We start from the raw sequence: 115,343 nt of genomic DNA, 5'->3' as shown, positions 1-115,343 counted from the left end.
TGTTAGCTAACCAAGCGCCTAATTTTACTGTTTCACCTAAATGTTTAGGCATTTCTTGAATCATAATTTTTTTCATAGGTTCCTCCAGAGATTACAGCAAATCTTCTTGCCATTTTGATTTTACGAATGAGTCTATACGAGATACAGCCGCTTCAAGTAAATCAAGCGATGTTGCATACGATAATCGAATCGTTGATGGAGCACCAAATCCTGAACCAGGAATTACTGCTACATTTGCTTCTGTAAGTAATGCATTTACAAATGCGTCTACATTTTCATATCCTGTCTTACGGGCTGCTTCTGATACATCAGGTAGCAAATAAAATGCACCTTGTGGTTTTAATACTTTGAAACCAGGAATGGCAACTACTTTTGGATAAATAATTTCTAAACGTGATTCAAATGCTGCTCGCATCTCCTCTACCGCATCTTGAGGACCATTATACGCTTCGATTGCAGCATATTGGGAAGTGGTCACTGGATTTGAAGTAGAGTGGCTAGCTAAATCCGTCATAGCAGTAATTACTTCTTTGTTCCCAGCAGCATAGCCAATGCGCCAGCCAGTCATTGAATGAGATTTTGAAACGCCATTAATGACTAGAGTACGTTCTTTTGCATCATCAGAAATTTGAGCAATTGATACGTGTTTCGCATCACCATATATCAACTTTTCATAAATCTCATCTGAGATAATCCATATATTTGCTTCTTTGCAGATAGCCGCGATGTCTTTTAATTCTTCTTCAGTGTATAGCATACCAGAAGGATTACTTGGTGAATTTAAGATAATAGCTCGTGTTTTATCTGTTATTACTTCTTGAATCTGTTGTGGTGAAACTTTGTATTGTTGTTCTGCTGTTCCTTCAATATAGACTGGAACACCACCAGCTAATTTAACTTGTTCAGGATAACTCACCCAATATGGAATCGGAATAATCACTTCATCTTGTTCATTCAATAATACTTGGAACAATGTATATAATACATGTTTTGCGCCAATTCCTACTAAAATTTCAGATGGTTCATATTTTAATTCTTGATCACGCTTTAACTTGTCAATAATCGCTTTTTTTAATGCAGGTAATCCACCAGCAGGCGTATATTTTGTATGACCTTCATTCATAGACTTAAGAGCGGCATCTAATATGTTTTGAGGAGTATTGTAATCGGGTTCGCCTGCTCCTAGACCAATTACATCAATGCCTTGTTGTTTTAATTCTTTTGCTTTGGCAGTAATGGCCAATGTTGTTGAAGGTGATAATGTGTGAACGCGATTTGCTAATTGTGGTTTCATAAACAGTCGTCCCCTTTTACATATTCAAAATACGTTTCCACCATTTTCCGGTTTCAAATGATAAGTAAACGTAATTTAATTTATCATTTTCATTCAAAAAAGTGATTTCCCAAACTGCATTGTCTTGTTCCCAACCAAGTTTAGTGTGTAACACTTCTTTTACTTCAAACTCATTTTGCACGGCTTCAATTGCCTGTTTTTGTGAAATTCCATCTTTAAGTATTACTTCTTCAATGGCAACGTCCTTACCGGTAATAGGGATAAAAACAGCTTTCCCATTTCCTTCTACATCATTACCACTGACGGTAACATATGTATTTGTTCCACTGTAAATTTCTGAGTCTGTTACATCTGTTAATTTCTTTTCACTTAATACAAGTTGTTCAGCTTTATCCTTTTCATCTGAAAATGGCTGACCTGCTTTCCAAATTACGAATAAGCTGATTACTAGGCTCAGTGAAAGAATAAAAACACTTATAAAAATAATCCATCGTTTCATATATGCACCTTACGTTTTATAAATTGTGAAAACGGCTTTCTCTTGATTGTCTTTCTCTAGTGCAAGTCCGAACATTAAATCTCTATGTTTTAAATTACGATTCAAGGCGTCCACAATTTTATACAAGTCTGATTGATAGTCAACCGTAACCGTTGAAATTATTTCAATTTTGCTTTCCATTCTAAACCCCTACTCTCTTTACTCATACTTTCTCATTATACCAATGTTCTAGGTCTAAGACCATATCTTCTAAAGAGACTTTCTTCATCGGGATATCAGGTAAAGCACGAATAAACTCTTTGCCGTATGACTTAGATTCGATTCGTCGATCGAGTACAATAAATACTCCTCTATCCGTAGACGAACGAATTAAGCGTCCAAAACCTTGACGGAATCGAAGAATGGCTTCAGGTAAGGCAAATGATGTAAACGAATTGATACCTTGTTTCGTTAATCGCTCAGCCTGTGTCTTAAAGACAGGTTCTTCCGGTGACGAAAATGGCAAGCGCACCATGATAACGGCAGATAGGGCATCTCCCGGCACATCGACACCTTCCCAGAAACTATTTGTTCCAAATAATACGGATTTACGGAAGCGTTGGAATGATTTTAATAGTTTCATTCGACTTCCAGATGTCATCCCTTGCGCAAATAACATATAGTCTTCAAGCAAATTTGTATCCTGAATTAAATCTACTGTTTTTCTTAACATATCTTGTGACGTAAATAACACAAAACATCGTCCCTCTGTTACCAGTACAGTTTGAATGACTGCATCAGCAACAGCTTCAATAAAGTCTGACTGTGATACATGCTGAATATCTGGCATGTCATCTACAATGAATAAATTGGCGCCTTGGTAAAAATCTCTTGCAGCAGAATACGTTTTAATTTGAACATTTTCTGGAAGTCCTAATTGATTCACAATAAATCGGCTATTCCCTGGAACAGACAAAGTACCGGACGTCCAAATAATACCTGCTTTCCCCCGCCACTCATCAAATATTTCTTTCACTGCCCATGTCGAATCAATTGGTTTTTTATACACATGGAGACTACCAGGAACACTTCTTCGATCTAGCTCAATCCATACAGAATGCTCCGAGGTGGAGGAAAGAAATATATCTACCCATTCCCCTGTTTTTATTTTCATTTCATTCAGCCAGTATTGCCACTCTGCTACGATTAATTTCTCGGAGTGGCTAGATTCTAATTGACTTGTTGAAATACGCTCTAGTAAGTTCTCTGCTATTGTTAGCCATCTTTGTAAATAATGATAAACTTCATTAAGTACATCATAATTTAGCTCTAATTCTTCTAGTAATATGGTTTGTTTCGAATGTGATTTCGCTGTCTTTTTACGATTAACATTTTGTACAAGCGATAGAACTGCCTCGTCAAACTTGTCACTACATTGTGTGTAAACACGATCTAGTTCTTCAAATGTGTTAGTAACTTCAACACCTTGACGTTCTAAGACTTGTGCAAAAGAAGACGTTAATTGTTCTTGATCACGTGTACCAAGTTGCCCAAATACATACTTCCACTGAGTATATGAAAAAATACGCTCATCTCGAGCATTGGCCGCTTGCACAAATTGATGGGCTTCATCAATGACGAATGAAGTTATTTCATTTGTCAGCAGAGGTTCGAGTCGATGTTTATCAGTAAACAACATCGCATGATTGGTAATTAATAAATCGGCTTGTTGACTTTGCGCTAATGCAAACGAATGAAAATCATGGACGTTTATTTCAGATGATTTTATAGAGAATGCATTCTTTCTAACTTTGTCTAAGAAAAATTGACCACCACTTGAAACATTTAATTCACCGACATCACCAGTTTGTGTTCTTGCAAGCCATACAAGTATTTGACAAATAGCAAATGTGTCGTCATAAGATTCATCTTCTGCACGTAGCAATTCTTCAAAACGATGTAAATCCAGATAATGTCTAGCCCCTTTTATGATAGCCACATTAACTTTGCCTTTGGCGATAGCTTCTAATTTTGGCACTTCCACTTCATACAATTGCTCCATTAAATGTGATGTATATGTACTAATTAAGACTTTTTTTCCTTGATGTTTTGCATGAAAATAACTAGGAATTAAATAACTAAGTGTTTTCCCGATACCAGTTGAGGCTTCAATCGCTAATTCATTTTTCGTTTGAAAGGATTGCCATATGGCATCCATCATTTGAAATTGGCCATCTCGTTCTTTAAAGTCTTGTAAGCCTTCAGAAAACATCAATCGTTTTTGATTTTTAGTTTCAGGATAATATGTGAATGACTCTACAGAATCCATTTGAAGTTGTTTTTTTCGCAGGGCAATACCTTTATAAATATCCAAATCATTTTGATTTGACATGACTCGTTTCTTTTGAAGTGCTTCAAAGAATAATGAAGAAACATCATGCTTCAATTGGAACGATCGTTTATGAATATGTTGTAATGTTTGAATAGGAAGTTTTTCTATTTCTTTCATACAATCAATAAATAATTCCGCAGTTGCATATGCATCATCATCTGCACGATGTGCGTTTGTCAGATTGATGCCGCGTTCTTGTGTAATATCTTGTAATTTATAGCTAAAGGAAGTTGGAAATAGCAAACGGGACAATTCGACCGTGTCCATTTTCTTGCCCTTCCACAAAGGAAAACCGATTCGCTTAAATTCCGCTTGAACAAATGACAAATCAAAATTTGTATTATGCGCAACGAATACACAGTCTTCAAGCATGTCATAAATATCACCAGCAACATCTTCAAACACGGGAGCATCTTTGACATCTTTGTCAGAGATATTCGTTAAGTCCTGAATGAAAAAAGGAATTTTCTTTCCAGGCTGTATGAAGGTTGAATAGGTTGATTGTATTTTCCAATCACGAACGAAGACAACTGCAAATTGAATCATTCGATCTCCTTTTGCAGGCGAATGACCAGTTGTTTCAATATCTACGATTGCATAAGTAAGACTTTGCATAATTATCAGCTCACAATTTAGACTTCTAACAAAAAAATTGTATCACAATTTAGCTGTTTACGTGTAACTGAGAGGATACAAATACGTCTAACAAAAAAAGGAGGTTTTGTTTATGAAATCCTGGATTCGATTTACAGCCATTGGATTTTTACTATTTTCATTAACTGCTTGCAATGCGGAACCCGAAGTGAGCGTGGATGATGAAGTTAAAGATGGAGATGCTGCAGGCATTGAACTAACAACTCAAGTGGAAGGTGTTTTTAAAGGATTTGAAGGAGATGACCCTAAAAAGGTCATGATTGATTACGAAGGTGAAGTAAAAACGTATGATGTTGCTGAAGATGCAACAGGAGATTTTGATAAAATCAAAGAAAATGACAATATCGCGTTTTCTACAAAAATGGTCGATGGAAAAGAAATGATTGAAACATTGCGCTTAAATCAATAATTGGTTATTTTGGAAGAATCGGTTGGTTGTTCGATCTTAAATAAAGTAGGATGGACGAGAAAAGTTCGTCCATCCTTTTTTTGTCAGATTGCCCTTTAAGGAACAAGCATTTCACTGAATTACTGAGACTGTCAAAGTCAAATTCTAAAAATGTATTGTATTCAGTGCCCTCTCCGAAGATGAAAAGGCTTCCTATTTAGTTTTTAGAATGTTATTTACCACATTTTTAAAAAGGTTTTCGTGCTTATAAGCTAATAGTAATCTTTCCGCTGATCCAACAGTGAAAGGTTGATCGTTTGTTATCCTGATAACTGTTTCTCTAAAATCGATAAAGGAAGGTGCTACTTGGTTTCTTAAGCATTCCGAAAAATATTGATCTATTAATTCAATTTCTCTTGATTTAAAACCATTCATTAAAAGTTCGTATGCTCGTGATTTGTATTCAGTGTTAATTATCTCGTGTAGTTCTGCTATACAGTAGGTTATTAAAGTTAATTTAGACTCAATATCTTCTAATTTATCATTCTCCATGTACTGTCCCCCTATTTCAAACTATATATTTACAATTGAGTCAATTCCAAAATTCATAAAACCGGATGATAACAGGAACATTCTATAAACTGAAATTTTGTCGCTTTCCGCTACGGGTGGACGCTTTCCTCTTTTAATAGCTTCTTTCAATCCATATGCCCCATTTTTAATCAACCAGTAATGCTGATGACAATTAAAAATAAAATTATAAAAAATATATATCTGCTCACATTCTACTTCTCTATTATAAATATGTTTTTGCGACCATATCATTTTCATTCATAAGTCCTGTTCAATGTTCCTTGCAAGGTTAGGTGAAAAGAAACTTGATGAAACGGCCGAAATCATCAATTCAAATACACGGATGAATTGTATGATGTTCTTATTAATGGTTGAATTAGCACGTGGATGAAAGTGGTACTAAGAATCACCACTGGGACATCGTTATAAGCAAACCCATAGCTCCGGCAATCAAATAGGAATACCCAAGTATCGAACTATTTCTATTTTTAGCTTTCTTAAAAAATAAATAATAAAGCCCTAACCCAATAATATTTATTGTTACTACAAGGCCCATCATATTAAATAGCAACATTGAAATCCACATCCTACTTTAAATTTGTTATTGATATTCCTCATTTATGCTAATATTCCTTCAGCAATTAACCGTTTAAACCATAATTAGGCAGTTTTCGTCTTAGCTTACACTTTTCTTCAACTCACTCGCAAAACTATAGAAGTTAGTCTTTTTGTAACTAATAAGCAATAGTTATTTGGTTTTCACAGATAATCTCTTCCCAGTTCATCCTTTTGACAATTCCTGTGATATTTTCATCTAACTTTCAAATGACGGTACCTGCCAAAGCTCACAAGCCATAAAAAGAGCCCGGTCAAGCCAAGTGCCAGGAGTCCATTTTGGATGGTGTATCGGTTATCTACCAGGAGCACACGATTCTCCTGCGTGATAATTCGGTGGACATCGAGATACTGGAATGGATTCCATGCAGATGCCCCTATCATTGTCCCAATGAACATTATGCTGCCAGTGACTAAGAAAGTGGCCCCTGCATGCCGTATCCATAATGACAGAAAGAAATAGACCGTATAGATAAAAAACGCCATCAAAAGTGTCAGCCATAGAGCCTGCATAAAGTAATCCCCTAGCGAGATGAAATGGAACGTGTCATAGTCCCCATTGGGTACGGGTGTGCTGCTGCCAAAGGCACTCGGATCTGGACCATCATAGACCAACACTGGGTATGCCAGACTTCCGATGCCCCTGTCTAGAAGACTAAGTAAAAGCGGCATCATGGAGATGATACCTGTAAAAAGAATCGTATGAATCAGGCCGACCAGATATTTTGCGAAAAACACCCGTCCCTTAGAGATCGGGAGTACCTGGAAAAAGTGCAGCCCTCTTTTTTTTCGGATGCTCTCACTCGACACGCTATTCCCAAACAGGAAGGCTCCGAGAAGAATCGTAATCGGGATTAAAAAGTATTGCGTTAATTGATATAAGATGTTCCATCCTACCGTTCCATACCGTTCCGTCTTCTGTTCCCATTGTGCAGCAGAAAACCCTGTGAATTCATTATATAGTGTGGGCATTAGACTATATAAAAAGATATCCTGGGCTGGCGGTATCAGTCCTTTTTCAAGCAGTTGCTGTTTCTCTTCAAAAGATGCGCGAAGAGTGAAGTGGTCTACACGCTGTTCCTCAATGCTGACTTGAGCCTCCATAGGATTTTCAACAAACAGTTGCATCCCCTCTAAATCCGTTGAGTAAATATAATCCCAGTCGTCGATATCATAAGCGATTTTCAATTTTTCGTATTTCTTTATACCCTCACCAAAACGCTCCGCCATGAAAGACTGTTCGTCTGCAGTGGCTGTGTCTCCCTCTTGTTTTGCCTTTTCTGCAGCAGCATCTGATTCGGCTGCCCACTGACGGAATTGGTCAGTACGATTTTGAATCAAATTCTGATTTGTCGCTTCCATATCACGGGCAGTCTCTTTGTTGAAAAAATAGAGTGCGCTGATGGCAAAAATACAGATGAATAAGGCAATCCAGGTGCCTTTCCGTTTCCAGATTTTCTTCACTTCAAAACGAAATGTGTGCATCTTACACACCTCTCTTTTGATTGATTGAAAGTGTCCCAATTACTAGGATGACTATGGAAAATAGAAGGAGAAGATAGATTCTCCATTGTGTTGAATACTGATCAAGCAAGGTTTGTTGAACTTGCAGTGCAGATAACGGATTCCATTGATAAGGTCCTCCATTTATAACGAGCAAAGCTCCTCCTGCCACCACCAGAATCGCTATCAAATAGCTGAGAAGCGTAGACCGGAACGTATAGCCGATGAACCAGCCGAATGTCAGAACCAAAATAAGAGCCATTCCTCCTAGAACCATTCCATTCTGTATCACATCTGCAATCAGAATCCAGTTCCCTTCCACTTCTGCGAACGGATAAGCTGACTGGTTCTCCAAACCATCTGTGAACTGTGACGCAAGGATATAGGCAGAGACTGTGACGACTGTCAGCCACATCCCCCCTGCTACCAAGAAACTCCCGAGTTTGATGAGCATATAGCGTGCTCGTGAAAACGGTAAGGTATAAACGAGTCGAACATTCTTCTCTTCGTATTCTCCTGTCACTGATGACAAAAGGATGAGCAAAAGTGCCAAGAATCCAAACCCTGTCAATGCATAAGAAAGAACCAGCTGAGTAAAGAGGAGTGGTTGTATTGTCAACTTTAGGTCCTCCTTCGGCAACCCTTTCCGAATCAGCTCGTCATTGAGTCGTGTCACTCGGTCCATTTCTGTTTCACTTAAATAGAATGTTCCGCCAAGAGCCTTATATTGTTTGGCCGTTTGGTAGAGCATATTCTCTGTCGTCAATTCGTCCATGGTCTGCTGAGACTGGATAGCATTGACCACCTCATTTACTTGCGCATAAACCATACTGCCAATCCGCACTTGTTCCTCAAGCTCAGGAGAAGTATTGTCTTCTAAAACTTTTCTGTTCCCTTCCAGCTCCATCGAAACATCTCGCGCAAACTTACTGAAGTAGGTAATTTTCTCCGCCCGGACACTGTCTTGCTGCCAGACGTTGCTGACAAATAGAACGATGACCGCCAGCATCGAGAAAACAATAAAATAGAGAAACAGCTTTGTTCGGAATAGTTTTTTAAATTCAAATAAAAGCAGACTCATACTCCAATCTCATCTTTATGGAAGATTTCTTCGTAGAGTGTTTCAGAACCGCTAGTCACTTTATCCATGTCGAGGACCGTTATTCCTTTCTCATGTAGCAAAGCTAAGATCGGAGCCAGATGATGCGTTTTAGTCTCTACATGGATCAATCCTTTGTCGAACCATGTTTTCTCTCCATATTCCTTTATCAGTTCAAACGCCTTTTCACTGTTTGCAACCCTTAGACGATAGACGATTCGCTCGTGTTCAGATGTATCCACTAGCGTCAACTTCGCATCTTTTAGAAAGAGTACCTTGGTCGTGACTTTATCCACCTCAGCTAGATTGTGTGACGACAATATGATAGTAGCTCCATTACTTGCAAGCTCACCTAATATCTTTCTCATTAAAATTGCACTTGACGGATCAAGGCCATTCAGGGGCTCATCGAGCAAAATCACTTTTGGTTGAGGTAAGATAGCCATGGCAAGGAGGAGGTGCTGTTTCATTCCTAATGAATAGTCGCCTACCTTTTTCTTAAGATAGCTCTCCATTCCTACATATATGGCCACTTCCTGAATTCTATTTTTCGGCAACTTATGTACGTCTCGTATATATTTCAGGTGGTCATATCCAGTCAGATAGTCAAAAAGGACACTATTATCCTGCAGATACGCTAATTCTTTGAACACCTTCGGATTTTGATTCGATTTCCCCATGATGCGGACGCTTCCGGCATCATGGCACAGAAGGTTTGTAATGCAATTTAAAAGTGTCGTCTTCCCCACTCCATTCGGTCCAACGAGCGCCCATATTCCTGGTGCTGATATTTCTAAATCAATGCTGTCCAGTACAAGTTGATTTTTGTACTTCTTCGTCAATCCATTCAACACGAGTCTCTCTAATTCCTCTCCCATAACTATTCCTCCTTGTGTAACAAATCACTATTTTAGAATATATTACCATTGTTTCAATTTAGTTTTGAAAAAGCAAGAAAATTTTGATATATTAAAATGCTTTAATGCTAATATAATGACTTTAGTAACATCCAAGGGGAGCGGTGAAGAATCAAAGACACTTAGGTAAACCTTCATCTTATCTTTCTATTTCCCTCTAAGTATTGTCAGCCGTTGGTCTGGTATTTCTCCCTTGTTGTTTCTACACTTAATACGATAAGAAAAACGACTAAAAGTCCTCTGATTCTTCATCAGATTCTCTTCAGTCATGGTATGCTGCCACGTTAATTGAAAAAGAAAAAATTCCTCGTAGCTGATTAAATTTATAAAAACAGTAAATCTGTAATATAAAATAGTCCCGAAAAAATTAATACTTCGCAAAGTGATGTTATAGAAAAATATTTTTCGTCTTTTTCTTTATCAACAAAAGTTTTAATCAAAACAAAAACTATCGCAACACATAAATAACCAAAAAAATGATTCCATTCAAACCACATTACTTTCACCACTTTTCATGATAATGTTCTCGTCAGTCATAGGATTTCATTGATTTACAAGCCCTATTTAGGTGTCAGAAAAATAAGATCGGTGTCTCCGATTATTTCTTGTAAGATACTAATTCAATTAATCGACTGTCTTTACTTATTTAATTAAATCTTTTTTAAAGTTAGATTTTGCTCGGATAGAATGATTTTAAGTAATTTACTCATCCTAGAGAAAAGGAGATGAGGATTATTATGCGAAAAACATTTATTGCACTTGGCGTTTTAATTACAGCTAATTCAACACTAACGCATATCCCCGCTATTGCTCATACACAACAAGAAATCCCAGCCTACGCTAAGTGGGGAAAGCTTGCGATAAAAGAGACACAATCAAAATATCCCAATGCGGATATTATTGACTACCTGCATGAAGGAAAAGAATCTAAAGCGAATACAACAATTGAAAAGTTTAAGCTATGGTTAAAGGATGGTGACAAAGAATTTGGGGTTTTCGTAAGAATTGAATATAATACCGAAACTGAAAAAGTGATTACAATTGACCTTGAAGAAACTTCTAAATAAGACGATTAATTCTATTGGGGGATGTCCATTCCGCAAATCATCAATAAACTTATGATTGATATTAAAAAAGATGACAGTAGATTCGTCAATGCCATCTTCATTTTCTCTAAAATTCAAATATAATTATGACTTTGATTTCACTTTTTTTCTAATATTTAAATACCCTTCATATCCTAAAGCAATCACAAAAATACAGTAGAAAATAGTGTATGAAGACATAAGATCTTTATCAAATTTCAAATGATAAAATATATTAATTAAGAGTAAAAACATAGCTGCCAAAAACCCTACTATCATGCCTTCGTTTGAGTACTTTTCTTGTTCTTTTGTCATTTTTCTGAAAAATAATTTCATCAGTTCCCTCATTCTCTAAGTAGTAATTGTATATTATTGATTGGTGGGGTCATTGTTGCAGTTTAGTCGTTTAAGTATCAATGAAACACACCTCTTTACGTTTTCGACGATCGATTTAAAAATTACACACCAACTATGTTTTTCAGCGCATCGAATACTGTCTTCCATGCATTTGAAGACGGATCAATAATCATAAAGTGGTCAGTCTCTGGAAGTACTATCAACCTAACCTTGTCACCCTGTTGAATAGTCTTTCGACAATACTCAATACTCAATTCGACTGGTACATGGCGGTCTAATTCACCATGAATTAGTAATTGATTAACATTCAAAGGCAATAATTCAATGGGTGAAGCCAATCTATATCGATTAGATACTTCTAGGGGTGTTCCACCAACAAAAGATGCTACGGGACTATTCAACCCTTTTTCATCATGGATCTCCCACATTCTTCTCAGATCCAAAACCCCAGCCAAACTTATTACACTATGTATAGGAATCAATAATGGATTAGCAAAATCGTCAGTTTGATCTTTATTTATTTGTGATGCCAACCATAGAGCTAAATGTCCCCCTGCTGAGTGCCCGAGTATCACCACTCGAGACAGGTCAAGCTGAAATCGTTCCTTTAGATGGGTCAGATGATTTACTGCATCTATAACATCATTAAATGTTCCTGGCCAACCTCCCCCATTTTCTCCGACACGTCGATACTCTATATTCCAAGTAGCATAACCACGACGAGTCAAATCTTCACAAATTGGGTCATTTTCTTCAAGACCAAATTTCGATTGCCAAAAACCACCATGAATTGTAATAATCACTGGACAACTTTCTGCTAGAATTGGCATACGTAATACACCGAATTGTGATAGGTAACTTCCATATGCTATATGAATCGAAGAATTAGACGACAATGTAACCCACCTTTCTTAGTTTCATGATGATTGTATAAACTTCTTTAATTAGTCATTGTTCTCTTTTTGTAAATTCACCATTGTAGGAGTTAAACAAAAACACATCTTTATTTGTGTAAAGATAATAATAACCGAGTTGACCCTTTGAATCTTTTGGTTCAATAATTTTTTCTCCAGTGTTTTCTTCTATCAAATCAGCTGCTTCTCGGTAAGAATAATGTGGTATGTCCATAATGAAAAGGATCAACAACATTATTAAACCAATGGGATAGACAATTACAAAACGCGTGAATATCTTTCCCAAATATTCTTGGTTTGAGAACAATAAGATGCATGCTAACACTACACCACTTATTAAAACAAATAACCATCTATCCATCACATCATGAACAAAAGCAAATTTAGCGCCAACTACACACATGATAATTGCCAGTACAATTTGTAAAACTGCCAATGTGAGTAAAATTACTTTCTTCACTGACTAACACCCCCCAGTATCTTAGTCAAATATGAATTATTAAAACCCGTTCTTTATATACTAATTTTTTTCATCATGTTGTGGTTGAATTCCACTTTCTTCAGCGGTAAGACCAGATATAGTCCACATACCTACTTGATCTATATATGTATTTTCCACAGCATATTCATAAACAACTTCCGGCTCACTCTCAAATATCACATGAAGATATACAACAGTTTGTAATTCATGTTGATCAGTGTCCGTAATACTCCATGAATCTTCATTGTATTTTTCAAGAAAATGATTTTCCAATTCCACTTTCGCTTGGTTTGTTTGGAATTCAACAATAAATGGTCTAACTCCATAAAATATCAACACAATAATAAACGCCATACAGGATACAATCCATACAATTTTTCTAAACTTCAAAGGCAATAGTAATGCTATTAATCCAATTCCTATAATAGCCCCCAAAAGCAAAGTTAATTCAATTATCGTGGTAGGGTGCATCTATAATCCATCCTTGTAAAACCAATTTTTGAAACAAATAATTTTACCAAACAATTTTTGTTCTTATAAATATGCAGTGAACCCCTTGTTGCAATAGCTACAAAAAACATAATCCAAAAAAATACATCACCAAGGAAGATAAAGGTAACGAGTGAATAATCTTGAAAAAATTTGATGATTAAAAAGAACAATAATGACGCCACTAGAAAAGTTCCTAAAACTTTTCCTTGGTTACTAAGATGACTTTGTAATGCTGCGACTGCCAGTGTAATAGCAATTGGTACGTAGAACTTGGTTTCCTCGTTTTATACCGCATGGTTGTCGAACATTAGTGATGAATCAATAAGTGGACCAATATATGATGATTATGAAAGATTAGAAGGACTTTTCCCTCCAACATAATTGTGAGGATTGTCTATATTTGAAAAAGTACTCATGTGGACGACTTTTCATAAGAAGAAGCATCTACAAACCATCATAAATAATAAAAAAAGCGGGAATGAACTTAGACGTCTTTGTACTTTTTATTCATTACATTAATTTTTTAAACAAATCTCCATCGCTAGTTAAAGTTCACAATCATTTATTTCAACATTAATACGTAATTATCCTTTATTTACCTTTTGTTATTTAAATATAAAGTGGGAACCTTCCATTTCATGTCGAATTGGAGGATGATTGTCTTAACTTCCCGCATTATTGTCGAAACTATCAAATTTCCTCCTAATTCTCTACTTCTCTTAAAACAAAGACTCAGTTAAACGATATTGTTGATTTTCGTTCCAACGCACTTTCATGTTTCGAAGCTAGCAAAGCGATGCAGAAACAGAAACAGAAACAGAAACAGGCGGACGCTTTTCGTGGGCGGTCCATTAGCCTCCTCGGTCTTACAGGATGTTGGTCACGAAGCCATTGTCAAATTCCTTAGCCCTGCATTTTGCGACGAGTAACCGCAGGAGCAATCTCCTTTGCGACGAGTAACCGCAGGAGCACTCCCGCCGCCTTCTACTACAATCATTTTAGTGAACAAGTATATGAAATAGCTTTCGATTTAGTGATATGGAGCAAAACAGTGAAGACTCCAGCGGGAATTGCGAAGTGCAGAAATCCACTCGAACGTTAAGTCCGAGTTAGTTCGGCGCAAGCCCGCGGAAAACGTAACTGTTTTGCGGAATATCAACAGCCACATTTAACATAGCCAAAACTAAAAAAGACCTGCTTCGCATTTATAGCGAGGCAGGTCTTTCGTTATGTTTACTCTGTTGCAAATTGTAAAAAACTAAATTACATGACAGTTGCTTCTGGTTCGTAGCTGATGATTTCGCGGATAGAATTGTTTTCATTCATGATTGCTACAGTTGGTTTATGGTCTTTTGCTTCGTCGTTCATTACATATGCATACGATAAAATAATGACAACATCGCCTTTTTGAACGAGACGAGCTGCAGCGCCATTTACACAAATAACCCCACTTCCGCGTTCTCCTGAAATGATATACGTTTCAAAACGAGCTCCGTTATTGTTGTTCACAATATGAACTTTCTCATTTGGCAACATACCTACAGCATCTAAAAGGTTTTGATCAATTGTAATACTTCCTACATAATTTAAATCCGCTTCTGTAACAACAGCACGGTGAATTTTTGAATTTAACATCATACGTAACATCGGTTACTCTCCTTTATTGTTCAACATCATATTGTCGATTAATCTAGCTTTTTCGAAAAATACAGCAACCGCTAAAATCACTGACGTAGCAGACGATATATCTTTCGTTAGGTCTGGATAACTTAATAGTTCAACATAATCAATATTTCCTGAAGTGCCGTTTTCTATGTGTTGAGCCGTTACTTTTTTTGCTTCTTCTATATTTTGGTGCTCTTTATAATGATTGAGTCCGAGTTGTATTGCTTGGTGGATAGATGGTGCTTCTTGACGCTCTTCTTCACTCAAGAAAACATTTCTTGAACTCTTTGCTAAACCATCAGTTTCTCTTACAGTAGGAACTCGGCGTACTTCTAGAGGGAAATTATAATCCCGAACCAATGTCTCAATAATCGCTAATTGCTGGGCATCTTTTTGGCCGAAATAAACTCGTGTTGGTTCTACCAAATGGAAAAGCTTTGTAACGACTTTTAACACGCCATCAAAGTGTCCAGGTCTAGAAGCACCGCATAGGACGCTTGCTTGTGCTCCTGCACGTATGGTAATACCACCATCTTGTGGATACATTTCATGTACTTGTGGGAAAAACAATAAATCTACACCGGCTTCTTTTGCCATTTTGGTATCTCGTTCTAAATCACGAGGGTATTTATCCAAATCTTCATTTGGACCAAATTGTGCAGGATTAACAAAGATACTCATGACAACAAAGGCATTCTCTTCTCTTGCTTGTTTAACAAGTGCCATATGTCCTTCATGTAAATAGCCCATCGTTGGCACAAAACCAATGCTTTTACCTGTTGTTTTCGCCTCATAAATACCTTTTTTTAAGTCTGCAATTAATTCCACTTGAATCATTTTTTGCCTCCGTATAACTGTTGGTATTCATCGTCTTTCATAGTAAAACGATGTTCCTCTGCAGGAAAGGCACCAGACTTCACTTCTTCAACATATTGTGTTATTCCTGCTGAAATTTCGTTGCCGGCTTGTGCAAAGGCTTTTACAAATTTCGGCATGTGATGACTTCCGTAAGTTACGGTGTCATGAAAAACAAGAACTTGTCCGTCTGTTTCGGCCCCAGCCCCAATGCCAATTACAGGGATAGATATAGATTCTGTTATCGTTTTAGCCAATTGATAAGGGATACATTCTAGAACGACCATACAAGCTCCAGCAGCTTCGCAAGCCTTTGCATCGTCAATCAATTTTTGTGCAGCATGAGCCGTTTTCCCTTGCACTTTATAGCCACCTAATACGCTAGCTGATTGAGGCAATAAGCCAAGATGTGCAATAACCGGAATACCTGTACGAGTCAATAAACGAATAACATCGATTATTTCGTCTGCACCCTCGATTTTTAATGCTTGTGCATTCGTTTCTTGGAATAACCGAACGGCGTTAGCAAGTGTCTTATCGACGGAACCATGGTATGAACCAAACGGCATATCTACTGCTATAAATGTATTTGGTGCTCCACGTCTCGTTGCTTTACCGTGATGGATCATATCCTCCATCGTGACTGGGACAGTTGAGTCATACCCAAGTACCACCATGCCAAGAGAATCTCCCACAAGTAGGATTTCAACTCCAGCATTTTCTGCCAGTTTCGCTGTTGGATAATCATAAGCAGTTAACATAATAATTTTATCGTTATCTTTTTTCATTTTCATAAAATCAGTTGTCGATTTCATTTACAAGCTCCTCTCTTTTGAGAGAAAACCAAAATAAAAACCCTTCAAGCCAAAAATGGACAGAAGGGTGGTTTGTAAAAGAATTGGTTTCCTCCGTCCCTGTCGATTAAGATCAAGGCAGAATTATTTAATTTCATAAGTTTAGCTATATTACGTCAGGTGCAGTTCTACTCAGATACTGCCCTTCGCTAATACTATAACAGAAATAAATCACACATTCCATATTGATAACTTCATGTTAATTTTGGATTTCAATATCGGCAGAATATATACCATGAATTTCTCCATCGTCCGTTTTCACTTGTAGAATACCTTCATTTGTTATGCCAAGCGCCACGCCTTCAATTTGTTTATGAATCATAGTCGCTTTAATGCGTTTTCCTAGAGTGCAGGAGTAACTTTCCCAAAGAATTTTTAATGGCTCAAAACCATGCTTTACGTACAAATCTGTATATATTTCTAAATGATGTAAAATACGTGCTACTAATTCTGCACGGTCTACAGGTTTCCCTGTCACCATTTGAATGGATGTTGCAATCGATTGGATTTCTTCAGGAAAGTCAGTTAGTTGTTGATTGACATTCACACCGATTCCTAAAATAATTGCATGAACTCGGTCGATATCCGCTTGAAGTTCGGTTAAAATCCCTGTACATTTTTTTCCATTGATTAGCAAATCGTTTGGCCATTTAATTTCAGCACGAAAATCTGCAATATCTTCAATTGCTCTCGTTACTGCAACTGCAGCTACTAATGTCAATTGCGGGGCTTTTGTTGGAGGGATTTCCGGGCGAATTATCACACTCATCCAGATTCCTTTGCCTTGAGTGGATGTCCAAGCACGTGCTAAACGTCCTTTTCCTGCAGTCTGTTCCTCACAAATGACAATAGCACCATCAGGTTCTCCCGCTTGTGCTAGTTGATGAGCAATCGGCTGAGTGGTGGGACATGATTGCAAATAATGAATCTTTCTGCCAAATCGGGTGGTTGTTAAATATTGATCTATTTTAGCAGCTTGCAAAGTATCGGGTGAAGTTGTAAGGACATATCCTTTTTTCTTCACAGTATCGATTTCATAGCCGTCTTCTTCAAGTTCTTTTATATGTTTCCAAATAGCTGTTCTAGACAATCCAAAGTCATCAGCTAATTGTTGACCAGAAATGGGTTGCCCATTTGCAGCTAATAATCGTTTTGTAATGTTAAATTTCACTGTTGGATTCATTCAATATCCATTCCTTTAACTTGGTAGCATTGTTCGCTACTTTTTGATGAAGCACAGCAAGTTCGATTTGTGAAAGAGTTTCTTTTAACCACGGACCACCTGGTTTATTAAACCATTCCATTACGTCTTGCCCGGAAATAACCAGTTCACGGATTGATTGGATTGGTAACGCTTGTTTACGCTGAACAATTGTTTCCGTAGGCATATGTTGAATATCACTGCACAGGACTCGTGCTAGATGTTCGGCTTTGACAAGTATATTCTCTTCAAATTGATAAAGGTCATGAATAGTAAATATCCGTTCACACCTTATTTGCGTGGCATTAACTAAGTAATTAATCTGTTGTTTTATATCATTGGATAGTTTGAAAACAGTGGCCACTTCTGATCCATTGGGTTTCTCTTGTAGTAGACATAAAAATGCCCAACAAACTAGCACATTTTGAGGGTTACCTAAATATCCCCACTTTTCATCTTCAAATGAAAAATCTCCCGGCATATGCTTCGCCAATTGGCTTTGCCCAAGATAGGTCATCCCTTTTTCAAGATGTGTACTCAACCATATTTTTTCTAGTTCGGCGGTCAGTCGTTCAACCGACACATATGCAAGATCATTTGCACACAATTTTATTGCACCTAAAGTGGTATCTTCAATCGAAAACCCTAGCTGTGCTGAAAAACGAATAGCCCGAAGCATTCTTAATGCATCTTCTTTAAAACGATCAGAAGGTTCTCCGACTGTTCGTATAATTCCATTATGCAAATCACGCTGTCCATCAAATAAATCTACCAGTTGAAATTCCGCTGTCATGGCCAGAGCGTTCATTGTAAAATCTCTGCGTTTTAAATCCTCTTCCAACGATTGTACGAACCTCACATCACTTGGTCTTCGGTGGTCGGTGTATTGTCCTTCCGTTCTGAAGGTTGTCACTTCGATAGGAACATGATTTTCTATGACGAGCACCGTACCATGAGCTAATCCAAGGTCAACAGTTCTCTTAAAGATGGACTTCACTTCTGAAGGTAATGCACTAGTTGCGATATCTATATCATTGGCTATTTTGCATCGAACAAAATCACGGACTGCTCCACCGACAAATACGGCTTCAAAACCATGTTGATTAAGCGTTTCAATGACTTTCTTCCCAGTCTGCCATTGATCAGTTGTGAACATGTCGATGTATGACCTTTTCATATAGCTTTTCATACTGTGACACAATAAATGAAGAATGGAATTTTTGCGATACGGTTTCAAGTGCAGCAATTCTCATTCGACTATGTATGTCCTCATTCGTCAAAATTTTCAGTGCGTAACAGGCTACAGATTCAACATCATGTAAAGGCGCAATGTATCCATTCGTACCATGTTCAATAACTTCAGGTATACCACCGATTTCGGTACCAATACAAGGTACACCACAAGCCATAGCCTCTAACAACACCAAACCAAACGATTCCTTCTCAGATAACAATAATTTCAAGTCGCTAATGGAATATAATTCAGATACATTGTTCTGTTTCCCTAAAAACAAGACATCTTCAACTAATCCTAAAGAAGCGACTTGTTTGACGATATTATTCATTTCTGGTCCATCACCAACAAGAAGTAACTTGGCGGGCATTTTATTACGAATATAAGCAAAACTAGACACGACATCTTCAACGTGTTTAACTTTGCGAAAATTAGAGACGTGAATAACTACCTTTTCATCTTCTTCGATATTAAAGTAAGCTTTTAAATCTGATGATTTATTAGGATAGTACTCTCTTTCATCAACAAAATTATGAATGGTTTCAATGGACTGATTTGGTTGAATCAATCGCATAGTCTCTTCTTTAAGCGAATCTGATACCGTGGTGACCATATCTGATTTTTCAATACCATAGCGAATTGCTCCAGACAACGATGAATCATAGCCTAATACACTTATATCAGTTCCATGTAGAGTCGTGACAATTCCTACATTCTGTCCAGACATATCTCGTCCTAAAACGGCGCAGACGGCATGTGGGATGGCGTAATGAACATGTAAAATATCTAAATTCTCTTTTTGGATGACTTCTGCCATTTTACTGGCTAATGCGATATCGTACGGTGCATATTGAAACACCGAGTAACTGTTAACTTCTACTTGATGAAAGAAAATATTTGGGACCATTCGATTTAAGCGAAATGGCATACTTGACGTTATGAAGTGGATTTCATGTCCTCGTTCAGCAAGTAACTTACCTAATTCGGTTGCTATAACTCCTGAGCCTCCAACTGTTGGATAGCACGTAATACCGATTTTTAATTTCTTCACGAAGTGACCTCCTTTCTTATGAACGTCTTTCTTGTAGTAATCTCCAATCAATGAACCCTTCTTGCAAACCCTTTAATAATACTTCTGCCGTACCCATATTTGTGGCTAATGGTATTTGGTAGACATCACATAAACGAATCAGTGCAGTCACATCCGGTTCATGCGGCTGAGCAGTCAATGGATCACGGAAGAAAATAATCATATCCATTTCGTTATTGGCTATCATAGCACCTATTTGTTGATCTCCACCAAGTGGACCTGATTGGTAACGAAATACGGTTAAGCCCGTTTCATCAATTATTCGTTGACCTGTTGTGCCAGTAGCACATAGGTCATGATCATCTAAAATATCTCGGTAAGCCGTTACAAATTGAATTAAATCGTCTTTTTTTCGGTCATGTGCAATCAATGCTATTTTCATGGAATTCTCATCCTATCATTTAAAGAATATTTTCTAGTCCATATACAAGCTCAGTTAAATCCATTACCTGGTTAATTGAAAATGTTACACCTGACATGAAGGATTGTCGATTAAATGAATCATGACGTAATGTGAAGAGTTGTCCTTCTCCTCCAAATAATACTTGTTGGTGAGCAATTAACCCAGGCAAACGCACACTATGTATGGGTATTCCATCGAAAGAAGCTCCCCTTGCACCCGCAATTGTTTCTTCTTCATTTGGATGTCCTTGTTTATGGGATGGTCTTACTTCGGCAATCAGTTGAGCAGTTTTATACGCTGTGCCAGAAGGGGCATCGAGTTTTTGATCATGATGCATTTCAATAATTTCAACATCTGGGAAATAAACAGCAGCCATTGAAGCAAATTTCATCATCAATACTGCACCAATTGCAAAATTCGGAGCGACAATACAGCCTAGTTTGTTATTCTTAGCAAGTGTTGTGCAATGTTGAAGTTGTTCATCAGTAAAGCCAGTTGTTCCAATGACAGGTCTAACATTTCTCTGCAAGCATAACTTCGTATGTTCAAAGACTTGATGAGGTGTAGTTAAATCAAGGAATACATCTGGACTGATCATTGTAATCAAAGTGTCTAAATCTAAAAATACAGGAACGTCGTAACTAGCTGGGAATTCTGGTGACTCACTTAATAATTCACCTATTTCTCTATGGTCTAGAACTGCCACTAATTCCATATTCTCATTATTCATTATAGTATGTACAGCTTCTTGCCCCATTTTCCCTCGGGGTCCACCAATTGCAACTCGAATCATGATTTTTCCTCCTTCAACGTCCAACGATTTTGATCTCTTTTGCTAAACTTGTCCATCACACGATCATGAGCACGTTGCATATCGATTTTCTCTGCATTCGCAAAACATATGAGCACAAATAATAAATCACCTAATTCTTCTTCCATACTTTTTTGTGCTTCACTTGATTTTTTCTTTTTCATGCCATGAACATGTTGAACTTCTCTTGCTAATTCTCCTAGCTCTTCAGTCATTCTTGCTAGCATTTCAAAAGGCGGAAAATAGCCTTCTTTATATTGTCCAATATAGTCATCCACTTCTTTTTGTAATGTTTGAATTGTTTTTTCAGTTGTCATGCATTTCACTCTCCTACCCCTATCGTAATAATAAGAAATGTTGTTGTCAAAATACTTGAAATGAATGATAATAGCTGAGTGTTCTTTTTCAGAAAATGGGGTGTTTCTATGCTGAAAGGTATTAAGTTTAAAAATATTTTCTTCATTATGCTTGGTTCGGCTATATTTAGTTTTGGTTTTGTTCATTTTAACATTCAAAACGAACTAGGCGAAGGCGGATTTAGCGGGATTACATTAATCTTGTACTTTGTCTTCAAACTTGATCCAGCATTAATGAATTTACTATTAAATATACCAATGTTTTTTCTAGGTTGGCGACTTCTTGGTCAAAAAGTATTTGTTTATACGATTATTGGAACTGTTTCTGTATCAATTTTTCTAAAGATCTTCCAAATCTATGAAATTAATATACATATACAAGACGATTTATTTTTAGCATCTTTATTCGCAGGAGTTTTTGTAGGGGTAGGACTTGGCATCATATTTAGATATGGAGGCACAACTGGTGGGGTAGATATTATTGCCAGACTCGCCCTCAAATATCTTGGGTGGAGCATGGGCAAAACCATGTTTATCTTTGATGCAGCGGTAATCTTACTGTCATGGCTAACATTCCTAGATTCTCGTTCGATGATGTACACATTAGTTGCAGTCTTTATTGGTTCTCGTGTTATTGATTTTGTACAAGAAGGTGCATACTCAGGTCGTGGTGCTTTTATCATTTCTGAATTCCAAAATGAGATTGCTGATCGTATTTCTATCGATATGGATCGTGGGGTAACCGTTTTAAGAGGTTATGGTCATTTTACAAAAGTTGATCGTGAAGTACTTTACTGTGTTGTCGGTCGTAATGAGATTGTGAGATTAAAAAACATAATCACATCAATCGATCCACATGCATTTGTGTCAGTAACAGATGTTCATGATGTAATGGGTGAAGGATTCACTCTTGATGAAGAAAAACGTCCGCTTGACTAACATATCTGATAATCCTATAGAATCAGAAAATATCATAAAAAAAAACTCACGAAGCATGAAATTCATGCTCGTGAGTTTTTTTCTATTCATCTCGTGTCATACCTGTATACATTAATACTAATCTTACTAGTTCAAGAACGGCAACTGCCGCAGCAGCTACATATGTCATCGCAGCAGCATTCAGTACTTTTTTAGCATGTTTTTCTTCTTCGTTACGTATAACCCCATGAGAGACAATTTCAGTCATTGCACGACTAGAAGCATTGAACTCTACAGGCAAAGTTACAATTTGGAATACTACCCCAACTGCTAATAGAACGATACCTAAAAGCAACATGTTAGACATTCCTGCAAAAATACCAATCATTACGAAAATCCATGATGCATTTGAAGAGATATTAGCAACAGGCACTAATTTATGACGCCACTGTAAGAACGTATATGCTTCTTTATGTTGAATTGCATGCCCTACTTCGTGAGCAGCAATTGCTGTCCCTGCTACAGATGCTTCATGGTAATTATGTGAAGACAACGCAACAATTTTTGTCATAGGGTTGTAATGATCACTCAAAAAACCTTGGCTCTCGACAACTTTTACATCTCTTAAATCGTTTTGATCTAAAATTAAACGTGCTACTTGAGCACCTGTCATTCCAGAAGTTGAGCGTACTTTTGAGTACTTTTTATACGTTCTTTTTACTTTAAATTGCGCGTAAAGTGGTAACAATAATAGTACGGCAAAGTAGACCAAAAATCCCAAATCGACCATCCTCCTATTTCTATCTACTTATTATTTTATATGCACCTTAGTAATTGAGCAACTATTTCGATTGCAAATTAGGTGACGATTTGATGACTTTGATTGCTATTACTATACATGCAATCGATAACCAAAATGTAAAATAGCCTATTGTTTGCGTATGTTCGCTTAAACTACGATAAATGGGCATTTGCCCAAAGACATAATCAATCACATCATTATGCAGTGTCCAAATGGCTGCAATCAAAATATGAATCCATTTAAATTTATACATTGGAATGTAAAGCAAGGCTTGTACCGCCATGGCAAAATGGCTTACAACGAGCATCCAACCAACAAAACCAATTGGACCTGATTCAAACTGTGTCCAAATATTCATAACTACAGCCCATAAGCCATACTTTACTAAAGTAATTAATGCAAGAGCTTCTATTAGTTTAAAATGACGATTGATAAGCCATCCGAATAAAGCAATTGAGAAAAACAAACTTGCTGTTGGGCTGTCTGGAACAAATATTAGAAATATAGGTTCAGTTATTTCCAGTTGCCACATATACCAAATATAACCATAAATTGTTCCTAAAGTATTGACAACAAGCAAAATCCACATAAACGTTTTATGAAATAACAAAAATTTTAATTGAGTGAGCAATGGATTCATTACCACACGACTCCTTTAATTTGAATTGCACAGTATGTATAATAAACACTTTTGATATAGGTACAAAAAAAGAGTCAGTTTCCTGACTCTTTTTAAGATCTATTATGGAGTTAACTCATCAATAAATGTTGCTAACTCTTGTAATTCTTCATCAGTACCTTCAAACGTACCTGCAGGCATTGTACCAATACCATTTTTCGCGATATCCATAATTTCTTCAGCTGTTTTATCAGTAGTTGCAAGGGATGGTCCTAAGCCACCTTCAAATGCATTACCGTGACAACCTATACAAGATGCTTCAGAGTAAATTTTATACCCTTCTGCTTCTGTGTCGAATTGTGCTTCTTCACGAATTTCACCTTGAGCTTTTGCAGCTTCCCAGTCATGGTTTGCAACTGATTCCCAAGTTAAGAAAATCATAGCTGCAAGTGCAAGTAACATAAATCCTGTTGGTAAAGGACGTTTAAACGGACGACGCTCTGGACCTTTGTCCATAAATGGAGCAAGCATAAGTGCACCAAAAGCTAGTCCTGGAATAATGATGGCTCCGATGACATTAAATGGACCGGAAGCAAATTCATATTTTAATAATTGATACAAGAACAAGAAATACCAGTCCGGTAATGGAATATAACCTGTATCTGTTGGATCCGCTTGACGCTCAAGTGGTGATGGATGTGCAACAGTTAAGATTAAATAACCCACTAAGAAAACTGAACCAACCAACCATTCTTTTAATAAGAAGTTAGGCCAGAAAGCTTCTGTTTTACCCGGATATTCGGAATAGTCTTTTGGAATATTCGATGCACGAATAGCAGGTACTCGAGAATCCCCGACAAATTTCATCCCTTTTCCGCGATGCATATTGTCCCCTCCTTTTTGAAATCATAAAGACGCTGTATCTTACAACGGTCCTGAAATACCTTGTTTACGAATCATGATAAAGTGTGCTGCAAGCAACCCAAGCAAAGCAGCTGGTAAGAAGAATACATGAATCGCAAAGAATCGCGTTAACGTTTGTGCACCGAGAATTGTCTCGTCACCTGCTAACAAGGTTTTAATTGCGCCTCCAATAAACGGAACGGATGCAGCAATTTCAATACCTACTTTCGTTGCAAACAAAGCCTTCATGTCCCAAGGAAGTAGATAACCTGTGAAACCTAAACCTAGCATAACGCCTAAAATTAGTACGCCTACTACCCAGTTAAGTTCACGAGGTTTTTTATAAGATCCTGTAAAGAATACACGTAATGTATGAAGGAATATCATAACGATTACTAGTGAAGCTCCCCAGTGATGCATACCACGCACAATTTCACCGAATGCTACTTCATTTTGCAAGTAGTAAACAGATTTCCATGCATTTTCAATATCTGGCGTATAGTACATTGTCAAAAACATACCCGAAAGAATTTGAATCACTGTAATGAAGAAAGTTAATCCTCCAAAACAATATACGAATGCTGAAAAATGATGTGCAGGGTTTACGTGCTCTGGTACTTCATGATCTGCAATATCACGCCAAATAGGAGTAATATCCAGACGTTCATCCACCCAATCATAAATTTTATTTAGCACTGACGTCGTACCCCCTTACTTAACTAATGTATTTGGTCGTGTTTTACCAATTTCTAACAGACCATCTTTTTCACGTACTTCAAACTCATCCAAGGGTCCAAGAGGTGGTGTTTTTGCTACGTTTTTGCCGTTCTTTTCATAACGACCAGCGTGGCATGGACAGAAAAATTGGTCTTTGTGTTCTGGACTACCTGCCCAGTTAACCGTACAACCTAAATGCTTACATACAGGAGATAATGCGATAATTTTGTCGCCCTCTTTGTATACCCATGCAGTACTTGTTACTTCAGATGTATACCATGCATCAACTTGTTCAAATGCAAAGTCTACACGTTCTGGCACTTCAGTGATATCTGCCACTTTTTTACCTGTTGGTATAAAATCTCCGCCTCCAGCTTTTTGCAATACAGGATCGATTGCAAAACGAACCATTGGCATCATCATACCTGCAGCCATAAACCCACCAACACCTGTTAATGTGTAGTTAAGGAATTGACGTCTTGATACACGATTGTTACTCATCCTTTTCCCCCCTCTAACTTTAAAGGTCAGTCCAACGGACATACTTATACAAAAAAATAGTAAAACTAGGACAGTTCTATGATAGCTCAATAAAAATCGAAGGTCAATATTCCATTAGTTGCTAACGTGCACTTTGTGAACATTTCTTGAAGCTTATTAGGAAATTGACGCCCAACGTTTTGCAAATACGGGTATAATTTGTCTCAATTGATCATCCAAGACAGATTGGCGTAATTTCCGGTCCATATTTTCTAATGGAATAGATGGCGTATATATGACATTTAATGCACTTTCTTCTGTTACCCAACCCATATCACTTGATATGAAAAACAGATGTTTAAAACCAGCTTCTTTCAACATCTCATCCCATTCTTGTCCAAGTTGATGACGATTTGTTTTATTCGTGTACGAAACGGGTGGCATTAAGATGACTCTACCTTTAAATTGATTCTCAACAAATGCAGTAAGTGCCATTAAAAATTCTGCACTAGATGCATTTTGTTTAACTTTATTGGCTTGTCCTTCTATTAATAATAACGGAATGACTGCCGTATCAACAAATTCTTTCTGTTCTACAAAAACACTTATATCTTTTGAATTCCAGTACATATTTTCATTTCCCCTCAACAAAAAACTTCATCGAAAATACGATGAAGTTAAGAATTAGATGATTCTTTCATCCCTTGTAGCAATTTAGATAACTCGATAAATTTTTCTTTATCATTAGCATCTAACGCTTCATCAATTTGTCTTAATATATTGTCTTCTCTAAAAGAGTGCATGCTGCTTTTAAGCACTTCTTCCGCTAATAGTCGATCTTTATCGTTTATATGCAAATATTTCGGCATAAATGGATTTTCTTCTAATACCGCCAGATACTCTGGGCTCGGTGGCACAAGCGGAAAATTCAATTGTATATACATATCTTCATTTGGATGTAAACGCAAGTCGTGAAATGATTTTTCAGCATCAGCAGTCATTAAGTTTCCTTTATAGAAACGAAACGGTACTCCAGTCGATTCTGTAACAGACATAACCATTGCACGTGGGCAATAGTGGGCTTCTTCTACAAAATGCACTTTTTGTAACAAGTCATCATGGCTTAGTAAATAATTGAGGATCCATACGCATTCACGACGTTTCATTTGATATCTTTTCAAAAACCATCGAACAAATTCTTTCTTTTCCATCACAGAAACAGATGCGGTCATACTACTCCTCCTTTCACAACAAGGATTCAATCAAGTCTTGCCATCTTTCATCATTTGGTTGCAAATGTACTAATTGCTTACCTATTTCTAGGGCTTCCTCTCGTTTTCCTTCTTCTAACAGAAAATAAAGGTATTTTTCCATGAAAATCGGATCTTCCTTATGGTCAGTATATGCCAAAGAGTAAAATTCGTATGCACGTTCAAAATTTTCTTCTTGCATAAAAGCATCAGCTGCAAAAGGGTATAAGGCAGACCAATCATCTTGGTTTACTGACATTAATTCAACTAATTCGATGACTTCTTCATACCTTTCGTGCGCATGTAAAAACGACACCAAAGTTAACGTAGCTTCCATGTATTCAGGGTCCAAAACAATTGCTTGTCGCAAATGTGCTTCAGCATCACTCGTGTTCCCTACTTTTAATGCCATTTTCCCAGCAAATAAATATAATTCTTTGTCGTATTCATCACGACTTAGTCCTTCAACTATCGCTGAATAGGCTTGTTCATGGTCTTCGAGCATGCTATAAGCTTGTGACAGTAATAAGTGGGCAGAGAAATAATCTGGATCCAAAGTTTTTACTTCACTCAGTTTACGAACAGCTAGATCATATTCACCCGCTTGAAAAGCCGCGTAAGCAAGGCCAAATAGCAAATCAGGTGTCACATGATGTGATAAAGACTCATCATAATAAGGAATTGCCTCCTCATAAGCTGCACCAGCGCTATACACTTCAGCTAAACGCTCTGATAAACGGATTCCGGCTATTTCATCCGTTTGTTCTTTTAAATTTTCGTATAAACGAACTGCTTCTAGATATTTGCCTGTTTCAAGCAATAATTCAGCTTTTGCAAAAATTAATACCGATTCATTAGGCATTAAAGCTAAAGCTTGATTAATTTTTTGTTCTGCTGTTTCATAAAAACCTTGCATTTGATAATAATCAGCTAAACTCAAAAGCGCTTGAGGATATTCATCTGTATGTTCTTCAATGCTTGTTAGTAGTAACAAAGCTTCATCTTCTTCGTCTATTTCCATTAACACTTGTGCACGATCGATTTTTAATTGAGCCTCTTCCGGAAATAAAAACTGGAGGTGTTCGAGGACTTGTTCAGCTTCTTTAAGATATCCAGCCTGAACAAGCATATTTGCAATCTCATATTGAGTATCTGGTTCACTCGCAAGGAGCATCGTATCAATTAACGTTTGGACAGTGTGGATGTCGCCATTTTCGATTGCTTCAATAAATTGTTGACTAATTCCCATATTTATCACCCGTTCTCTTTCTATTCATACCATATGCTACATCACAGCATTGCCATTAACAAGAAAAAACTCCCCATTAGCGGAGAGTTTCAAAAGAAGACACCATTCGTAAATGATCAAAGAAATTTGGATAAGAAACAGAAATACACGAAGCATGTTCAATTTCAATTGAATGTGTCGAAATGACAGAAGCGATTGCCCCCATCATGCCGATGCGGTGATCCCCATACGATTGTAATTTCCCACCTGATAATGTAACTGGCCCATTAATAATCATGCCGTCGTCAGTCGCTTCAATATCAGCGCCTAGCTTTTTCAATTCATCTACGACAGCTGTGATGCGGTCTGTTTCTTTAACTTTTAATTCCTCTGCATTTTTAATCACAGTAGTACCATGGGCTTGAGTAGCAAGCAATGCTATGATTGGAATTTCATCAATTAGTCGAGGAATCAAATCTCCACCAATTTCAATGCCATTTAAACGAGAAGAACTAATTGTTACTAAGCCAATTGGTTCTTCGTGTGCAGTGTTATCAAGTTCTATTTCTATTTGAGCACCCATTTTCTTTAGGACATCTAGTATGCCTGTCCGCGTAGGATTTAAGCCAACATGTTCTAAACGAATTGAACTGTCTTTTGCAATGGCTCCTGCCACTAAAAAGAATGCTGCTGAAGAAATATCACCAGGTACTTCTACGTGAGTCCCTTTTAGTATTTGACCACCGTGCACTTGAATTACACCGTTTTCAGCATGTATATTCACACCAAATTGACGCAACATCCGTTCAGTATGATCTCGTGACACTTCGGACTCCCGTACAGTTGTTACTCCTTTTGCCTGGACACCAGCAAGTAAAATTGCAGACTTTACTTGTGCACTAGCGACAGGCATCGTGTAGTCTATGGCTGCTAATTGTGTTCCTTGTACAGCAAGAGGTGTGAACTGGCCCCCGCTTCTCCCAGAAATTTGAGCACCCATTTGCCTCAATGGGTCAATTACGCGTTTCATTGGTCTTTTAGCGATTGATTCATCGCCAACTAACACACTGTGTACATGAGAACCAGCTAAAATACCAAGCATTAATCTGGTTGTGGTACCAGAGTTACCTGTATCCAAGATTTCGCTCGGTTCATTCCAATTTTCGATTCCTTCACTGTTAATAGTAACAGTCGTGCCAATAACTTGGATATCGACCCCAAGCTTTTGAAAACAAGAAATCGTACTTAAACAATCGTCTCCCAGTAAAAAGCCATTAACGGTTGTAACACCCGTTGCCATTGCTCCAAACATAATCGAGCGATGTGATATCGATTTATCTCCAGGCACTTGAAGCGACCCGTTGAGTGATGATTGATGAGCTTGCAATGTAATAGAGTCGTTCAATTCACTCACACCCTTCTTTTCTTTACACTCTCTTACGAAATATACGTTTCATAGTTAGTTTCTTGTTCAATACTACTAGCTGCTCGTTGTCGGTCATCCAGTGATTGAAAACTAATGACTAATATACCGAATACATCCTCACGCGTTTCAACAATACGCAAATTTGTAATGCTGATTAAATGTTTCGCTAATAGCCCTGTAACTTCTGAAATAACACCTGGGTAGTCAGGGACATCTACATACAAATCGTAAACAGAATACATGGCACCTTGCGAAGTTATCGGCAATTCGTCTCTAACGTATTTTGCTCGCGAAAAGTAATGTTCAATATTTGCTGGTTCCGCTTGCATGAGTAAAGTTTTTACGGTATCCATTTCACTTTGCCATTTATCTAGTTGTTTGACGAGTTCCATACGATTTTGAACTGTAATATCTCTCCACATGATCGGATTCGACGAAGCTATTCTAGTGGTGTCTCGAAAGCCACCTGCAGCAAGTTGTCTTGTAAATGGATATTCTTCATTTTCACTAGACAGTTGATGAACAAGAGAAGCCGCAATCAGATGCGGAAAATGACTAACGACTGCCGTCATATGATCATGTTCATGCGCAAGTACTCGTAATAACTTCCCTTTTGTTGGTTGTAAGAGATTTTCAAGTGATTGAATCTGATGTTCATCCTCATGTTCTAAAGGGGTCAACATATAGTAAGCATTTTCAAATAAATGCGCTTTCGCTGCCTCCACTCCACTTTTATGCGAACCCGCCATAGGATGTCCACCAATAAAAGTGAGACCACGCGCTTTCAAGGACTTAGCTTTTTCCATGATGATTTTTTTAGTGCTTCCGGTATCAGTTAAAATTACATTTTTTTTGAGTTGCCAATTCTGCGCTTCATTCATTAATTGAACAGTTGCATTAACAGGCGTGGCAAAAATGATGAAGTCAGCTATTTTAGCTGATTCTTTTAAATTAAATGCCATATCATGTATGACACCCAACTTCTTTGCTTTACGGACGGTATGTGAATCTGTATCAAAGCCGATCACTTTTACCTCTGGATTTTTCTGAATGGCTAAAGCAAGAGAACCACCAATTAAACCTAATCCAACTATTAATGTATTTGTGGTCATGTAAGAACCTCTGCATCCTTTAATACAGCTGTAAGTTTCTGTAAGAACTCTTCATTTTGCTGAGTTGTCCCTATCGTCACTCGAATGTATCCCGGAGTTCCTAGAGCATTCCCACTTCGAATAATAAATCCTTTTTTCATTAGCCCCTCAAATACTAAATCAGAGTCCGCTTTCACTTCAAGGAGAACGAAGTTTCCTTGTGAAGGATACATATGCAAGTTATGAGTGGTTGCAAAGTCTTCAAACTGCTTTTTACCAGACTCATTTTGAAGGCGACAATCCTCGATAAATGATAAATCTTCCAGAGCAACAAGTGCTGCTCCTTGACTAGTCACAGTATTGTTAAACGGCTCTCGAACAGGATCTAATTGAGCAATTAGTTCTTTTTGGGCTACTGCATATCCTACTCGAAACCCTGCGAGTCCATATGCTTTTGAAAAAGTTCGTAAAACAATGACATTTTTATGGTCTTTTATTAAATTAACGGAATTCTTGTACGAGGGATCGGTTATGTATTCAAAATATGCTTCATCCAAAACGACAAGGACTTCTTTAGGTACTTTTCGAATGAATTCTTCTAATTCCTGTTGATCGATTAGCATCCCTGTTGGGTTATTTGGAGAGCATAACCAGACAACTGCTGTATTTTCATCGATTTGTCGAGACATCTCTTGTAAATCATGTGCTCCATTCGCTAGCTGAACTTCACGAACTTCTGCACCGTCAATTACAGCGTTATGACGATATTGGGGGAAAGTAGGAGTGGCCATTACTGTATTCACGCCAGATTGAAGCAAAGCACGAGAAATCATCATAATGATTTCATCAGAACCATTGCCAAACAGCAGTTGATTTTGTTCAACCCCTACTGATTTTGCTAGAGCTTGACGAAGACCCGTTGCGTAACCATCTGGGTAAATTGCGTGATTGATCGATTGATTCTCCAAGAACTCGCTAACTTTCGGTGAAAACCCGAAAGGATTTTCGTTGGAAGCTAATTTAACAATTGTCTCTAATCCAAACATCTCTTTCACTTCATCCGTGGAACGTCCTGGTTGATAAGGTTTCATGCCTGTTAATTGATTTTTCCACTTCATTATTATTCGCCTCTTCTTTCTAAACTTAGCTTGTTATTAAATCTGGTCGAAGTTTTGTCGCTTCATTCAAATAAACATGATGAATATCTCGTTGAGATTTTTCTGTATTGACATGCATTAATACACGAATGCACATGGCTATTGCACCTGGCACATCCATTTCATGCGTACACATCACAGGTACGTATGTCCATCCAGGAATACTTCTCACAGCTTTTGCTGGAAATGCACCTGCAATATCAGTTGTCGTCGAAACAATAACGGATGCGACATCTTCCGGTCGAATATCATTTTCTTTAGCCATGGCTAAAACAAGCTTTTCAGTCTCAAGTAATATATGCTGTGCTGAATCTTCTATAATGGTTGTTGCTCCACGAATACCTCGTATCATTTGTGCACCTCCTTAATCCAGTTTCGTAATTGTTGATGTGCTAAAGTGACGTCTTCTACAGACACAATCTTCATACAAGGCTTTCCAATCTGTTCAAGTAAAACAAAATGAAGTTCTCCGAAAGACGCTTTTTTATCTCTTTTCATATATGAAAGGAGTGTGTCGATACTATGTTCTAAAACGGTCTCGAACGAATAACCAAATTTGTTTAGTGCTTCAAACAGATTTTTTGCGTTTCCTTGTTCAAGTAGCTGTACATTCTCACTTAGCAGAAGTGAAATAACTAATCCAATTGCAACTGATTCTCCGTGCGTTATTTTTCCGTAACCAGTTGTGGCTTCAATCGCATGACCGTAGGTATGTCCTAGGTTAAGGTATTTCCTAACTGATTGCTCATACTCATCCTCTTCAACGATGGCAGCTTTTACTTTTATTCCTTTTACTAAAAAGGACAAATACTGTGCTGAAGAAATTTCTGCAAATGACCGAAAACTCAATAATTCATTGAGCCATTGTTGATCAGAGATAAGAGCATGTTTTATGACTTCTGCCATACCAGACAAAATTTCTTGTTGAGGCAATGTACTTAATGTTGAGACATCGAATAACACGGCTTCAGGCTGATAAAATGAGCCAATCATATTTTTGCCTTGTGGATGATTGATTGCCGTTTTACCACCTACTGCACTATCATGAGCTAAAATGGTTGTTGGACATTGAAAAAAAGGAATGCCCCTCATAAATGTTGATGCAACGAAGCCAACTACGTCACCACAAGCGCCTCCACCTAGTGCAAAGGCGATTGTTTTTCTTGTGCAGCCTGCTTCAAGTAAAAATGAATGACAGGCCATAAACGTTTCTACAGCTTTACTCGATTCACCTGCTGGTAATTCGAATACGTGTACAGACTTGCCACTAATGGATTCAAGAGGCTTTAGTAATTTTTCTACATGCAGTTTCGCAACCACTACGTCGACAAATATAACCACATGGTCTGCTTTTTGTAATTGATTGGCATAAAGAGACAATGCACTCTCATAAATGTGGGAACCCACATAAACTTCATAATGCTTATGTTTCGTATCGATTGAAATGGTCTGCATAAATTAGAACTCCTTCGTGTAAGCTCGGTGCTGATTTATCGACTCTAGAAGTTGAGGCATCTGATCGCTATGGAATTTATCTAAAATCGCTTTTGCAATTTCCCAAGCTACTACATGTTCAGCAACAACTGAAGCTGCAGGAACTGCACAACTGTCTGAACGCTCAATGCTAGCTTTAAATGGCTCTTTAGTAGAAATATCTACGCTTTGCAGTGGTTTATATAATGTCGGGATAGGCTTCATCACACCTCGAATCACGATTGGCATCCCTGTAGACATACCACCTTCTAAGCCGCCTAGTCGATTCGTCGTTCTAATATAGCCTTGTTCTTGATTCCATTCTATTTCATCGTGAACTTGGCTACCTGGCTTGCGCGCCATTTCAAATCCCATGCCAACCTCAACACCTTTAAAGGCATTAATACTCATCACAGCCATCGCTAATTTAGCATCTAGCTTACGGTCATAGTGAACGTAACTTCCAATTCCCGCTGGCATCCCTTCAACAATAACTTCAACGACTCCGCCAATAGAATCTCCATTTTCTTTCGCTTCATCAATTGCTTGCACCATTAATTTAGAAGCTTCTTGATCCACGCAATAAACTGGGTCTTCTATAATAATTTCCCGAATTTGCTCAACAGTTAAGTCTGCACTTTTTGAAGTGTCGGCTTTTATACCACCAATTTCTGTAACATGAGAGACAATACTAATACCTAGTTCAGATAATAATTGTTTCGCAACAGCACCCACTGCCACACGGACAGTAGTTTCTCGAGCGGACGATCGTTCTAAGACGTTACGTAGGTCGGTATGACCATATTTCATGCCCCCAACTAAATCGGCATGACCAGGGCGTGGACGTGTGATTTGGCGCTTCACGTCTTCTGGGTTTAATCCTTCTTCTAAAGGTTCAATACCCATTACATGTGTCCAATGTTTCCAGTCATCATTTGTAACAACTAAAGCGACTGGAGAACCTAATGTTTTACCGTGTCTTACACCTGACGTAATATCAACCGTATCTGTCTCGATTTGCATACGACGTCCCCGACCATGTCCACCTTGTCTTCTTTTCAAATCCTTATTTATCATTTCTGCTGTAATGGTTAATTGTGCGGGTAATCCTTCTATAATGGCGGTCAATTGTGGACCGTGAGATTCTCCTGCAGTTAAATAACGCATAACACTTTCCCCCTTCAACTCGCTAAAGTATTTTAAATAACACTATACCACAAACCTTTTTCATTTTCATCGTTCAATTTTTGATTAAAAGATTCTTGGTGTTTTCTCTATATTCATCGGTAGAAGCTAGAAGCCATTTTTATGAGAACTATATATAACAAGTATAGCGTATAGATAATTTGACGGAAAATAAAAAAGCAGTCAAATGAAAAATCATTTGACTGCTTACTTTTATTAGTTAATCCAGTTGTTAGCATCTTTCGTGTATGAAACAAGCTCTTCTTCTTTGAAGAATAAACCAATTTCACGAACAGCGCTATCAGATGAGTCAGAACCGTGAATAATGTTCTTTCCAACTGTAACTGCGAAATCTCCACGAATAGTACCTGGTGCAGATTCTTTAGGGTTTGTAGCTCCAGTCATCAAACGTCCAACTGAAATTACATTTTCACCTTCCCAAACCATTGCGAAAACTGGTCCAGATGTGATGAAGTCTACTAATTCACCGAAGAATGGACGCTCTTTGTGCTCGCCATAGTGTTCAGCAGCTAGTTCAGGTGTGATTTGCATTAATTTAGATCCAACTAATTGGAAGCCTTTCTTTTCGAAACGACCTACGATTTCGCCGATCAAGTTACGTTGTACGCCATCAGGTTTTACCATTAAAAACGTTCTTTCCATAATAAACACTCCTTCAATTGAATCTTAGAGAATGATTCCCTACTGTTTAGGGTAATTTATCCACCGTAAAAATACTACCATTGTATTATCGTTTGTTCAACCTATTAAAATTTACGTTTCCCCATATAAAGCGCAATTTCGCGGAGAGATTTTTTGGCAGGCGATGAGGGTAGTGAATCAAGTTCTATTAAAGCTTTTTGTAAATAGCGATTGCTTATGGCTTTTGATTTAGCAATTGCATCTGATTCACGAATTCTTTTAACCAATGCAACCCGCTCAATTTCCGTCATATTGCCAGAAATCGCATGTTCGAGTGCAGGTCTAAATTCAGGAGAATCTTTTAAGAACAGAATCGGTAATGTTATATTGCCTTGAATTAAGTCTGATCCAGCTGGTTTACCTAATTCTTTATCAGTCGATGTAAAGTCCAAAATATCATCTATGATTTGAAACGACATTCCAACATAATGGCCGAATCGTTTTAAATGAAAAACCGTTTTCTCATCGGCACCGGAAACTACTGCACCAAGTTGACAGCTAGAGGCAATTAATAAAGCTGTTTTTCTTTTTATGCGTCTAAAATAATCTTGAAGACGTTGATCTAATTTAGATTTATCTTCTATCTGAATGATTTCTCCTACACAAATTTCGACCATTGTGTAAGAAAGAATGCGATGCGCTTGTGGATTTTTAATATTGGTAATATATTCAAGCGCACGGGCAAAAATAAAATCGCCGGTATACATGGCGACTCGATTATTCCACTGTGCTTTCACCGTTAATTGTCCACGTCTCATTTCAGAATCGTCAATCACATCATCGTGTACAAGAGATGCCATATGTATAAGCTCTAACGGTACTGCAACATTCATGATTTGGTCAATTTGATAACTCCCAAATTTAGCTGCTAACAAAACAAAAACGGGTCGAATTCGCTTTCCGCCCGCTTGTAGTAAATGAAGAGAAGCTTCATTGAGTAAGTCTGAAGACGAATTCACCGCTATTTCTAATTCTTTTTCGATGAGATCTAAATCTGAACGCATATCAGAATAGAGCATCTTCAACTTCATCTTTTCCACAACAAGTAACCTACTCCCAATAATTAAACTTTTTTCATCCCAATATGTCTCGCGGCTGCTCCACCGCTATATGGTTTATATTCAACTTGAACAAATCCAGCTTGTTCGATCATTTTTGCAAGTTCCTTCATTCCAGGGAAATCTTCCGCAGATTCTTGTAACCAAGAATACTCTTTATAACTTTTCGCGAAAAGCTTACCAAACACTGGCATGATGTATTTAAAATAAAATCGAAACAAATGTTTATAACCAGGTAATTCAGATTGTGATGTTTCTAAACAAACAAACATCCCGCCCGGCTTTAAAACACGGTTAATTTCTTTTAAAACTTGCATATAATCAGGAACATTTCGCAAGCCAAAACCAATCGTAATATAATCAAACGTTGAATCTGGGAATGGCAATTCCATCGCATTGCCATGAATTAATTCAATTTGTGGATATGCTTTTACTTTCTCATAACCCACATTCAACATATTTTGGCTAAAATCTAACCCAATCGCTTTGCCATTTGGTCCGACAGCTTGCCCCATTGAAATTGTCCAATCAGCAGTTCCACAACAAACATCTAAAGTTGTGCTACCGTCTTGAACGTTCATACGAGACATAGTGTCTTCACGCCATTTCTTATGTTGTTGGAAGCTAATGACGGAATTCATTTTGTCGTAATTCCCAGAAATTTTTTCAAATACTTCATGAACACGTTGTTCTTTTGTTTTGGTCATGCTGATGTCACCTTTCTCTCATGACAGACACTTGCTCATTCATTCGGAGTTCATACATTTCAACTAAGTATTGCTGAACAGAATGGCTGAGTAGATGAGATTGTGAAATTTCTTCCATCAATTTATTTTTTTGAATGGCCAGCTCTTGATTCAATAAGACAAGCCAAGTGTGAGAAAAACCTAAATGTTGTTCACTATCTGATAAAGATTCTTGGAAACGAGATACTTTACCTTGTTTTACAAGCTCTAACTCAAATGTAATTCGGTGAATTAATAATCCACGACGAACAAATGGTTTAAAGGCAGCACAATTAAAATAATCGTAAAATTGTTCAATAGATAAACTTTCGATTGTTTGAATAGTCTCCATCCACTCTTCAAATGATTGCTTAACATCATCATAAACCGATGCTTTTTTCTCACTAATATCGATTACTCCATTTGATAGCAAACGAATTAGGTCGATATTTGAAAGGCTAGCTAATATTTGATAGTAAAGTCCGCTATAGTAATCCCCTGCTAATACAGTTAATTGTTGGCTCTTAGAGGATGCATTTAATTCTTTAATTTGATCATGTGCCGATAAAGCACTATAAATAACTGCAACTGAAATTGCAGACTGTTCTTGTTCATCATCCCACTGATCTCCGTTCAACAATGGTAGAAGCAAAAAAAATAAACGGTCTTCACGAAGATCCGGTTCTCCAGTATGCTTCCGAAGAGTCCGATGACGGACATAATTCAATATTTTAGAATGAAATTGTTCAATTGTTTTTTGAATGAATTTTTCGTTCATCGTACGTGCTCCATTTCACTATGTTGCCGGTGTCGTATTTTGTAATTATAGCACAGCATCGCTACTCATTCACGTAGACAGATTCTATTTTTTAGATTCACTAAAAACTTGGCCATGTGTTGTTTGAATTTCTGCTTTTCCTCTAATTTTGATTGCTGAAGTATGTTCAGTAAATTGGGCAATCATAACTTCTCCACGATCTAACTTTTCGGAGTGATGAAATTTTGTATCAGTGCCTCTTGTTAACCCAATGACATGAACTCCATCTTCTTCTGCGCGAATCACAATGTATTCTGTTTGTGCCATTATACATTCCTCCTAAGTGAACCAAATTATCTATTTATCATAGCATACCCTATTGTTTTAAGATGATTTGCTTATTTCATTTGTATGAATGATAAAATCTCACTGCGCTTTACATCATCTTTCTCATAAACACCACGTGCAACCGCTGTAACCGTTTTTGCTCCAGGTTTTTTAATTCCTCGCATGGTCATACACATATGCTCTGCTTCAATGATCACATAAACTCCATAAGGATTTAACATCTCCATAATTGAATCAGCAATTGTCGATGTAATTCTTTCTTGTAGTTGTGGACGTCTCGCTGTCGTTTCAACAGCCCTTGCTAATTTACTTAAACCGGTCACTACTCCATCTCTCGGAATATAAGCGATGTGCGCTTTACCGTAAAATGGAACTAAATGATGCTCACACATTGAATGAAATGGAATATCTTTTACTAAAACTAATTCTTCATGATCTTCGTGGAAGACAGTTTTAAAATATTCTTTTGGATCTTCATTCAAACCTGAAAACATTTCAGCATACATTTTCGCCACACGTTTTGGTGTTTCGAGTAATCCTTCACGATCCGGATTTTCTCCAACTGCTTCCAAAATCATTTTTACTGCTTCTTCTATTTTTTCTAAATTAACCGTTGACATGCTTGACGCCTCCTAATAATAAAACACAACTAACTTTGCCGTATTCGACTTTATGTAAATTAACGTGTAATAGTGAACTTGAAAATTGACTATTCATTCCTTGAGTAAAGCAAATGAATTTAAGGATAATGAAAACAACTGATTTTTGGTATTAATTCTATGTAAATCGTAGCATACCATCAAATGTTACGCAAAATCGCTCAATTAGTCTACATTCTTTTCATAATTTACTTTAGGGATCCTTCGAAATCGCCTAAATGTCCATATTGATTACAAAGCATTATCACTTTACAAACTATACTATTTCTTCAGAATTAGAAGAAGTTTGGAAAGTTAAGACGATTATCCAAGAAGTTGAGATGATGGTGCTTAAAGATATAAAAGCATCTCAATCTTTTCAAGGAGTTCTTTCTAGCTATATATCATTTGGAAAATGAAACACGAAAAGAACATACAAAAAAGAACGGCTTTTGTGATTTCTCACAAAAACCGTTCTTTATGTAATTACACGCGTCTTATTTTACCGCGTCTTTAAGAGCTTTACCTGGTTTGAAAGCAGGTACTTTACTTGCAGCAATGTCGATTTCCATACCTGTTTGTGGGTTACGACCCTTACGAGCAGCACGTTCACGAACCTCAAAGTTACCGAAACCAATAAGTTGGATTTTTTCACCTTTAGCAAGAGCATCTTGAATTGTATCAAATACCGAATCAACTGCTTTAGAAGCATCTTTTTTAGAAAGTTCTGTAGCTTCAGCTACTGAGTTTACTAATTCTGTTTTATTCACACCATTCACCTCCTCTCAAAGGGGATGGAAACTCAATCTTGTAAAAAGAGTATCATAACCAAAAAGGCTACGCAACAATATTTCCGCTACAATTACCAACTTCATGCAGAAAATCCATCCAGAATAAAAAGAACAGGACTATTCGCATAGGAAAATGCGTAGTCCTGTTCTCTATTATAGGATAAACGTTACCATACCGCGATCGCCTTCGTTTACCATACGTTCAATGGTTTCTCTCATGCGTTTCTTCGCATGTGAAGGGACAGCGTCTGATTTATAGCGCATACTCTCTCTCAACATCTCGTGTAGCGGAGTCCCAAATAATGATGTCGCCCACAACGCTTCTCGATTATGATAATAAGCTTCTTTTAAATCTTTTAACAATTGTTGACTGTGGAATTCAGAACCAATTAATGGCGAGAATTCTGCATCCATGTCAACACGGATGATGTGCAGGGATGGTGCTTTTGCTTTCATTCGTACTCCAAAGAAATCATTTTGCTTAATTAATTCTGGAGCAGAAGGTTGGAAGTCTTGAACCGATGGCATTGTAACACCATAACCAGTTTCTTGAGCCATTTCAATGGCTTCATGGAAACGTAAATATGATTTTTTTGCATATGATGATTCTTTAACGTATAATAACCAGTCTTTTTTCGTGATAATTGGCTCATCCAAGAAGTCCGAATAGGCTTGTTGGAAGGCATCATCTGTAATTTCGATTTGAATAGAGGCTTTTCCTTTTCCTGCGTCCACTTCAATCACTTCAGCATGTTCAACATAAGGTTCATCCGCTATAAATGTAGCCAAATCTTTTACATCACGGATTTTTGAAACTTGTGAAGACCAAGAATCTAATGAATTTTGAAGGGACTCTTTTAGAGGATGATCACTTTCCAAAACGTCCATCCACTCTGGTTTTAATAACTCAAAAGTTGTCACAGGAAATTCATAAAGTGCTTCTTTTAATACAAATTGAATTTCATGAACTGACATCCGATCAACTGCTGCTGCAATTACTGGCACATTGTACTTCTCGAATAGTTCTTGACGCAAAAGACCTGTTTGATCATTATCTGGAAATCTGCAATTCAGCAAAATTACAAATGGTTTACCAATTTCTTTTAACTGGCCAACAATTTCTTCTTCTACTTTTTCTACAGCTGCTCTTGGAATATCGTTGACTGAGCCATCAGTAGTCATCACAATTCCGATAGTTGAATGATCTCTAATTACCTTGTCTGTGCCGATTCGTGCAGCTTCTTCGAATGGGATGGGATCATGATGCCAAGGCGTATGAACCATTTTAGGCCCATTCTCATCTTCATAACCTCTTGCACCTTCAACAATATATCCTACACAGTCCGCTAAGCGAATATTAAAACGGAATGCGTCATCGCCAACCTGAATGCTAGTACCATGAGCTGGTACGAATTTCGGTTCGGCTGTCATAATTACTGCACCTGGAGAACTTTGAGGTAGTTCATCTTGTGCACGAAGTCTGTCCACTTCATCTGTCATATTAGGAATTACTAAACTCTCCATAACTCGTTTCACAAAAGTTGATTTTCCGATTCGCACCGGTCCTACCACGCCAATATATACATCACCATTTGTCCGTTCGGCTATTTGTTGATAAAGCTCTTCAGCCATATCATGGCCCCCTTTCCTACGCACTTTATTTTATGCACCAAAAAAACGTTTCATGCATATGCATGAAACGTTTGTCTTTATTTCTTTTAAATTAGCTATTTTCACTATTGCTTTCGATATACCACAAAACAGCTACGCTATCCTAGGACGAGCTCTAAGACGCCAACGAGCTTCGAAGACCGGTGCTATTGTTTTATGTATCGTTGCACTAGCTTCGGTACATGGAATAGTGTTGAAACGGAAATCAACAATACAGTTATAGTGACTTTAAATTAAATTCAGTAACTTTATTTATTTTACATCCTTGTTCAAGAATTCTGGTTCATTATTTTCATTAACAGTATACGGGAGGGAATACGCTGGTAGCACAGGGAATTTTTCAACAAGTAGATAACGAATATCTTCGCCAGGTTTTACATTAGGTTTATCTTCTTGAAGAATTCGATTTAATTCAATTGAGTAATCGATATAAATCGTTCCGTCCCCTGTAGCAACTAGCGGGAGGTTCACATCTGAATAAGGACTTGGAACCGTTTGTTCATCCTTATATCCCATTTTTTTATAGTCTAATTTGTAAACATTCTCGGCTATTTTCCCAGCTATCGGGCCATAGCCATTCACGCCAATTTTAATATTTAAGTCTCTGATTTTTTCAGCAGAACGCAAATCAACTAATTTAACAGTTGGATTTTCTTCTACATTAATAATGACATATTGAAACAGTCCACCATTTTCGTAAGCGTTTGGCGGAATTTCACTTAAATAAGCAGGAGCAATTTTTTCAAATTCAATAGGATACTTAATGTATTGATCAACACTTTGATCTCTGGTTTTTATTGGAAGTAAACCACCTGATGCCTCTTGATACTTTTCCACAGCAACTTGAACTGAATATAGTTGATCTTCATATGGCTTTTGGTTTTCAGCACGCTCTGAGTCTGGGTACATACAACCCGTTAGCAGTATAGAAGTAAAAAATAATAGACTGATAAGTGATATTCTTTTCATTTTTCCACCTCACGAGCTTCCAGTTGGACCACTAAATACAATATAAATCATACTTAAAAATCCACCTATTAAAAGTACATACGCTACAGTTGCAAAAATAAATTTAATTACACGATTATTGATTTTGTGCCTACTAATATAAATTAAACCCATAGAAATCATCAAAAAGCCCATGGAAGCAAATGAAACCCACATTTTATCTAGTGATGACATAAATATAACCACCCTTCACTATCTCTCAGCAAATAAGTATATCATGAAAAAACAAGAGGTGCAGACTCACTACCTCTTGTTTTGTGACGATTTAAAGATATTCAAATAAGTCTTCCATCTCTTGTTTCTTAACACGGTCCATTAATTGATCCACTGCTGTTTTAGGGTCGACATGTTCAAATAACACAGCATATAAAGCGCTAGTTATTGGCATTGGTACATTGTGAAATTGAGATAATTGATAGGCTGCTTTTGTGGTTCGAACGCCTTCTACAACCATACCCATTTGAGCTAATACTTCATCAAGCTTCATGCCTTTACCTAAGAGGTTTCCAGCACGCCAGTTTCTAGAATGGACACTAGTACAAGTCACAATTAAATCACCAATTCCAGTCAAACCAGAAAACGTTAAGGGATTAGCACCCATTTTGGTTCCAAGACGAGCAATTTCAGCAAGACCTCTTGTAATTAAAGCAGCCTTTGCATTATCACCGTATCCTAGACCATCCGAAATGCCGGCACCTAGTGCAATAATATTTTTTAATGCACCACCAATTTCGACGCCAATTACATCTGAATTGGTATATACACGAAAATTGCCGTTCATGAATAAGTCTTGTACTTTTTCAGCATATAGAATATCTTCACAGGCAGCTGTAACAGTAGTCGGGTGTTTTAACACCACTTCTTCTGCGTGACTTGGTCCAGAAAGAACTACAATTTCTTCAATTAAATGCGCAGGTATTTCTTCTCGCATAACTTCAGAAATTCGTTTTAAGGAATCGGGTTCAATCCCTTTAGATACATGAACAAAAAGAATAGGTTCTTGAATCCATTCTCTTAAATCACGACAAACTTCACGAATCCCTTTAGTTGGAACTGCCATCACGATTATTTTACCGTGGATGGCCGCTTCTTTTAATGATGAAGTCGCTGTTAATGTAGAAGGAAGTACTGTCCCTGGAAGATATTTTTCATTCGAATGTTGATGATTAATTTCATTTGATTGATCCTCTCGGTGCGACCAGACCAAACAATTGTGACCATTTTCAGCAAGGACAATACTAAGAGCTGTCCCCCAACTGCCGGCACCTAAAACGACTATGTTTTCCATGTATTAAATCTCCCTTACTTATGCGAATTACGTTCGAGCACGTGTAATAAGGCGAATTGGTGTCCCTTCGAAATCGAAGGATTCACGAATTCGATTTTCTAAGAATCGTTCATATGAGAAATGCATAATTTCTGGTTCGTTTACAAATACCACAAATGTTGGCGGCTTAATCGCAACTTGAGTAGCGTAATAAATGCGCAGACGACGTCCTTTGTCTGTTGGTGCAGGGTTACGAGCAACTGAGTCTTCAATTACTTCATTTAAGACACTAGAAGTAACGCGCATTGCGTGATTTTCACTTACACGGTTGATAATTGGTAAAATAGAGTGTACACGTTGTTTGGTTACGGCAGAAACGAAAATAATTGGTGCATAGTCTAAGAACAAGAAATGCGCACGAATTAATTTTGTCATTTTATTCATGGTTTTCTCATCTTTTTCAACTGCATCCCATTTATTAACAACGATAATAATTGCTTTACCCGCTTCATGCGCGTACCCAGCAATTTTTTTATCTTGCTCTTGAATTCCTTCTTCTGCGTTAATAACAACTAAAACAACATCAGAGCGTTCAATAGCTTTTAATGCACGAAGCACACTATATTTTTCAGTGGTTTCGTAAACTTTACCTTTTTTACGCATCCCCGCTGTATCGATGATGACATATGGTTGGTCTTCGTATTCATATTGTGTATCAATTGCATCACGAGTTGTCCCTGCTATTTCACTAACAATAACACGCTCATCACCTAAGAATGAGTTCACTAAAGAAGACTTTCCAACATTAGGACGACCAATTAGTGAAAACTTGATCACATTTTCAGGATAAATCTCTTCATCTTCTTCAGGGAAATTCTTCGCTACTTCATCTAATAAATCTCCAAGACCAAGTCCGTGAGAACCTGAAATCGGGAATGGCTCACCGAATCCTAATGAATAGAAATCATAGATCATCGGACGCATATCCGGATTATCAATTTTATTAATTGCTAACACAACAGGTTTTTTCGTTTTATATAATATTTTTGCTACTTGCTCATCAGCTGCTGTGACGCCTTCTCGACCATTCGTCAAGAAAATAATAACGTCTGCTTCTTGAATGGCAATTTCAGCTTGGGCACGAATCTGTTCTAAGAAAGGCTCGTCCCCAATGTCAATTCCACCTGTATCAATTAAATTAAATTCATGAGCTAGCCAATCAGCCGAACTATATATACGATCACGTGTTATTCCTGGAATATCTTCCACGATGGAAACGCGTTCTCCAACTATTCGATTAAAGATTGTTGATTTCCCTACATTAGGGCGACCAACTATTGCTACTACCGGTTTAGGCATATTTATTACATCCTTCCAAATTCTTCTCTAAAGTATTATACATAAGAAACGCGTAAAACGCCATGTTCGCTCGATAATGGTGCTGGGAGAAGTGATAGGAAATCTCTTCTTTTCGTGATTTAGCCTATGCAATTGTTTGATAGAATGTCGTTACTTGTAAAATCCTCATGTCACGTAAACATTCTCCATGGCCAAAATAAAGAGATGCAGACATTGTTTATGTCTACATCTCTTTATTATTTACGATTTGCGTATGTATATGTATCAATACCACGGATAGTTAAATAATGATGTAATTCACCCGAAATAATTAATGGGACCTTTTGCAAATCTTGAATCGTGTTTGCACCAAGCGACACCATTAACATAGTCAAATCTTCATTAATTTCTTTGATTTCTTCCATCGTGGCCAGTTCGCCTTCTTCAACTAAGGTTTTTAATACTTTGCCAGCCAAACCTACTGCAGAGGCACCGAGCGATAAACATTTTACCATATCGAGTGCATGTTGGATTCCTCCAGAAGCAAGTACGGGAATTTTAGAATTGAGGTTAGAGGTTTCAATTAACGCTGCAGCTGTCGGAACTCCCCAGTCATTAAAATAAGCAAGTTTGCGCTTTCGGCGTTCATTTTCAATCGCCGCAAAATTGGTTCCACCAAAGCCACCTACATCGATAGCCGCTACATTAATTGATTGAAGTTTCATAGCCGCTTCTCGAGAAATTCCAAAACCTGTTTCTTTAACGATAACCGGTATATCCAATTCGTTTACAAGCTGTTCTATTCGATTCAATGCCCCTTTGAAGTCACGATCCCCTTCAGGCATGGTCAACTCTTGGATTACATTGAGGTGTATTTGAAGAGCGTTAGCTTCCAGCATATCGACAGCTCTCTTGGCTTGATCTACTGATGCTTCACTGCCTAAATTGGCAAATATCAAACCGTCCGGATTTTCTTTTCGAACGGTGGAATAAGTGGCAATTTCTTCTGGATTTTTAATTGCGGCCATTTGAGATCCAACCGCCATTGGAATATTCATTTCACGAGAAATACGAGCTAATTGACTATTCAACTCAGTCGTCTTAGCCCCTCCTCCTCCAGTCATTGCATTAATAAAAAAAGGCGAACCGAAAACAAGTTCGCCAATTTGAGTATGCAAAGACACATTATCCCAGCTACTATCGGGAAGAGCCTGATGTACAAAACGAATATCATCTAACCATGTTGCTCTTGATTGTCCTGTCGACAACGCGTGTCTTATGTGGTCTAATTTTCGTTCAGCTCTAGTCATTGTTTTTCTCCATTATTTAAAGTGTTTTAATTTATCTCCAATTACATCACTGATTGAAAAACCTTTTGATTCTTCAGGCATTTCGTAATCAGTCCCTGAATACCCATCTTCTTTTTCAAGTAAATCTTTAATGCTCAGTGATAATCGTTTATCTTTTTTGTTGACGTCTAACACTTTCACTTGTACTTCTTGCCCTTCTTTCAACACTTCATGCGGCGTGCCGATATGAGAATGAGCAATTTGAGAAATATGAACAAGACCCTCAATACCTGGGAATACTTCTACAAATGCACCGTATGAAACTAGACGTTTAATAGTGCCTGTTTGAACTGATCCTCGAGGTGCTTTATCCTCGATACCTTCCCACGGTCCTGGAAGCGTATCTTTTATTGATAGGGAAATACGCTCGCTATCACGGTCTACAGACAATACTTTCACTTTAACTTCTTGACCTTCATGAATAACGTCCGAAACCTGCTCAACATGCTCATGTGATAGTTGAGAGATATGAACAAGTCCATCTACTCCACCTAAATCTACAAAAGCACCGAAAGCGGCAATTCGTTGTACAGTACCAGTTAATACATCTCCAGCGTGAATGTGGTCAATTACATCTTTTTTGTTTGACTCTTTTTGAGCTTCAACTACTGCACGATGAGACAAGATTAATCGATTTTTATCTTTTTCCATTTCAACAATGATAAATGTTAAGACTTTTCCTTTGTAATCATCGAACGATTCAACAAAGTGATCTTCAACTAATGAAGCTGGAACAAATCCACGCAATCCAAGGTCAACTACAAGTCCACCCTTTACTACGTCCTTCACTTCTGCTTCAATGATTTCTCCACTATGAAACTTTTGTTCTAATGAATCCCAAGCTTCAGCGGCATCAACTTTACGTTTAGACAACACAAAATTGTCGTCTTCAACTTTTGTAATGATTAAATTTAATTCGTCACCGATGGAAACGACGTCAGAAGCTTTTTCAATGTGCAAGCTTGACAGTTCACTTATCGGAATTATCCCATCAAACGGTGCACCTTCAATTGTGACAGTAACTGCCTTATCCTCAACTTGGGCAACCGTACCTTTTACAAGATTTCCTTCACGGAAGTCCTGGTTTTCCTGCAAGTTCATTTCCTCAGACATATAGCATCCTCCTTCACAACGTTCCAATCTTTATTTTATGCGAATTCTCTAATAAAAACAAAAATTTACCCTTTAATTTGGAAAAAAACTAAATTTTATGACTTATTATCGTTTAATAGCTTTTGAATTTCACTCATAATTACTAATGTCACTTCATCTGCAGTCGCTTTTCGATCGCGATAAGGCTGCATGATAATCGGCTTGCCATACACCACTTTTAGTCGCTTGAATGGCTTATAAGGACCGATAATGGCACACGGTACAACGTCAGCATCACCTTTTAAAGCAAAAAAACCAGCTCCTGAAAAGCCTTTCCCGAGCTTACCATCCTTACTACGAGTACCTTCAGGGAAAAGACCCATTACATCTCCATTTTTCAATAAAGCTAATGCTCTTCTTAATGCTTCACGGTCACTTAATCCTCTTTTAACAGGAAACGCATTTAATTTTGGCAATAAAGGTTTTAATATCGGCATGTTAAACAGCTCTTCTTTTGCCATAAAATGAACCGGTCTTGGGGCAGTTATTCCTACCACAGGTGGATCAAGAGCATCGATATGATTTGAGCAAACCAATACTCCTCCTGTTTCAGGAAAATGTTCTAAGCCTTTTATGTCAAAACGATATATTGGCTTTAGTGTTGTCCACACAAGATTTTTTGCGAATTGGTACATGTTCATTTAGCTCATCCTTTCCTTCGCTAATTGAATAATGTGATTAGCAGCTTCATTAATTGTTAAGTTTGTTGTATCCAAGTAAATTGCATCTGTTGCCTGTATAAGAGGTGAAGCTTCTCGTTCGCTATCCATTTTGTCTCGTTCTGCAATCTCTTTTTTCAGTTGATCTACATGTGAATTGATTCCACGTCGCTCATTATCCAACTGGCGTCGTTTTGCTCGTTCATCTACTGTTGCAGACATAAAGACCTTTAGTTCGGCGTGAACTAATACATGTGTGCCGATGTCGCGACCGTCCATCACCACACCACCACTTTCCGCCATTTTTAATTGTCGTCTTACCATTTCTTCTCGCAGACTTGCATGTGCAGCTACTTCAGAAACAGAAGATGTCACTAAGGTAGAGCGAATCGCTTCAGAAACATTCTCACCATCTAAAAAAACAAGTTGTCCATCATGTGACGGGATTAAATCAATTTTAGTTTCTAGAAGCAAGTTTGTTAAAGCCTCTTCATTTTCTAAATCTATGTGACGTTCAAGTGCTTTATACGTAATTGCTCGATACATAGCTCCTGTATCAATATATGTAAAACCAAGTTCTTCAGCCGCTAGCTTTGCAATGGTGCTTTTTCCAGCTGCTGCTGGCCCATCAATTGCTATTTGTATACTGTTTTTCACATCATCCACTCCTATACGTTCTCACACATAATTGTACCACAGGAGTAAAAAAAAAAGCCCACTAGCGTGAGCTTTCGTAGCTGGTAATTTAATTAAAATCGGATTTTTTATCGTGACATTTTGGTTTCGTTGCAACTTTTGGCTTTTGGTTGCAACTTTCGTGATTTGGTTGCAACTTTATCGATTTGGTTGCAACTTTTGTTGTTTCGTTGCAACTATCCAATATTCTCCTAATACATCATTTCAGAATTCAATACTTCATGCGTTTCTGTATCGACTAAAATTCTGAATGTGTGACTATCATCTTTGGTCTCTTTTAACACCATTACTTCATAACAAAGACGTTGTTGGAGTTCATTGTTTTCGGTATACGCTAGTACTTCACTCTGAATGGTAACTTGATCTGTAAAATATTCCTTCCAATTTACAGGTACTAATTTTTGCTCTGGTAGCTTTTCTTTTTGGATATATTCCATCGTGTTGACACCTAGGATTTCTCCATCATCTTTGGCTAGTTTTAATTGTATTGCATCTGCATAAACTCGAGCTTTGTTCACTGGATCCAAACGAACAAAAACAACATGCCAAACTAAATGATTTTCACGTGATTCCACTAATTCAACATCTTCAAATCCATATGCCTTAACAGCTTCTTTGGCCTTTCCTTTCATTTGTTCTTGAGGTATACGTTCTTTTCCAATTGGACGTTCAATTAACATGGATAACAGATGTCCACCTTTTTGTGTGTAATCCATATACCCAGTTCGAATTCCTTCGTTGAATGAAATATGATAAAACGGATACGAAGCTCCAGGTTTGCTGGATGAAACAACTATCTTAGCATTTTTCAATAGTGGAAACGTTTCTTTCATTTCTTTTACTACTTGTTTTTCTGTAACGGGTTTATCTTTCATTGCTTTTAAATCTTTTTTCTTTTGATCGTCCGATTCACTCGCGGTTAGAGGAAAATCACTTTCCGAATAGCCCTTAACTGTCTTCGACATTTTAGACCATTGTTCAGAAGGTTGAGCTGCTTTGATTTCTTTTTGCCATTTCGAAAATGATTGTTGTTTTGCTAATAATTCTGTTGAAGCATTTTGCCATTCATATGAAAATTCATCTAAATTTTTTGCTACGTTTGTTGTCACTGTTAACCATTTTTCTTCTGGCACTTTGCCTTGACTCTTTAATTTCGCATAATCTCCAAGACGACCTAAGTAATTCATCCATTCATTCGAAAAATCTTGTTGGAGTGGTAGCGAAGAAATATCACTTTTGATTTCTGAAGAAAGTCTCCAAATCTCTTCAAGTGGTTCTGCTTGTGCAGCTGGATCCTTGTAAACTGTAGCACTTTGAACTGATTCTTGTAATTCATTAAGTTTTTCTGACGCTTCCGTCATCCGATTCGTGTATTGGGCTCTCAAATCATTTTCTAAAGCTAGCTCGTTTTGCTTAGAAGTATATAAAAATACGCCCAAAATAATTACACTAACTGCTAATAAGCTTGTAATAATCTTCATGTTATCCCTCCTCATTCGCAGAATATATGTTTCCCTATTGTTTTAATTTGTGATCGGGTCCATATCCATTCACTGGTAGCTGTGTCTGGATTGAAATAATAAAGTGCATTTTCAGTTGGATCCCAACCATTTATAGCGTCAAGAACCGCCTCTTTAGCACGTGCATTTGGTGTAAGCCAAATTTGTCCGTCAGCAACTGCTGTAAAAGCTAGTGGTTGAAAGATTACTCCACTTACGGTATTTGGGAATTCTGAGTCTTCAATACGGTTTAAAATGACTGATGCTACTGCAACTTGTCCTTCGTATGGCTCTCCGCGAGCTTCTCCGTAAACTGCATTGGCCATAAGTTGTAAATCCTGTTGTGAGTATTTCGCAGGAAGTTTAACTTGTTCAGTTTTTTTGGCTCCTGAAGTTGTCCCTTTTTTCACTTGTTGTTCTAATGGTTGTCCGCCATAGTGTGTAAATCGATTACCCTTATTCAATTGATTTTGCACAAACTCTTTATTATAGTCTGTGGTGTTAACAAGTTTCGTTTTGGTTTTCTGTCCAGCTACTCCGTCAATCGGCAAACCGTTTTTTTCTTGGAAATTACGTAATGCCCAATAGGTAGCGTATCCAAAATCACCATCTATCTGATTTTTGTAAAATCCGATATATTGTAATCGCGCTTGTAATTCAATTACATCATCCCCAAAAGCACCAAGCTCAATCACTTGACCAGAAAATGCTTCAGAATGTTTTGGAGTACTTAAAGACATTGTTAGCAAACACAAAGTAACAAACCAAATTAGCCATTTATTTTTTCGCATAAACATTTCTCCTTTTTTTTAGAATGAGGAATTATACGGATTTTATACAAAAAAAAATAAAACCAATTTAATAAAATTGGTTTTATTACATGTCCCTTATTTCTGCTCGTGTTTGAAAATGTTGAAGTGTCATTAAATGAGCTTGTTTTACTTTGGTTAAACATAGCCACCATAAGAAAAGCATAAAAGGAATCATAAAATACAACCATATTCCTTCAATAGCTAGAATTCCATTATAAATCATGTGTAAACATAATGGAGCTAGCAATGCAATAAATAGTAAAGGTTTTGAAGATTTACTTACAGCAAACTTTGCACGTCCTAAATAATAGCCCATTACAACACCAAATATTGCATGACTTGATACTGGTAATAAAGCTCGTAAGAATGCCGTGTCTAAACCATATGTTAATAAGTATAAAATGTTTTCTACTGTTGCAAATCCTAAAGAAACACTAACACCATAAAGAATACCATCGTAAGGATCTTCAAAATCGACATGTTGATAAATCACCATTACTAAAATGAGCCACTTAAAGAACTCTTCAAGTGTACTTGTGAATAAAACATTTGTAATAAACGCTGAACGAAATATGTTTTCGAATTCAAACACATGTTGAATGAAGAGAATAGGAAAGGTTAAAATAGCACCATATATAAATGTATGAAACAATGATCGTGAAGGCTCTGAAGATATTTGATTTCGCAAATAAAAATAACTGAAAAGAGCAAGTCCTGGAGCGATTGCCACAGATAGTAAAATTATCAAGTTGCGCTCGCCTCCTTTTAATAGATTAATTATATCATTATTACGACAATTGATGAATGAATGGACGGAGGAATTTTGAAGTGAAAAAAATAGTTGTGATCCATACAGGTGGAACAATATCTATGCATGTTCATAGTGAATCAGGAGCAGTTATCACAGGAGATTCAAACCCATTAACAGCAGAGATTGATAAATTAATGGAGTATGCGGATATTCATGAAATTGAAGCATTCAATTTCCCTTCTCCACACATAACACCGAAAGAAATGTTAGAAATTAAAGAAATTATCGATCAGCAAATATCAGCTGGAAAAGTAGAAGGGTTTGTCATTACCCACGGTACAGATACATTAGAAGAGACTGCATACTTCTTAGACTTAACAGTAAAAAGCGATATACCCATTATATTAACTGGTGCCATGCGCTCATCAAACGAAATTGGTGCTGACGGTGTTTATAATTTGTTATCAGCTGTCAGAGTTGCTAGTGCTAAAGATGCTTACGGTAAAGGTGTGCTGGTAGTGATGAATGATGAAATACATACAGCACAAAATGTCACAAAAACATCAACTAGCAATGTCTCGACCTTTCAAAGTCCTCAATATGGGCCGATTGGATTGATAACAAAAACGGGTGTACATTTCCACCACACACCAATCAGACGTGACACGTTTGAGTTGAATGTAATCAGTAAAAGAGTTGCCATGTTAAAAGTCTATGCTGGTATGGATGCAGACTTGCTGATACACGTGGCAAGTGCCGGATATGATGGCATAGTATTGGAGTGCTTAGGACAAGGAAATGTGCCCCCAGCAATCGTTCCCGGGATTCAACAATTAATTAATCAACATATTCCTGTTGTATTAGTGTCTAGATGTTACAACGGTATAGCACAACCAGTATACGGTTACGAAGGTGGAGGAAAGATGCTTGAAGGTATGGGTGTTTTATTCGCTCATGGACTTAGCGGGCAAAAGGCGAGAATTAAGTTGTTAATTGGACTTTCTGATACGAATCTCGTACGTCCCCTTCCTACATGGTTTGAGTAAGTTGTTATTTCTTTAACTTAATGTAAAGAATCAGATAAACATTTATCTCACATGCGCTTATTTTAACCGAAGAAAAACGTTCTCAAATGTATCTGAAAATAAGAGGACGTTCATAAAGTGTTTAATCACTTTTATGAACGTCCTCTTATCATTTCTAGCCCTTTTGTTCCGTTCATAAAAGTGTCCTTATACGAACGCACTTACTATTGGTTTAAGAATAGATGAATCATAATAATAGTTTCTTTTATTTTCCAGAACCGTCTTTATAAAGTAGTTTGATCACTTAATCTCTTTTCCATCAGTTCGCCCATTCGTTTCGAGTCGGGTCTTTCTTCATTTTGTAATTGTTCAATGATGTTCATATAATCCGTTTCATTACGGTTCTGGCTTAATTTATAGGCGGCCTGAATTTCCTCCACCTTGATCTTGAATCCAACAATACCTTTCAGTTCTTTTTCCAATAAAGAAGGGGAGAGCTTATCCCACAGAACAGGATTCTCACGTTGCTTCTCGTATTTTTGCAGTAACCTCGTCAGGTCCTGTTTCAATTCTTCTTCGCCTAAAATACTGCCTCTTCCATAGATATGAACAGCTTGGTAGTTCCACGTCGGGACATTTTCGTGTTCATACCAAGAAGAAGAGATATAAGCGTGCGGTCCTTGGAATATAACGAGTACATCATCGCAGGTTTCGAATGTTCTCCACTGAGGATTCCCATAAGCCATATGCCCGGGTATATAGTATGCATCTTTTTCTTTAATAATCTGCAAAGGCAAGTGGCTCCCAATGGGTTTTCCTTTTTTTGTGGTGATGAGCGTTCCAAATGCATTTAGTCGAACAAAATCCAGTATTTCGTCAAAACTTGTGACCTTAAAATATTTTGGAGAATACATGGTGATCCGCCTCTCGCAAAAATTTTATTGGAGTGTTTTTGTCATGATCAAGTCCACTTGCTCATCATCACCCATATAAAAAGAGTGCGCACCCGTTTTGACAAACCCCTTTTTCTGATAGAACGCAATTGCATTTTCATTTTCTTCCCAGACGCCCAGCCAGATTTTCTTTTTCTTCTGTTCCAGCGCAATTTCCAGCGCTTTATTTAGAAGCTGCTTCCCAACCCCGTGCTTTTGGAATTTTTTCTTAACATAAATCCGCTCAACTTCAAGTGAGTCAGCGCCCATTGCTTCCGACTGTGCCTCATCGATATTAACCTTCAGGTATCCAGCGACTTCCTGAGTGATATAAACAAAAAAGAATTGCGAAAAACGATTGGTTAATTCCTGTTCTAGTTGGTCCAAGTTATAGGCCCTTTCCAAATAGGCATTCAAGTGTTCGGGTGAATTCTGATCCTTGAAAGTCTCGGTGAATGTTTCAACACTGATTTTTTGAAGTTCTCGTAAATCTTCAAGCATACATTTCTTAATCGTCATTGGCATTTCAATCAGTCGCTCCTTTTTCTCATCAATAGTCTCTCTTGTTTCCCTTTTTTACAAATTCCCAGTCTTTTTCGACATTTTTCCTGATTCGCTGTAGCAAATTGAAAGTGTTTTCTGCTTCCTTTTCGGAAAATCCTTCTAAAGCAACGAGATTGGAATAATCATTTTCTCTTTTGATGAAAGGGAATACCGTTTTCCCTTTCTCCGTCGGAAAGAGTCTTTTGATTTTTTTGTTGTATGGATCTTCTTTCTTTCCAATAAAGCCGTTTATTTCTAGTTTTTGGATAGCACGAGTTGCTGTAGATCGGTCCACTTTGATCATCTCCACTAACTGTTCCTGAATGATTCCCGGGTTCTCACAAATTCTCACCAAGTACAAATACTGCCCTTTGGTAAGGTCAAATTCTTTGAATTCTATATTGCTGATTGAATCCAATGCTCTTGCAATCATGCCGATTTCACGTAGAATTTCCTTCATAAATAAACTCCTCAGTGACTATTTTTGTTGCAAACGCAATAATATATGACTATATTCATCTTGTACTACTTTTGTTGCATTTGCAATAAAAACAACGATAAAAACGATAAAAAAAATGAAATATATTTTTTATGTAATAGGAATTTCACTATTAACCCTTGTGTTTTCTTGTACGATTCAATTCGATCTTGAAACGCCGCCATTTGATTCCGTATTGGTAGGTATGTCCATGAATTTGGGGCTTACGGTGGGAATTTGGGAGATTTTACTGGCCCTCTTTCTGATCGGCTGCAATTCAATTTTAAAAAGACGAAGACCGGAAGTATTCGGATTGGAACTATATTAATCGTCTTTTTAGGAGGGCTAATCTTTAATTTTTTCATGTCCTATTGGAAAAGCATTAGACTTTAGTTAACATATAACCGATTATCAGAAGACACACAAAAAAGAGGGATAGCTATCTATATAGCACTTCCCTCTTTTATTAAACAACGTTATTATTCATTTTAATCATTGATCATAGAGTGAACATCGAAAGTTAAACTTTACATTAAACGACTTTAATATTAATACACACGCTTGCTGTACGTTTCGTATGAACAAAAAATGATGAAAATCAAATACTTGTGGGTTAGAAGGCTGAAGCTAAGCCCACGGAAAGCGCAGTGGCAGTCTCTGCTGGGTTTTTTCATTCAAAATCAAGTTTGACTACAGTCTGAAAGCTCCTAATTACAGCAGCTTTTCTTTTTCTACAATTGCGTCTGCAATTAACTGTCCATGGAACCGGCCATTTTCAATAAAAATTTCATTGGCGTTATTGCCAGCAGCTAATACACCTGCTATGTAGAGGCCTTCAATGTTGGACTCCATTGTCAGTTCATTTATTAGCGGTCTCCCAGATTCTTCGTCGATTTGAACACCCATTCCCCGTAAAAACTCATGGTCTGGATGATAACCGATCATCGCAAAGACAAAATCATTTTTTAAAGATACCACTTGGTTTTGCTGACGAATCTTCACTTCTTCTCGTGTAATTTCTTCTACATGTGAATCAAAAAGCATTGTGACTTCACCACTTCTTACTACCCCTTCAAACTCTGGTAAAATCCATGGTTTTATACTACTTGAATAAGTATTCCCTCGATAAACAACCGTTACTCTAGCACCGGCTTTATGCAATTCGAGAGCAGCATCAATACTCGAGTTTTTCCCACCAATCACCAATACATCCGTATCGAAATAAGGGTGACCTTCTTTGAAATAATGACTGACTTTTGGTAATTCTTCGCCAGGAATCCCCAATAGATTAGGATGATCATAATAGCCGGTAGCAATAATCACATTTTTCGACTTGTACATAGCCTTTGAAGTGACCACTTCAAAACCATCTTGTTTTCTCTCAACTCGTTCTACCGTTTCAAATCTGTTTACTTGTAAATTTTTTAATTTCACTACTTCTCGGTAATACACCAGGGCTTGATTACGTTTCGGTTTGCGCCCTTCAATAATAAATGGGACATCCCCGATCGCTAGTTTTTCACTCGTACTGAAAAAAGTTTGGTGTGTCGGGTATTTATATATTGCTTCTACTACGTTACCTTTTTCTATTATAACGGGTGAAAGACCAATATTCTGTAGCGAGATAGCTGCAGCTAGCCCACACGGACCTCCACCAACTATTATTACATCTTCTTTTTTCAACATTCTACACATCCTCTATATAAAAAATCTCCTATCTAATGATAGGAGAACAGAAAGAACTATACAACTAATTGGCATATGTTTTTTCTTCGATCCATTTATCCCACTCACTCATTTTTGTTCCAATCATGTTTTGGTGATACTCTTCCTTTTTTTCGGCAGACATGGAATCAATAGCAAATCCTCCAAGTCCGATTACTAAATTACTAAATGTATTTTCTAAAGACTTTGTTAAGTCAAGTGTCTTTACCAAATTACTAGTCATAGTGCATGACATAAACAAAAAGCGAGGATTTACCGTTTGGATGACCACATCAATATCATTTTCTTTTATGCTACTGCCCAAGTATATAACCTCGTAGCCTTTTCGTCTCATGTATAACGTAAAGATTAGCAAACCTAATTCGTGCCATTCGCCAGGTGCACAGACAGCTATAACTTTAGGTAAAATTCCATTATGGGGGAAAGCGTGCATGACCGCTCCTATTCGGGAACGTAAAATTGAAGTCGCAAAATGTTCATGAGCTGTTGTTATTTTATCGTCTTCCCACAAAAGTCCCACTTGAACAAGCAATGGCGCTAAAATATCTAATAATACTTTATCCATTGTATAAATTGTAAAAGCTTCATCCATATATGTGTGAGCTGAACGTTCATCAAAACGAAGAAATGCTTCTAAAATGCTCCGTTGAAGTTGTACGATTCGATTTTCTAATTCGGGATTTAACGGTTGAATAACTTCTTTTGCCTCTTGTTCTAATAGAGATACCGCTTGACTAATTGTAAAGCCATCATTTACTTTTTGGGCGAGCCATTTCAATTTACGAACATGATTATCTGAATATAACCGATGTCCCGCTTCATTTCTAATTGGAGCAATCATTTGATAACGTCTTTCCCAAGCTCGAATTGTTCCTGGTAAAATTCCAACCATGGTTGAGACAGCTTTCATATTATATTTACCTTGGTTATCTATATCGTTTTGCATGCCATCTTCCTCCAATAGCGACCCATTTTCTCTTGTCTCAGTATAGGAAAAATAGTGGCCATTGTAAACGTTGTGTATGTTTTATTGAACATTTGTAGAACTTCCGTGTTTAATCGACAAGATATGACACTCTGCAGGAGCACCTAAACGCAAAGGAACTAATGTTGTGCCAAATCCATTGCTTATTAACGTAACTTCATTCTGACTAGTTATTAATGCACCTTTTTGATAATAACCCCATTTTCCTAAACGTATTTGCCCTCCATGTGTGTGACCGGCTAATAATACATCTGAATGGAACCGGTCCCTAACTTTATCAAAGACAAAAGGAGTATGGGAAACGAATATGACTGGGTCATTGTAAGGAACATTCTCAAAGCTTTTTTCAATATCAGCACGCCCTGAAGAAACATCCTCGAGTCCAATTAGCCAAACCGGCTGTTCCATATTCGTTAAGCAAATCGCTTCGTTTTCTAAAACAATTCCACCTACGTTTTGGATATATTTTCGAATATGATGGGCTCCTACTTCACGATCATTATTTCCCCAAACATAATAAATGGGTCCGATTTTAGCAAGGGCTTTAATATTTTGTTCAATTCTACTTAACGGAACGCCTCTTTCCGCTAGATCTCCACCAATAATCACTGCATGTATTTCACCATTCACTTTTCTTAATAGGCGATTTGTTATTTTTCGTCGATGAATATCAGAAATAAAAAAAATTGTTACTGGTTTTTCACCTTGATACTTTTCTAACTCAATATCTTGGTGGCGCACATTAATTTCAAATGCTTTCTTCATCATGAGGAGAGGCACCAATAGAACTACACCTATAATACTTACCAAATAGCGCATTTCTTCACCTCTTTATCAAAATAAAAAGAGGAGGGTTACCCCGCCCCTTTCTTTTTATAATGTCTAAGATTTAATCTTCTTGAATATCTAGGACTCGGAAACCAGATTTATCAAGTTCCTTCAAAAACTTTTGAACATTATCACGTTTTTCGATTTTCAAAACAATACGTCGTAATAATTTATCCGTTTCGTCGAATGTAACAAGGGAAATAACGGATTCATGAAACTTTTGGATGATGTCCCCTACACGAGCAATTCGACCTTCTGTCTCTACAGAAGTAAACGAAATTCGAACACCTGGTTTATCCATACCAAATGCTCCTCTGAATTGTTCCATTGTGTCGTAACGAGTAACTAACCCTAAAAATTTATTTTCTTCAACCACTGCAATAATCGGGAAGTCATTAAGTTGCACTAATGAGTTTTCAAATACGTCATCGATTGATAAGAAGGTATCTTCTTTTGTTACAACATCCAGTAATGATGTTGTCGATAGGAATTCATCTTTACTTAAGCCACTAAAATAAAAAGCTCGATACACTATGTAGCGATTCAATATTCCTTTGTAGATCCCATTTTCTAACACTGGAAGTGCATCAATTTGATTTTTCTCTAATACTTCCAGGGCTGTATGTACTGATTCAGTTGTTTGAATCGAAATACATTTTTCTTTAGGAATCATTACACTTTTTGCAAACATACTGTCACCTCATTTTTCTCTGTATTAGTAATCTATTCTATATGATTCCCTCTTATCCTCTTTCTCAATCAAAATTTATGGCAGAATTAATGTCTGACCCGTTGATATTTCGTTCGAAGATAAGTCATTTGCTACTTTAATATCTTCCACTGCATCAGAAGATTTATAATAATTCATGGCAATACGATAGAGTGTCTCACCAGGTTGAACAACATGTGTTTTCCCACTGTTTGGTTTGCTCACCACAGGTTCTTCTACAGGTTGTTGTTCTTTTTCAGGTTCTTCAACAACAGGTTCTTCTACTGGCTCTTCCTCTGCGGGTTTTTCTTCTTCTTGCTGTTCTTTAGGTTCACTAGGTTCACTAGATTCTTCAGAAGTTTCGATATCAGTATTTTCTTCTGTTGCTTCTGTTTCTGTACTTTCGCCAGCAGTTTCAGATGGTGATTCATCATTATTTTTTTCATATTGCAGTTCGCTATTGTCGTATACTGTAGTTTCATTTGCATTAGGATCATAAAAAGCAAATACGTAAATTAAGAATGAAACCGGAATTAAAATAAAGAAAAAGAACAAAATTGGTAATAATAAATTACCTTTCTTTTTTGTTTTCTTTGGATCTGCCGTATTGGTACGTCTAGAAGTTCGCGTCTTCACTTTATGATCTTCACCATTTATTTGAATTGGTTTTCGATACTCTTCTATTTTATTTTGATAATCATCATTATTCATTGCAGTAAACTCCTATTCTACGTTTCGTCTTTGTTTATTATGACGAAATTTGACGAAAAAGTAAAACAAACATCTAATCTATTATGGAGAATAAAGATGATAATCGTTTTTCCCATGATTGTAATTTTAAATAGGATAAGTTTTCTTTCGGAGATTCTATTATTTCGTTTATACTCAAACCGCATTTCGAACAACAATTACGTGGGTTCGAATGAATGGTTTGACCAAAAAAGTGGACAATTTGCTCACGAATACAAGTAGAATTCATTAAGATATCCTTGATTTGATAAATTTGTTGTATTTTTTCGAGTTTCAATTGAGTCAAAATCTTGATCGTTTCTTTCTTCGATTTTATAGATAACCAATAGGATAAGATTCGCACATGAGTTTCCGACAATAAGTTTTGAGATACTATTTGATTAGGCTGCAATCCGTTAGCGGTGGACTCCGCAAATACGTTTACATGTGCTTCATCAGGAAAATCGTTCGTAGCAACGAATATGGATAGATCTTCATCATCTTTTGTATAAAACAATGTAGCAAGAGAATCACTTCCATCTCTTCCTGCCCGTCCAATTTCCTGTGAATAATTGGCCACTGACGATGGAAAATGGTCATGAATAACTTGACGCACATCATTTTTATGAACTCCCATACCAAATGCATTGGTTGCACAAACCCAATCAATTTCATTGTTTAAAAATTGCTGTTGGACAAACATTCTATCTACTTGCTCCATTCCAGCATGATATGAAGCAATTCGTAGTCCTTTAGTTATTAATTTCTGAGCGTATTGATCCGCTTTCTTCCTTGATTGTGTATATATAATTCCAGGACCAGTAAAATCAACAATTTGTTTTGCTATTTTTTCGAATTTTTCTTCTCTAGAATCAACTTCTATTGCAGCATAGCGAATATTAGGTCGATCAAGCGATTGAATATGTTGAGTTGGTTGTCGCATATTTAAATGAGTATTTATATCATCCATTACTTGTTTTGTTGCGGTTGCTGTTAACGCTAAAATTGGCGGTCGATTTATACTGTCTAACCATTCGCCTAAACGTAAATAATCTGGTCTAAAATCGTATCCCCATTGCGAAATACAATGAGCTTCATCCGCTACAATTAGTGAAATTGGAATTGACTTCAATTTCTCTTTTACTTTCTCTTGCGTGATCATTTCAGGCGATAAAAAAATAAATTTATATGTTTCAAGTTTATTCAAAAGTGTTTGTTTTTCAGATGGTGTCAAAAATGAGTTAAAAGCAACTACCCTTTTTTCACCCATTTTTTTTAATTGCTCTACTTGATCTTGCATAAGTGCCAGCAATGGCGAAATTATGACCACACTATGTGGCAATAGATATCCCGGAAGTTGATAGCAAAGCGATTTTCCCATACCGGTCGGTAAAATTGCCAGAACGTCCTCCTGGTGTATGATACTTTTAATGATTTCAAGTTGACCTGGTCTAAATGAAGAATAACCAAATTTCTCTAACAATATCTTATGTAGATTGTTGGTCAATTAAGTCACCTCCCGAGGCCAATAACAATCGCAATTGAAAATAAGAATAGATTGGAAATGTTTCTTTTAACATTCTTAATTTCTTGGTTTGTTGATTTTGTATTTGTTGAATGACTGGTTGAATGTCTTCTCCTGGAAAAAATATATTAATTGAAAACAAAGGTTCGTTCATTGCCATTTCTACAAAATGATCTTCAATCGTGCTTTTTTTCAATTGTCGTAATGTCACGATTTGTTCAAACGAATACCCTTGTTTATATAAGTCCGCTGTTCTTTTAGCTGATTCAGTCAAAGGAGTTGTCGTCATGATACCTTCACTCATTTTGGGTAATAATTTTAGTTTGGTACTCAGCGAAATTTCATCTAGTACTAAATGTAAGCATTCCTCCAAAAGAATTTCGAGGTCAATCTCATCGATCTCCAATTTATGAGACAGTTGTTGCCAAGTTACACCACTAACTTGATACCCAGATAATCGATGACTTAAAATAGTTAAATGAAGGTCACTAAGATTCGCAGATTTGAATGCAGTTTTTAATTCTTTGTAATAGCTTTCAATAAACCCCTCATCTTTGTAAGAGACCATATGTAAAAAGTGGCGAACCCAATTGTGAATTTTTTCGTCCTTTTCTATAGGAACAAACGACAAGTCATTTGCATTCACATGTGATAAGGTTTGGGTCACTAATGATAGACGTTGAAAAAATATGCGTTCATTCCCTCTATACAACCAACCATTCAAGTGCAAATTCGGCATATGCTGCAGAATTTGTTTCCCTAATGCCGTTATTTGTGGAATGGACAAATCATTTACTCGTAGCCAACCTGATTCAATCATCTGTTGAATGGTTTGATCGTAACTTTGTTTTGTGAGTCTAGGAAATAAAGCAAAATATTTTGTAAGTTGATAACTTTTCACATCCTGAATAGTTTGACCTGAACGTTTGCCTCTAATAAGATGATAAGGAGCAGAAATAGTCCGTTCTTCTTTCAATCGATCGACCATATGTAAGATGATTTGTTGAAATAGCACTGGAGTTCCTCCAATAATTGAGTATTTAGGTTGAAAATTGAGGAAAACATGATTAGAATAAATACGAAAGCTTTTTCAAGCGAACGGAGATAAGGGAGAGGTTTAACATGGCGAAGTATACCATTGTAGATAAAGATACATGTATCGCTTGTGGCGCTTGTGGCGCTGCAGCACCAGATATTTATGATTACGATGATGAAGGTATTGCCTTTGTTATTTTAGATAATAACATGGGAACAACTGAAGTTCCAGATGAACTCGAAGAAGATATGCAAGATGCATTCGAAGGCTGTCCAACGGATTCAATCAAAGTTGCTGATGATTCATTTGATGGCGATGCATTAAAATACGAATAAAAAAATGCTGCGAATTAGATTCGCAGTTTTTTTTGTGCAAATTTTCATGTAAATTTGTAGAAGTTTCGATCAGTAGTTCAATAGACGATCACTCTAAGTATGCATCTATAGTTACAACATCAAATAATCCACTCTCTTTTAAAAATTGTGAAACTAAATAAACGTGGGCTGAGCCTATTATTAAAAGAGTACGGTCAGATAAAAGATTTGTGATTTCAGCAAGATTAGTATAGATAATCAGATTCCGTTGATACCACCATCTAACCCAATCTATACCGATGTATTCAACACCTTTTCCAATGCGGGCGATTTGCATATACATTTCATGCTGCTTCTTATTAAAATTCTCTTCATTATACTTACAGATCATTTCAAAAATACTCTTATCCTCAAGACCCAGTTGAAGTTTAGAAATATACTCTTCATCAATAAAATTGGACAGTTCTGGTTGTTCAATTTTTCCCCAGTCAAGAACTTGACTGATCGCTCTATTACCAACGCTTTCCATCCAATCAACAGCGTAAATGTTTTTGTGTTTTAATTCAGCAGCAGTTTGAAAACCAAACTGATGTATTTCATCTACTTTTAATTCTAGTTGCCCATTTATGTATTGTTGATATTCTTCGTTTAACAAGTTATCTTTTTCTTTTACAACTTCAAAAGCGATTTTTGTTGGGTTATAGTTCTTTAAGACATTAACCACTTTTCTTATTTCCTCTTGTCTTTGGGGTGATAAAAGATTATCAAATTCAACACGATATAAATCTGCTGTATACCGCATATGAAAAGTTCCAAGCACCATTACCTTTGGTTTCTTATTTAACTTATCCATCAAGTAATCCCCACTTCCTTCAAAACTATCTTCCACGACTTTTACTCATTTAGATGAACAATATCCGTTTTCAACATTTCTTTCAAGATTTCCATGCCTAAGTAGCTGACATTTCTAGTTGGGTTTTTAAGATTGTGAGACTCTCTTCATAAAATGCACGATTTTTTTCTAACCCTCTTTGTGTAGACCATCCTATTGAGTTAAAGGCATCATATAGACTATAAAACTGGACATACTGCTCCATGGGTAGCAAGGGACGAACTGATCCATATCCTATTTTGTATGCATCAAAAATTGTCGGATTCTTACTTAGCGCATCTCGATACAGTTTGATAAAGTCTATTTCTGGGGATCCAAATCGAGAACTTTCAAAATCAATAACTCCTGATAGTGTATTTCCTTGAGCAATGAGATTCGCTAAACGAAAATCCATATGAACAAACGAAGGTGGTTCTGGTGCTGGTAAGCATTTGAATAACTCTTGAATTCTATTGTAGGATGACTTGTATAATTCCTCAGTTAAAGTTTGACGAACAAAAGGCACAAACCGTTCAAGTGTAGATAATATAAACAATCGCCAATCATTATTAGGTAATATTTCAAACCCTTCGTTCGTAAAAGAGCCATAGAATTCATAGCTCAATTCATGTAATTTCGCATGTAACACACCTACTTCTTTTGCCAGCTTTGGTGTTAAAGTTGTAATAGAATTACCCTCAAGCGCAGTAAGCAAAAAGGCACCATTAAATGTCTCAGACGGTTCTATCAAATTAATAACTTTGGGTACGTTCACCGAATCGAGAAGGTAGTTAAGGCATTTGAATTCCCGATACCACTTCTCTTTCGTGAATGGCAGTTTACAATATACTGTCTGTCCATCGTCTAATAAAAGTCGATAAACCTCTGAACTAAAAGAGTCTGCGACTGGCATAGTGCTTTGAACTTTTAGATTGAATCGTCCAATAATATCTTCGATTAGCATGGAGAAAAACTTCCCTTCTCGGATTAAATTTTTGAGTATATCTTTCAATGATTTTGGTCTTCATAAGCAATACCATGATCTACCACTAATTCAGGAATCACTTCATGGATATTAGAAATAGGATTGAGCATTTTTTATATTTTAACATAAATATCCAATTTTTTCGGTTTTTTCAATTCATAACACATTTCGTTGCAACTTTTTTGATTTCGTTGCAACTTTTGGCTTTTCGTTGCAACTTTCTCGATTTCGTTGCAACTATCCAATAATCTCCTAATTATATGTAATTAATTACCATTAAATAACGAAAGAAAGACCTGATTCGCATTTAAAGCGAACCAGGTCTTTCTTATTATTATTAAACTATGATTCTATTTATGAAAAAATCGCTCGTTGCTTATCTAACCATGTTTTCATCGTTTTGAACAATAAGATGACAACGGTAGATAGTAACAGACCTTTGATTAAATTAAATGGCAGAATACCTAATAAGATGGTTTGGGTTAAAACAGTACCCGTCATTGCAGGCGCATTTAAGAAATATGTGTACATTGGTAAAAATACTGCGTAATTTAAAACGCTCATTCCGATAGCCATTGTAAAAACTCCTGCAATTAAGCCAATCGTTAAGCCTTTTGTAGTTGAAATTTTACGATAAACCATATAAACAGGAAGCATAAATAATACGCTTGTAGCAAAATTCGCCATTTCTCCTACCGGCACACCCGTTGGACTTCCACTAAAGATCATGTACAAAATATTTTTAAATAAAGCGACTAATATTCCAGCTATAGGACCCATTGTTATTGCTGCGATTAGCGCTGGTACATCACTAAAGTCGACTTTCAAAAAAGCTGGCAACGCTGGTAATGGAAAATTAAATAGCATTAATACAAATGAAATACTACTCAACATCGCAACTGCGATCATAATACGCAATTTGTTGTTCTTCATTATGACTCTCTCCTTTTGTCGATTCACTCCACAAGAAGAAAAGTTTGTTCGTTTCAGCTCCATCAAAAAACCCCATAAGCCGTTATCGCTTTGGGGAGTAAAAGGCGCACCTAAATAGGCGTCTCGTTAAATGACAGAACGAAAAACGACCGCACCTTCACCTTCTCCCATCCAGACTATACTGTCGGCTTTGGAATCACACCAAATCCTGCCTTAACGGCTCGCGGGCTCAAGAAAACGTTCTTCAATTACCGCCGATCGGGAATTTCACCCTGCCCCGAAGATGAATCATTATTAACTTACATCCTATACTATAAGAAAAAAAGAATCATTTGTAAACTACTTGAGCCTACTAAATGATTCTTTTTGTTACCAACTATATTTATTTAGCCCTAATGGTTGTTCAATTGGTTGAGTTAAATTAATCCCGTTCCACTGTTCTTCAAGGACATTATCTAATTGAACCTGAACATCGAAGGTAGCTCCTGTTAAAACAAAACTTTCAATCAATTGAGTTGATTGATCTTGTGATAACGAATTAAGCTCGAGAGGTTCAGTGAATTTGATGTGAATAATACCTTGAATTTCTTCAATTGTGTAAGTTACAGATCTTGGTATCGCTTTTCCAAAAAAATCATTTGGAGGCGTCTTTAAGGCATCCATCGCTTCGGACACATTATTATATGTTTCATTCAGACTCGGTACCATATAGACCTTACCTGTCGAATCTGTGTAAGGGTAAACAGCCGTTTTAAATAACCCATTTGATAAAACAGTAGGTGTTACTTGACCGACTTGATCAAATTCCGCTTGACTACCATCTTCATTCTGATGATTGATTTGTGTAAATCCTTCAAAAGTAAATTGAAGTGATTCATTATATGCCTCAAGAGTGGCACTTGATAAGTCATAATCATGCTCATTTGGTAACCGATGATTTAGTTGGTCTTGATCAATTTCAAAAGATCCTTTAAAAGGGTGGTATTCAATAAAACCAAGGCCTTCTTCATCGATTTCATCTGCGTATTGCTCATATAATTGCAAAGTATTTGGAGAAAGATTCCCAAAATCCTCTTGAATTTGATCATTAGGTATTAAAAATGTAACGGGTACTACAAGTGCATCTTGAGAAACTAGACCAATTATAAAAGCTGTATGATTTTCTACATCACTTGAATTGGCAGTGGTTCCGTTTGATCCAACTGCAGATTTTGCAACAGGCATTTCACTTTCAGAAGTAACTTTTTCTGACGCATCATCAAAAGTTTCTGCTTCTTCTTTTGATTCATTAGATGTATCTTCATCAGCTGCAGTTATTGAAGTTTGGTTATTGTCACTTGAATCCATTTCAATCGCTTTAGATTCTGCACTTTGTGAATTACTATCAAATGCACTATCCATAAAGTTATTTGGCTTATTGATTAGCGTTGCACCTAATAGGGTTAACGTAATCAATGCAGCTAATGCTACAACTGGTGGTATCCATCGTTTCCGGTTCATTGGGGAAACTTCGGCAAGTCTTTCATCTTGTTGTAAACGTCTCAATACCTCGTCTTTTGAACGTGTGTCTTGATGTTTGGGCACTTGGCTAAGTAACTGATCGATTTTTTGTTCACTCCATTTATTATTGCTCATCGTGAACTTTCCTCCTATCCGAATGCCCAGATAAGCGATCCCGAAGTTTATGAATTGCTCGGTGTTGTGTGGTCTTGACTTTACCTTCCGTCCATCCGAGAACTTGCGCTGTTTCAGAAATGGATAAGTCTTGGAAGTATCTCATAATAACAACCATTTTTTGATCGCCTGTACATTCATCTAACGCGTTTAACAATTGTTTCATTTCATCATTCATTTCAGCTAATTCTTCTGGAAGAGCTTCTGTGGATCTTAACTCTTGCTTTTCCCAATCAAAAAAGTCAAATGAATACTTTTTACGTATCGAAGATTTTCGGAAATGGTCAATTGCTACATTTTTAGCAATTGAAAATAACCACGTTTTTTCAGAACTTTTTCCTTCAAAACGACTGAACGCTTTTAAAACTCTTACATATACTTCATGCATTAAATCTTCGGCTGTTTGTCTATTTTTCACCATATACAACAAGAATTGAAATACATCTTGATGATACTGGTCATATAGCCTGTGAAAAACGGAGTCATTCATTAACAACTCCCCCCGTTCTATAAAGTAGTCGTTTCAGTCTCTAATAAAGTTACAAATTTTTAATGGGTAATGTAAAGGTGAATATGGTACCAACATTTTCTTCACTTTTAACGGTAATCGCGCCATTGTGGGCTTCTACCATATTTTTAGCTATTGCTAAACCTAAGCCAGTTCCAGATTTACCTCTAGTTCTTGATTTATCAGCCTTATAGAAACGCTCAAATACAAATGGTATATCCTCAGTTGGGATTCCAGATCCTGTATCCTCAACACGGATTTTAACGAATGCATTGTGTTGTTCGACATGAACTGAGACATTTCCTTCATTTGATGTATGGCGAATTGCGTTGTCAATTAAATTCGTTAACACTTGTTCAATTCGATCTTCATCAATCTCAACAATTAGCTCTGGAGTCACTGTTGTGATAAATTTCAAATCAACATGTGATTCTCTAGCTACTTGAGCAAATTTTTGCGTGATTCGTTCAATTACTTGAGCAATGGCTACATACTCTTTATACAGTCGCATGCGACCTGATTCCATTCTCGCTAAATCAAGTAAATCTGTTACTAAACGTCCCATACGTTTTGATTCTTCATAAATAATTTTAATCATTTCATCTCGTTCTTCATCTGTCGTCACCACTTCATCAATTATGGCTTCACTATAGCCTTGTAACATAGCAATAGGTGTTCTTAATTCATGAGAAACATTTGCGATGAAATCGGAGCGTAGTCGGTCCAGGCGGTTTTGTTCTGTCATATCTCGGAGTACGGCAACTGCTCCTCGGATTGAATCTCCGCTGTATAAGGGACTAAATGTAATCGCATAATAACTGCCTTCCATTTCCAGTTCTTCATTAATTTCTTCTTCTAAATGTAGAACATGGTCGAGCATATGGTCCATTTCGATGGGAATAGGTTGCCCTTTGCTTGTTCCAATACGGAGAAACCATTTTTGCAACAACTTTTCTGCTTGTGGGTTGCTAACTAAAATTGTATGATCTCGATTGAATGTAATTACCGCGTCTGTCATCGATGTTAATATGCTTGATAATTGTTCTTTTTCCTGATTAATTACTTCTAGATGATGTTTCAATTGACGTCCCATTTGATTAAATGCTGTAGCTAATTGACCAATTTCATCATTTTGAAGTGTCGGTATTTTTGTATCAAAGTTTCCTTTGGACAGTTCAAATGCAGCTTCGCGCATTTTCCGTAATGGAGAAGTAATTCGAGTCGACAAGAAGAATGCAAAGAAACTCGTTAACATAAATGCTATAAATGCTGATAAAAAGACGATATTTGTCGTTTCTTTTGTCGTTTCATGAATAACATCTAAACTTTGATAAATGAATACTGCACCATGCAAATCATTCTCAATATTTAACGGAGAAGCTAAAACAATAAAGGATTCCATTTGATTATTATTTTCAAGGGAAGGTAAAATCATTTCTTTTAAAATAGGTTGAGAGGATTCAAAAACTTTAGCTAGACTTGCATCATTCATGATACGTTCTTTTATTTTCTCTTCATTTTCACCTTCATGTAATGTCAACGAAACTTCACGAGGTTCTTTTGCTATAAGTGCATTCGTTTCAGGACCTAATATGTCAGAAATGATATACATTGTGGAATCCACTTGGTCATGTTCATTCACTATTCGCGCAATTGTATTCGCTTCTTTGCGTAAAGAGGCCTCTGCTTGTTCACTATGATAGTTTCCTAAAAACTCAAGCATCAAGATCGTAATGATAAACAATATAAACGAAACGAGAAGCAGTATGGTTACCCATAGCTTCCCGACGACGCTGTTCCATATTCTATTCATTGACAATCTCAAATTTGTATCCAACACCCCAAACAGTCACAATCATTTTAGCGGCTTTTTCGGATACACGATTTAATTTTTCACGTAATCGTTTGACGTGAGTGTCTACTGTACGCAAATCTCCAAAGAAATCATAATGCCATACTTCTTTTAGCAGTTGTTCACGATCAAACACTTTGTCTGGTGCTTTTGCTAAGAAGTATAGAAGTTCATATTCTTTTGGTGTTAAGTTCACTTCTGTTCCATCAGCAGTTACACGGTGTGCGTCATGATCGATTGTTAAATGAGGGAATACAACCAAGTCCTTAGACACCGATGACGTTGAAATCGGTGAAATGGTTACTGAGCGTCGTAATACCGCTTTCACTCTCAGTACAACTTCTCGTGGACTAAATGGTTTTACGATGTAATCGTCCGCCCCTAATTCAAATCCTTCAACACGATTCGCTTCTTCGCCCTTGGCAGTTAATAACATAATTGGTGTTGCTTTATGTTCACGCAGCTCCGTAATGACTTCTAAGCCATCCTTCTCAGGCATCATGACATCTAGTAAGATACAATGATAATCTTTTTCCAACGCCATTTCTAAGGCTATTTCACCATTCTCAGCCTCATCTACTTCATATCCTTCACGCTCTAAATACATTTTTAATAATCTACGAATACGATCTTCGTCATCTACTATTAATACAGATATATGTTCTGACATTATGGGAACCCCTTCCGTCTTACCAATTATTGTACAATTACATGTTTAAAATTGAAAGAAAAGCCCTTCCCCTGGAAGGAAAAGGCTTGTCTATTATGCGTATGAATGTAAACCGGCAATAATTAAGTTAACTGCAATTAAGTTGAACATTATTATTATAAATCCGATTACCGCTAACCATGCAGATTTTTCACCATGCCATCCTCTAGATAAACGAAGGTGTAAGAACGCTGCGTAGAATAACCACGTAATGAGAGCCCAAACTTCTTTTGGATCCCATCCCCAGAATCTTGACCATGCTTCATGTGCCCAAATCATGGCAAATATTAGCGCTCCGAGTGTAAATACTGGGAAACCGATTGAAACTGCACGATAACCGATTTCATCCATCAACTGAGAATTTGCTTTCTTCGCAAATGGTTTTAAAAGAGCTGAAATAGATTTTCGAGCAATTAATCGGATTAACCCATACAATATAGTCCCAAACAGTATAGACCATGTAACCGTTGTTAATTTTTTGGCATTAACAAGAGCCGGCATTTCTGCAATTGGCTTCATAGTTCCTGGTGTCAACGCTTCAAATTCGTTCATTCCGAAAATGGGTGGAGTGTTGTAAGTAATTTCTTTTTCTTTTTGTTCTTTATCAACATAATTAAACTTTGCTTCGTAATCCATTACACTAAAAGTTGTAGTTGAAGCAACAAATCCTAATGTTAATACGAGTGTAAACATTACAGCCTCTAACCAGAAACGTTGTTTTGATTTTTTTGTAATATCCACATTTTTTAATAGATAAATTAATCCCGCAACTGCACTAATGGCTAAGATTGCTTCACCTAACGCAGCAGTCGTCACATGTACAGTTAACCAATAACTCTTAAGAGCAGGAATTAACGGATTGATCTCACGTGGAAACATACTGGCAAAACCAATAATGATAATGGCAATTGGTAAAGCAAACAACCCAAGTAATGGAGTTTTGTATATGAAATAAATTAAGATAAACGCCCCAACAACCATCATGCCGAATGCTGTTGTAAATTCAAATAAATTACTTACGGGAGCATGTCCCGCTGCGATCCAGCGAGTAATAAAGTACGCTATGTTCGCAATAAACCCGACGATTGTAACGGTGATTCCGATACGCGCCCATCTTTTCTCAGATGCGGACGTTTCAGCACCAGATACTTTTACGGCACCTCCGAAGAACAAGGTTGCGATTAAGTAACAAACGAATGCAACAAACAATAAATTACTACTTATTGATACTAATGTCATGACGATTTCTCACCATCCTCTTTAAGCTCTTGGCCTTCTGTATCGTGTTGATCAATGTACTGTGGCAGTTGTGCCACTTCTGTAACTTGATCTAACTCTTTTTTAACCCCAAACCAGTTTTTGTTGGTATGGGCTGCAACTACTAATTGGCCATCTGTTGATTCGTGAATCCAAATTCGACGGTGATTAAAGTAAGAACCTTGGGCAACTCCAATCATAAAGAGTAAGCCACCTAATGCTAAAATCCATAATGTTTTATCTTTACGAATTGTTAATCCTGAAACATCACGAGTGTCAACATTTTGGAACTCGAGTTTAAATTCATTGTCTCCAAGTGGCTCGATTGTTTGTTTGATTGCTACAAAACTAGTTTCACCTTTTGGAGTTTCAGGGGTGAACATTTTCACTAAGAACGCTGGATTGTTAGGTACAGGAGATTTTGTTTGAGGCTCTCCATTTTCAAACCCAGAAAAATCAGGATAATAGCCAATTAATTCTACTTTTGATCCTTTTCCAACATCATACGATTTTTCCGGATTTACAAGATCTATTGCTAAATCACCTAGTGATTCACCTGTTGCTTTATTTGATAAATTAAAGTGCATCGTTTTTAGCTCATCTAATCGGAAATCCATTTGAAAAACAGCATAGCCTTCAAATTTCAATGGATGATTAACTTGGATGGATTCTTTTTTTACTTCTTTTAAATCTTCAGTCTGTCCTGGCAAAGCTTCTTCTGGTTTTTTGTATAGCACCACATCTGTTTGGTAGTTCGATGCAATCGTTCCTACACGTTCTATTGCTTCACCAAACACTTCGTCGGCTTGATCTTTGTCGTAGGTTTCTAAAATAAATTCTTTGCTTTCCAAGTAGAAGCCTGGTGCTTCAGGAATGGCACGTGTTTCCCCTTCTCGGATCCACATTGTTTCATCCACATAAAATCCAGGTAAAGCACGTAACATGACACCAAATAAGAAAATGATAAGACCGACATGATTAACATAAGGACCCCATCTTGCAAAACGTCCCTTTTCAGCTAATAATGCTCCATTTTCACGCTTTACGGTATAGCGGAGTTCTTTAAGCTTTTCTTCACTTTTCGCTAGAGCATCTTCACCCAAGATCTTTTCACCTTGACCAAAGAGTCGTTGACGTTTCATGAAGCTTTCATGTCTTTTCGTACGTTGTTTTTTCAAGGATTTATATAATGGAACAAAACGATCTAAACTGGCAACAATTAAAGAGATGCCTAGCATACCAATTAATGTTTGGAACCACCATGACCCATATAAATCTGATAAACCTAATTCATAGTAAAGTTTACCGAACGTACCATAAACACGCTCATAGTAAGCAGCAATGTCTGCTTCAGTAGTTGCTGGAACATATAATACTTGAGGTAATATCGTTCCGACTGCAGCTGCCACTAAAATCGTAATAATGATGATTATTCCAATTTTTACGCTCGAGAAAAAATTCCAAACTTTATCAATAATTGATTTGTTATACGTTTGAGAGCGACGTGCAGTCCCTTCATAACGCATGTCCACTAACTTTTGATCCTTAGCTTCTTTCGTGAGGGGCCGACCACAGTTCCCACATAACACTGTTCCTTCTGGATTTTCATGCCCACAAGCACAAATGATGTTGTTCATATGATTGACTCCTTATTCAGGACGTATTTGCTTCATAAAACCGGCAATGTCCTGTTCTGTCATTTCTCCGCGTACAATTTGCTCAATTTCTCCATCAGGATTGATTAACAATGTAGTTGGAAGCGGGTCAATGTTGTATGCTTCCATTACACTTTTCGTTTTATCAATGACGATAGGGAAATCTAATCCATACTGACTTGCAAATCGTTCTACTTCGAAATCAGACTGTGCAATATTTACAGCCAAAATTTGAACACCTTGTTCTTTATAAATTTCATATTGACGATCCATTGCAGGCATTTCTTTTGCACAAGGTTTGCACCAAGTACCCCAGAAATTTAAAAAGACACCTTGTCCTTTATAATCTGACAACCGATGCTCTTCCCCATTTAAATCCACCAATGTGAAATCAGGTGCCTGATCACCAATGCCGAGGACTTCTACTTTTTCTTTGGTGGCATTGTTGTATATGGTGTAGACAATTGCAAGTACAAGAACAGATAAAATAATTGTTCGTAAAATAAATCTTTTTTGTTTCGTCTGAGCCATTTTCCGACCTCCTACATGACGAAATATTCCTTTATTATTATAACAAACAAAAGTGGGTGTTTAGACCGCACTTTTGAAGGGTTTGTGAACGTTTCTATTGGGCGTTGAAATAGTGCGCAAAAAATAGCTTTCGTATCTCGTCGGTGGTTTGTTTTTCAGCTTCTCACGTATTTTGAATATGCTCCGGTGCTCGAAAGCTATGCCGCCTCGATCTACTCGGCTCTTTTTTGCTCTTATTTGAACAGGTTTGTTATTAGTTATGAACCAATTTTTCCTGTTTCAGCCATTACGCGTAATAATTTCACTTCATGCGAGCTTAATTCACGGGAATCACCAGCGTTAAGACCGTGAAGTGTTAAGAACGCAAATCGTTCACGTTTTAACTTTTGAACTGGGAAACCAATCGCATCGAACATACGTCGAACTTGACGGTTTTTACCTTCGTGGATTGTGATTTCAATAATGGCTTTGCCGCCTTGTTTTGAATCTGCCGATAATAATTTCACTCGTGCAGGGGCTGTTTTGCCATCCTCTAAATCAACACCGCGCTCAAGTATACGAAGTTGTTCCTTATTAGGGATGCCTTTTACCCGTGCCACATACGTTTTATCAATCTTAAATTTAGGATGAGTTAGGGTATAAGATAAATCGCCATCATTGGTCATGATTAAAAGACCAGATGTGTCATAATCTAGACGTCCAACTGGAAATAGTCGTTCTTGAATGTGTGGGAATAAATCAGCAACAGTTTCTCGACCTTTGTCGTCAGTTACTGCAGAAATAACACCTCTTGGTTTATAGAGCAAGTGATAGACTTTTTGTTCTTTTTCAAGCTTCACTCCATCTACTTCAACTGTATCAGTTGGCGATACTTTCGTTCCAAGTTCTGTAACAACTTTTCCATTTACTTTTACTTTACCCTCTAAAATGAGCTGCTCAGATTTTCTTCGTGACGCAACCCCAGCATGTGCTAACATTTTTTGTAATCTTTCCATACTTTCACCTCTTAGTTTAGTCCTATACTCTGTAGAAAATTATGTCACACTTTCGCTCAAAACAAAAGAAGACCGCTTATTTAATAAGCAGTCTTCATCATTCAATCCGCTCAATATGTACTTTTTGTGAGAGTATAGTTTTGCCGTTTATTTGTACTTCCCATCTCGCAACTTTTTGTAATGATTTTTTTCGGTTCAATACTACGAGATGAGTAACTTGATCTTTTTTGCTTTTTAAGACATAGACAGGTTTTTCGGTTTTGATAACCATTCCCCCAGGTAAATCATACAAACCCTTTTCAACGACTTGAACTCTATCATATTGCGAAAAGGCATTCTGTGCAAGTTGCTGATGCATTTGCCAATCGTTGGATTGATTTAATGTAACCACAATGACTTCTTCATCACCGTCTTTGAAATATGTAGCTAGTGTTCTCCCCGCTGCTTTAGTGAATCCTGTTTTCCCGGCAATTGCTGTAGAGTCTAAGCGAACGAGTTTGTGCTTATTTTCCCAATGCTTGCCGTTCCCTTTGTAATAGGAAGCGGTTAATATCGGCTCCAACGCTTTGTTGTCCATTGCAATTTTCAACATGAGAGCTGTGTCATAGGCAGTGGACAAATGTTCTTCATTGTGAAGACCAGATGGGTTTTGAAAATAGGTGTTGTTTAATCCCATTATCTTTGCTTTTTCATTCATCAATTTCACAAATCCTACTACTGATCCTCCAGCATGTTCTGCAAGAGCTACAGCTGCATCATTCCCCGATCTCAACATTAATCCATATAATAGAAAATCGACAGGTGTTTCTTCTCCATTTTTCAAGTAAATGGATGAACCTTCTTGTGAAGTTGCATTTGGTGAAATTTTCGCATATTCTTTTAAATCGACTTCTTGTGCCACGACAACCGCAGTCCACATTTTTGTTAGACTCGCAATTGGTAACTGAACATGTTCTCCGCTTCCAGCTAATAATCGCCCTGTTTTTGCATCAATAACCGCATAAGAAGATCCCTGGGCTTGTGTAAAATGAGGGTAAAGCATAACTACCAAGAGCAACACTAACAGTAACGCTATTTGTTTTCTCAAGCATTAGCACCTTTCGTCTGTTATTCTTTTTGTTCTCCAAAGGCTTCTTGAAACTTCGTCATAAACAAATCCGTTTGCTCTTCTTCTTCAGATTCTTGTGCTTCTGGTAGAGAAGGTAATTCATTCGTATCATTAAGACCAAAAACATTCAAAAACTCTTTAGTAGTGCCATAAAGAATAGCTCGGCCAGTTCCTTCCGCACGACCTACTTCCTGTATTAAGCCTTTCAAACCTAACGTATGTAAAGGTCTCTCACTTTTCACTCCACGAATCTCTTCAATTTCGATTCTTGTAATTGGTTGCTTATAAGCAACAATCGCCAACACTTCTAAGGACGCTTGAGAAAGGGGTTGGTTTGTTGGGTTCTCAACTAAGCGTTGAATTGTATCTGCATTTTTCTTTTTTGAGATAAGTTGATATGTACCAGCAAGTTCTTTTAATTCAATACCGCGCACTTTAGACTTTTTATAGTCCGCTTGAAGACTTATTAATGCTTCTTTCACTTCGCTAGCTGATGCATCTGTTAAACTTTCAATTTGTTTACTAGATAGCCCTTCGTCGCCTGTGACAAAGAGCAGACTTTCGATTTTACTCATCAATAGGCTCAAATAACTCTTCCTCCCATCGATCATTTAATAGTTTAACTGTTAAATCATCAAAATTATGTTGTTGTTCGACAAATACCATTTGTCTTTTCATTAGTTCAAGTAACGATAAGAAAGTAACAACTAATGTTGGTTTATCTTCAGAAGGAAATAATTCTGAAAAAGAACAACTACCTCCTCTTGATCTCAATGTGTGAAAGACACTTTTCATTTGGTCTTTTACTGATAGTTCTTGTCGAGCAATTCGAGTGGATAACGGAGCTTTCAGTTGTTTTCTTCTCATCATTTTTTGAAAAGCACCTAACATATCATAAACATTTAATTGTTCATCAAATGCCGACAGTTGCTTAGTTGTCTGATAGTCGGTTAAATCACTTGGAGCTCTAGTAAATACTTGAGCACGTTGTTCTTCAAGTTGTTGTAATACTTCTGCCGCCTCTTTATACTTTCGATACTCTATGAGTCGACTAACTAATTCGTCACGAGGGTCATTCATATCAACTGACAAATCATCTTCATCAAACTCCCCTTCGTGTATAGGGAGAAGCATTTTACTTTTAATAGCTAGTAAAGAAGCCGCCATTACTAAATATTCACTTGCTTCATTTAGCTCTAAAACTTGCATTGCACGAATGTGTTCCATGTACTGTAAGGTCAAGTCAGCCATTGGAATATCATATATATCAATTTCCAAACGATGAATTAAGTGCAATAATAAATCGAGAGGACCTTCAAAAGCGTCCAGTTTTACTTCATAAGACATGTTAGATCACCCGATCAAATAGATTCAAATTTTAGTATAGAGGAAGTGAGAGCAGAATGCATCCGTTGTTTCACCCACTTTTCACGCAGTTTATGACATATTTTAATGAGCATGAAGATTATTTTGAATGTCATGAAGTATTAGAAGAATATTGGAAAGAAATTGCACCAAAAGATAAAACACATCCACTAACAGCCTGGATATTGCTAGCGACTGGAATGTATCACTGGCGAAGAGGTAATTTCAGTGGCGCAAAAAGATCTCTTTCTAAATCAATTGACAGAATTCGAATGAATGAAAAGAGTGTTTTTTTTGAAGGAGTTCATCTTCAAGAAGTGATGAAAAACATCCAACATGCGCTTGATTTTGCTAATCAGGAAAAATCATTTGAAGCATTTAAAATACAGATTATTTCTCAAAGACTAAAAGACGTTATCGACACTCAACCAGCATTAGTTCCTCTAACGGGAGATCATCTCATACACAAGCATATGCTTCGTGATCGCTCAGAAATACTTAAAGCACGTGAAGAAAAAAGAAGGAACAGACATTAAGCGTCTGTTCCTTCTTTCTCTGTTAGGCACTTATCTATAAATGGCTTTGTTGATTCTGCTGCATAGATTTCGGTACACGGAAGAAATTGTTGTACTTTAGATACCATTTCTTTTCCAATTCCTTCTCCCCTATAAGAAGGAGTAACGGAAATATGTTGAACTAAGCACACGTCATCTGAAGTTTCGATCCCTATCAAACCCACGAAATCCTCATCTTTTTTCCACATAAACAAATGCCAGTTAGGATTGTTTTCATAGGTATGAATTGTTTCTTGTAATTTTTTTAAGTTTTTTTCTTGTGGCATAAACGACAGTAAACCCATCGCAATTTTCTCGCAATTTTTTTTGAATCGAACTAACATAATAAATCCCTCATTTTTGTTTCCGCTTCAGCACCAATGACTATCCTACCTCATAAGTTAAAAAACTTCAACTTAAAACCCATTTTTTAACAATTTATAGGTTTGGCGCGAAAAATTTCCAATACATGATTCCCCAGAAAACACCCATGACTAGGATGAATAGGAATAGCTTTATATTGTTACTTTTCATCTGGTTTCACCAAACTCTTCTTCTAAAGAACAATCTAATCTCACAATATCTTCATATGTTTCTCGTTTGATGATCATACGGTGTTTTCCCTTTTCAGCGAAAACAACAGCTGGCCTTGGCAGTCGGTTATAGTTGCTCGCCATCGAATAACCATAAGCACCTGTGCAAAATACAGCTAACGTGTCTCCAGCTTCAACTGCTGGTAAAGTAATGTTTTCAATCAACTTATCACCAGATTCACAACACTTACCGGCAACCGTATAAGGCGAAGTAGAATTCGCTGTCATTTTATTTGCAACTGCAGCATCATATTTTGCTTGGTATAATGCTGGACGAATATTGTCTGACATTCCTCCATCAACTGCTAAGTAATTACGAACACCTGGAACTTCTTTTTGAGAACCAATTGTGTACAAGGTTGTCCCCGCATCACCTACTAGCGAACGACCAGGTTCAATCCAAATTTCAGGCATTGGATAGTTGTGTTGTACAATTTCAGATTGAATCGTCTTCATCATGTCTTCTACATACACTGCAGGATCAAGTGGATTGTCTTCTTCTGTGTAGCGAATACCAAATCCACCACCAAGATTTAACACAGGACATATAAAGTCGAATTGTGTTTTCCAAGTAATCATTTTAGCAATTAATTTTCTTGCAGCTAAGGAGAATGCAACAGTATCAAATATTTGCGAACCAATATGACAATGCATTCCTAACAGATGTATAAATGAATCTTCTTTAACTAACTCGAACGCTTGATCCGCTTGTCCATTATTTAAGTCAAAACCGAATTTTGAATCGGCTTGCCCTGTCGTAATATAATCATGCGTGTGAGCTTCAATTCCAGGAGTAACACGTAATAGTATATTAATATTCATTTTTTTCAACTTTGTCAATCTTTTTAATTGTTCAATTTCGTAAAAATTATCGACAACAATACACCCAATCCCTGAATCTAGTGCGAACAGTAATTCCTCATCACTTTTATTGTTGCCGTGAAAGTGAATACGTTCAACAGGAAAATCTGCCCGGATCGCTGTAAATAATTCTCCTCCTGACACTACATCTAAAGAAAGACCTTCTTTTGCAGCAAGTTGATACATGGCAATACTGGAAAAAGCTTTGCTTGCATAAGCTACTTGAGCTTTAACACCCGCGTTTTCAAAAGTTTGCATGAAAGCTCTTGCACGCTCTTTTATTAAAGCCGTATCGTAAACATATAAAGGTGTTCCATACGTGTTTGCTAATGTCACTGCTGAAGTTCCACCAATCGTTAATTGACCATTTTCATCAATCGACTGTGTTCCATATAAATGCATCATCATCTCTCCCAATGGTGTTTCAATATAAGAACTTTACCATAGGAAAAGACAACGATGCAATGGAAGGATTACGAACGTTTACGTTGAGGTGAATGAACAATGAACGGTCTAAGTGCTCCATTGGATGATGGAAAGCGAACTAGAATGCGTGCCAAAGCTTTTGGGAAAAACGGTACAAGTGGCCATAAATACGGCACGCCCATAGGTTTGATTGAAACTAAATACATAAATAACAATAACAATCCGATGAAAAAGCCATTGGTACCAAAACCTACTGTGGCAAACAAAAGCATATTGCGGAAAATTTTAGCCGCAACACTTAATTCATAAGAAGGTAAGGCAAATGTTAGTATCGCAGAAACGGCTGTGTACAACACGACTTCTGGAATAAATAACCCGACATCGATTGCAATTTGACCAATAATAATAGCTGCGACGAGCCCCATTGCAGTAGAAAGAGGTGTGGGGGTATGAATGGCAGCTAGCCTTAAAAATTCAAGACCGAGATCTGCTATGACGATTTGAAGGAAAATAGGTACGTCTCCAGTTTTTTCTGGCCCAATGAAGGACATAAAATCAGGTACATGCCCTGCCTCTTTGACAAGTAAATACCAGAAAGGCAATAGTACTAAACTTAAGAAAAATCCCGACAAGCGCAAGAATCGAACAATCGTTCCAATCAATGGCGCTTGACGATACTCTTCCGCATGTTGTAAATGATGAAAGATTGTTGTGGGCACCAGGATAACCGATGGAGATGTATCCACAATAATAGCAATATGACCTTCTAACAAGTGAGCCGCACATGTATCAGCACGTTCGGTATAACGCACAAAAGGAACCGGATGAAATTTTTGTTTGAATAACCACTCTTCGAGCGACTTATCAGTCATCGTTAATCCATCATGATGGATTTTTTTCATTCGTGTGCGAATATAATCGATATGTTCTTCATTAGCTAAACCTTTTATATAAGCGACCACTGTATCTGTTTTTCCACGGGTAGATAGTTGAGTTAATTCAAATCGAAGTGAAACATCGCGAATTCTTCTACGAACCAATGCTGTATTTTGAAGGATATTTTCAGTAAATCCATCTCGAGATCCACGAATTACCTTCTCATTGTCAGGCTCTTCAGGTTGTCTCCCTGGGTAGGAACGAACATCAATGGTGAAAACAAATCCTCCTGAAGTAACAATGCCTAGCTGACCGCTTAAAATTGCTGACAGCCAGGCATCTTTTGAATCATAAACTGTAACCGAGTGATAGGGAAAATAACTATTCATTGCTTCAATTTCATCAATTTCGGTTTTGCGTTTCATTTGAGATTGCGTACTTTGAGTTAAGGTTAAGATTTGAGTAAGTGTTGTCGAATCAATTAACCCGTTCATATAAACAAATAAAGCTGGAATCGACCAGACGTGTGCATTCTTGACGCCCACATCAAAACTTTCTCCTTTTCCAAACTTCGAATAAACAAAGGATTCAGCATCTAGTATGTTGTTGAAAAGTGACTGATTTATTGAGATCCATCCTTTAATGTTGCTTGCTTAGGCAACATCCAACTTTTCAGTTGCTTCAGTATTTTTTTCTCTAACCTTGATACTTGTACTTGAGAAATGCCCAATCTTTCAGCTATATCACTTTGGGTGCAATCTAGATAATAGCGAAGATAAATAATCGTTTGTTCTCGTTTTCCAAGTTTTGATAATATATCGCGTAGTGGAATGTGATCAAATGACCGCTCTGATCGTTCGTCTCGCAACTGATCCATTAATGTCAATGCATCGCCTTCACTTTCAAAAAGTTGCTCATGGAGTGAGGCGGGATCTCGTAAAGCATCAGATGCTAACACAAGTTCGTCCATCGTGACATCTAACGTTTTTGCGAGATCCGTTAACGATGGTTGTCGTTCATGGATACGGATAAATTCATCGGTTGCATGACGGATTTTAAAACTCAATTCTCTAATCGAACGACTCACTTTTACCATGCCATCGTCTCGTAGGAATCGTTGAATTTCCCCGATAATCATCGGTACTGCATAGGTCGAGAACTTAACTTCATATGACAAATCAAATTTGTCTACTGATTTCATCAATCCAATACAACCGATTTGAAATAAGTCTTCTAGATCCGCTCCCCGTGAAGCGAATCGTTGAACAATCGACCAGACTAAACGGGTGTTTCCTTCCACCATTGTTTGTCGGGCTACTTTGTCTCCTTCTTGAGACAAAAAGATTAGTTCGCGCATTTTTTCTTGTGTCAACAACACGGGCTGTTGTCCAATAGGCGTCGTCATCGTTCACCTAGAACGAAGTTGGATTGAATGGGTAAAAACTCTTTCGTAAAGGTAATCGCAGTTCCTTTCTGAGGCTCTGACCATACCGATAAATGATCTGAAAAACTTTCCATAATGGTAAAGCCCATTCCAGAACGTTCTCTTTCTGGCTTTGATGTGTACAGAGGTTCCATGGCTTGTTCCACGTTAGGTATACCTCTTCCTTCATCGGTGATAGTCATCGTTATGGATTGTCCACTCCGCTTTGCTCGAATCGTGATAATACCTTCTCCATCTTCTTCATAACCATGAATGATGGCATTCGTCACCGCTTCTGAAACGATTGTTTTGAATTCTGCTAATTCATCAATGGTTGGGTCTAGAGATGCAATAAAACTCGTCATGACCATACGTGCTAAACCTTCATTTTCACTTATGGCAATAAACGAAAGCGTCATTTCATTGTCCATTTAAAATACCCCCTAACTCTGCGATTGTTTCTTCTTCTGTTGTTGGCCATACATATGAACCTAATCCGGAATATTGGAAGATTTTTTTCATCGTTTCAGAAGGATGTAAAATGACTGTTTGTCCGTTTGTTGGAACAAAATCTCGCATTCTTCCTAAGATAAGTCCAATACCTGCACTGTCCATAAACTGTAAGTCTTGCAAGTTCCAGATGATGGCCCGAAGAGTTCCTCTGTATAGAGATTGTGAAATTTCGTCACGGATTAGTTGTGTTGCATGGTGATCTAGTTCGCCTTTTAAACGAATAATTGCTATGCCGTCTTCGACAAATAGTAGTTGATGCTTCATAAAGTAACTCCTCCTTTCCGTGACTATTCGAGGTGAGTTAGTATTATTCCTTGTCGTTGACAAATAAAGGGAAAACCTCTTATTTATCGACAAAAATTGCATCATCCTATTCATTAGTAGTATGGAAAATCTTTCATCTCTTTAAACATCAAATGAAAAAAGGTTTAAGTTTTTTTAGGAGATTGTTACTGGAATTTCACCATCGTTACTTTGTGACTTGGTCACTTGAGCGGAATGGTTTCCAGGTCTCTTCGGTAGAACAATTTCCATACTGATACGAAGAAGTTTCCAGTCCGCTTCGCACGAATACTTGCTGCACCTTGATCTAGGGAATAAAGAGGAGGGCTTGTGACTTCGTCACTCGCCTTCCTTTCTTTTTTCAGATCATCCTGCGGCGGGTATGCGTCCGTCGCTCCCTTGCAACTTGAATTCAAAGTTAAGTTCATTTGGTTTACAAAAGAATTGTTGCTTCTTTTATGTAGATATTCGACCGAAGATGATATTTCGGTCTCTTTCTGCTTTCTTTATTTCAGACCATTCTTTAGAGAAAACACTGGCTGATAATCTTCATTCTTATACAAAGAAGTTTCTAATAGCAATGCACCTCGTTAGATAAAGAAAAAACGATTTGCTTATTTCCTTTCCAAAACAGAGCAAAAAATTACATTAAAAAACTCCTTTGCAAATTGATGAATATAATAAAAGTAATCTTATTTTAGACTGAACAATGGGAGTGAAATAATGGGAGCAATAAATGGGAAGGAATTAATTGACCGTTTAGACCAACTGAAAGCCGAAATATGGTTTGATGGAGAAAGGATTACTGGAAAGATTTCAGATCACCCTGCTTTTAAGGGAATTCTCCAGACAAAAGCATCTTTGTATGACCTGCAGCTGGAGCCCCATCTTTTAAATGAATTGACATTTATTTCACCTGATACTAATGAACCAACAGGGATTTCCTATTTACAACCTAAAACAAAAGAAGATTTAGTAAAGAGAAGAACAATGATGGAGCATTGGGCAAGACAGACCAAGGGGATGATGGGGAGAAGTCCAGATTATCTAAACTCAGTTATTATGGGTTTCGCATCTTCTGCTCCATTTTTAATGGGAAAAGAAAAGTGTTTTCCCGAGAACATCCAGTCCATTTATGAATTAGCCATGAGTAAAGATTTAACATTCACTCACACATTTGTAACCCCCCAAGTGAACCGTTCATTATTTAATTATTTCTCCTCTAAAGAACCAATTTCAGCAAAAGTGATTGAACATAACGAGCAAGGGTTAGTCATAAAAGGTGCACGTCTCCTGGCTACTCAAGGTGGCTTAACTGATGAAGTCCTAGTCTTTAGTACACCAAGTCTCTTCTTGCAAGAGGATGAATCCTATGCTTTCTCGATTCCTTCCAATACACCAGGATTAAAATTTATCTGCAGGGAATCTTTTGTTGGTGGAGATTCTGCTTTTAATCATCCACTTAGCTCGAAATTCGAAGAAATGGATTCTGTTGTTGTCTTTGATCATGTTTTAGTCCCATGGAATCGTGTATTCTATTATGGAAACGTTGAAGCATCAGCAAACTTCCTTTTAAACAGTTCCTTTCATTGTTTTGCATTACATCAAACCGTAACTAGACAAATTGTTAAGTCAGAATTCATGTTAGGGCTTGCTCAACTAATAGTGGAGACCATCAACGTAGGCGAGTATCAGCATATTCATGAAAAGCTATCAGAATTCATCATTGGACTTGAAACGATGAAGGCTCTTCTTGAGAAATCTGAGCAAGATTGCCAATTAGATGAATTTGGGACGATGCGTCCTCATCTGCCTCCTCTTCAAATTGCCAGTAATATCTTTCCGAAAATATATCCACGATATTGTGAAATTATCCAATTAATCGGTGCAAGCGGTATGGTGACTTTGCCCACTGAAAAAGCAATTAATTCTTTAATTGGTTCAGATATTCGCCAATATCTTCAAGGCTCAACCAAAACGGCCGAAGAGCGAATAAAGGTATTTCGATTAGCATGGGATTTAACAATGAGTTCATTTGGCACAAGACAAATTCAATACGAACGGTACTTTTTTGGAGATCCTATTCGATTATCCAGTGCACTTTATAATACTTATCCAAAAGAGCAATACGTAAAAACAGTCTGTGAATTTCTAGATATAAAATATGAGCGTTAAATAGAGTTTCTTCTTGAGAATAGCAGGACGTCTAATTAGCCAAGGTGACCCATACTGACCGGAAGAGCAGCATCTAAAAATCTATTGCACACAAAAAAGCGATCTCCGGAGAGACCGCTTTTATTCTTTACTCTATTCAGTAATGATTTCTTCAATCAAGTTTGGTGCTGTTGTTGGATCTTTAGAGAACTCAATATATTTGTAAAGAATGGTTAATACGTTATCAACATTCTCAGTATTCGCATGGATTGTTGCAAGTGACTCGCCTTCTTTAACTGCGTCGCCTACTTTCTTATGAAGAACAATTCCTACCGCTAGATCGATTTCCGATTCTTTGGTAGCACGTCCTGCACCTAGCAACATCGCAGCAGTCCCTACTTCATCTGCTTCTATGAACGATACATAGCCGCTTTCTTTTGCAGGAACTTCAAATGTGAATTGAGCTTGTGGTAATAACTCTGGAGAATCTACTACTGCTGGATTACCACCTTGACCTTCAATGAAACCTTTTAATATTTCAATCGCTGAACCATTTTCAATTACTTCAAGAAGCATAGCACGAGCTTCATCTAGATCCTTCGCTTTTCCACCAACTACAACCATTTGGCTTCCTAAAACTAAGCACAGTTCAGTTAAGTCTGCTGGACCTTTACCACGAAGTGTATCAATTGCTTCCTTGACTTCTAATGAGTTCCCAATCGCAAAACCTAATGGTTGGCTCATATCAGAAATAATCGCCATTGTTTGGCGTCCTACGTTGTTGCCGATTTGAACCATTGCACGTGCAAGTGAACGTGCGTCTTCAACTGTCTTCATGAATGCGCCTTCGCCCGTCTTAACATCTAATACAATGGCATCTGCACCTGCAGCGATTTTTTTACTCATAATTGAACTTGCTATTAACGGAATGCTATTGACAGTTCCTGTAACGTCACGAAGTGCATAAAGTTTCTTATCAGCAGGTGTTAAATTTCCACTTTGACCAATTACCGCTAATTTTAATTCATTTACTTGTTTTGTGAATTGTTCTGTTGTTAACTCAACATGGAATCCATCGATTGCTTCTAATTTATCAATCGTCCCGCCAGTATGTCCTAAACCTCGGCCACTCATTTTTGCAACAGGCACTCCACAAGCTGCCACTAAAGGTCCAAGGACAAGTGTTGTTGTATCGCCAACGCCACCAGTTGAATGTTTGTCTACCTTGATTCCTTCGATACCAGATAAATCGATTTGATCACCTGACTCTACCATAGCTAAAGTTAAATCTGCACGTTCACGGTCTGTCATGTCTTGGAAGTAGATTGCCATTAATAAAGCACTTACTTGATAATCAGGGATGTTTCCATTTGTATATTTTTCAATGAAGAAATTAATTTCTTGTGATGTTAGTTCTTTTCCATCACGTTTTTTTTCTATTAAATCGACCATTCTCATGAATGTTCACCTATCCTTTAGTTTAAATGAGCAAGAAAACTGCGACCAAATTTCGGCATTGGTACGTTAAAGTTTTCTGCAATTGTTGCGCCTATATCAGCAAATGTTTCACTTAGAGGAAGTTCTTTACCTTCTGCAAAACGTGGTGAATAAGCTAATAATGGTACATATTCTCGTGTATGATCTGAGCCTGGGAAAGTTGGGTCATTTCCATGATCCGCTGTAATAATCAATAAATCTTCATTTGTTAATGCGTTTAATACTTCTGGCATACGAGCGTCAAATGCTTCTAAAGCTTCGCCGTATCCAATTGGATCACGACGATGACCATATAAAGCGTCAAAATCAACAAGGTTTAGGAAGCTAATCCCGTGGAAATCTTTATTAACAACTTGTGCTAACTTATCCATACCGTCCATATTGTCTACTGTACGTAAAGATTCAGTTACGCCTTCGTTATTAAAAATATCCGAGATTTTGCCGATTGCTATTACATCATAATTTGCGTCTTTTAATTCGTTCATCACAGTTCGTTCAAAAGGTTTTAACGCATAGTCATGACGATTGGTTGTGCGTTTGAAAGCTCCAGGTTGACCTTTAAATGGGCGTGCAATTACACGTCCTACTAAATATTCTGAATCTAATGTTAATTCACGTGCAATTTCACAAATAGAATATAACTCTTCTAGAGGAATAATTTCTTCGTGCGCTGCAATTTGCAAGACAGGGTCAGCAGAAGTATAGACGATTATTGCTCCCGTTTCCATATGCTCTTGTCCTAGCTCATCTAATATTTCAGTTCCACTAGCTGGTTTATTGCCAATGACTGTACGTCCCGTTTTTTCTTCTAACGCTTTAATTAATTCATCAGGGAATCCGTCTGGATACACTTTAAATGGTTTTGTGATATTAAGGCCCATGATTTCCCAGTGACCAGTCATTGTATCTTTGCCTACAGATGCTTCTTGCATTTTCCCGTAGTGGGATGAAGGAACATCAACAGGTTGTATGCCTTGGAATGGACGAATGTTTGAAAGCCCCATTTTCTCAAGGTTAGGCATGTTAAGGCCATTCATTTTTTCTGCAATATGACCTAATGTATCAGAACCTTCGTCTCCGAAAGCTTTGGCATCTGGAGCTTCGCCAATTCCTACTGAATCCATTACGACTAAGTGAATACGTTTAAATGATTTGTTTGACATACATATCCTCCTTCAACTTCTACCTGTATCTTATCAAAAGTTTGGTAAAAATACACGTCAGACATCTGACATGTTTATAAAAAATTATGCACGAGGATGAAATTGTTTATAGACATCTTTTAATCGTGTCTTGCTTACATGCGTATAAATTTGAGTTGTTGATATATCTGCATGACCTAGCATTTCTTGGACTGCTCGTAAATCCGCCCCATTTTCTATTAAATGGGTGGCAAATGAATGTCGCAATGTATGTGGCGTTATTTCATTTTGAATTCCCGCTTTCATTGCATGTTCTTTCATTAGTTTCCAAACACCCTGCCTTGTTAAACCTTTTCCTCGTTGATTAACAAATATTACATCCGTGCGATGAGTAGGCTTAATCAATTTTGGGCGACCTTCTTTTAAATATTCGGTACAAGCAGCTAAAGCTGTTGAGCCTAATGGAATAATTCTTTCTTTTCCGCCTTTACCGAAGCATCTAACAAATCCCATGGTTAAGTGCAAATCATCCATATTCAAAGAAATACACTCACTGATTCGCATGCCGGTTGCGTATAGTATTTCTAACAACGCCCGGTCTCTTAATCCTTGAGGTTTTGCTATATTGGGTGCAGCAATCAATTCCTCCACTTCTTCAATCGATAAAATTTTCGGAAGCGTTCGATCCATTTGTGGCATTTCTAAATGCACAGTTGGATCGGTGTTTGACACTTTCTCGCGTAATAGAAATTGATGAAACGAGCGAATCGATGAAATATGACGTGCTAAAGAGCGAGAAGAATTCCCTTTAGTTTTCAATGACTGTAAGTGGGAAAGAATATGAATTCGTTCAACCTCATTCAATGAAGTTATTTGTTGAACTTTTGATAAATCCTTTATGTATACTTGAAGATCTCTTTCATACGAAGTTAATGTGTTAATGGATAATTGTCGCTCGACCCTTAAAAAATGGAGATAATCTGCGACTGCGTCTTTCATTTCTATCATAGTAAAACCCTCCTTTAAACACTTCTTCAATATTGGTAATTCTGAATTCTATCGCATACTTTTTGTTTCAAGTGCAAATAAAAAAGGATAGCAATCTGCTATCCTTTTGTTGGTTGTCTATGTTCATTCAGACGATTCATTTTCATCATCCTTATCATGACATCTCCAACAGATTCCATGGAATGTTAAGCGGTGGTCTTTGATTTGGAAATTCCACCTTTTTTCAACGATTATTTCTACATCCTCAAGCAAATCTTCTTGGATTTCATCTACGGCTCCACATTCAATACATACGAGATGGTGATGGAAGTGTGCTGCTCCTTCTTGACGCAAATCGTAACGTGAAACACCGTCTCCAAAGTTAATTTTATCAACTACTTTTAGTTCTGTAAGCAGTTCCAGTGTACGATACACTGTTGCAAGTCCAATATCAGGTGCTTTGTTTTTAACAAGAAGGTACACATCTTCTGCACTCAAATGATCTTCTTCGTTTTCAAGTAGCACTCTAACTGTCGCTTCACGTTGTGGCGTCAGTTTATAGCTCGCACCATGAAGCTGCTTTTTTATCCGATCAATACGGCTCTCCATGTGACGCCCCCCCAAACTTCTTTCATTATACCAAAAGGGCCTTTCTCTTTACAAGATAGAGAAATTCACCACTTAATAATTATTATAATCTAGTACCGATTATAAACCATGAATGTATGGAAGGACAAATAATTCAAGTCCGGTTAGCACAATATAAACGATGCTTAGTATTCCTATTCCTTTAAAACTCCGATTTTTAACCAGATGCTGAGAGGATGGTGGTGGAACGAGCAAAAATCCAATAAGTAATAGTAAAGAGCAATAAATTAATTGGAAAGGGAACCACCAAAGAGCATATGCCCAAAATTCCGTTTCTTGTGCAATTAAATATCCTGAAGATATTCCCCAAAAGACCGCTCGCATAGTCCCGATTAATAGAATCATATATTTCAGAATTAGATGTGTCGCGAACAGAAGAAACAACAATATAGTAACGAGTTGCGGGAGAATGGAATCGAATCCATTAGGAACATAATCGTTTAATAGTCTAGGGTCGAGCCAATTGATGACTTTTTCAACTTGATCATAAGGCATTTTTGAATACAACCACAATCCACCTAAGTATCCGACAACAAGTAAACCTAGTAAAAATAATAATGGGAATGACCGAGTCAACATTCGCCACCTACCTTTCATAGATTAGCTTATGCGTGTCCTAGTATCATCCATTCATCCTTTTTGTAAATATTCTTTTGCCCATAAAACACTATAAGCTGTTTTCGCATCAAATATTTGTCCATTTTTCATCATTTCTTCTGCCTCTTCAACAGTTGCTTCAATGATTTCAACAAATTCATCTTCATCGAGTGCCGCAGGATTTTCAACTTTAGAAAGCCCTTCTGCAACATAGACATGAATGATTTCATCTGCAAAACCCGGTGAAGTAGCAAACGTTTGTATATGGGTTAATTTTTCACAACAATAGCCTGTTTCTTCTTCCAGCTCTCTTCTTGCTGTAACAGCAGGTTCTTCACCTGGCTCTAGTTTACCTGCTGGGGTTTCAATGAGAGACCGTTCTAGTGCTTTTCGGTATTGTTCGACAAATACGATTTTCCCTTGTGCAGTAATTGGTATAATAGCCACCGCACCAGGGTGTTTGATTAATTCTCTTTTTGATGTTTTACCGTTCGGCAAAGTTACTTCATCTACTCTAAGCGAAATGACTTTGCCATCATATATAGGAGTAGAAGATATGGATTTTTCTTCATATTTTTTCATGTATACCACTCTTTCCATTTGTTTATTTTCATCCATAATTGTACCATGAATGAAATGAGGAGGCTGACTGATGAAAAAACGTGAACTAGGACAGAGCGGGCTATTTGTTTCAGAAATCGGACTAGGGTGTATGTCTCTTCCCCCAAACAAGCAAGAAGCTAAAAAAATTGTTGATGCTGCTATCGACCATGGTATTAGCTATTTTGATACAGCTGATTTATATGATAAAGGACAAAATGAAGAAGTAGTGGGTCATGCATTAAAAGACAAACGACAAGATATCTTCCTTGCGACAAAGGTAGGAAACAAGTGGAATGAGGATGGCTCCGGTTGGGTTTGGGATTCGTCGAAATCATATATTACGACTCAAGTAAAAGAAAGTTTAGTCCGCCTACAAACAGATTATCTAGATTTATATCAACTTCACGGAGGGACTATAGAAGACAATTTGGAAGAAGCCGTCGATGCTTTTGAATCTTTGAAAAAAGAAGGAATTATTCGTGCGTACGGAATTTCCTCCATTCGCCCAAATGTTATTGACCGTTTCTTATCAAATAGCGAAGCGTGTTCGGTGATGATGCAATATAGTATGTTAGACCGCAGACCAGAAGAATGGTTCGAACTTATTGAAAGCCATAACTCCTCTGTTGTTACACGCGGTTCACTCGCAAAAGGGATGCTTACTGCAGAAGCAATGAAACGTGTGGAACATTCAAAGGGATACGGAGAATATAGCAAAGAAACGTTAATTGACACAGTATCAAAACTAGATCAAAGTGTAGATGATTTGACTAGTATTGCTCTAGCGTTTGTTTTACAACATAAACAAGTATCTGCTATATTAGCCGGAGCTAGTTCACAAGACCAAATAATTAGCACCATGCGTGCATATCATCAATCGGTTTCTTCTAATAGGCTAGAACAAGTAAAGCAATTACTAAGAGAAGATCGATACACCGGACATCGGATATAAGAGATGACTTCGAAAGACCTGATTCGCGTTTTGACGAATCAGGTCTTTTGTTATGACTAAAAATTAGGAGGGAATTGGATAGTTGCGACAATAACGTGAAAAGTTACGACGTTACCTATAAAAGTTGCGATAATATTACATTAGTTGTCGTCACTCGGGTATTCTCATTTAAGAAAAACCGGGCAAAGTCCGCCCGTCCCTTTTAAGAAGAGTAACCATTGTTATCTGTTGATTTCCGCTACGGTGGACGCTTTTCGCGGGCATGGCTTCAGTCTCCTCGTCACTGCCAAAACATCTGCTCCTGCGGTTACTCGTCGCAAAGATATTGCTGAATCAATCTTGTTGTCCAAAAACACCTGAAACACTGGATTTATGGAACTAAAATTATATACTTATCTTTTAAAAAAGCGCCCAAGAGTATAAAAACTCTTTGGCGCTTTAAGATTAAAATTTATTGCCTTTCATATCATACTCATCTAGCAATTCGGCAAATGATTTATTCTTTTCTTTTTGTTTCCTGTCGAATTCTGCTTGGGCTTGGTGTTCTTCTTCTTGAAGACGCTCAACATCTTGTAGCTGTTTTTTTGCTAGTTTTAATTTTTCTACTACGTCATTTTGAAGTTGGTCAGCTAATGTGTTCCCTTGCTCTCTATCAGAGCGTTCAGGTTGTTTACGACCTTGTTGTTTCTTTTTCGCCATCTCTATTCACCTTCTACCTATGCTCTTTTAACGATTGTAGCGACACCTTGTCCGCCACCAATACATAAAGTTGCTAAACCTGTTTTTGCATCTTGCTTAGCCATTTCATGTAGTAATGATACGAAAATACGTGCACCACTGGCTCCGATTGGATGCCCTAATGCAATAGCTCCACCATTCACATTTAATTTATCATGATTGAAAGTTAGTTCACGGTCCACTGCAATCGATTGAGCTGCAAAAGCTTCATTTGCTTCTACTAAGTCGATATCTTCCATTGAAAGTCCTGATTTTGCAAAAACATTTTTAACAGCTTGAACAGGACCAATTCCCATTACTGATGGATCAACACCTGCAGATGCATTTGCAACAATCGTAGCCATTGGAGTTAAACCTAACTCATCTGCTTTTTCTCTAGACATTACAACAACAGCTGCTGCACCGTCGTTTATCCCTGATGCATTTCCAGCTGTAACGCTTCCTTCTTTTTTGAAAGCTGGACGCAACTTGCCTAATTTATCTGCAGTCGTGCCACGTTTTGGGTATTCGTCAGTATCAAAAACAATCGGATCCCCTTTTCGCTGTGGAATTTCTACAGCAACAATTTCCTCTTTAAATTTCCCTGCATCAATTGCTTGAACTGCACGCTCCTGAGAACGAGCTGCGAATTCATCTTGCTGCTCACGAGAAATTTCGTAACGATCACATAAATTTTCTGCTGTTTGTCCCATATGATAGTCATTAAACGCACACCATAAGCCGTCAGAAACCATGCTATCTACTACTTTTTGATCGCCCATTCGATATCCTTCACGGGCATTCTTTAATAAGTAAGGTGCTTGACTCATATTTTCAAATCCACCCGCTACAACGATATCAGCATCTCCAGCAAGGATAGCTTGTGTAGCTAAATGAACCGCTTTCAATCCAGATCCACACACTTTGTTAATTGTCATTGATGGAATCGTTTCAGGAAGACCTGCAAAAATTGCTGCTTGACGTGCAGGGTTTTGACCAAGTCCTGCTTGTAATACATTCCCCATAATAACTTCACTTACTTGATTTGGTTCTAGACCTGCTTTTATTAATGCCTCTTTTATGACAAGCGCACCTAACTTTGTTGCAGGCACGTCTTTTAATGACCCTTGAAATGAACCTATTGCTGTACGAACAGCACTCACAACAACTACTTCTCTTGTTGACAATGTAACTCCCCCTAATCCGATATGAAAATATATTTGCTAGCACCCCTATATCATCATTACAATAGAATGAAGGAGGGATGATATGTTTAGTTTACCAAACAATGTGACAATTATCGAGGTAGGTCCACGTGATGGCTTACAGAATGAAAAAAATGAGGTTTCTACCGAACATAAACTAGAGTTTATACACGCACTTCAAGCATCAGGCATTCAAGAAATGGAAATCACTTCTTTTGTTTCGCCAAAATGGGTTCCACAAATGGCGGATGCAGCTGCCATCGTTGAACGAGCTCACAAGCACGGCAGACAATTCGTCTTGACACCCAATTCAAAAGGTGTGGAACGAGCATTACAAGTCGGGGCAAAAAGTGTTGCAGTTTTTGTAGGGGTAAGTAATTCTTTCAATATGAAAAACATTAACAAAACAACCGCTCAGAGCATGGCAGAATTAAAACCGCTTATTACAAATCTAAAACAGCAAGGATACTTCGTGCGGGCTTGCATATCAACAGCATTTTATTGTCCATATGAAGGAAAGATTGCAGAAGAAGATACGTTATCACTTTGTAAAGAGTTCTCATCTTGGGGTATTGATGAACTGAACGTGGCAGATACTATTGGCATGGCCAATCCACAAGAAAGTCATACCTTATTCTCACTATTACTACGTGAAATTCCAGATGTTTTATTGACTGCACATTTTCACGATACAAGAAAAATGGGATTAGCCAATATTTATGCAGCATTACTAGCAGGTGTTTCGCGCTTCGATACATCAGCTGGTGGACTTGGTGGATGTCCTTTTGCACCGGGAGCTACAGGCAATGTAGCAACTGAGGATGTGGTGAATATGCTACATACAATGGGAGTTCAAACAGGAATTGATGAGAACTTACTATGTGAAGCGGTAGCGATTATCAGTCCTTTCGTTTCAAGACCAATTGATACGGGAATGTTTAGGTTATATCAAATACAACAACAAGCATAGGAGGAATCCCCATGAAGCGTCGCATTCTCTGGATCACCAGTATTCTTTCGAGTATTATGACCGCGGGAGCGGCGGTTTTTGGTTTTATGTTAACAAGCCGCTTAATGTATATGAAGAAAAAAGACGACGCGTTTATTTTAGATCGAGAAATTACTGCGAAGAGATTTGATGAAGCATGGTTTAATTCTGTGCAAAAAACCGAAAAATGGATTGATAGTCCAAACGGTTATCCAGTGAAAGCGATATTTTTAGAACCATTGAAGACCAATAATTTTGTAGTCATTTGTCATGGAGTTACCGAAAACAAAATTAATTCCGTGAAATATGCAAGACTGTTTGAGCGCTTGGGTTTTAATTCTGTTGTCTATGACCATAGGCGCCACGGTGACTCTGGAGGAAAAACGACGAGTTTTGGCCATTATGAAAAAAAGGATTTGCAAGCAGTTGTAAAGGCAGTAAAAGAGTATGCTGGTGAAGAAGCGATTATCGGCATTCATGGTGAGTCCATGGGAGCTGCTACGACTATTTTGTACGCAGGTACACTAGAAGATCATGCTCACTTCTATATCGCTGATTGCGCCTTTTCGGATTTTACCGATCAACTTATGTATTTAATGAAAAAAGAAACTCCACTTCGAACAATTTATGCTTTAAAATTAGCAGATGTATTTTTGCGTGTAAGAGATGGTTATTCCATGAAACTAGTGTCTCCAAGAGAGGCTGTTACACATATTGAGAAACCGGTGTTATTTATTCACAGCTTACTTGACGATTTTATTTTACCAGCAATGACACAAGAGCTTTACGACTTAAAGCAGGGTCCTAAACAATTAAAACTATTTGAAGTAGGCGCACATGCACAATCCTTTAATCAAAATACTGATGAATATGAAAAAACGGTAGCTGAATTTTTACACACGTATCATCTTTTACCGAAATAAATAAAAATAGCACTCTAAGCGAGTGCTATTTTTATTTTTGTGTTTTATTCATTTGATTCATCATTTGTTTTACTTGTTTTTCAGATGGTTTACGACCCATTTGAGCCATCATCATGCGAAGCATTTGTTCGTTGATTGGTGGGTTTTCTTTTAGATACTTCATCATATATTGACGTGCAGCATAGAAACCTATTGCAGCTCCAGCTAATAACGCTACGATGATTAAAGTAATTGCTAACCATAATTGCATTGTTGTTTTCCCCCTTCTCGGTGTTTAACTTGGGTTTTTATCTCCAAGAAGGATTATACAACAAAACCCTTGTCCTTACTAGACGAAGTCTAGAATTTCTGTAAATGAGTGGATCGACCCTATCTTAATTGGCTTCAACCACCCGTAAGTAGCCTCTTCTTGTTGAAAAGCCATATAACAGTCACTTGAATCAGACAATCCTGCAAATAGGTCCAGATCCAACATATGAGATCCTTTACACCATACATGTACACAATAAGGTTCAAATTTTATTCGAATAGAACCTTTCAATGGATGTTCCAGTACTAGTTTCTTTGGTTCTTGCTCTTTATGTTCAAACAAGCGACTTAGTTTTCTTTCCAATGTCTGTTTGACAAAGCCTTCATCAATTTTCTCACATACATACGTCATTTCATTATTATCTATATCACTTTGTTTTTGATCTTTTCCTAATATTTCTTGCAACATTTTTTCACGACCTAAAACGAAAGGTTGGTATTCTTTTTTTATATGAAAAATTTTATATGTACGCATTTGATATACCCCCACTTTTTTATTTAAGTATAAAGCGGCAATGTCGAAAAGGTTGTCGAACTGCGATTTTTCACTGTCACTATTATTGACGAAAAAAAACAAGTAGTGGCGAATGCGCACTACTTGTTTTTTTTCGTTATTTATTTAGTAAAGATTTCACTCGTGCTACAACATTTTCTTTTGTGAAACCAAACTCTTTCATAATAATCTCCCCTGGTGCACTTGCACCGAAACGGTCGATTCCTAAAATACTACCTTCATCTCCTGTGTATCGTTCCCAACCGAATGAAACACCCATTTCGATTGCTAAACGTTTTTTCACAGTTTTCGGCAATACGCTATTTTTATACTCAGCATCTTGTTTTTCAAAACGATCCCAAGAAGGCATAGAAATTACTGCAACATCAATTCCTTCTTCAGCTAATGCATGTTGTGCATCGACTGCAAGAGATACTTCAGAACCAGTTGCTAATAATAAGACGTCTGCTTGTTCTTTATTAGCAGGAGATACAACGTAAGCTCCTTTTGCAACACCTTCAGCCGCAAGCTCTGCAGAATGCTCAAGAACAGGTAGGTTTTGTCTTGATAAAATTAATGCAGTTGGTACAGATTTAGATGATACAGCCAGCTTCCAAGCTTCTGCAGATTCGTTAGCATCCGCAGGACGAATAACCGACAAATTAGGCATCGCACGTAATGAAGCTAGTTGTTCTACAGGTTCATGTGTAGGACCATCTTCACCAACAGCAACGCTGTCATGTGTAAATACATACGTCACAGGTAGTCCCATTAAAGCAGATAGACGTACAGCTGGTCTTACATAGTCGCTGAACACGAAGAATGTTCCACCGAACACATGCAATCCACCATGAAGAGCCATACCGTTTAAGGCAGCACCCATAGCAAACTCACGAACACCGAACCAAATGTTACGACCTTCATAAGAGTCGCTTGAGAAATCACCAGTACCTTTTATTGTCGTTTTGTTCGAACCTGCTAAATCCGCGCTGCCTCCGAAGAACGAAGGTACAGTTTTTGCAATAGCGTTTAACACTTCACCTGATGAAGCACGAGTAGCAAGTGACTTACCAACCTCGTAGACAGGAATTTCTGAAGCATAATTTTCAGGAAGTTGTCCTTTTATTGCTAGTTCAAATTGTACTGCAAGTTCCGGATACTCCGCTTTGTATGAGTTAAATAATTCATTCCAAGATGTTTCATTAGCGCCGCCAAGTTGTTCTGCAGCTTTTTTGAACTCTGCATATACTTCTTCAGGCACATGGAAATCTTCTTCAAAAGTCCATTTGTAACTTTCTTTTGTTAATAAAGATTCATCCTTACCTAATGGCATCCCGTGTGCATCAGATTTACCTGATCTATTTGGAGAACCGAAACCAATAACCGTTTTAACTTCAATTAATGTAGGTTGACCTTTATGATTTTTTGCTGATTCAATTGCATTGTTTAAATCTTCAAGTGAATTTCCATCTGCTACGTGTAAATAGTTCCAGCCATATGATTCAAAACGTTTTTGAATTTTTTCTGAGAAAGATTTATTCAAATCACCATCTAGAGAAATATCATTGCTATCGTAAAGAACAATTAATTTGTCCAATTGTAAGTGTCCCGCAAGAGAAATCGATTCTGCTGCAACACCTTCCATTAAATCTCCATCCCCACATAATGCAAACGTGTAATGATCTACAACTTCATGGTTTGGTTTATTGTAGACTGCAGCTAAATGACGCTCAGCCATAGCCATACCAACTGACATCCCGATTCCTTGTCCAAGTGGACCAGTTGTTGCTTCTACTCCTGATGTATGACCATACTCAGGATGACCTGGTGTTTTAGAACCCCATTGACGGAAGTTTTTGATCTCTTCCATTGGTAAATCATATCCACCTAAGTGCAATAAGCTATAAAGTAACATAGAACCGTGCCCTGCAGAAAGAACAAAACGGTCACGATTGAACCATGTTGGATTTGCTGGATTATGACTTAAATGTTTCGTCCATAATGTGTACGCCATTGGAGCCGCACCCATTGGTAAACCTGGATGACCTGAATTTGCTTTTTCAATTGCATCGATTGATAATGTGCGGATAGTGCTAATAGCTAATTCATCTACGTGTTGAGACATATTTAACTTCCTCTCTGAAACAAAAGTTTTCTTCTCCATTTAGTGTAGTCAACTTTCGACGAACTGACAATGGTTTGCCCAATGTTGATTTAATTCAGAAATTTCTTTTCTTTAATTGATTTTATTTTATCGGGTGTAACATCATTGCCTTCTGGGTCCACTACTTTCACATTTTCTATCGTGGTTTTCATAGAAGAACGAAACGTTTCTAAATATTCTTTACGTAAAGATGTTTGCTCTTTAGCTTCTTCTATTGTTAGACCAATTGATTTTGATTTTTTTGATAGCTCGTTAATTCGAGCAATTTTGTCTGGAGGTAACATTAATTTCACACCTTTCTTCTAATAACCTTATTAAAAGGTATGCAAAAAAGACTCAGAGCGCAAGTATTTACCCTCCAAGTCTTTCTTTATATTCTATATACCTACGATGAACTGTAGCTTTACTAACCGGAAAACCGAAGCCTCTTAAAGTTGACGCGATTTCTGCGTATGTCAGGCCATTATTACGTAATTTCACAATTTCATCAATTGGAATTTCTTTTCTTTCTCTACCTTCAGGATTACCTTGATCCTTCAGATTTTTTTCTGGTTTAAAGCCATGTTCTACCGCTCTTCTCATGCCTCTTCGTATTTTGGCATTATGCAATTTTCGTTGATACTCTTCTACAATTGCTAAAATTTCGAGCATCATCGTATCCATTTCATTTAAGCGAATAGATCCACCATCATTTAAAGATATTATTTGTACATCTAATTTCTTCAACATATGCAATATTGCCATACGTGAATTCCCTCTGCCCAGACGAGTCTCATCTTGTATAAATACAGTTGTTATTGAATGGTTTTTAATATAATCAAGCATATCAAGTAACCCTTCTCGTTCAACAGAATACCCACTATGTTGATCAAGGAAAACATCTCTTACAAAAAAATTTTGATCTTGTGCGAATTTGCGTAACTCTTCTTCTTGTCTAGTTAAAGAAGTTTCTTGTGCTTCTTTATCAGTACTTACACGACAATAAAGAACAGCAGAATTAGAATTTGCCATTACTCCGAATCTCCAGCATATTCTACACCTTGGTCAGGAGCATACTGATCAAGTGAATTTGGAATTACAAGTGAATCACCTGAATGGATCATTTGCGTATTTAAATTATTTGCTAACATGACTTCTGAAATCCAATCTTGCTTTGGTGTATTTCCTCTATATTTATCAGACAACGTCCAAAGAGTATCTCCATCTTTTATAAATATTTCATTATGGGATTCTTCCTGCTCAGCAACACCAAGCACAAAAACTAATGCACAACTAAAGATTACACCTATTAATAACGAAATAAATGGATTGTTCTTGAACCAATTCATTTTAATTCCTCCTCGAATCGAATGTTTGTTCGTAATTTGTATTTTCACTATAAACCGAACACATGTTTCTTGTCAACAATAATTAGAACCTATGTTTGCATTTTAATATACCAATTGATATACTAAACGTAGTTAGTAAGAGAAAAACCATTAGGTGAAGAGGTGAACTAGTTGAAAAAAGTATCGAAACGACAAGAAGATATAATGGCTTTTATAAAAGATGAAGTTCGAAAAAAAGGATATCCACCATCCGTGAGAGAAATTGGAGAAGCGGTAGGGCTTGCTTCTAGTTCCACAGTTCATGGTCACTTAGCTAGATTAGAAAGCAAAGGATTAATTAGACGAGATCCTACTAAACCACGTGCGATTGAAATTTTAGAGTTTGATAACTTGGTTGAATTTCGTCCGAACGTAGTAAATGTACCGTTAATCGGTAAAGTTACTGCGGGATTACCTATCACAGCCATTGAAAATATAGAAGAATTCTTCCCACTACCAGAAACGTTTGGCACTAACGAAGACAATTTATTTATGTTAGAAATAATGGGCGATAGTATGATTGAAGCCGGAATTTTAAACGGTGACTATGTTGTTGTAAAACAACAACAAACTGCTAATAACGGCGAAATCGTCGTTGCTATGACTGAAGACGACGAAGCAACTGTTAAACGTTTCTTTAAAGAAGAATCCTACTTCCGACTTCAACCAGAAAATTCATCTATGGAGCCAATTATCGTCGAGAAAGTTTCGATACTAGGGAAAGTTGTAGGCGTTTACCGTCACCTCCATTAAGTAAGTTAAAAGCCCTTACACTTTACTTTAGTGTAAGGGACTTTTTTATAGTTCTTCAGAAGATTAATTTGCTGCTTTACCAGTATTCAATATTATGCTACACTGTTGTTGAGCCGATATCACGCCGACTGACATTTTCATCTTCAGTCGGCCTTTTTGTGTTCTTTTTCATGAAATGCTACTATTTGAATGATTGATTTATTTTAATCCTTTATCTCTCAAATACTGTGTATTGCGTCGAGCTTTGAAGCGCACATCGTTATTTTTCCACCAAGCCCACATAGAAGCTATAAACGTTATAAGTGCTGTTGCTCCAACTTGGTACTCTTCAGGAGTAAATGGTAACGGACTATTTCCCTTCATGACCAAATACTGATTAATCCAAGCAAAAAATAAAACGACCGTACGAACTATCATCATTTTATCAAAAGGTGCTTGATTTTTCGTTTCGCTCACTTCGATCCTCCTTTTTTGATGTGGTGTTACTTTATCTTATGTATAACTAATAGGAACTAGTATTTAATTAATGATTTATTTTTAATAGCAAAAAAGGACACTACCAGTCCTTTGTTGGCCCAATTACTGCACTAGGGTATCTTGAATGCTTCTGACGAATCCTTTACTAGAAACGTGATCCATTTTACAATGGAAGGCTGTGGCTTTTGAGAAATCGAGTACAGGTTGACGCTTTGCTCTTCCTTCCGGGTTGTACAAAATTACTGTCCTATATCTTGGGACTGCATCTTTTTTTTTGTATTTAAAAATGAGTACGTTACTCTTTCAGTAAGATGCACTCCAAATCTCACTAGCTCCTCATAATATATTCGCATCATGGAGTTGTAAGCTTCCTTAAAATTATCTTATTTTCCTCCTGAGGTTGGCAACAAGGTGTTAGTAGAATGTAAAAAAACGCTTCTCATTGTGAGAAGCGTTTTTTTGGTATAGTTAGGCTTGTACTTTGTCGGCTTTTTTAATTTGCTTACTTCTTAATTGACCACAAGCAGCGTCGATGTCGGCTCCTTGTTCATGGCGTACACCACAGTTAATTCCCTTTTTCTTAAGTGCATCGTAAAACGCACTAATTGCTTCAGGAGTACTTTGTTGGTATTGCCCATGTTCATCAACCGGGTTGTAAGGAATTAAGTTGACGTATGAAAGGTGACGTTTGTTTTCAAGAAGTTTCGCTAACTTAACGGCTTCTTCTACGTGATCGTTTACATCGCGTAGTAGGATATATTCAAACGTAATTCGTCGGTTTGTTTTTTCTAGGTAATAATCAATAGCATCCATCAGTTTTTCAATTGGATAAGCTTTATTGATTTTCATTATGCGTGTACGTAATTCATTGGTAGGAGCATGAATTGATATAGCTAAATTCACTTGAAGACCTTCATCTGCGTAATCGTAAATTTTTGGTACGATTCCACTTGTCGATACCGTAATATGTCGAGCACCGATTGCAAGCCCTTTTTGAGAGTTAACAACACTTAAGAAGCTCATTAAGTTCGTGTAATTATCAAATGGTTCACCAATACCCATTACAACAATATGGCTAACACGTTCTTCTTTTTTCACTTCATCAAGATGTTGTTGAACTTTCATAATTTGCTCCACAATTTCTCCTGAAGATAAATCACGACTCTTTTTCAATAGTCCACTGGCACAAAAACTGCAGCCAATATTACACCCTACTTGTGTCGTAACACAAACTGAAGAGCCATACTTAAATCGCATTAATACCGTTTCAATTAAGTTTCCATCCTGCATCTTAAACAAGAATTTAATCGTTCCGTCTGCTGATTCTTGTTTAACACTTTGTTCCAGCGTGTAAAGAACAAAGTTATCTTCTAATAATTGTATACATTCTTTACTCACGTTGGCCATTTGTGCAAACTCAGTAATACGTTTTATATATAACCAATCCCAAATTTGTTCTGCACGGTATTTTTTTTGTCCATTATCTAGAAGCCAAGTAGTTAGCTGTTCTAATGTTAATCCAAATATAGATGTTTTCATTTGATACCCTCTTTTCATAAAACAAAATCAGTACTCATTCTACTAGAAACCAGCTCACATAACAACTGATTGAATTTTCAATGTCGTATTGTACAGTTTAAAATTTTATATTTCACGTAAATCTACAAAATCATATTACAACAGTAAATCATTCTCCTTCATTATGAACTCAATTGAAGTGATTATTCCTATAACATCCTTAATTACTTATATAAAAGCACAAAACCCCACTAGAAAGTAGGGTTTTGGCTTTACTTTATTTTATTTTGTTCTTTAATCCACCAGTCAATATGATTTAGATCGAAAATAAGAATCGTGCTAATAGGACTGGTATGAGGGATTTCTTTTTGAGTCAAAAGAACAATTAAATCATCTTCAGTCATCGGGTAATTAACTGAATCAAAATAAGCAATTAATCTTTTTAACCCTTGGACTTTCCTCATTTAATCACCTCCACTAAATTCTCCTTGAATACTAAACAAAGAAAGCTTAGTGCTAGTTACTAAATAATTAATCCTAGTAGATTATACCCGTATTTCAAACTTTTAATCCAATGAATCAATTGTTTTACTAAAAAATGATTTAGAAAACAAATTACGTCAATAGATTGGGTGAACTGTGAATTATTTAGCGGTAATAGAACGGGATCAGTAGTTATTATTTCCAAGAAAGACTATGTTTAAGAATGCTGTAGATTTAGAAGTATGAATGAAAGAGTACATTTTCATCTAGTTCAAACGCACGTTACACAAAATGTATAGTCTGACTGAACCCAATGAAAAAAGCGTGAGAGCAATTGGCTCCCACGCTTTTATTTTAATACATTTTCAAATACTGTTCGCGTTCCCATGGGTGTACAGATGTACGGAACATATCCCATTCGATTTCTTTTGAATCCACGAAATTAGCATAAATATGTTCACCAAGTGCTTCACGAATCGTTTTGTTTTTCCCAAGTTCTTCTAAAGCTGCATATAACGTAGCTGGAAGATCTTCAACGCCATTAGCACGACGTTCTTCTTTATTCATCACATAAATGTTACGGTCAACAGCTGGTGGTGGTGTCATTTTGTTTTTGATACCGTCAAGACCAGCTTTTAAGATTACAGCCATCGCAAGATATGGATTAGCTGCTGGATCTACTGAACGTACTTCTACGCGTGTACTTACACCACGAGAAGATGGAATACGAATTAGCGGGCTACGGTTTTGAGCAGACCAAGCTACATAACAAGGCGCTTCATATCCTGGCACTAGTCGTTTGTAAGAGTTAACAGTAGGATTAGTAATCGCTGTAAATCCTTGAACATGTTTCAAAATACCTGCCATGAATTGATAAGCTGTTTCACTTAACTTAAGATCACCAGACTCGTCAAAGAAAGCATTGTCTTTTCCATTAAATAATGACACGTTCATGTGCATTCCTGAACCGTTTACACCAAATAATGGTTTAGGCATAAATGTAGCATGTAATCCGTGCTTACGTGCGATTGTCTTAACAACTAATTTAAATGTTTGAATGTTATCACATGCTGTAACAGCATCTGCATATTTAAAGTCAATTTCATGTTGTCCTGGTGCTACTTCATGGTGAGAAGCTTCGATTTCAAAGCCCATTTCTTCTAATTCTAGAACAATATCACGTCGGCAGTTTTCGCCTAAGTCCATTGGTGCTAAATCGAAATATCCACCTGTATCATTTAATTCAAGTGTTGGTTCACCGCGTTCATCTAATTTGAATAAGAAAAATTCAGGTTCAGGTCCTAAGTTAAAGCTTGTAAATCCTAACTCTTCCATTTCTTTTAATACACGTTTTAAGTTACTGCGTGGATCTCCAGCGAAAGGTGTTCCATCAGCTTTGTTAACGTCACAAATTAAACGTGCGACTTTGCCTTTACCCGTAATCCATGGGAAGACAACCCACGTATTTAAATCTGGAACTAAGTACATGTCAGATTCTTCAATACGAACGAAACCTTCAATTGAAGAACCATCAAACATCATTTTATTATCGAGAGCTTTGTCAAGCTGGCTGACAGGTATCTCAACATTTTTAATCGTTCCAAGAATATCGGAAAATTGTAAACGGATAAAATTAACTTCTTGCTCTTTTACAAACTTTTGAATGTCGCTTTTTGTGTACTTGCTCACTTCTTGTCACTCTCCTAAAAATTTATTATATTTTTACTCGTTTAGTGGTAAAAACGAGATAAATCACCTTGTCTTAATGAAGCCTTTTGAAATCTTCCTGCTTGTTGCATTTCAATTCTCAAAATACTTCGTAGTTCCGCATCCGTCATCTGGGCTTTTATTTCTGGAATAACTGGTTGGTTCTTCAATTCAAACAATTTTTTTATCCCCGCCATATTGATACCTTGTTCGAGAAAGTCTTTTATCTCTAATAAAGTGTCGACATCAATCAATGAAAACATGCGTCGATTTCCTTCTGTACGAGCTGGATGAATTAAATCATGATCTTCATAATAGCGTATTTGTCTGGCAGTCAACTCCGTGAGCTGCATGACAATGCTAATTGGAAGTAAAGGCATGGATCTTCTTAATTGTTGACTCACTTGACTCACCTACGCTTTCACAAGTGTTATCATACTATATGTTAGGTTTCTTGTCAAACCCATGTCACATTATCTAACATGTAAAAAATTACAGCAGAATTTTACTTTATTTTTTCATCTTGAAGTTGTTGAACTGCCGAAAGTATCGCAAATTTAACATGTTCGTAAGTTAATCCACCTTGTATGAACGCTGTGTATGGTGGGCGTATAGGACCATCTGCTGTTAATTCAATACTTGATCCTTGTACAAATGTACCCGCAGCCATTATCACATCATCTTCATAGCCTGGCATATAAGCAGGTTCAGGAGAAAAATGAGCATTAATTGGCGAATTAGCTTGGATAGCCTTACAAAATTGAATCATTTGATCAGCCGTTTTGAAGGACACCGATTGAATCAAATCTGTCCTTTTTTCAAGATAATGAGGCGATGTGTTCATACCAACTTTTTCAAGTAGAGCTGATGTGAATATAGCCCCTTTGACTGCTTGAGCTACAACATGAGGAGCTAAGAAAAATCCTTGATACATATCCGCCAACGTATTCAATGACGGACCAGCCTCTCCTCCTATACCCGGAGAAGTCATACGATAAGCACACATATCCACATATTTTTTTTGACCAGCAATATATCCACCAATTTTCGCTAGTCCCCCACCCGGATTCTTAATAAGTGAACCAGCCATTAAATCGACTCCTATATCAGTAGGTTCAAGCTTTTCGACAAATTCTCCATAACAATTATCAACGAAAATAATTGCTTGTGGTTTTAAGGAACGGATTTTTTTTGTCATTAATTCAATTTGTTCAATAGTAAATGAAGGACGATTTGCGTAACCTTTCGAACGTTGAATGGCAATTACTTTTGTCTTTTCACAAATTGCTTCTTCTACTTTTGTCCAATCGATTCCTCCATCGTCTTGTAAATCTATATGTTGATACGAAATGTTAAAGTCTTTTAGGGATCCTGTATCTTGCTCCCCGCCATCGACAATGGATTGCAACGTATCATATGGTTTTCCCGTAATGTACAATAATTCATCTCCGGGACGTAGTACACCGAATAAACTTATGGTTATCGCATGTGTACCGGAAATGATTTGAGATCTTACGAGTGCAGCCTCAGCTCCAAAAACTTCTGCGTAGACGCTTTCCAAATTATCTCTTCCTTCATCGTCGTAGCCATAGCCGTTTGATGGATGTAAATGAAAGTCACTTACTTGGTGTTTTCTAAATGCCGAAATTACTTTTTCTTGATTATAGAAAGCTATGTGATCCGCTTCATTATGTTGTGATGATATTTGTTGTTCGATATGTTTTGCTTCATTAAGTAAGTCTGGCTTTAATACGGATTGGAATGTCATATGTAATCCTCACTTTTGTCATTTTTATCTTTTAGTTTCATCTCTTATTTCATTCTTCATCTTATCAGTCCTACCCTAGTCGTCAACTTTTTAAAAGCTCAAGATCAATACCTATTGTAATTGTAGAAGAATCTGCTACAATTTAATTCGTTCTATTGAAATATGGAGGAATGTATAGTGGCTTGGGATGTATTAAGTATTATTGGAACAATAGCCTTTGCCGTTTCTGGTGCGATTGTTGCCATGGAAGAAGAATATGATTTATTTGGTGTTTATTTACTCGGAATTGTGACTGCATTTGGTGGAGGAGCGATTCGGAATTTATTAATAGGAGTACCGGTATCAGCACTGTGGGAACAAGAAATGATGTTTCAAATTGCCTTATTTGCCATTACTGCGGTTTTTTTGTTTCCACAGAATTTATTAAAACATTGGAACCGTTGGGGAAATTTTTTCGATGCAATTGGTTTATCTGCATTTGCCATACAAGGTGCATTGTTTGCAGTTCAGCTGGGATTACCGATTAGTGCGATTGTAGTAGCAGCTGTTTTAACTGGTTCTGGCGGAGGAATCGTTCGTGATGTTCTTGCCAAACGAAAACCTCTTGTACTTCGAAACGAAGTATATGCTGTCTGGGCAGTTATTACAGGACTTGTGATTGGATTTGGAATAGCCGTAAACGACATTGCACTTTATGTCTTGTTTCTTTCAACTACAACTTTACGCGTCATTTCCTATCTTTATAAATGGCGTTTGCCTTTCCGTACATTAAGAACAACAGAAAAAGCAGCTTAACTCGAAACCGAGAAAAGCTGCTTTTTTATTATCATTTTTAAAGTTCTACTTCGCCTTGCCACTCTAACATACCGCCAGACATGTTCGTTACATCAAATCCTTGACTTTCAAGGTATTCACACGCTTTTCCACTGCGTCCACCTGAGCGACAGATGATTACATACTCTTCAGTCTTATCTAATTCTTGATGCTTGAATTCCACTAATCCTAAAGGAAGATGTTGAGCTCCTGGAATTTTACCTGCCGCTACTTCGTCCGCTTCACGAACATCGATCATATTAACTGTTTCACCAGCGTCTAGTTTTGCTTGTAATTCTTCAGGTTGAATCGTCTTCATATATATACCCCCAATAGATTATTCTTTATTCATCACCAATATTATACCCCGTAAGGTATATTGTCAAACACCTTGCCTATACTTCTTCAGTTGAAAGGGAAACTGGTTTAGCAGGGACAAAGGTTGAAATCGCATGTTTATAAATGAGTTGTTGTTTGCCATCTGACTCTAACAACACTGTAAAATTATCATAAGATTGAACGTGTCCTTTTAACTGAAATCCATTTAATAGAAATACAGTAACGAACACTTTGTTTTTTCTTAATTGATTTAAAAAGACATCTTGAATATTTATCGGCTTCATGTTTTACTTCCTCCTATATAAACGCAAGTGTTTGTTTATTTATTTAGTTCCATTACATAATATTCGCTTTTAATGCGCAGATTCCTGCATATCCTGTTTAATTATTGGAAGTATTTCAGACATAGCCAGTTGTGGTTCTATCCATTTAACTGGCAATTTATTTCGGAAGTAAGTTAGTTGACGCTTTGCATACCGTCGTGAATTTTGTTTAATTTGTTCAATAGCTTCTTCCAACGAAATTTGATTGTCAAAATAAGCGTAAATTTCTTTATAACCGATGGCTTGGACTGCTTGTACTTCTTTAATTTCTCCATCCCAGAGTTGCTTGGCTTCAGTTACTAATCCTAGTTCAATCATACGATTAACTCTTAAATTAATTCGTTCATATAATACTTCCCGATCAATTTGCAACCCTAAAATCACATGACGATACATGGCTTCATGACCTTGATTTTGAGTTTCAGCCGATTTTGTTGTATCTGAGTGTTCTGCGATTTCCAATGCACGTACTACTCGTCGTGTATTATTTGGATGAATCAGCGCTGCACTTTGTGGATCAATCAATTTAAGCTTCGCATGCATGGCTACAGGACCCAGATTTTCTAGTTCTTTATAATAGCCATTGCGAACCTTTTCATCAACTCGGTCTTCTGTGAACTGAAAATCATATAAAACTGATTGAACATAAAGTCCAGTACCACCTACGAGAATCGGTAATTTTCCTCTTGATTGAATTTCTGCTATTTTTTCACGAACTAACTGTTGGTATTCTGCAACTGAAAATGACTCCGTTGGTTCTTTTATATCTAGTAAGTGATGAGGAATTCCTTCCATCTCGCTCAGTGTGATTTTTGCTGTGCCGATATCAAGACCTTTATAAACTTGCATAGAGTCACCATTGATAATTTCTCCATTTAGAAATTTCGCCAGTTTAATTGAGATTGCGGTTTTACCAGAAGCCGTAGGTCCTACTATAGCAAGCACATCTAAATCTTTCATTTTTTCTTCATCCATTTTGTAATAACCTCATATGTTTCTTCTCTTCCAATTTCCAATAGTAATTCATGCCTTTTTCCTTCTATTACTAATACTGTAATATCACTCAGTCCCGCTTTTTTATATTGTTCAGCAACTACCCAAAGTTGTTTTCCATTTTGACTTACAGGATCCATTGAACCAGAAATCATGAGAATGGGAAGATTTTTTGGAATACGAGCGATTTCTTTTTTATTATGAACCACCTGCAATCCACTAATTAGGTCCACAAAAAATTGGTTGCTTGCAACAAATCCACAGAAAGGATCATCAATATACTTCTGTACTTCATTTGGATCTGAACTTAGCCAATCAAAGTCTGTTTTGTAATCTTTGAAAGCCGCATTATATTTACCAAAAGTCAGTTTGTTTAATAAATGATTTTCAGTTTCTAAGCCTTTGACTTGCCCAAATCCTTTTGCCATCCATTTTCCTACTGAGCCAGTTAAACCAGGTGGTCCACCAGTCCCTGATAGAACAATTTTCGAAACCGATTCTCCGTACTTTTGAATATATCTTCTCCCAACAAATGATCCCATGCTATGCGTAAAAAGAATCGGTTTGTCGCATGCGATATCCTTGCGAACGTCTTGCAAAACTTCTCGTACATCTTCCGTCACTCGTTCAAAGCCATCAGTATCTCCAAAAAATCCTACTTGATTTTGTTTTTGACCAGAATGCCCATGCCCACGATGATCATGCCCTGACACTACATATCCTTTGCTGACCAGATGTGTCGCGAATTCTTCATAACGACCAATATGCTCAGCCATACCGTGTAATAAATGTACATGTCCTATTGGTGAATTCGGCGGTTTATAAACAACTGTGTAGATATCATACCCATCTGACATTTTGACATAATGTATACTTTTGGTCATTAAGCATTCTCCTTTCGGAAGGATGTTGCTTCTTGCACTTGTTTATCTAAGTCAAATCGATAGAAATCAACTTGATTTTCGGAATAACTAAGTTGAGCTTTCATCATTTGACAGACTTGCTCTTTATAAGCATGCACTTCATCCATGTTGAAATATAAATCACCTGTTCGGCGTACAAAAAAGTCTGCCGGTGTACAGGTCATTTCAAATTGGATTGCATAGGCAAGTCTAGCTGCTAAAGGCAAAGGCAATCCATATGAATTATTCTTCAGAACATTTGCATAAGCAAATAAATGATGGACATTCGTTCCATAAAACGATGCTAGTTGTCGTGATTCATCGTATGACAAACCGTATTGTTGACCTTCTAAAGCTTTCATTTCCACAAAGGATTTGAACCCTTTCGACCCACCTACAGCTCCACCGGACAACGGGAGGTGTTTCGTAACAGAAGGTCCGAAAGAAGAATCGGATTTCTTACACACACGATCTACGACCATTTCAGCCATTTTACGATAACCTGTTAATTTGCCACCAGCTATTGTCACAAGTCCACTCGCAGATTCCCAGATTTCATCTTTACGAGAAATCTCAGAAGGATCTTTTCCCTCTTCAAAAATTAGTGGTCTTACACCTGCCCATGTCGACTCCACTTGAAGTGGTGATAGTTGGATACTAGGAAACATAAAAGTTATCGCTTTTAATAAGTAGGCAACATCTTCACTTGTAGCAATCGGATTTTTTGGATCATCTCCATAAAAAGTGTCCGTTGTCCCAACATACGTCTTACCATTTCGTGGTATTGCAAACACCATTCGACCATCTTGAGTATCAAAATAGACTGCTTGCTTGAGCGGGAAATTAGATTGATCGACAACGACATGGACACCTTTGGTCATTCTTAGTTGTTTGCCATTATCAATTGAATCTTTAATTCGTACATCGTCTACCCAAGGACCTGTCGCATTCACGATATTTTTTGCATGAATGGTTGCGAGTTGTCCTGATAGCTGATCTACAACTTCAGCCCCAATTATTTTTCCTTGGTTGTAGACGAAAGATTCCACCTTCACATAGTTTACGCAAATCACACCTTTTTCAGCCGCTTTTTTTAGAACTTCTATCGTTAAACGTGCATCGTCTGTTCGGTATTCCACATAGTAACCAGCACCACGAAGTCCGTCTTTTTTCAATAGTGGTTCTTTTCTTTTTGTCTCCTCGGTGGATAGCATTTGTCGACGTTCATCCCGTTTCACACCTGCTAAAAAGTCATACACTCGAAGGCCAACAGACGTTGATATCGGTCCAAATGTGCCCCCTTTATGAAACGGCAACAGCATCCATTCAGGCTCTGTGACATGAACAGCATTTTCATAAACGATTTCTCGCTCTTTGCCAACTTCAGCAACCATTTTTACTTCAAACTGTTTCAAATAGCGCAATCCACCGTGCACGAGCTTAGTTGAACGACTTGATGTACCAGCTGCAAAGTCTTGCATTTCAACTAAAGCTACGGATAATCCCCGTGTAACGGCATCAAGAGCAATACCCGCTCCAGTAATTCCGCCACCAATGACTAGTAAATCAAATTCGTAGGTATTAAGGGTTTGGATTTTATTAGGGCGTCCTATTGCTGATAGCATCAAGTATCTCTCCTTTATTTAAACAGTCGTGTTGCAGCTACTGCTTTTTGCCAACCACTGTAAAGTGCGTCTCTTTTTTCTCTATCCATTTTCGGTGAATACGTTTTTTTACTGCTACGCATTTTTTCGATTTCTTCTAAATCAGACCAATAACCTGTAGCAAGGCCAGCTAAATAGGCAGCACCTAACGCAGTTGATTCGTTTAGGTTGGCTAATTCAACTTCTAATTCTAGCAAATCACTTTGGAATTGCATAAGGAATTCATTATTTACCGCACCACCATCTACACGAAGTGTTTCGACTTTCATATCTGCATCCTGCTCCATCGCATCTAACACATCTTTTGTTTGATAAGCGAGAGATTCAAGTGTGGCACGAATGAAATGCTCTTTTGAAGTTCCACGCGTTAACCCAAAAATAGCACCTCTAGCATCCGAATCCCAGTAAGGGGTTCCAAGTCCAACAAAAGCAGGGACTACATATACACCTTCAGTAGAATCCACTTTTTTGGCATACGCTTCACTATCTGACGCATTTTTCACCATGCGGAGACCATCTCTTAACCATTGAATCGCTGATCCGGCTACAAATACACTACCTTCCAAGGCATACGTCACTTTACCATCAATTCCCCATGCAATCGTTGTCAATAAACCATTATCAGAAGTAACTGCTGTTTCTCCTGTATTCAATAACATAAAGCACCCAGTGCCGTATGTATTCTTTGCGGTTCCTTTTTCGAAACAACATTGTCCAAACAAGGCTGCTTGTTGGTCCCCTGCTACTCCGGCAATTGGTACTGAAGCTCCAAAGAAAACAGACGGGTCTGTTTTTGTATAAACTTCAGAAGATGATGCCACTTTGGGTAACATTGAAATAGGAATATCTAATTTCTTACAAATTTCTTCGTCCCACTTTAAATCGTGAATGTTAAACAATAATGTTCGAGATGCATTCGAATAATCCGTTGTATGTTCTTTGTCACCAGACAACTTCCATATTAACCATGAATCAATGGTTCCAAATAATAAATCCCCTTGTTGCGCTAATTCTTTCGCACCTTCAACATTGTTTAATAGCCATTTCACTTTCGTTCCTGAAAAATACGGATCTAGACGTAATCCTGTTTTTTCTTGAAACCATTTTTCTAAATCTTCATCTTTTAAGTCATCTACAATTTCCTGTGTTTGTCTTGATTGCCACACAATCGCATTGTAAATCGGACGTCCCGTTTTTTTGTTCCAAACAACAGTTGTCTCACGTTGATTCGTAATTCCAATCCCATGGATATCCGTTGGTTGAGTGCCACTTTCCGTTAATACTGCTGCTATAACTGACAGGACAGAGCCCCAAATTTCATTGGCATTATGTTCTACCCATCCTGGTTTCGGAAAATATTGTTGAAATTCTTTTTGTGCTGTATGTACAAGTTCTCCCTTCTTATTAAAAAGAATGGCTCTCGAACTCGTTGTTCCCTGATCAATTGCCAACATATATTGTCCCATACTCAACCTCCCCAATTACGTTCTTAAAATCTTGGTTTTGAATGAAATTATTTCCTCTAATTATACTGTTTTTCCTAAAGGAATGTATATGAAACACCCCTCTCGCTTGAAAAGGAAAATAACATGTATAAATCTGAAAAACGGTAGCACAACTTTCTATATATATTTTTCCTTATTCAGTTGCTTTCTGAAGGGTTTCCGCATATAGTTGTTCTAAGGAAACTTTTTTTCAAATAGGAAATAATTATTTTTATATAAAGAATATGTCACTTGGACATCTTAATAAAGGAGGAAAATTTCATGACAACCGCCATTACTGTTAACGAATTATATGTATCGTATAACGGCACTGAAGCTTTAAAGAATGTAAGTTTCACAGTAGAAGAAGGCAATTTGGTCGGAATTATCGGACCAAATGGTGCTGGTAAATCGACTCTGTTAAAGGTTTTATTAAACCTAATCAAAAAGGATAACGGGAATGTCGAAATACTAGGGAAATCAATAAAAGAAATGAAAACGAAAGTTGCTTACGTTCCTCAACGAAGCAATATTGATTGGGATTTCCCAATCACGGTTATGGACACAGTTTTGCTTGGGACTTATCCGAACTTAGGAATCTTCAAACGACCGAAAAAAGAACATAAGTTATTAGCTATGGAATGTTTAGAAAAAGTTGGGATTGCGCATCTTTCTAATCGTCAAATAGGGGAACTATCAGGTGGTCAACAACAAAGGGTCTTCCTTGCTCGTGCTTTGGCACAAAAACCTGAAATGTATTTTCTTGATGAACCATTCGTTGGCGTCGATGTCACGAGCGAAGAGAAGATTATCTCCATTTTAAAAGAGCTACGGGACAGCGGTAAAACGGTTGTTGTCGTCCATCATGATTTAAGTAAAGCTAGTGATTACTTTAATGAATTGATCCTTTTAAACAAAGAGTTAATTGAACATGGAGATGTCGAAGAGGTCTTCCAACCACAAGTACTAAGTAGAGCTTATACAAATCAATTTCCTGTAATGGTTAGTGAAGAGGTGAAAGTATGATGAATTTTATTGAAGCGCTCATCCACTACGAATTTTTGCAGAAAGCCTTATTGACATCAATAATGGTAGGAATCATTTGTGGAGTGATCGGTTGTTTTATTATTCTACGAGGAATGGCCTTGATGGGTGATGCAATTTCTCATGCGGTGCTCCCTGGTGTTGCATTATCTTATTTGCTTGGTATTAACTTCTTTATTGGAGCCGTTTTTACTGGATTAATAACAGCACTAGGTATTGGTTTCATTAGTCAAAATAGTCGTATTAAAAATGACGTGTCGATCGGCATCATGTTTACTGCTGCATTTGCATCGGGAATTATTCTAATTACGTTTATGAAAAGTAGCACGGATTTGTATCATATTCTTTTCGGAAATGTGCTTGCCGTTCGCCCATCTGAAATGTGGTCGACTTTACTCATCGGAATTTTTGTTCTCGTAAGTATTTATGTTTTTTATAAAGAATTACTGGTTAGTTCGTTTGATCCAACAATGGCTGCAGCATATGGCTTACCTACAAAAGTCATTCATTACTTCTTAATGGCCCTACTTACTTTAGTAACAGTGGCTTCATTACAAACAGTAGGAATAATACTAGTAGTAGCAATGCTCATTACACCAGCCTCCACTGCGTATTTATTAACCGATCGACTTTGGGTCATGATTTACTTATCAGCTGGGATTGGTGTATTGTCATCCATTCTAGGATTGTATTTTAGTTATACGTACAACCTAGCATCAGGTGCGACCATTGTACTTGCGGCCACAACTTTATTTGTTCTTGCGTTTTTATTTTCACCGAAACAAGGTTTGGTATGGCGCTCAATTAAGAGTGCACGAAAAAGAGAAATGCATTCACAATCATAATTATCTGGAGGAAAAAGATGAAAACTATAAAATATTTTACAGGTATCATGAGCATCTTATTGCTCCTACTTATTACAGCGTGTGGTAAAGAAGATGAAAATGCTACAAAAGATCCAAATGAAAAAATTCAAGTTATTGCTACCTATTCAATTGTTTACGATATTGTAAAAAATGTCGGCGGAGATCGTGTTGAAATTCATACGCTTGCTCCAGTGGGATCTAATCCTCATGAATATGACCCGCTTCCTAAAGATGTTCAATTAACAACAGATGCGGATGCCGTTTTCTACAACGGACTAAACTTAGAAGCAGGAAACTCATGGTTTGAAAAACTATTACTTACTGCCAACAAAGGCGAAAAAGATTCACCCGTTTTTCAAATGAGTAAAGGTGTTGAACCAAAATATTTGACCACTAAAGGGAAAGAATCTGAAGAAGATCCTCATGCCTGGTTAGATATTCGCAACGGAATTAAATATGCTGAAAATGCAAGAGATGGGTTG

Annotated in this window: 128 protein-coding genes, 1 pseudogene and 1 riboswitch (2 of these 130 running past the window's edge); of the genes and pseudogenes, 17 read left to right on the top strand and 112 right to left on the bottom strand. The window is 37.3% G+C overall.

Annotated elements, in window-relative coordinates; all coding sequences use genetic code 11:
* The 5 genes in view from asnS to dinG are tightly spaced (at most 22 nt apart) and all read right to left on the bottom strand, a layout consistent with a single transcriptional unit that may run on beyond the window.
* A protein-coding gene (gene asnS, locus WBG45_RS15470; RefSeq protein ID WP_424415964.1) for an asparagine--tRNA ligase crosses the window boundary here: on the bottom strand, nt 1-76 show its start. It extends 1,220 nt beyond the left edge of the window; the window shows 76 of its 1,296 coding nt (coding positions 1-76); it begins with the start codon at nt 74-76; its stop codon lies off the left edge, out of view.
* A gap of 15 nt (nt 77-91) precedes the next feature.
* Nucleotides 92-1,294, bottom strand: a complete 1,203-nt coding sequence (locus WBG45_RS15465; RefSeq protein WP_424415962.1) for a pyridoxal phosphate-dependent aminotransferase — start codon at nt 1,292-1,294, stop codon at nt 92-94.
* A 16-nt stretch (nt 1,295-1,310) separates the two neighbouring features.
* Nucleotides 1,311-1,793: a DUF5590 domain-containing protein gene (locus WBG45_RS15460; protein ID WP_424415960.1), complete on the bottom strand. Its 483-nt coding sequence runs from the start codon at nt 1,791-1,793 to the stop codon at nt 1,311-1,313.
* 9 nt (nt 1,794-1,802) lie between these two features.
* The gene (locus WBG45_RS15455; RefSeq protein WP_424415958.1) at nt 1,803-1,973 is read right to left on the bottom strand and encodes a YpmA family protein; all 171 of its coding nucleotides are present in this window, start codon (nt 1,971-1,973) and stop codon (nt 1,803-1,805) included.
* 22 nt (nt 1,974-1,995) lie between these two features.
* Entirely contained in the window at nt 1,996-4,779 is a 2,784-nt protein-coding gene (gene dinG / locus WBG45_RS15450; protein WP_424415956.1) for an ATP-dependent DNA helicase DinG, read from the bottom strand.
* A 112-nt stretch (nt 4,780-4,891) separates the two neighbouring features.
* On the opposite strand from dinG, the gene WBG45_RS15445 reads away from it, so the two are divergent.
* A complete protein-coding gene (locus tag WBG45_RS15445) occupies nt 4,892-5,227 on the top strand; it encodes a hypothetical protein (protein ID WP_424415954.1) in 336 nt (111 codons plus the stop codon).
* A 192-nt stretch (nt 5,228-5,419) separates the two neighbouring features.
* On the opposite strand, the gene WBG45_RS15440 is transcribed toward WBG45_RS15445, so the two are convergent.
* The 5 genes from WBG45_RS15440 to WBG45_RS15420 form a co-directional block, all read right to left on the bottom strand.
* Nucleotides 5,420-5,758 carry a hypothetical protein gene (locus tag WBG45_RS15440; protein ID WP_424415952.1) on the bottom strand — a complete coding sequence of 113 codons (339 nt, stop codon included), beginning with the start codon at nt 5,756-5,758 and terminating at the stop codon, nt 5,420-5,422.
* An 831-nt stretch (nt 5,759-6,589) separates the two neighbouring features.
* A complete protein-coding gene (locus WBG45_RS15435) occupies nt 6,590-7,879 on the bottom strand; it encodes a hypothetical protein (RefSeq protein ID WP_424415950.1) in 1,290 nt (429 codons plus the stop codon).
* Nucleotide 7,880: 1 nt separating this feature from the next.
* Complete coding sequence (locus tag WBG45_RS15430) at nt 7,881-8,978, bottom strand: hypothetical protein (protein WP_424415949.1); 1,098 nt, start codon at nt 8,976-8,978, stop codon at nt 7,881-7,883.
* Entirely contained in the window at nt 8,975-9,874 is a 900-nt protein-coding gene (locus tag WBG45_RS15425; RefSeq protein ID WP_424415947.1) for an ABC transporter ATP-binding protein, read from the bottom strand. Before WBG45_RS15425 ends, WBG45_RS15430 begins: the two co-directional genes overlap by 4 nt.
* 362 nt (nt 9,875-10,236) lie before the next feature.
* A complete protein-coding gene (locus tag WBG45_RS15420; RefSeq protein WP_424415945.1) occupies nt 10,237-10,410 on the bottom strand; it encodes a hypothetical protein in 174 nt (57 codons plus the stop codon).
* A gap of 240 nt (nt 10,411-10,650) precedes the next feature.
* Here WBG45_RS15420 and WBG45_RS15415 point away from each other — a divergent pair, with 240 nt between their 5' ends.
* Nucleotides 10,651-10,980, top strand: coding sequence for a DUF3889 domain-containing protein (locus WBG45_RS15415; protein WP_424415943.1), 330 nt, complete (start codon nt 10,651-10,653; stop codon nt 10,978-10,980).
* Nucleotides 10,981-11,103: 123 nt separating this feature from the next.
* Here WBG45_RS15415 and WBG45_RS15410 read toward each other — a convergent pair whose 3' ends face one another.
* The 13 genes from WBG45_RS15410 to WBG45_RS15350 all read right to left on the bottom strand — a co-directional run bounded on the left by WBG45_RS15410 (nt 11,104) and on the right by WBG45_RS15350 (nt 21,672).
* The gene (locus WBG45_RS15410; RefSeq protein WP_424415942.1) at nt 11,104-11,313 is read right to left on the bottom strand and encodes a hypothetical protein; all 210 of its coding nucleotides are present in this window, start codon (nt 11,311-11,313) and stop codon (nt 11,104-11,106) included.
* Between the two features lie 143 nt (nt 11,314-11,456).
* Nucleotides 11,457-12,251, bottom strand: coding sequence for an alpha/beta hydrolase family protein (locus tag WBG45_RS15405; RefSeq protein WP_424415940.1), 795 nt, complete (start codon nt 12,249-12,251; stop codon nt 11,457-11,459).
* Between the two features lie 52 nt (nt 12,252-12,303).
* Complete coding sequence (locus tag WBG45_RS15400; protein WP_424415938.1) at nt 12,304-12,729, bottom strand: hypothetical protein; 426 nt, start codon at nt 12,727-12,729, stop codon at nt 12,304-12,306.
* A 60-nt stretch (nt 12,730-12,789) separates the two neighbouring features.
* A complete protein-coding gene (locus WBG45_RS15395) occupies nt 12,790-13,221 on the bottom strand; it encodes a hypothetical protein (protein WP_424415936.1) in 432 nt (143 codons plus the stop codon).
* A 1,284-nt stretch (nt 13,222-14,505) separates the two neighbouring features.
* Entirely contained in the window at nt 14,506-14,889 is a 384-nt protein-coding gene (panD, locus tag WBG45_RS15390; RefSeq protein ID WP_024534833.1) for an aspartate 1-decarboxylase, read from the bottom strand.
* Nucleotides 14,890-14,892: 3 nt separating this feature from the next.
* Entirely contained in the window at nt 14,893-15,744 is an 852-nt protein-coding gene (gene panC / locus WBG45_RS15385; protein WP_424415934.1) for a pantoate--beta-alanine ligase, read from the bottom strand.
* The gene (gene panB / locus WBG45_RS15380; protein WP_424415932.1) at nt 15,741-16,577 is read right to left on the bottom strand and encodes a 3-methyl-2-oxobutanoate hydroxymethyltransferase; all 837 of its coding nucleotides are present in this window, start codon (nt 16,575-16,577) and stop codon (nt 15,741-15,743) included. The genes panC and panB overlap by 4 nt, the downstream gene beginning before the upstream one ends.
* A 238-nt stretch (nt 16,578-16,815) precedes the next feature.
* On the bottom strand, nt 16,816-17,799 hold the full coding sequence (locus WBG45_RS15375; RefSeq protein WP_424415930.1) for a biotin--[acetyl-CoA-carboxylase] ligase: 984 nt from the start codon (nt 17,797-17,799) through the stop codon (nt 16,816-16,818).
* Entirely contained in the window at nt 17,777-18,973 is a 1,197-nt protein-coding gene (locus WBG45_RS15370; protein ID WP_424415928.1) for a CCA tRNA nucleotidyltransferase, read from the bottom strand. The genes WBG45_RS15375 and WBG45_RS15370 overlap by 23 nt, the downstream gene beginning before the upstream one ends.
* A complete protein-coding gene (bshA, locus tag WBG45_RS15365; protein ID WP_424415926.1) occupies nt 18,960-20,102 on the bottom strand; it encodes an N-acetyl-alpha-D-glucosaminyl L-malate synthase BshA in 1,143 nt (380 codons plus the stop codon). The genes WBG45_RS15370 and bshA overlap by 14 nt, the downstream gene beginning before the upstream one ends.
* A gap of 16 nt (nt 20,103-20,118) precedes the next feature.
* Entirely contained in the window at nt 20,119-20,523 is a 405-nt protein-coding gene (gene mgsA / locus WBG45_RS15360; RefSeq protein WP_424415924.1) for a methylglyoxal synthase, read from the bottom strand.
* 19 nt (nt 20,524-20,542) lie between these two features.
* Nucleotides 20,543-21,340 carry a 4-hydroxy-tetrahydrodipicolinate reductase gene (dapB, locus tag WBG45_RS15355; protein WP_424416005.1) on the bottom strand — a complete coding sequence of 266 codons (798 nt, stop codon included), beginning with the start codon at nt 21,338-21,340 and terminating at the stop codon, nt 20,543-20,545.
* A complete protein-coding gene (locus tag WBG45_RS15350; protein ID WP_424415922.1) occupies nt 21,334-21,672 on the bottom strand; it encodes a nucleotide pyrophosphohydrolase in 339 nt (112 codons plus the stop codon). Before WBG45_RS15350 ends, dapB begins: the two co-directional genes overlap by 7 nt.
* Before the next feature lie 108 nt (nt 21,673-21,780).
* Between WBG45_RS15350 and WBG45_RS15345 the strand changes: the two genes are divergently transcribed.
* Nucleotides 21,781-22,650, top strand: coding sequence for a YitT family protein (locus WBG45_RS15345; RefSeq protein WP_424415920.1), 870 nt, complete (start codon nt 21,781-21,783; stop codon nt 22,648-22,650).
* A gap of 82 nt (nt 22,651-22,732) precedes the next feature.
* Here the strand turns inward: WBG45_RS15345 and WBG45_RS15340 are convergent, their stop codons facing one another.
* The 22 genes from WBG45_RS15340 to spoIVA all read right to left on the bottom strand — a co-directional run bounded on the left by WBG45_RS15340 (nt 22,733) and on the right by spoIVA (nt 41,611).
* On the bottom strand, nt 22,733-23,419 hold the full coding sequence (locus WBG45_RS15340) for a zinc metallopeptidase (RefSeq protein ID WP_029723573.1): 687 nt from the start codon (nt 23,417-23,419) through the stop codon (nt 22,733-22,735).
* Between the two features lie 52 nt (nt 23,420-23,471).
* Nucleotides 23,472-24,071 carry a DUF1405 domain-containing protein gene (locus WBG45_RS15335; RefSeq protein WP_424415918.1) on the bottom strand — a complete coding sequence of 200 codons (600 nt, stop codon included), beginning with the start codon at nt 24,069-24,071 and terminating at the stop codon, nt 23,472-23,474.
* Nucleotides 24,072-24,173: 102 nt separating this feature from the next.
* Complete coding sequence (locus WBG45_RS15330; protein WP_424415916.1) at nt 24,174-24,935, bottom strand: c-type cytochrome; 762 nt, start codon at nt 24,933-24,935, stop codon at nt 24,174-24,176.
* Nucleotides 24,936-24,974: 39 nt separating this feature from the next.
* Nucleotides 24,975-25,649, bottom strand: a complete 675-nt coding sequence (qcrB, locus tag WBG45_RS15325) for a menaquinol-cytochrome c reductase cytochrome b subunit (protein WP_024534847.1) — start codon at nt 25,647-25,649, stop codon at nt 24,975-24,977.
* Nucleotides 25,650-25,664: 15 nt separating this feature from the next.
* On the bottom strand, nt 25,665-26,171 hold the full coding sequence (locus WBG45_RS15320) for a ubiquinol-cytochrome c reductase iron-sulfur subunit (RefSeq protein ID WP_424415913.1): 507 nt from the start codon (nt 26,169-26,171) through the stop codon (nt 25,665-25,667).
* A gap of 156 nt (nt 26,172-26,327) precedes the next feature.
* Nucleotides 26,328-26,780, bottom strand: coding sequence for a DUF2487 family protein (locus WBG45_RS15315; RefSeq protein WP_424415912.1), 453 nt, complete (start codon nt 26,778-26,780; stop codon nt 26,328-26,330).
* Nucleotides 26,781-26,827: 47 nt separating this feature from the next.
* Complete coding sequence (locus WBG45_RS15310; RefSeq protein ID WP_424415910.1) at nt 26,828-27,382, bottom strand: ReoY family proteolytic degradation factor; 555 nt, start codon at nt 27,380-27,382, stop codon at nt 26,828-26,830.
* Nucleotides 27,383-27,395: 13 nt separating this feature from the next.
* Complete coding sequence (locus WBG45_RS15305; protein WP_424415908.1) at nt 27,396-28,649, bottom strand: tetratricopeptide repeat protein; 1,254 nt, start codon at nt 28,647-28,649, stop codon at nt 27,396-27,398.
* A 76-nt stretch (nt 28,650-28,725) separates the two neighbouring features.
* Nucleotides 28,726-30,033, bottom strand: coding sequence for a 3-phosphoshikimate 1-carboxyvinyltransferase (gene aroA, locus WBG45_RS15300; RefSeq protein ID WP_424415906.1), 1,308 nt, complete (start codon nt 30,031-30,033; stop codon nt 28,726-28,728).
* Nucleotides 30,034-30,065: 32 nt separating this feature from the next.
* Nucleotides 30,066-31,166, bottom strand: coding sequence for a prephenate dehydrogenase (locus WBG45_RS15295; protein WP_424415904.1), 1,101 nt, complete (start codon nt 31,164-31,166; stop codon nt 30,066-30,068).
* Nucleotides 31,163-32,263: a histidinol-phosphate transaminase gene (gene hisC, locus WBG45_RS15290; protein ID WP_424415902.1), complete on the bottom strand. Its 1,101-nt coding sequence runs from the start codon at nt 32,261-32,263 to the stop codon at nt 31,163-31,165. Before hisC ends, WBG45_RS15295 begins: the two co-directional genes overlap by 4 nt.
* A gap of 25 nt (nt 32,264-32,288) precedes the next feature.
* Nucleotides 32,289-32,654, bottom strand: a complete 366-nt coding sequence (aroH, locus tag WBG45_RS15285; protein WP_424415900.1) for a chorismate mutase — start codon at nt 32,652-32,654, stop codon at nt 32,289-32,291.
* Nucleotides 32,651-33,757 carry a 3-dehydroquinate synthase gene (gene aroB / locus WBG45_RS15280; RefSeq protein WP_424415898.1) on the bottom strand — a complete coding sequence of 369 codons (1,107 nt, stop codon included), beginning with the start codon at nt 33,755-33,757 and terminating at the stop codon, nt 32,651-32,653. Before aroB ends, aroH begins: the two co-directional genes overlap by 4 nt.
* A gap of 3 nt (nt 33,758-33,760) precedes the next feature.
* On the bottom strand, nt 33,761-34,942 hold the full coding sequence (gene aroC / locus WBG45_RS15275) for a chorismate synthase (protein WP_424415897.1): 1,182 nt from the start codon (nt 34,940-34,942) through the stop codon (nt 33,761-33,763).
* Between the two features lie 234 nt (nt 34,943-35,176).
* Nucleotides 35,177-35,623, bottom strand: coding sequence for a nucleoside-diphosphate kinase (gene ndk, locus WBG45_RS15270; protein WP_024534858.1), 447 nt, complete (start codon nt 35,621-35,623; stop codon nt 35,177-35,179).
* Nucleotides 35,624-35,727: 104 nt separating this feature from the next.
* Complete coding sequence (gene hepT, locus WBG45_RS15265; RefSeq protein ID WP_424415895.1) at nt 35,728-36,702, bottom strand: heptaprenyl diphosphate synthase component II; 975 nt, start codon at nt 36,700-36,702, stop codon at nt 35,728-35,730.
* A gap of 23 nt (nt 36,703-36,725) precedes the next feature.
* Nucleotides 36,726-37,427 (bottom strand): demethylmenaquinone methyltransferase, encoded by a 702-nt coding sequence (locus WBG45_RS15260; RefSeq protein ID WP_424415893.1) that lies wholly within the window; start codon nt 37,425-37,427, stop codon nt 36,726-36,728.
* 7 nt (nt 37,428-37,434) lie between these two features.
* The gene (locus WBG45_RS15255) at nt 37,435-38,223 is read right to left on the bottom strand and encodes a heptaprenyl diphosphate synthase component 1 (protein WP_424415892.1); all 789 of its coding nucleotides are present in this window, start codon (nt 38,221-38,223) and stop codon (nt 37,435-37,437) included.
* 84 nt (nt 38,224-38,307) lie between these two features.
* Entirely contained in the window at nt 38,308-38,529 is a 222-nt protein-coding gene (gene mtrB / locus WBG45_RS15250; protein ID WP_424415890.1) for a trp RNA-binding attenuation protein MtrB, read from the bottom strand.
* A gap of 71 nt (nt 38,530-38,600) precedes the next feature.
* Nucleotides 38,601-39,170: a GTP cyclohydrolase I FolE gene (gene folE / locus WBG45_RS15245; RefSeq protein ID WP_424415888.1), complete on the bottom strand. Its 570-nt coding sequence runs from the start codon at nt 39,168-39,170 to the stop codon at nt 38,601-38,603.
* 515 nt (nt 39,171-39,685) lie between these two features.
* Entirely contained in the window at nt 39,686-39,958 is a 273-nt protein-coding gene (locus tag WBG45_RS15240) for an HU family DNA-binding protein (protein WP_024534864.1), read from the bottom strand.
* A gap of 174 nt (nt 39,959-40,132) precedes the next feature.
* Complete coding sequence (spoIVA, locus tag WBG45_RS15235; protein ID WP_424415886.1) at nt 40,133-41,611, bottom strand: stage IV sporulation protein A; 1,479 nt, start codon at nt 41,609-41,611, stop codon at nt 40,133-40,135.
* 58 nt (nt 41,612-41,669) lie between these two features.
* Here spoIVA and WBG45_RS15230 point away from each other — a divergent pair, with 58 nt between their 5' ends.
* Entirely contained in the window at nt 41,670-41,873 is a 204-nt protein-coding gene (locus WBG45_RS15230) for a hypothetical protein (RefSeq protein WP_424415885.1), read from the top strand.
* Between the two features lie 29 nt (nt 41,874-41,902).
* On the opposite strand, the gene WBG45_RS15225 is transcribed toward WBG45_RS15230, so the two are convergent.
* From WBG45_RS15225 to prsW, 11 genes are all read right to left on the bottom strand, one after another.
* On the bottom strand, nt 41,903-42,619 hold the full coding sequence (locus WBG45_RS15225) for a hypothetical protein (RefSeq protein WP_424415883.1): 717 nt from the start codon (nt 42,617-42,619) through the stop codon (nt 41,903-41,905).
* Nucleotides 42,620-42,628: 9 nt separating this feature from the next.
* The gene (locus WBG45_RS15220; protein ID WP_024534867.1) at nt 42,629-42,832 is read right to left on the bottom strand and encodes a DUF2768 domain-containing protein; all 204 of its coding nucleotides are present in this window, start codon (nt 42,830-42,832) and stop codon (nt 42,629-42,631) included.
* A 91-nt stretch (nt 42,833-42,923) separates the two neighbouring features.
* Complete coding sequence (locus WBG45_RS15215) at nt 42,924-43,946, bottom strand: NAD(P)H-dependent glycerol-3-phosphate dehydrogenase (protein WP_424415880.1); 1,023 nt, start codon at nt 43,944-43,946, stop codon at nt 42,924-42,926.
* A 27-nt stretch (nt 43,947-43,973) separates the two neighbouring features.
* A complete protein-coding gene (der, locus tag WBG45_RS15210) occupies nt 43,974-45,284 on the bottom strand; it encodes a ribosome biogenesis GTPase Der (RefSeq protein ID WP_424415878.1) in 1,311 nt (436 codons plus the stop codon).
* Nucleotides 45,285-45,520: 236 nt separating this feature from the next.
* Nucleotides 45,521-46,573 carry a type 2 isopentenyl-diphosphate Delta-isomerase gene (fni, locus tag WBG45_RS15205; RefSeq protein ID WP_424415876.1) on the bottom strand — a complete coding sequence of 351 codons (1,053 nt, stop codon included), beginning with the start codon at nt 46,571-46,573 and terminating at the stop codon, nt 45,521-45,523.
* A gap of 12 nt (nt 46,574-46,585) precedes the next feature.
* Nucleotides 46,586-47,725, bottom strand: coding sequence for a 30S ribosomal protein S1 (gene rpsA, locus WBG45_RS15200; RefSeq protein WP_424415874.1), 1,140 nt, complete (start codon nt 47,723-47,725; stop codon nt 46,586-46,588).
* A 95-nt stretch (nt 47,726-47,820) separates the two neighbouring features.
* A complete protein-coding gene (locus WBG45_RS15195) occupies nt 47,821-48,405 on the bottom strand; it encodes a lysophospholipid acyltransferase family protein (protein WP_424415872.1) in 585 nt (194 codons plus the stop codon).
* Nucleotides 48,406-49,080, bottom strand: a complete 675-nt coding sequence (gene cmk / locus WBG45_RS15190) for a (d)CMP kinase (RefSeq protein WP_424415870.1) — start codon at nt 49,078-49,080, stop codon at nt 48,406-48,408. It lies immediately after the preceding gene.
* 230 nt (nt 49,081-49,310) lie between these two features.
* Nucleotides 49,311-50,600: a PepSY1/2 domain-containing protein gene (locus WBG45_RS15185; RefSeq protein ID WP_424415868.1), complete on the bottom strand. Its 1,290-nt coding sequence runs from the start codon at nt 50,598-50,600 to the stop codon at nt 49,311-49,313.
* An 11-nt stretch (nt 50,601-50,611) separates the two neighbouring features.
* Nucleotides 50,612-51,409 (bottom strand): spore cortex-lytic enzyme, encoded by a 798-nt coding sequence (gene sleB / locus WBG45_RS15180; protein ID WP_424415866.1) that lies wholly within the window; start codon nt 51,407-51,409, stop codon nt 50,612-50,614.
* 85 nt (nt 51,410-51,494) lie between these two features.
* Entirely contained in the window at nt 51,495-52,178 is a 684-nt protein-coding gene (gene prsW, locus WBG45_RS15175) for a glutamic-type intramembrane protease PrsW (RefSeq protein ID WP_424415864.1), read from the bottom strand.
* Between the two features lie 56 nt (nt 52,179-52,234).
* Between prsW and WBG45_RS15170 the strand changes: the two genes are divergently transcribed.
* Nucleotides 52,235-53,227, top strand: coding sequence for an asparaginase (locus WBG45_RS15170; protein WP_424415862.1), 993 nt, complete (start codon nt 52,235-52,237; stop codon nt 53,225-53,227).
* 263 nt (nt 53,228-53,490) lie between these two features.
* Here WBG45_RS15170 and WBG45_RS15165 read toward each other — a convergent pair whose 3' ends face one another.
* From WBG45_RS15165 to WBG45_RS15155, 3 genes are read right to left on the bottom strand one after another with little or no spacing between them, the layout of a single operon-like run.
* Nucleotides 53,491-54,120: an FMN-binding negative transcriptional regulator gene (locus WBG45_RS15165; protein WP_424415860.1), complete on the bottom strand. Its 630-nt coding sequence runs from the start codon at nt 54,118-54,120 to the stop codon at nt 53,491-53,493.
* 24 nt (nt 54,121-54,144) lie between these two features.
* The gene (locus tag WBG45_RS15160) at nt 54,145-54,663 is read right to left on the bottom strand and encodes a GNAT family N-acetyltransferase (protein WP_424415858.1); all 519 of its coding nucleotides are present in this window, start codon (nt 54,661-54,663) and stop codon (nt 54,145-54,147) included.
* 25 nt (nt 54,664-54,688) lie between these two features.
* On the bottom strand, nt 54,689-55,141 hold the full coding sequence (locus WBG45_RS15155) for a MarR family winged helix-turn-helix transcriptional regulator (RefSeq protein ID WP_424415856.1): 453 nt from the start codon (nt 55,139-55,141) through the stop codon (nt 54,689-54,691).
* 115 nt (nt 55,142-55,256) lie between these two features.
* On the opposite strand from WBG45_RS15155, the pseudogene WBG45_RS15150 reads away from it, so the two are divergent.
* Nucleotides 55,257-55,475 (top strand): annotated as a pseudogene (locus tag WBG45_RS15150) (YitT family protein); the annotation flags it as partial.
* A gap of 395 nt (nt 55,476-55,870) precedes the next feature.
* On the opposite strand, the gene WBG45_RS15145 reads toward WBG45_RS15150, so the two are convergent.
* From WBG45_RS15145 to WBG45_RS15115, 7 genes are all read right to left on the bottom strand, one after another.
* The gene (locus tag WBG45_RS15145) at nt 55,871-56,845 is read right to left on the bottom strand and encodes a YpdA family putative bacillithiol disulfide reductase (RefSeq protein ID WP_424415855.1); all 975 of its coding nucleotides are present in this window, start codon (nt 56,843-56,845) and stop codon (nt 55,871-55,873) included.
* A 64-nt stretch (nt 56,846-56,909) separates the two neighbouring features.
* The gene (locus tag WBG45_RS15140) at nt 56,910-57,830 is read right to left on the bottom strand and encodes a MerR family transcriptional regulator (RefSeq protein WP_424415853.1); all 921 of its coding nucleotides are present in this window, start codon (nt 57,828-57,830) and stop codon (nt 56,910-56,912) included.
* Nucleotides 57,831-57,911: 81 nt separating this feature from the next.
* Complete coding sequence (locus tag WBG45_RS15135) at nt 57,912-58,688, bottom strand: metallophosphoesterase (protein ID WP_424415851.1); 777 nt, start codon at nt 58,686-58,688, stop codon at nt 57,912-57,914.
* Nucleotides 58,689-58,758: 70 nt separating this feature from the next.
* The gene (locus tag WBG45_RS15130; protein ID WP_424415849.1) at nt 58,759-59,388 is read right to left on the bottom strand and encodes a CBS domain-containing protein; all 630 of its coding nucleotides are present in this window, start codon (nt 59,386-59,388) and stop codon (nt 58,759-58,761) included.
* Between the two features lie 75 nt (nt 59,389-59,463).
* Entirely contained in the window at nt 59,464-60,117 is a 654-nt protein-coding gene (locus tag WBG45_RS15125; RefSeq protein WP_424415847.1) for a LysM peptidoglycan-binding domain-containing protein, read from the bottom strand.
* A 73-nt stretch (nt 60,118-60,190) separates the two neighbouring features.
* A complete protein-coding gene (locus tag WBG45_RS15120) occupies nt 60,191-61,642 on the bottom strand; it encodes a RecQ family ATP-dependent DNA helicase (RefSeq protein WP_424415845.1) in 1,452 nt (483 codons plus the stop codon).
* Nucleotides 61,623-62,675 (bottom strand): helix-turn-helix domain-containing protein, encoded by a 1,053-nt coding sequence (locus tag WBG45_RS15115; RefSeq protein ID WP_424415843.1) that lies wholly within the window; start codon nt 62,673-62,675, stop codon nt 61,623-61,625. Before WBG45_RS15115 ends, WBG45_RS15120 begins: the two co-directional genes overlap by 20 nt.
* A 107-nt stretch (nt 62,676-62,782) precedes the next feature.
* Between WBG45_RS15115 and WBG45_RS15110 the strand changes: the two genes are divergently transcribed.
* Nucleotides 62,783-63,031 (top strand): ferredoxin, encoded by a 249-nt coding sequence (locus tag WBG45_RS15110; RefSeq protein ID WP_024534888.1) that lies wholly within the window; start codon nt 62,783-62,785, stop codon nt 63,029-63,031.
* 88 nt (nt 63,032-63,119) lie between these two features.
* On the opposite strand, the gene WBG45_RS15105 is transcribed toward WBG45_RS15110, so the two are convergent.
* From WBG45_RS15105 to WBG45_RS15040, 14 genes are all read right to left on the bottom strand, one after another.
* Complete coding sequence (locus WBG45_RS15105) at nt 63,120-63,899, bottom strand: DUF5694 domain-containing protein (RefSeq protein ID WP_424415841.1); 780 nt, start codon at nt 63,897-63,899, stop codon at nt 63,120-63,122.
* 61 nt (nt 63,900-63,960) lie between these two features.
* A complete protein-coding gene (locus WBG45_RS15100) occupies nt 63,961-64,794 on the bottom strand; it encodes an aminoglycoside phosphotransferase family protein (protein WP_424416004.1) in 834 nt (277 codons plus the stop codon).
* A 426-nt stretch (nt 64,795-65,220) separates the two neighbouring features.
* Nucleotides 65,221-65,799 carry an ECF transporter S component gene (locus WBG45_RS15095; protein ID WP_424415839.1) on the bottom strand — a complete coding sequence of 193 codons (579 nt, stop codon included), beginning with the start codon at nt 65,797-65,799 and terminating at the stop codon, nt 65,221-65,223.
* Nucleotides 65,800-65,954: 155 nt separating this feature from the next.
* A riboswitch (FMN riboswitch) is annotated at nt 65,955-66,088 on the bottom strand.
* Nucleotides 66,089-66,168: 80 nt separating this feature from the next.
* Complete coding sequence (locus tag WBG45_RS15090; RefSeq protein ID WP_424415837.1) at nt 66,169-67,434, bottom strand: hypothetical protein; 1,266 nt, start codon at nt 67,432-67,434, stop codon at nt 66,169-66,171.
* A complete protein-coding gene (gene sigX / locus WBG45_RS15085) occupies nt 67,424-67,969 on the bottom strand; it encodes an RNA polymerase sigma factor SigX (protein ID WP_424415835.1) in 546 nt (181 codons plus the stop codon). The genes WBG45_RS15090 and sigX overlap by 11 nt, the downstream gene beginning before the upstream one ends.
* Before the next feature lie 43 nt (nt 67,970-68,012).
* Nucleotides 68,013-69,794, bottom strand: coding sequence for an ATP-binding protein (locus WBG45_RS15080; RefSeq protein ID WP_424415833.1), 1,782 nt, complete (start codon nt 69,792-69,794; stop codon nt 68,013-68,015).
* Nucleotides 69,787-70,503 carry a response regulator transcription factor gene (locus WBG45_RS15075; protein WP_424415831.1) on the bottom strand — a complete coding sequence of 239 codons (717 nt, stop codon included), beginning with the start codon at nt 70,501-70,503 and terminating at the stop codon, nt 69,787-69,789. The genes WBG45_RS15080 and WBG45_RS15075 overlap by 8 nt, the downstream gene beginning before the upstream one ends.
* A gap of 93 nt (nt 70,504-70,596) precedes the next feature.
* The gene (gene ccsB, locus WBG45_RS15070) at nt 70,597-71,781 is read right to left on the bottom strand and encodes a c-type cytochrome biogenesis protein CcsB (protein ID WP_424415829.1); all 1,185 of its coding nucleotides are present in this window, start codon (nt 71,779-71,781) and stop codon (nt 70,597-70,599) included.
* Nucleotides 71,778-73,436 (bottom strand): cytochrome c biogenesis protein ResB, encoded by a 1,659-nt coding sequence (resB, locus tag WBG45_RS15065; RefSeq protein ID WP_424415827.1) that lies wholly within the window; start codon nt 73,434-73,436, stop codon nt 71,778-71,780. The genes ccsB and resB overlap by 4 nt, the downstream gene beginning before the upstream one ends.
* Before the next feature lie 12 nt (nt 73,437-73,448).
* A complete protein-coding gene (gene resA / locus WBG45_RS15060) occupies nt 73,449-73,985 on the bottom strand; it encodes a thiol-disulfide oxidoreductase ResA (RefSeq protein ID WP_424415825.1) in 537 nt (178 codons plus the stop codon).
* Between the two features lie 257 nt (nt 73,986-74,242).
* The gene (locus tag WBG45_RS15055; RefSeq protein WP_024534900.1) at nt 74,243-74,980 is read right to left on the bottom strand and encodes a pseudouridine synthase; all 738 of its coding nucleotides are present in this window, start codon (nt 74,978-74,980) and stop codon (nt 74,243-74,245) included.
* Between the two features lie 97 nt (nt 74,981-75,077).
* Nucleotides 75,078-76,067, bottom strand: a complete 990-nt coding sequence (locus WBG45_RS15050) for a D-alanyl-D-alanine carboxypeptidase family protein (RefSeq protein WP_424415823.1) — start codon at nt 76,065-76,067, stop codon at nt 75,078-75,080.
* Nucleotides 76,068-76,087: 20 nt separating this feature from the next.
* On the bottom strand, nt 76,088-76,675 hold the full coding sequence (gene scpB, locus WBG45_RS15045) for an SMC-Scp complex subunit ScpB (RefSeq protein ID WP_424415821.1): 588 nt from the start codon (nt 76,673-76,675) through the stop codon (nt 76,088-76,090).
* The gene (locus tag WBG45_RS15040) at nt 76,656-77,435 is read right to left on the bottom strand and encodes a segregation/condensation protein A (RefSeq protein ID WP_424415819.1); all 780 of its coding nucleotides are present in this window, start codon (nt 77,433-77,435) and stop codon (nt 76,656-76,658) included. The genes scpB and WBG45_RS15040 overlap by 20 nt, the downstream gene beginning before the upstream one ends.
* A 92-nt stretch (nt 77,436-77,527) precedes the next feature.
* Between WBG45_RS15040 and WBG45_RS15035 the strand changes: the two genes are divergently transcribed.
* On the top strand, nt 77,528-77,989 hold the full coding sequence (locus WBG45_RS15035; RefSeq protein ID WP_424415817.1) for a DUF309 domain-containing protein: 462 nt from the start codon (nt 77,528-77,530) through the stop codon (nt 77,987-77,989).
* Here the strand turns inward: WBG45_RS15035 and WBG45_RS15030 are convergent.
* The 6 genes from WBG45_RS15030 to WBG45_RS15005 form a co-directional block, all read right to left on the bottom strand.
* Nucleotides 77,986-78,351, bottom strand: a complete 366-nt coding sequence (locus WBG45_RS15030; protein WP_024534905.1) for a GNAT family N-acetyltransferase — start codon at nt 78,349-78,351, stop codon at nt 77,986-77,988. The genes WBG45_RS15035 and WBG45_RS15030 overlap by 4 nt on opposite strands.
* 186 nt (nt 78,352-78,537) lie before the next feature.
* The gene (gene lysA, locus WBG45_RS15025; protein ID WP_424415815.1) at nt 78,538-79,863 is read right to left on the bottom strand and encodes a diaminopimelate decarboxylase; all 1,326 of its coding nucleotides are present in this window, start codon (nt 79,861-79,863) and stop codon (nt 78,538-78,540) included.
* Nucleotides 79,864-79,934: 71 nt separating this feature from the next.
* The gene (locus WBG45_RS15020; protein ID WP_424416003.1) at nt 79,935-81,389 is read right to left on the bottom strand and encodes a spore germination protein; all 1,455 of its coding nucleotides are present in this window, start codon (nt 81,387-81,389) and stop codon (nt 79,935-79,937) included.
* Nucleotides 81,386-82,168: a SigF/SigG family RNA polymerase sporulation sigma factor gene (locus WBG45_RS15015; RefSeq protein WP_424415814.1), complete on the bottom strand. Its 783-nt coding sequence runs from the start codon at nt 82,166-82,168 to the stop codon at nt 81,386-81,388. Before WBG45_RS15015 ends, WBG45_RS15020 begins: the two co-directional genes overlap by 4 nt.
* Nucleotides 82,165-82,617 (bottom strand): anti-sigma F factor, encoded by a 453-nt coding sequence (gene spoIIAB / locus WBG45_RS15010; RefSeq protein ID WP_424415812.1) that lies wholly within the window; start codon nt 82,615-82,617, stop codon nt 82,165-82,167. The genes WBG45_RS15015 and spoIIAB overlap by 4 nt, the downstream gene beginning before the upstream one ends.
* Nucleotides 82,607-82,963: an STAS domain-containing protein gene (locus WBG45_RS15005; protein WP_424415810.1), complete on the bottom strand. Its 357-nt coding sequence runs from the start codon at nt 82,961-82,963 to the stop codon at nt 82,607-82,609. The genes spoIIAB and WBG45_RS15005 overlap by 11 nt, the downstream gene beginning before the upstream one ends.
* Before the next feature lie 741 nt (nt 82,964-83,704).
* Here WBG45_RS15005 and hpaB point away from each other — a divergent pair.
* The gene (gene hpaB / locus WBG45_RS15000) at nt 83,705-85,156 is read left to right on the top strand and encodes a 4-hydroxyphenylacetate 3-monooxygenase, oxygenase component (protein WP_424415808.1); all 1,452 of its coding nucleotides are present in this window, start codon (nt 83,705-83,707) and stop codon (nt 85,154-85,156) included.
* A gap of 132 nt (nt 85,157-85,288) precedes the next feature.
* Here the strand turns inward: hpaB and WBG45_RS14995 are convergent, their stop codons facing one another.
* From WBG45_RS14995 to WBG45_RS14970, 6 genes are all read right to left on the bottom strand, one after another.
* Entirely contained in the window at nt 85,289-86,593 is a 1,305-nt protein-coding gene (locus WBG45_RS14995; RefSeq protein ID WP_424415807.1) for a pyrimidine-nucleoside phosphorylase, read from the bottom strand.
* Nucleotides 86,594-86,610: 17 nt separating this feature from the next.
* Nucleotides 86,611-87,795, bottom strand: a complete 1,185-nt coding sequence (deoB, locus tag WBG45_RS14990; protein ID WP_424415805.1) for a phosphopentomutase — start codon at nt 87,793-87,795, stop codon at nt 86,611-86,613.
* An 84-nt stretch (nt 87,796-87,879) separates the two neighbouring features.
* Nucleotides 87,880-88,782, bottom strand: coding sequence for a site-specific tyrosine recombinase XerD (gene xerD / locus WBG45_RS14985; RefSeq protein WP_424415803.1), 903 nt, complete (start codon nt 88,780-88,782; stop codon nt 87,880-87,882).
* 123 nt (nt 88,783-88,905) lie between these two features.
* On the bottom strand, nt 88,906-89,370 hold the full coding sequence (locus WBG45_RS14980) for a Fur family transcriptional regulator (protein ID WP_424415801.1): 465 nt from the start codon (nt 89,368-89,370) through the stop codon (nt 88,906-88,908).
* Nucleotides 89,371-89,469: 99 nt separating this feature from the next.
* A complete protein-coding gene (locus WBG45_RS14975) occupies nt 89,470-89,988 on the bottom strand; it encodes a hypothetical protein (protein ID WP_424415799.1) in 519 nt (172 codons plus the stop codon).
* A 51-nt stretch (nt 89,989-90,039) separates the two neighbouring features.
* The gene (locus tag WBG45_RS14970; RefSeq protein WP_424415797.1) at nt 90,040-90,588 is read right to left on the bottom strand and encodes an NUDIX domain-containing protein; all 549 of its coding nucleotides are present in this window, start codon (nt 90,586-90,588) and stop codon (nt 90,040-90,042) included.
* A 70-nt stretch (nt 90,589-90,658) separates the two neighbouring features.
* Between WBG45_RS14970 and WBG45_RS14965 the strand changes: the two genes are divergently transcribed.
* Complete coding sequence (locus WBG45_RS14965; protein WP_424415795.1) at nt 90,659-91,561, top strand: aldo/keto reductase; 903 nt, start codon at nt 90,659-90,661, stop codon at nt 91,559-91,561.
* A gap of 444 nt (nt 91,562-92,005) precedes the next feature.
* Here WBG45_RS14965 and WBG45_RS14960 read toward each other — a convergent pair whose 3' ends face one another.
* Nucleotides 92,006-92,260, bottom strand: coding sequence for a YqkE family protein (locus WBG45_RS14960; protein ID WP_424415793.1), 255 nt, complete (start codon nt 92,258-92,260; stop codon nt 92,006-92,008).
* Between the two features lie 17 nt (nt 92,261-92,277).
* A complete protein-coding gene (locus WBG45_RS14955; RefSeq protein WP_424415791.1) occupies nt 92,278-93,465 on the bottom strand; it encodes an acetyl-CoA C-acetyltransferase in 1,188 nt (395 codons plus the stop codon).
* An 82-nt stretch (nt 93,466-93,547) separates the two neighbouring features.
* Between WBG45_RS14955 and WBG45_RS14950 the strand changes: the two genes are divergently transcribed.
* Both WBG45_RS14950 and WBG45_RS14945 read left to right on the top strand, forming a co-directional pair.
* Nucleotides 93,548-94,453 (top strand): hydroxymethylglutaryl-CoA lyase, encoded by a 906-nt coding sequence (locus WBG45_RS14950; RefSeq protein ID WP_424415789.1) that lies wholly within the window; start codon nt 93,548-93,550, stop codon nt 94,451-94,453.
* 11 nt (nt 94,454-94,464) lie between these two features.
* Complete coding sequence (locus tag WBG45_RS14945) at nt 94,465-95,394, top strand: alpha/beta hydrolase (RefSeq protein WP_424415787.1); 930 nt, start codon at nt 94,465-94,467, stop codon at nt 95,392-95,394.
* A gap of 31 nt (nt 95,395-95,425) precedes the next feature.
* Here WBG45_RS14945 and WBG45_RS14940 read toward each other — a convergent pair whose 3' ends face one another.
* From WBG45_RS14940 to yneA, 6 genes are all read right to left on the bottom strand, one after another.
* Nucleotides 95,426-95,644, bottom strand: a complete 219-nt coding sequence (locus WBG45_RS14940; protein ID WP_024534923.1) for a YneF family protein — start codon at nt 95,642-95,644, stop codon at nt 95,426-95,428.
* Nucleotides 95,645-95,722: 78 nt separating this feature from the next.
* The gene (gene sirA / locus WBG45_RS14935; protein ID WP_024534924.1) at nt 95,723-96,178 is read right to left on the bottom strand and encodes a sporulation inhibitor of replication protein SirA; all 456 of its coding nucleotides are present in this window, start codon (nt 96,176-96,178) and stop codon (nt 95,723-95,725) included.
* Nucleotides 96,179-96,314: 136 nt separating this feature from the next.
* Nucleotides 96,315-98,321 (bottom strand): transketolase, encoded by a 2,007-nt coding sequence (gene tkt, locus WBG45_RS14930; RefSeq protein ID WP_424416002.1) that lies wholly within the window; start codon nt 98,319-98,321, stop codon nt 96,315-96,317.
* 89 nt (nt 98,322-98,410) lie between these two features.
* A complete protein-coding gene (locus WBG45_RS14925; protein ID WP_424415785.1) occupies nt 98,411-98,644 on the bottom strand; it encodes a DUF896 domain-containing protein in 234 nt (77 codons plus the stop codon).
* 67 nt (nt 98,645-98,711) lie between these two features.
* Nucleotides 98,712-99,371, bottom strand: a complete 660-nt coding sequence (locus tag WBG45_RS14920; RefSeq protein WP_424415783.1) for a YneB family resolvase-like protein — start codon at nt 99,369-99,371, stop codon at nt 98,712-98,714.
* On the bottom strand, nt 99,371-99,688 hold the full coding sequence (gene yneA, locus WBG45_RS14915; protein WP_424415781.1) for a cell division suppressor protein YneA: 318 nt from the start codon (nt 99,686-99,688) through the stop codon (nt 99,371-99,373). Before yneA ends, WBG45_RS14920 begins: the two co-directional genes overlap by 1 nt.
* A gap of 171 nt (nt 99,689-99,859) precedes the next feature.
* Here yneA and lexA point away from each other — a divergent pair, with 171 nt between their 5' ends.
* A complete protein-coding gene (gene lexA / locus WBG45_RS14910) occupies nt 99,860-100,480 on the top strand; it encodes a transcriptional repressor LexA (protein ID WP_024534929.1) in 621 nt (206 codons plus the stop codon).
* 198 nt (nt 100,481-100,678) lie between these two features.
* Here lexA and WBG45_RS14905 read toward each other — a convergent pair whose 3' ends face one another.
* The 6 genes from WBG45_RS14905 to WBG45_RS14880 form a co-directional block, all read right to left on the bottom strand.
* Nucleotides 100,679-100,936: a phage holin gene (locus tag WBG45_RS14905; RefSeq protein ID WP_424415779.1), complete on the bottom strand. Its 258-nt coding sequence runs from the start codon at nt 100,934-100,936 to the stop codon at nt 100,679-100,681.
* A gap of 489 nt (nt 100,937-101,425) precedes the next feature.
* Nucleotides 101,426-102,496: a 23S rRNA (adenine(2503)-C(2))-methyltransferase RlmN gene (gene rlmN / locus WBG45_RS14900; protein ID WP_424415777.1), complete on the bottom strand. Its 1,071-nt coding sequence runs from the start codon at nt 102,494-102,496 to the stop codon at nt 101,426-101,428.
* A gap of 251 nt (nt 102,497-102,747) precedes the next feature.
* Nucleotides 102,748-102,939 (bottom strand): hypothetical protein, encoded by a 192-nt coding sequence (locus WBG45_RS14895; protein WP_424415776.1) that lies wholly within the window; start codon nt 102,937-102,939, stop codon nt 102,748-102,750.
* A 373-nt stretch (nt 102,940-103,312) separates the two neighbouring features.
* Nucleotides 103,313-104,647, bottom strand: a complete 1,335-nt coding sequence (gene glnA, locus WBG45_RS14890; RefSeq protein ID WP_424415774.1) for a type I glutamate--ammonia ligase — start codon at nt 104,645-104,647, stop codon at nt 103,313-103,315.
* Between the two features lie 41 nt (nt 104,648-104,688).
* Nucleotides 104,689-105,069 (bottom strand): MerR family transcriptional regulator, encoded by a 381-nt coding sequence (locus WBG45_RS14885; RefSeq protein WP_424415773.1) that lies wholly within the window; start codon nt 105,067-105,069, stop codon nt 104,689-104,691.
* Between the two features lie 101 nt (nt 105,070-105,170).
* Nucleotides 105,171-106,433 (bottom strand): aminotransferase class I/II-fold pyridoxal phosphate-dependent enzyme, encoded by a 1,263-nt coding sequence (locus WBG45_RS14880; RefSeq protein ID WP_424415771.1) that lies wholly within the window; start codon nt 106,431-106,433, stop codon nt 105,171-105,173.
* A gap of 177 nt (nt 106,434-106,610) precedes the next feature.
* On the opposite strand from WBG45_RS14880, the gene WBG45_RS14875 reads away from it, so the two are divergent.
* On the top strand, nt 106,611-107,228 hold the full coding sequence (locus WBG45_RS14875) for a trimeric intracellular cation channel family protein (protein ID WP_424415769.1): 618 nt from the start codon (nt 106,611-106,613) through the stop codon (nt 107,226-107,228).
* 37 nt (nt 107,229-107,265) lie between these two features.
* On the opposite strand, the gene WBG45_RS14870 is transcribed toward WBG45_RS14875, so the two are convergent.
* The 6 genes from WBG45_RS14870 to glpK form a co-directional block, all read right to left on the bottom strand.
* Nucleotides 107,266-107,565, bottom strand: coding sequence for a rhodanese-like domain-containing protein (locus WBG45_RS14870; protein ID WP_424415767.1), 300 nt, complete (start codon nt 107,563-107,565; stop codon nt 107,266-107,268).
* A 76-nt stretch (nt 107,566-107,641) separates the two neighbouring features.
* Entirely contained in the window at nt 107,642-107,869 is a 228-nt protein-coding gene (gene hfq, locus WBG45_RS14865; RefSeq protein WP_424415766.1) for an RNA chaperone Hfq, read from the bottom strand.
* Between the two features lie 69 nt (nt 107,870-107,938).
* Nucleotides 107,939-108,883 (bottom strand): tRNA (adenosine(37)-N6)-dimethylallyltransferase MiaA, encoded by a 945-nt coding sequence (gene miaA / locus WBG45_RS14860; protein ID WP_424415765.1) that lies wholly within the window; start codon nt 108,881-108,883, stop codon nt 107,939-107,941.
* Complete coding sequence (locus WBG45_RS14855; RefSeq protein WP_424415763.1) at nt 108,865-109,785, bottom strand: alpha/beta fold hydrolase; 921 nt, start codon at nt 109,783-109,785, stop codon at nt 108,865-108,867. The genes miaA and WBG45_RS14855 overlap by 19 nt, the downstream gene beginning before the upstream one ends.
* Entirely contained in the window at nt 109,785-111,428 is a 1,644-nt protein-coding gene (locus WBG45_RS14850; protein ID WP_424415761.1) for a glycerol-3-phosphate dehydrogenase/oxidase, read from the bottom strand. Before WBG45_RS14850 ends, WBG45_RS14855 begins: the two co-directional genes overlap by 1 nt.
* A gap of 14 nt (nt 111,429-111,442) precedes the next feature.
* Complete coding sequence (glpK, locus tag WBG45_RS14845) at nt 111,443-112,933, bottom strand: glycerol kinase GlpK (RefSeq protein ID WP_424415760.1); 1,491 nt, start codon at nt 112,931-112,933, stop codon at nt 111,443-111,445.
* A 300-nt stretch (nt 112,934-113,233) separates the two neighbouring features.
* Between glpK and WBG45_RS14840 the strand changes: the two genes are divergently transcribed.
* The 3 genes in view from WBG45_RS14840 to WBG45_RS14830 are tightly spaced (at most 17 nt apart) and all read left to right on the top strand, a layout consistent with a single transcriptional unit that may run on beyond the window.
* Nucleotides 113,234-113,977 (top strand): metal ABC transporter ATP-binding protein, encoded by a 744-nt coding sequence (locus tag WBG45_RS14840; RefSeq protein ID WP_424415758.1) that lies wholly within the window; start codon nt 113,234-113,236, stop codon nt 113,975-113,977.
* Nucleotides 113,977-114,840: a metal ABC transporter permease gene (locus WBG45_RS14835; protein ID WP_424416001.1), complete on the top strand. Its 864-nt coding sequence runs from the start codon at nt 113,977-113,979 to the stop codon at nt 114,838-114,840. Before WBG45_RS14840 ends, WBG45_RS14835 begins: the two co-directional genes overlap by 1 nt.
* Before the next feature lie 17 nt (nt 114,841-114,857).
* A protein-coding gene (locus WBG45_RS14830) for a metal ABC transporter substrate-binding protein (RefSeq protein ID WP_424415756.1) crosses the window boundary here: on the top strand, nt 114,858-115,343 show its 5' portion. The gene runs 459 nt beyond the window's last position; only the first 486 of its 945 coding nucleotides appear in the window; it begins with the start codon at nt 114,858-114,860; its stop codon lies beyond the right edge, outside the window.

This window comes from Paenisporosarcina sp., from assembly GCF_049671445.1.
Taxonomy (GTDB): domain Bacteria; phylum Bacillota; class Bacilli; order Bacillales_A; family Planococcaceae; genus Paenisporosarcina.
This window is presented reverse-complemented; position numbering and strand designations above follow the sequence as displayed.

Coding starts and splice junctions, on each gene's coding strand:
- WBG45_RS15165 (WP_424415860.1), bottom strand. CDS start 54,120: ATGTATTCTCCAAAATATTTTAAGGTCACAAGTTTTGACGAAATACTG.
- WBG45_RS14895 (WP_424415776.1), bottom strand. CDS start 102,939: ATGAGGAAAGTCCAAGGGTTAAAAAGATTAATTGCTTATTTTGATTCA.
- WBG45_RS15100 (WP_424416004.1), bottom strand. CDS start 64,794: ATGCCAGTCGCAGACTCTTTTAGTTCAGAGGTTTATCGACTTTTATTA.
- aroC (WP_424415897.1), bottom strand. CDS start 34,942: ATGCGTTATTTAACTGCAGGAGAATCTCACGGTCCACAATTGACCGCC.
- miaA (WP_424415765.1), bottom strand. CDS start 108,883: ATGGATGAAGAAAAAATGAAAGATTTAGATGTGCTTGCTATAGTAGGA.
- spoIIAB (WP_424415812.1), bottom strand. CDS start 82,617: ATGGACAATGAAATGACGCTTTCGTTTATTGCCATAAGTGAAAATGAA.
- WBG45_RS15395 (WP_424415936.1), bottom strand. CDS start 13,221: ATGCACCCTACCACGATAATTGAATTAACTTTGCTTTTGGGGGCTATT.
- WBG45_RS15125 (WP_424415847.1), bottom strand. CDS start 60,117: ATGAATAATGATGATTATCAAAATAAAATAGAAGAGTATCGAAAACCA.
- rlmN (WP_424415777.1), bottom strand. CDS start 102,496: ATGAAAACATCTATATTTGGATTAACATTAGAACAGCTAACTACTTGG.
- WBG45_RS15350 (WP_424415922.1), bottom strand. CDS start 21,672: ATGACAACTGAAAAAACAATTCAAACATTACAAAAAGAAGTGGATGAC.
- WBG45_RS15005 (WP_424415810.1), bottom strand. CDS start 82,963: ATGAAGCATCAACTACTATTTGTCGAAGACGGCATAGCAATTATTCGT.
- WBG45_RS14880 (WP_424415771.1), bottom strand. CDS start 106,433: ATGACATTCCAATCCGTATTAAAGCCAGACTTACTTAATGAAGCAAAA.
- WBG45_RS15310 (WP_424415910.1), bottom strand. CDS start 27,382: ATGACCGCATCTGTTTCTGTGATGGAAAAGAAAGAATTTGTTCGATGG.
- WBG45_RS14965 (WP_424415795.1), top strand. CDS start 90,659: ATGAAAAAACGTGAACTAGGACAGAGCGGGCTATTTGTTTCAGAAATC.
- ccsB (WP_424415829.1), bottom strand. CDS start 71,781: ATGACATTAGTATCAATAAGTAGTAATTTATTGTTTGTTGCATTCGTT.
- hisC (WP_424415902.1), bottom strand. CDS start 32,263: ATGAAGTGGAAAAATCAATTAACAGGCATGAAACCTTATCAACCAGGA.
- WBG45_RS15080 (WP_424415833.1), bottom strand. CDS start 69,794: ATGAATAGAATATGGAACAGCGTCGTCGGGAAGCTATGGGTAACCATA.
- WBG45_RS15145 (WP_424415855.1), bottom strand. CDS start 56,845: ATGTTGAAAAAAGAAGATGTAATAATAGTTGGTGGAGGTCCGTGTGGG.
- WBG45_RS15340 (WP_029723573.1), bottom strand. CDS start 23,419: ATGGTCGATTTGGGATTTTTGGTCTACTTTGCCGTACTATTATTGTTA.
- WBG45_RS15185 (WP_424415868.1), bottom strand. CDS start 50,600: ATGAAGATTATTACAAGCTTATTAGCAGTTAGTGTAATTATTTTGGGC.
- WBG45_RS15440 (WP_424415952.1), bottom strand. CDS start 5,758: ATGGAGAATGATAAATTAGAAGATATTGAGTCTAAATTAACTTTAATA.
- WBG45_RS14950 (WP_424415789.1), top strand. CDS start 93,548: ATGTTTAGTTTACCAAACAATGTGACAATTATCGAGGTAGGTCCACGT.
- WBG45_RS14960 (WP_424415793.1), bottom strand. CDS start 92,260: ATGGCGAAAAAGAAACAACAAGGTCGTAAACAACCTGAACGCTCTGAT.
- WBG45_RS15095 (WP_424415839.1), bottom strand. CDS start 65,799: ATGAAGAACAACAAATTGCGTATTATGATCGCAGTTGCGATGTTGAGT.
- WBG45_RS15155 (WP_424415856.1), bottom strand. CDS start 55,141: ATGAAGGAAATTCTACGTGAAATCGGCATGATTGCAAGAGCATTGGAT.
- panC (WP_424415934.1), bottom strand. CDS start 15,744: ATGATTCAAGTGGAATTAATTGCAGACTTAAAAAAAGGTATTTATGAG.
- lysA (WP_424415815.1), bottom strand. CDS start 79,863: ATGCATTTATATGGAACACAGTCGATTGATGAAAATGGTCAATTAACG.
- WBG45_RS15110 (WP_024534888.1), top strand. CDS start 62,783: ATGGCGAAGTATACCATTGTAGATAAAGATACATGTATCGCTTGTGGC.
- WBG45_RS15170 (WP_424415862.1), top strand. CDS start 52,235: ATGAATGGACGGAGGAATTTTGAAGTGAAAAAAATAGTTGTGATCCAT.
- glpK (WP_424415760.1), bottom strand. CDS start 112,933: ATGGGACAATATATGTTGGCAATTGATCAGGGAACAACGAGTTCGAGA.
- WBG45_RS15295 (WP_424415904.1), bottom strand. CDS start 31,166: ATGACCACAAATACATTAATAGTTGGATTAGGTTTAATTGGTGGTTCT.
- folE (WP_424415888.1), bottom strand. CDS start 39,170: ATGTCAACGGTTAATTTAGAAAAAATAGAAGAAGCAGTAAAAATGATT.
- WBG45_RS15225 (WP_424415883.1), bottom strand. CDS start 42,619: ATGAAAAGAATATCACTTATCAGTCTATTATTTTTTACTTCTATACTG.
- WBG45_RS15415 (WP_424415943.1), top strand. CDS start 10,651: ATGCGAAAAACATTTATTGCACTTGGCGTTTTAATTACAGCTAATTCA.
- WBG45_RS15420 (WP_424415945.1), bottom strand. CDS start 10,410: ATGTGGTTTGAATGGAATCATTTTTTTGGTTATTTATGTGTTGCGATA.
- WBG45_RS15035 (WP_424415817.1), top strand. CDS start 77,528: ATGACATATTTTAATGAGCATGAAGATTATTTTGAATGTCATGAAGTA.
- WBG45_RS15410 (WP_424415942.1), bottom strand. CDS start 11,313: ATGACAAAAGAACAAGAAAAGTACTCAAACGAAGGCATGATAGTAGGG.
- panB (WP_424415932.1), bottom strand. CDS start 16,577: ATGAAATCGACAACTGATTTTATGAAAATGAAAAAAGATAACGATAAA.
- WBG45_RS15255 (WP_424415892.1), bottom strand. CDS start 38,223: ATGAACGAAAAATTCATTCAAAAAACAATTGAACAATTTCATTCTAAA.
- WBG45_RS14945 (WP_424415787.1), top strand. CDS start 94,465: ATGAAGCGTCGCATTCTCTGGATCACCAGTATTCTTTCGAGTATTATG.
- WBG45_RS14925 (WP_424415785.1), bottom strand. CDS start 98,644: ATGTTACCTCCAGACAAAATTGCTCGAATTAACGAGCTATCAAAAAAA.
- WBG45_RS15305 (WP_424415908.1), bottom strand. CDS start 28,649: ATGGGAATTAGTCAACAATTTATTGAAGCAATCGAAAATGGCGACATC.
- WBG45_RS15090 (WP_424415837.1), bottom strand. CDS start 67,434: ATGAGCAATAATAAATGGAGTGAACAAAAAATCGATCAGTTACTTAGC.
- WBG45_RS15435 (WP_424415950.1), bottom strand. CDS start 7,879: ATGCACACATTTCGTTTTGAAGTGAAGAAAATCTGGAAACGGAAAGGC.
- WBG45_RS14980 (WP_424415801.1), bottom strand. CDS start 89,370: ATGGAGAGCCGTATTGATCGGATAAAAAAGCAGCTTCATGGTGCGAGC.
- WBG45_RS15040 (WP_424415819.1), bottom strand. CDS start 77,435: ATGTCTTATGAAGTAAAACTGGACGCTTTTGAAGGTCCTCTCGATTTA.
- ndk (WP_024534858.1), bottom strand. CDS start 35,623: ATGGAAAGAACGTTTTTAATGGTAAAACCTGATGGCGTACAACGTAAC.
- dinG (WP_424415956.1), bottom strand. CDS start 4,779: ATGCAAAGTCTTACTTATGCAATCGTAGATATTGAAACAACTGGTCAT.
- WBG45_RS15130 (WP_424415849.1), bottom strand. CDS start 59,388: ATGTTTGCAAAAAGTGTAATGATTCCTAAAGAAAAATGTATTTCGATT.
- WBG45_RS15075 (WP_424415831.1), bottom strand. CDS start 70,503: ATGTCAGAACATATATCTGTATTAATAGTAGATGACGAAGATCGTATT.
- WBG45_RS15160 (WP_424415858.1), bottom strand. CDS start 54,663: ATGCCAATGACGATTAAGAAATGTATGCTTGAAGATTTACGAGAACTT.
- WBG45_RS15260 (WP_424415893.1), bottom strand. CDS start 37,427: ATGACCAAAACAAAAGAACAACGTGTTCATGAAGTATTTGAAAAAATT.
- WBG45_RS14855 (WP_424415763.1), bottom strand. CDS start 109,785: ATGACCAAAAGTATACATTATGTCAAAATGTCAGATGGGTATGATATC.
- WBG45_RS14940 (WP_024534923.1), bottom strand. CDS start 95,644: ATGCAATTATGGTTAGCAATTACTTTAATCATCGTAGCGTTATTAGCT.
- sirA (WP_024534924.1), bottom strand. CDS start 96,178: ATGCGTACATATAAAATTTTTCATATAAAAAAAGAATACCAACCTTTC.
- WBG45_RS15345 (WP_424415920.1), top strand. CDS start 21,781: ATGCTGAAAGGTATTAAGTTTAAAAATATTTTCTTCATTATGCTTGGT.
- tkt (WP_424416002.1), bottom strand. CDS start 98,321: ATGTCTCAACACGTAGATGAATTAGCTATTAGCACTATCCGCACATTA.
- WBG45_RS15455 (WP_424415958.1), bottom strand. CDS start 1,973: ATGGAAAGCAAAATTGAAATAATTTCAACGGTTACGGTTGACTATCAA.
- resA (WP_424415825.1), bottom strand. CDS start 73,985: ATGGCTCAGACGAAACAAAAAAGATTTATTTTACGAACAATTATTTTA.
- WBG45_RS14840 (WP_424415758.1), top strand. CDS start 113,234: ATGACAACCGCCATTACTGTTAACGAATTATATGTATCGTATAACGGC.
- WBG45_RS15320 (WP_424415913.1), bottom strand. CDS start 26,171: ATGAGTAACAATCGTGTATCAAGACGTCAATTCCTTAACTACACATTA.
- WBG45_RS15335 (WP_424415918.1), bottom strand. CDS start 24,071: ATGAATCCATTGCTCACTCAATTAAAATTTTTGTTATTTCATAAAACG.
- WBG45_RS15375 (WP_424415930.1), bottom strand. CDS start 17,799: ATGAATCCAACAGTGAAATTTAACATTACAAAACGATTATTAGCTGCA.
- panD (WP_024534833.1), bottom strand. CDS start 14,889: ATGTTACGTATGATGTTAAATTCAAAAATTCACCGTGCTGTTGTTACA.
- sleB (WP_424415866.1), bottom strand. CDS start 51,409: ATGCGAAAAAATAAATGGCTAATTTGGTTTGTTACTTTGTGTTTGCTA.
- WBG45_RS15215 (WP_424415880.1), bottom strand. CDS start 43,946: ATGGAAAACATAGTCGTTTTAGGTGCCGGCAGTTGGGGGACAGCTCTT.
- WBG45_RS15055 (WP_024534900.1), bottom strand. CDS start 74,980: ATGGAAAGATTACAAAAAATGTTAGCACATGCTGGGGTTGCGTCACGA.
- WBG45_RS15195 (WP_424415872.1), bottom strand. CDS start 48,405: ATGAACATGTACCAATTCGCAAAAAATCTTGTGTGGACAACACTAAAG.
- rpsA (WP_424415874.1), bottom strand. CDS start 47,725: ATGTCTGAGGAAATGAACTTGCAGGAAAACCAGGACTTCCGTGAAGGA.
- WBG45_RS15445 (WP_424415954.1), top strand. CDS start 4,892: ATGAAATCCTGGATTCGATTTACAGCCATTGGATTTTTACTATTTTCA.
- yneA (WP_424415781.1), bottom strand. CDS start 99,688: ATGAATTGGTTCAAGAACAATCCATTTATTTCGTTATTAATAGGTGTA.
- hfq (WP_424415766.1), bottom strand. CDS start 107,869: ATGAAGCCGATAAATATTCAAGATGTCTTTTTAAATCAATTAAGAAAA.
- aroH (WP_424415900.1), bottom strand. CDS start 32,654: ATGATACGAGGTATTCGTGGAGCAACAACCATTATAGAAGATTCAGCA.
- WBG45_RS15330 (WP_424415916.1), bottom strand. CDS start 24,935: ATGCATCGCGGAAAAGGGATGAAATTTGTCGGGGATTCTCGAGTACCT.
- WBG45_RS14995 (WP_424415807.1), bottom strand. CDS start 86,593: ATGAGAATGGTCGATTTAATAGAAAAAAAACGTGATGGAAAAGAACTA.
- WBG45_RS15370 (WP_424415928.1), bottom strand. CDS start 18,973: ATGTTCACAACTGATCAATGGCAGACTGGGAAGAAAGTCATTGAAACG.
- WBG45_RS14850 (WP_424415761.1), bottom strand. CDS start 111,428: ATGCTATCAGCAATAGGACGCCCTAATAAAATCCAAACCCTTAATACC.
- WBG45_RS14975 (WP_424415799.1), bottom strand. CDS start 89,988: ATGTTGACTCGGTCATTCCCATTATTATTTTTACTAGGTTTACTTGTT.
- WBG45_RS15140 (WP_424415853.1), bottom strand. CDS start 57,830: ATGCAAAACGATATAGATAACCAAGGTAAATATAATATGAAAGCTGTC.
- WBG45_RS15460 (WP_424415960.1), bottom strand. CDS start 1,793: ATGAAACGATGGATTATTTTTATAAGTGTTTTTATTCTTTCACTGAGC.
- aroB (WP_424415898.1), bottom strand. CDS start 33,757: ATGCAGACCATTTCAATCGATACGAAACATAAGCATTATGAAGTTTAT.
- resB (WP_424415827.1), bottom strand. CDS start 73,436: ATGAACAACATCATTTGTGCTTGTGGGCATGAAAATCCAGAAGGAACA.
- WBG45_RS15430 (WP_424415949.1), bottom strand. CDS start 8,978: ATGAGTCTGCTTTTATTTGAATTTAAAAAACTATTCCGAACAAAGCTG.
- mgsA (WP_424415924.1), bottom strand. CDS start 20,523: ATGAAAATAGCATTGATTGCACATGACCGAAAAAAAGACGATTTAATT.
- WBG45_RS15030 (WP_024534905.1), bottom strand. CDS start 78,351: ATGTTAGTTCGATTCAAAAAAAATTGCGAGAAAATTGCGATGGGTTTA.
- WBG45_RS14835 (WP_424416001.1), top strand. CDS start 113,977: ATGAATTTTATTGAAGCGCTCATCCACTACGAATTTTTGCAGAAAGCC.
- spoIVA (WP_424415886.1), bottom strand. CDS start 41,611: ATGGCTGAAGAGCTTTATCAACAAATAGCCGAACGGACAAATGGTGAT.
- WBG45_RS15135 (WP_424415851.1), bottom strand. CDS start 58,688: ATGCGCTATTTGGTAAGTATTATAGGTGTAGTTCTATTGGTGCCTCTC.
- WBG45_RS15465 (WP_424415962.1), bottom strand. CDS start 1,294: ATGAAACCACAATTAGCAAATCGCGTTCACACATTATCACCTTCAACA.
- der (WP_424415878.1), bottom strand. CDS start 45,284: ATGCCTAAACCGGTAGTAGCAATAGTTGGTCGCCCTAATGTAGGGAAA.
- fni (WP_424415876.1), bottom strand. CDS start 46,573: ATGACTAGAGCTGAACGAAAATTAGACCACATAAGACACGCGTTGTCG.
- WBG45_RS15220 (WP_024534867.1), bottom strand. CDS start 42,832: ATGTCATCACTAGATAAAATGTGGGTTTCATTTGCTTCCATGGGCTTT.
- WBG45_RS15230 (WP_424415885.1), top strand. CDS start 41,670: ATGCATGAAACGTTTGTCTTTATTTCTTTTAAATTAGCTATTTTCACT.
- deoB (WP_424415805.1), bottom strand. CDS start 87,795: ATGTCAAACAAATCATTTAAACGTATTCACTTAGTCGTAATGGATTCA.
- WBG45_RS14870 (WP_424415767.1), bottom strand. CDS start 107,565: ATGAAGACGATTCAACCTGAAGAATTACAAGCAAAACTAGACGCTGGT.
- hpaB (WP_424415808.1), top strand. CDS start 83,705: ATGGGAGCAATAAATGGGAAGGAATTAATTGACCGTTTAGACCAACTG.
- WBG45_RS14920 (WP_424415783.1), bottom strand. CDS start 99,371: ATGGCAAATTCTAATTCTGCTGTTCTTTATTGTCGTGTAAGTACTGAT.
- WBG45_RS15315 (WP_424415912.1), bottom strand. CDS start 26,780: ATGTACTGGAATTCAAAAGATATAAGTGTTTTTGTAGAACAGAAAGAA.
- WBG45_RS15015 (WP_424415814.1), bottom strand. CDS start 82,168: ATGACGACGCCTATTGGACAACAGCCCGTGTTGTTGACACAAGAAAAA.
- WBG45_RS14970 (WP_424415797.1), bottom strand. CDS start 90,588: ATGAAAAAATATGAAGAAAAATCCATATCTTCTACTCCTATATATGAT.
- xerD (WP_424415803.1), bottom strand. CDS start 88,782: ATGATAGAAATGAAAGACGCAGTCGCAGATTATCTCCATTTTTTAAGG.
- WBG45_RS15425 (WP_424415947.1), bottom strand. CDS start 9,874: ATGGGAGAGGAATTAGAGAGACTCGTGTTGAATGGATTGACGAAGAAG.
- mtrB (WP_424415890.1), bottom strand. CDS start 38,529: ATGGCACAAACAGAATACATTGTGATTCGCGCAGAAGAAGATGGAGTT.